At 46.3% G+C, this 115,343-nt stretch carries 111 protein-coding genes, 8 tRNA genes, 7 rRNA genes and 1 riboswitch (2 of these 127 running past the window's edge); of the genes, 43 read left to right on the plus strand and 83 right to left on the minus strand.

Annotation, left to right across the window (positions count from 1 at the left end; genetic code table 11):
• The 4 genes from CCZ37_RS10905 to CCZ37_RS10920 all read right to left on the minus strand — a co-directional run.
• Positions 1–1,044, minus strand: partial view of an AMP-dependent synthetase/ligase gene (locus CCZ37_RS10905; RefSeq protein WP_094500521.1) — the 5' portion only. 765 nt of this gene lie to the left of the window's left edge; 1,044 of the gene's 1,809 nt are visible here — the first part of the coding sequence; its start codon is at positions 1,042–1,044; its stop codon lies beyond the left edge, outside the window.
• Positions 1,045–1,273: 229 nt separating this feature from the next.
• Positions 1,274–2,233 (minus strand): transcriptional regulator LeuO, encoded by a 960-nt coding sequence (leuO, locus tag CCZ37_RS10910; protein ID WP_094500522.1) that lies wholly within the window; start codon positions 2,231–2,233, stop codon positions 1,274–1,276.
• A gap of 342 nt (positions 2,234–2,575) precedes the next feature.
• Positions 2,576–3,622: an MJ1255/VC2487 family glycosyltransferase gene (locus CCZ37_RS10915; protein WP_208613915.1), complete on the minus strand. Its 1,047-nt coding sequence runs from the start codon at positions 3,620–3,622 to the stop codon at positions 2,576–2,578.
• Entirely contained in the window at positions 3,619–4,152 is a 534-nt protein-coding gene (locus CCZ37_RS10920) for a phosphatase PAP2 family protein (protein WP_094500524.1), read from the minus strand. The genes CCZ37_RS10915 and CCZ37_RS10920 overlap by 4 nt, the downstream gene beginning before the upstream one ends.
• Positions 4,153–4,611: 459 nt before the next feature.
• Between CCZ37_RS10920 and leuA the strand changes: the two genes are divergently transcribed.
• The 5 genes from leuA (at position 4,612) to CCZ37_RS10945 (ending at position 10,321) form a co-directional block, all read left to right on the plus strand.
• Positions 4,612–6,159 carry a 2-isopropylmalate synthase gene (leuA, locus tag CCZ37_RS10925; protein ID WP_094500525.1) on the plus strand — a complete coding sequence of 516 codons (1,548 nt, stop codon included), beginning with the start codon at positions 4,612–4,614 and terminating at the stop codon, positions 6,157–6,159.
• 73 nt (positions 6,160–6,232) lie between these two features.
• A complete protein-coding gene (leuB, locus tag CCZ37_RS10930) occupies positions 6,233–7,324 on the plus strand; it encodes a 3-isopropylmalate dehydrogenase (RefSeq protein WP_094500526.1) in 1,092 nt (363 codons plus the stop codon).
• 60 nt (positions 7,325–7,384) lie between these two features.
• Entirely contained in the window at positions 7,385–8,806 is a 1,422-nt protein-coding gene (gene leuC, locus CCZ37_RS10935) for a 3-isopropylmalate dehydratase large subunit (RefSeq protein ID WP_017042705.1), read from the plus strand.
• Positions 8,807–8,820: 14 nt separating this feature from the next.
• Positions 8,821–9,423, plus strand: a complete 603-nt coding sequence (leuD, locus tag CCZ37_RS10940; protein WP_094500527.1) for a 3-isopropylmalate dehydratase small subunit — start codon at positions 8,821–8,823, stop codon at positions 9,421–9,423.
• A gap of 112 nt (positions 9,424–9,535) precedes the next feature.
• Positions 9,536–10,321, plus strand: coding sequence for a DUF547 domain-containing protein (locus CCZ37_RS10945; protein ID WP_094500528.1), 786 nt, complete (start codon positions 9,536–9,538; stop codon positions 10,319–10,321).
• A gap of 40 nt (positions 10,322–10,361) precedes the next feature.
• Here CCZ37_RS10945 and rrf (CCZ37_RS10950) read toward each other — a convergent pair.
• From rrf (CCZ37_RS10950) to CCZ37_RS11030, 15 genes are all read right to left on the minus strand, one after another.
• Positions 10,362–10,477: ribosomal RNA gene (gene rrf / locus CCZ37_RS10950) — 5S ribosomal RNA — on the minus strand.
• Between the two features lie 31 nt (positions 10,478–10,508).
• Positions 10,509–10,584 (minus strand) — tRNA-Thr (locus CCZ37_RS10955).
• A 67-nt stretch (positions 10,585–10,651) separates the two neighbouring features.
• Positions 10,652–10,767 (minus strand): 5S ribosomal RNA (gene rrf / locus CCZ37_RS10960).
• Between the two features lie 87 nt (positions 10,768–10,854).
• Positions 10,855–13,746: ribosomal RNA gene (locus CCZ37_RS10965) — 23S ribosomal RNA — on the minus strand.
• Between the two features lie 358 nt (positions 13,747–14,104).
• Positions 14,105–14,180: transfer RNA gene (locus CCZ37_RS10970), tRNA-Val, on the minus strand.
• A gap of 31 nt (positions 14,181–14,211) precedes the next feature.
• Positions 14,212–14,287, minus strand: a tRNA-Ala gene (locus CCZ37_RS10975).
• 30 nt (positions 14,288–14,317) lie between these two features.
• Positions 14,318–14,393, minus strand: a tRNA-Lys gene (locus tag CCZ37_RS10980).
• Positions 14,394–14,412: 19 nt separating this feature from the next.
• Positions 14,413–14,488, minus strand: a tRNA-Glu gene (locus CCZ37_RS10985).
• Positions 14,489–14,576: 88 nt separating this feature from the next.
• Positions 14,577–16,135 (minus strand): 16S ribosomal RNA (locus CCZ37_RS10990).
• Positions 16,136–16,541: 406 nt separating this feature from the next.
• Positions 16,542–16,657, minus strand: a 5S ribosomal RNA gene (gene rrf, locus CCZ37_RS11000).
• An 87-nt stretch (positions 16,658–16,744) separates the two neighbouring features.
• A 23S ribosomal RNA gene (locus CCZ37_RS11005) occupies positions 16,745–19,636 on the minus strand.
• A gap of 298 nt (positions 19,637–19,934) precedes the next feature.
• Positions 19,935–20,010, minus strand: a tRNA-Ala gene (locus tag CCZ37_RS11010).
• Between the two features lie 44 nt (positions 20,011–20,054).
• Positions 20,055–20,131, minus strand: a tRNA-Ile gene (locus CCZ37_RS11015).
• Positions 20,132–20,196: 65 nt separating this feature from the next.
• Positions 20,197–21,755, minus strand: a 16S ribosomal RNA gene (locus CCZ37_RS11020).
• The 16S, 23S and 5S rRNA genes sit together here with 7 tRNA genes alongside, the layout of an rRNA operon.
• 898 nt (positions 21,756–22,653) lie before the next feature.
• A tRNA-Leu gene (locus CCZ37_RS11030) sits at positions 22,654–22,738 on the minus strand.
• 153 nt (positions 22,739–22,891) lie between these two features.
• Between CCZ37_RS11030 and CCZ37_RS11035 the strand changes: the two genes are divergently transcribed.
• Positions 22,892–23,413: an RDD family protein gene (locus CCZ37_RS11035; RefSeq protein ID WP_094500529.1), complete on the plus strand. Its 522-nt coding sequence runs from the start codon at positions 22,892–22,894 to the stop codon at positions 23,411–23,413.
• Positions 23,414–23,475: 62 nt separating this feature from the next.
• Here CCZ37_RS11035 and lptG read toward each other — a convergent pair whose 3' ends face one another.
• Both lptG and lptF read right to left on the minus strand, forming a co-directional pair.
• On the minus strand, positions 23,476–24,546 hold the full coding sequence (gene lptG, locus CCZ37_RS11040) for an LPS export ABC transporter permease LptG (protein WP_010318844.1): 1,071 nt from the start codon (positions 24,544–24,546) through the stop codon (positions 23,476–23,478).
• 3 nt (positions 24,547–24,549) lie between these two features.
• Entirely contained in the window at positions 24,550–25,650 is a 1,101-nt protein-coding gene (gene lptF, locus CCZ37_RS11045) for an LPS export ABC transporter permease LptF (RefSeq protein WP_094500530.1), read from the minus strand.
• Positions 25,651–25,839: 189 nt separating this feature from the next.
• Here lptF and pepA point away from each other — a divergent pair, with 189 nt between their 5' ends.
• From pepA to CCZ37_RS11060, 3 genes are all read left to right on the plus strand, one after another.
• Positions 25,840–27,348, plus strand: a complete 1,509-nt coding sequence (gene pepA / locus CCZ37_RS11050) for a leucyl aminopeptidase (RefSeq protein ID WP_094500531.1) — start codon at positions 25,840–25,842, stop codon at positions 27,346–27,348.
• A 67-nt stretch (positions 27,349–27,415) separates the two neighbouring features.
• Positions 27,416–27,865 (plus strand): DNA polymerase III subunit chi, encoded by a 450-nt coding sequence (locus CCZ37_RS11055; protein WP_017043380.1) that lies wholly within the window; start codon positions 27,416–27,418, stop codon positions 27,863–27,865.
• A gap of 94 nt (positions 27,866–27,959) precedes the next feature.
• Positions 27,960–30,821, plus strand: a complete 2,862-nt coding sequence (locus CCZ37_RS11060; protein WP_094500532.1) for a valine--tRNA ligase — start codon at positions 27,960–27,962, stop codon at positions 30,819–30,821.
• A 101-nt stretch (positions 30,822–30,922) separates the two neighbouring features.
• On the opposite strand, the gene CCZ37_RS11065 is transcribed toward CCZ37_RS11060, so the two are convergent.
• Positions 30,923–31,660, minus strand: coding sequence for an RluA family pseudouridine synthase (locus CCZ37_RS11065; protein ID WP_010318839.1), 738 nt, complete (start codon positions 31,658–31,660; stop codon positions 30,923–30,925).
• 248 nt (positions 31,661–31,908) lie between these two features.
• Between CCZ37_RS11065 and CCZ37_RS11070 the strand changes: the two genes are divergently transcribed.
• Positions 31,909–33,180, plus strand: coding sequence for an NRAMP family divalent metal transporter (locus CCZ37_RS11070; RefSeq protein WP_094146855.1), 1,272 nt, complete (start codon positions 31,909–31,911; stop codon positions 33,178–33,180).
• Positions 33,181–33,257: 77 nt separating this feature from the next.
• On the opposite strand, the gene rapA is transcribed toward CCZ37_RS11070, so the two are convergent.
• Positions 33,258–36,167: an RNA polymerase-associated protein RapA gene (gene rapA, locus CCZ37_RS11075; RefSeq protein WP_013855992.1), complete on the minus strand. Its 2,910-nt coding sequence runs from the start codon at positions 36,165–36,167 to the stop codon at positions 33,258–33,260.
• Positions 36,168–36,602: 435 nt separating this feature from the next.
• Between rapA and CCZ37_RS11085 the strand changes: the two genes are divergently transcribed.
• The 5 genes from CCZ37_RS11085 (at position 36,603) to CCZ37_RS11105 (ending at position 41,483) form a co-directional block, all read left to right on the plus strand.
• Positions 36,603–37,979, plus strand: coding sequence for a PhoH family protein (locus CCZ37_RS11085; protein WP_010318836.1), 1,377 nt, complete (start codon positions 36,603–36,605; stop codon positions 37,977–37,979).
• 116 nt (positions 37,980–38,095) lie between these two features.
• Positions 38,096–39,100, plus strand: coding sequence for an ornithine carbamoyltransferase (argF, locus tag CCZ37_RS11090; protein WP_094500533.1), 1,005 nt, complete (start codon positions 38,096–38,098; stop codon positions 39,098–39,100).
• 459 nt (positions 39,101–39,559) lie between these two features.
• Positions 39,560–40,489 carry an aspartate carbamoyltransferase gene (gene pyrB / locus CCZ37_RS11095; RefSeq protein ID WP_094500534.1) on the plus strand — a complete coding sequence of 310 codons (930 nt, stop codon included), beginning with the start codon at positions 39,560–39,562 and terminating at the stop codon, positions 40,487–40,489.
• Between the two features lie 16 nt (positions 40,490–40,505).
• A complete protein-coding gene (gene pyrI / locus CCZ37_RS11100) occupies positions 40,506–40,973 on the plus strand; it encodes an aspartate carbamoyltransferase regulatory subunit (RefSeq protein WP_094500535.1) in 468 nt (155 codons plus the stop codon).
• A 120-nt stretch (positions 40,974–41,093) separates the two neighbouring features.
• Positions 41,094–41,483 (plus strand): RidA family protein, encoded by a 390-nt coding sequence (locus CCZ37_RS11105; RefSeq protein ID WP_013855986.1) that lies wholly within the window; start codon positions 41,094–41,096, stop codon positions 41,481–41,483.
• A 138-nt stretch (positions 41,484–41,621) separates the two neighbouring features.
• On the opposite strand, the gene CCZ37_RS11110 is transcribed toward CCZ37_RS11105, so the two are convergent.
• From CCZ37_RS11110 to mlaF, 8 genes are all read right to left on the minus strand, one after another.
• On the minus strand, positions 41,622–42,368 hold the full coding sequence (locus CCZ37_RS11110) for a 1-acylglycerol-3-phosphate O-acyltransferase (protein WP_094500536.1): 747 nt from the start codon (positions 42,366–42,368) through the stop codon (positions 41,622–41,624).
• A gap of 89 nt (positions 42,369–42,457) precedes the next feature.
• Positions 42,458–43,723, minus strand: a complete 1,266-nt coding sequence (gene murA / locus CCZ37_RS11115; RefSeq protein ID WP_026029130.1) for a UDP-N-acetylglucosamine 1-carboxyvinyltransferase — start codon at positions 43,721–43,723, stop codon at positions 42,458–42,460.
• Between the two features lie 9 nt (positions 43,724–43,732).
• Entirely contained in the window at positions 43,733–43,987 is a 255-nt protein-coding gene (gene ibaG / locus CCZ37_RS11120; protein WP_013855981.1) for a BolA family iron metabolism protein IbaG, read from the minus strand.
• Positions 43,988–44,000: 13 nt separating this feature from the next.
• Positions 44,001–44,309, minus strand: coding sequence for an STAS domain-containing protein (locus CCZ37_RS11125; RefSeq protein ID WP_010318828.1), 309 nt, complete (start codon positions 44,307–44,309; stop codon positions 44,001–44,003).
• A complete protein-coding gene (gene mlaC / locus CCZ37_RS11130) occupies positions 44,306–44,944 on the minus strand; it encodes a phospholipid-binding protein MlaC (protein ID WP_094500840.1) in 639 nt (212 codons plus the stop codon). The genes CCZ37_RS11125 and mlaC overlap by 4 nt, the downstream gene beginning before the upstream one ends.
• A gap of 65 nt (positions 44,945–45,009) precedes the next feature.
• Complete coding sequence (mlaD, locus tag CCZ37_RS11135; RefSeq protein ID WP_010318826.1) at positions 45,010–45,501, minus strand: outer membrane lipid asymmetry maintenance protein MlaD; 492 nt, start codon at positions 45,499–45,501, stop codon at positions 45,010–45,012.
• Between the two features lie 2 nt (positions 45,502–45,503).
• A complete protein-coding gene (gene mlaE, locus CCZ37_RS11140; protein ID WP_010318825.1) occupies positions 45,504–46,295 on the minus strand; it encodes a lipid asymmetry maintenance ABC transporter permease subunit MlaE in 792 nt (263 codons plus the stop codon).
• Positions 46,292–47,089, minus strand: a complete 798-nt coding sequence (gene mlaF / locus CCZ37_RS11145; RefSeq protein ID WP_094500842.1) for a phospholipid ABC transporter ATP-binding protein MlaF — start codon at positions 47,087–47,089, stop codon at positions 46,292–46,294. The genes mlaE and mlaF overlap by 4 nt, the downstream gene beginning before the upstream one ends.
• Before the next feature lie 271 nt (positions 47,090–47,360).
• Between mlaF and CCZ37_RS11150 the strand changes: the two genes are divergently transcribed.
• From CCZ37_RS11150 to mgtE, 12 genes are all read left to right on the plus strand, one after another.
• On the plus strand, positions 47,361–48,326 hold the full coding sequence (locus tag CCZ37_RS11150) for a calcium/sodium antiporter (RefSeq protein ID WP_010318823.1): 966 nt from the start codon (positions 47,361–47,363) through the stop codon (positions 48,324–48,326).
• Between the two features lie 19 nt (positions 48,327–48,345).
• Positions 48,346–49,320, plus strand: coding sequence for an arabinose-5-phosphate isomerase KdsD (gene kdsD, locus CCZ37_RS11155; protein ID WP_094500537.1), 975 nt, complete (start codon positions 48,346–48,348; stop codon positions 49,318–49,320).
• Positions 49,320–49,874, plus strand: a complete 555-nt coding sequence (gene kdsC, locus CCZ37_RS11160; RefSeq protein WP_010318821.1) for a 3-deoxy-manno-octulosonate-8-phosphatase KdsC — start codon at positions 49,320–49,322, stop codon at positions 49,872–49,874. The genes kdsD and kdsC overlap by 1 nt, the downstream gene beginning before the upstream one ends.
• Positions 49,871–50,434 carry an LPS export ABC transporter periplasmic protein LptC gene (gene lptC, locus CCZ37_RS11165; RefSeq protein WP_010318820.1) on the plus strand — a complete coding sequence of 188 codons (564 nt, stop codon included), beginning with the start codon at positions 49,871–49,873 and terminating at the stop codon, positions 50,432–50,434. The genes kdsC and lptC overlap by 4 nt, the downstream gene beginning before the upstream one ends.
• Entirely contained in the window at positions 50,415–50,915 is a 501-nt protein-coding gene (gene lptA, locus CCZ37_RS11170; protein WP_010318819.1) for a lipopolysaccharide transport periplasmic protein LptA, read from the plus strand. The genes lptC and lptA overlap by 20 nt, the downstream gene beginning before the upstream one ends.
• Before the next feature lie 2 nt (positions 50,916–50,917).
• Positions 50,918–51,643, plus strand: a complete 726-nt coding sequence (gene lptB / locus CCZ37_RS11175) for an LPS export ABC transporter ATP-binding protein (RefSeq protein WP_010318818.1) — start codon at positions 50,918–50,920, stop codon at positions 51,641–51,643.
• Positions 51,644–51,709: 66 nt separating this feature from the next.
• Entirely contained in the window at positions 51,710–53,170 is a 1,461-nt protein-coding gene (locus tag CCZ37_RS11180; RefSeq protein WP_010318817.1) for an RNA polymerase factor sigma-54, read from the plus strand.
• A 25-nt stretch (positions 53,171–53,195) separates the two neighbouring features.
• Entirely contained in the window at positions 53,196–53,483 is a 288-nt protein-coding gene (gene hpf, locus CCZ37_RS11185) for a ribosome hibernation promoting factor (RefSeq protein WP_010318816.1), read from the plus strand.
• Between the two features lie 2 nt (positions 53,484–53,485).
• Positions 53,486–53,932, plus strand: a complete 447-nt coding sequence (ptsN, locus tag CCZ37_RS11190; protein ID WP_010318815.1) for a PTS IIA-like nitrogen regulatory protein PtsN — start codon at positions 53,486–53,488, stop codon at positions 53,930–53,932.
• 16 nt (positions 53,933–53,948) lie between these two features.
• The gene (gene rapZ / locus CCZ37_RS11195) at positions 53,949–54,806 is read left to right on the plus strand and encodes an RNase adapter RapZ (RefSeq protein WP_010318814.1); all 858 of its coding nucleotides are present in this window, start codon (positions 53,949–53,951) and stop codon (positions 54,804–54,806) included.
• Positions 54,807–54,816: 10 nt separating this feature from the next.
• Positions 54,817–55,095 (plus strand): HPr family phosphocarrier protein, encoded by a 279-nt coding sequence (locus CCZ37_RS11200; protein ID WP_010318813.1) that lies wholly within the window; start codon positions 54,817–54,819, stop codon positions 55,093–55,095.
• 151 nt (positions 55,096–55,246) lie between these two features.
• Complete coding sequence (gene mgtE / locus CCZ37_RS11205; protein WP_010318812.1) at positions 55,247–56,602, plus strand: magnesium transporter; 1,356 nt, start codon at positions 55,247–55,249, stop codon at positions 56,600–56,602.
• Between the two features lie 97 nt (positions 56,603–56,699).
• Here mgtE and pmbA read toward each other — a convergent pair whose 3' ends face one another.
• Complete coding sequence (pmbA, locus tag CCZ37_RS11210; RefSeq protein ID WP_010318811.1) at positions 56,700–58,043, minus strand: metalloprotease PmbA; 1,344 nt, start codon at positions 58,041–58,043, stop codon at positions 56,700–56,702.
• 108 nt (positions 58,044–58,151) lie between these two features.
• Between pmbA and yjgA the strand changes: the two genes are divergently transcribed.
• Positions 58,152–58,679 (plus strand): ribosome biogenesis factor YjgA, encoded by a 528-nt coding sequence (yjgA, locus tag CCZ37_RS11215; RefSeq protein WP_010318810.1) that lies wholly within the window; start codon positions 58,152–58,154, stop codon positions 58,677–58,679.
• Between the two features lie 54 nt (positions 58,680–58,733).
• Here yjgA and thiQ read toward each other — a convergent pair whose 3' ends face one another.
• From thiQ to mpl, 5 genes are all read right to left on the minus strand, one after another.
• On the minus strand, positions 58,734–59,438 hold the full coding sequence (gene thiQ / locus CCZ37_RS11220; RefSeq protein ID WP_010318809.1) for a thiamine ABC transporter ATP-binding protein: 705 nt from the start codon (positions 59,436–59,438) through the stop codon (positions 58,734–58,736).
• Positions 59,432–61,027 carry a thiamine/thiamine pyrophosphate ABC transporter permease ThiP gene (gene thiP / locus CCZ37_RS11225; protein WP_094500538.1) on the minus strand — a complete coding sequence of 532 codons (1,596 nt, stop codon included), beginning with the start codon at positions 61,025–61,027 and terminating at the stop codon, positions 59,432–59,434. Before thiP ends, thiQ begins: the two co-directional genes overlap by 7 nt.
• 13 nt (positions 61,028–61,040) lie before the next feature.
• Positions 61,041–62,033: a thiamine ABC transporter substrate binding subunit gene (gene thiB, locus CCZ37_RS11230; RefSeq protein ID WP_094500539.1), complete on the minus strand. Its 993-nt coding sequence runs from the start codon at positions 62,031–62,033 to the stop codon at positions 61,041–61,043.
• A gap of 66 nt (positions 62,034–62,099) precedes the next feature.
• Positions 62,100–62,219, minus strand: a riboswitch (TPP riboswitch).
• A 29-nt stretch (positions 62,220–62,248) separates the two neighbouring features.
• Positions 62,249–62,878 (minus strand): flavin prenyltransferase UbiX, encoded by a 630-nt coding sequence (locus CCZ37_RS11235; RefSeq protein WP_094500540.1) that lies wholly within the window; start codon positions 62,876–62,878, stop codon positions 62,249–62,251.
• Positions 62,879–62,907: 29 nt separating this feature from the next.
• Entirely contained in the window at positions 62,908–64,266 is a 1,359-nt protein-coding gene (mpl, locus tag CCZ37_RS11240) for a UDP-N-acetylmuramate:L-alanyl-gamma-D-glutamyl-meso-diaminopimelate ligase (RefSeq protein ID WP_010318805.1), read from the minus strand.
• A gap of 274 nt (positions 64,267–64,540) precedes the next feature.
• On the opposite strand from mpl, the gene fbp reads away from it, so the two are divergent.
• Together fbp and ppa are read left to right on the plus strand one after the other, a co-directional pair.
• Positions 64,541–65,551 carry a class 1 fructose-bisphosphatase gene (fbp, locus tag CCZ37_RS11245; RefSeq protein ID WP_094500541.1) on the plus strand — a complete coding sequence of 337 codons (1,011 nt, stop codon included), beginning with the start codon at positions 64,541–64,543 and terminating at the stop codon, positions 65,549–65,551.
• A gap of 177 nt (positions 65,552–65,728) precedes the next feature.
• Positions 65,729–66,256, plus strand: a complete 528-nt coding sequence (gene ppa, locus CCZ37_RS11250; RefSeq protein WP_010318803.1) for an inorganic diphosphatase — start codon at positions 65,729–65,731, stop codon at positions 66,254–66,256.
• A gap of 230 nt (positions 66,257–66,486) precedes the next feature.
• Here ppa and CCZ37_RS11255 read toward each other — a convergent pair whose 3' ends face one another.
• From CCZ37_RS11255 to tamA, 3 genes are read right to left on the minus strand one after another with little or no spacing between them, the layout of a single operon-like run.
• Positions 66,487–66,834: a gamma-glutamylcyclotransferase family protein gene (locus CCZ37_RS11255; RefSeq protein WP_167372407.1), complete on the minus strand. Its 348-nt coding sequence runs from the start codon at positions 66,832–66,834 to the stop codon at positions 66,487–66,489.
• Positions 66,835–66,844: 10 nt separating this feature from the next.
• On the minus strand, positions 66,845–70,642 hold the full coding sequence (gene tamB, locus CCZ37_RS11260) for an autotransporter assembly complex protein TamB (protein WP_094500543.1): 3,798 nt from the start codon (positions 70,640–70,642) through the stop codon (positions 66,845–66,847).
• Positions 70,639–72,351: an autotransporter assembly complex protein TamA gene (tamA, locus tag CCZ37_RS11265; RefSeq protein WP_094500544.1), complete on the minus strand. Its 1,713-nt coding sequence runs from the start codon at positions 72,349–72,351 to the stop codon at positions 70,639–70,641. The genes tamB and tamA overlap by 4 nt, the downstream gene beginning before the upstream one ends.
• 167 nt (positions 72,352–72,518) lie before the next feature.
• On the opposite strand from tamA, the gene msrA reads away from it, so the two are divergent.
• The 8 genes from msrA (at position 72,519) to CCZ37_RS11305 (ending at position 78,744) form a co-directional block, all read left to right on the plus strand.
• The gene (msrA, locus tag CCZ37_RS11270; RefSeq protein WP_094500545.1) at positions 72,519–73,157 is read left to right on the plus strand and encodes a peptide-methionine (S)-S-oxide reductase MsrA; all 639 of its coding nucleotides are present in this window, start codon (positions 72,519–72,521) and stop codon (positions 73,155–73,157) included.
• 113 nt (positions 73,158–73,270) lie between these two features.
• On the plus strand, positions 73,271–73,822 hold the full coding sequence (locus CCZ37_RS11275; RefSeq protein ID WP_010318798.1) for a YtfJ family protein: 552 nt from the start codon (positions 73,271–73,273) through the stop codon (positions 73,820–73,822).
• A gap of 140 nt (positions 73,823–73,962) precedes the next feature.
• Positions 73,963–74,256 carry a DUF2607 family protein gene (locus CCZ37_RS11280; protein WP_094500546.1) on the plus strand — a complete coding sequence of 98 codons (294 nt, stop codon included), beginning with the start codon at positions 73,963–73,965 and terminating at the stop codon, positions 74,254–74,256.
• Positions 74,257–74,337: 81 nt separating this feature from the next.
• Complete coding sequence (gene zrgA / locus CCZ37_RS11285) at positions 74,338–74,997, plus strand: zinc uptake protein ZrgA (RefSeq protein WP_208613916.1); 660 nt, start codon at positions 74,338–74,340, stop codon at positions 74,995–74,997.
• A gap of 69 nt (positions 74,998–75,066) precedes the next feature.
• On the plus strand, positions 75,067–75,783 hold the full coding sequence (locus tag CCZ37_RS11290; RefSeq protein ID WP_094500548.1) for an ABC transporter ATP-binding protein: 717 nt from the start codon (positions 75,067–75,069) through the stop codon (positions 75,781–75,783).
• Positions 75,780–77,039, plus strand: coding sequence for an ABC transporter permease (locus tag CCZ37_RS11295; protein ID WP_094500549.1), 1,260 nt, complete (start codon positions 75,780–75,782; stop codon positions 77,037–77,039). Before CCZ37_RS11290 ends, CCZ37_RS11295 begins: the two co-directional genes overlap by 4 nt.
• Before the next feature lie 9 nt (positions 77,040–77,048).
• Entirely contained in the window at positions 77,049–77,549 is a 501-nt protein-coding gene (locus CCZ37_RS11300; RefSeq protein WP_047690499.1) for a DUF3299 domain-containing protein, read from the plus strand.
• Between the two features lie 295 nt (positions 77,550–77,844).
• Positions 77,845–78,744, plus strand: coding sequence for a TIGR03899 family protein (locus CCZ37_RS11305; protein ID WP_010318793.1), 900 nt, complete (start codon positions 77,845–77,847; stop codon positions 78,742–78,744).
• A gap of 42 nt (positions 78,745–78,786) precedes the next feature.
• Here CCZ37_RS11305 and cysC read toward each other — a convergent pair whose 3' ends face one another.
• From cysC to cobA, 4 genes are all read right to left on the minus strand, one after another.
• Positions 78,787–79,404, minus strand: a complete 618-nt coding sequence (cysC, locus tag CCZ37_RS11310; protein ID WP_094500550.1) for an adenylyl-sulfate kinase — start codon at positions 79,402–79,404, stop codon at positions 78,787–78,789.
• Positions 79,405–79,482: 78 nt separating this feature from the next.
• A complete protein-coding gene (gene cysN / locus CCZ37_RS11315; protein ID WP_094500551.1) occupies positions 79,483–80,913 on the minus strand; it encodes a sulfate adenylyltransferase subunit CysN in 1,431 nt (476 codons plus the stop codon).
• Between the two features lie 17 nt (positions 80,914–80,930).
• Entirely contained in the window at positions 80,931–81,839 is a 909-nt protein-coding gene (gene cysD / locus CCZ37_RS11320) for a sulfate adenylyltransferase subunit CysD (protein WP_244187267.1), read from the minus strand.
• Positions 81,840–81,930: 91 nt separating this feature from the next.
• A complete protein-coding gene (gene cobA / locus CCZ37_RS11325; protein WP_094500553.1) occupies positions 81,931–82,809 on the minus strand; it encodes a uroporphyrinogen-III C-methyltransferase in 879 nt (292 codons plus the stop codon).
• A gap of 289 nt (positions 82,810–83,098) precedes the next feature.
• Here cobA and cpdB point away from each other — a divergent pair, with 289 nt between their 5' ends.
• Positions 83,099–85,060, plus strand: a complete 1,962-nt coding sequence (gene cpdB, locus CCZ37_RS11330; protein ID WP_094500554.1) for a 2',3'-cyclic-nucleotide 2'-phosphodiesterase — start codon at positions 83,099–83,101, stop codon at positions 85,058–85,060.
• A 108-nt stretch (positions 85,061–85,168) separates the two neighbouring features.
• A complete protein-coding gene (locus CCZ37_RS11335; protein ID WP_010318787.1) occupies positions 85,169–85,744 on the plus strand; it encodes a Crp/Fnr family transcriptional regulator in 576 nt (191 codons plus the stop codon).
• 33 nt (positions 85,745–85,777) lie between these two features.
• On the opposite strand, the gene dbpA is transcribed toward CCZ37_RS11335, so the two are convergent.
• On the minus strand, positions 85,778–87,163 hold the full coding sequence (gene dbpA, locus CCZ37_RS11340; RefSeq protein ID WP_010318786.1) for an ATP-dependent RNA helicase DbpA: 1,386 nt from the start codon (positions 87,161–87,163) through the stop codon (positions 85,778–85,780).
• A gap of 177 nt (positions 87,164–87,340) precedes the next feature.
• Here dbpA and CCZ37_RS11345 point away from each other — a divergent pair, with 177 nt between their 5' ends.
• On the plus strand, positions 87,341–87,793 hold the full coding sequence (locus CCZ37_RS11345) for a GNAT family N-acetyltransferase (RefSeq protein ID WP_010318785.1): 453 nt from the start codon (positions 87,341–87,343) through the stop codon (positions 87,791–87,793).
• A 22-nt stretch (positions 87,794–87,815) separates the two neighbouring features.
• Here the strand turns inward: CCZ37_RS11345 and CCZ37_RS11350 are convergent, their stop codons facing one another.
• Positions 87,816–88,379 (minus strand): LysM-like peptidoglycan-binding domain-containing protein, encoded by a 564-nt coding sequence (locus tag CCZ37_RS11350; RefSeq protein ID WP_010318784.1) that lies wholly within the window; start codon positions 88,377–88,379, stop codon positions 87,816–87,818.
• 235 nt (positions 88,380–88,614) lie between these two features.
• Between CCZ37_RS11350 and bamJ the strand changes: the two genes are divergently transcribed.
• Complete coding sequence (bamJ, locus tag CCZ37_RS11355) at positions 88,615–89,235, plus strand: BamJ family beta-barrel-assembly machinery protein (protein WP_010318783.1); 621 nt, start codon at positions 88,615–88,617, stop codon at positions 89,233–89,235.
• A gap of 152 nt (positions 89,236–89,387) precedes the next feature.
• Here the strand turns inward: bamJ and rplQ are convergent, their stop codons facing one another.
• The 37 genes from rplQ to kefG form a co-directional block, all read right to left on the minus strand.
• Complete coding sequence (gene rplQ / locus CCZ37_RS11360) at positions 89,388–89,774, minus strand: 50S ribosomal protein L17 (protein WP_010318782.1); 387 nt, start codon at positions 89,772–89,774, stop codon at positions 89,388–89,390.
• Between the two features lie 26 nt (positions 89,775–89,800).
• Positions 89,801–90,793: a DNA-directed RNA polymerase subunit alpha gene (locus CCZ37_RS11365; protein ID WP_010318781.1), complete on the minus strand. Its 993-nt coding sequence runs from the start codon at positions 90,791–90,793 to the stop codon at positions 89,801–89,803.
• A 23-nt stretch (positions 90,794–90,816) separates the two neighbouring features.
• Positions 90,817–91,437: a 30S ribosomal protein S4 gene (gene rpsD / locus CCZ37_RS11370; protein WP_010318780.1), complete on the minus strand. Its 621-nt coding sequence runs from the start codon at positions 91,435–91,437 to the stop codon at positions 90,817–90,819.
• Positions 91,438–91,464: 27 nt separating this feature from the next.
• Positions 91,465–91,854: a 30S ribosomal protein S11 gene (gene rpsK / locus CCZ37_RS11375; RefSeq protein ID WP_001118870.1), complete on the minus strand. Its 390-nt coding sequence runs from the start codon at positions 91,852–91,854 to the stop codon at positions 91,465–91,467.
• A gap of 20 nt (positions 91,855–91,874) precedes the next feature.
• Entirely contained in the window at positions 91,875–92,231 is a 357-nt protein-coding gene (rpsM, locus tag CCZ37_RS11380; RefSeq protein ID WP_010318779.1) for a 30S ribosomal protein S13, read from the minus strand.
• Between the two features lie 147 nt (positions 92,232–92,378).
• Positions 92,379–92,492, minus strand: coding sequence for a 50S ribosomal protein L36 (gene rpmJ, locus CCZ37_RS11385; protein WP_000868186.1), 114 nt, complete (start codon positions 92,490–92,492; stop codon positions 92,379–92,381).
• 27 nt (positions 92,493–92,519) lie between these two features.
• The gene (gene secY / locus CCZ37_RS11390; RefSeq protein ID WP_017042854.1) at positions 92,520–93,854 is read right to left on the minus strand and encodes a preprotein translocase subunit SecY; all 1,335 of its coding nucleotides are present in this window, start codon (positions 93,852–93,854) and stop codon (positions 92,520–92,522) included.
• A gap of 20 nt (positions 93,855–93,874) precedes the next feature.
• Entirely contained in the window at positions 93,875–94,309 is a 435-nt protein-coding gene (gene rplO / locus CCZ37_RS11395; RefSeq protein ID WP_010318777.1) for a 50S ribosomal protein L15, read from the minus strand.
• A 5-nt stretch (positions 94,310–94,314) separates the two neighbouring features.
• Entirely contained in the window at positions 94,315–94,491 is a 177-nt protein-coding gene (gene rpmD / locus CCZ37_RS11400) for a 50S ribosomal protein L30 (RefSeq protein WP_010318776.1), read from the minus strand.
• Between the two features lie 5 nt (positions 94,492–94,496).
• Entirely contained in the window at positions 94,497–94,997 is a 501-nt protein-coding gene (gene rpsE / locus CCZ37_RS11405) for a 30S ribosomal protein S5 (RefSeq protein ID WP_010318775.1), read from the minus strand.
• A 14-nt stretch (positions 94,998–95,011) separates the two neighbouring features.
• Positions 95,012–95,365, minus strand: a complete 354-nt coding sequence (gene rplR, locus CCZ37_RS11410) for a 50S ribosomal protein L18 (protein WP_010318774.1) — start codon at positions 95,363–95,365, stop codon at positions 95,012–95,014.
• A gap of 9 nt (positions 95,366–95,374) precedes the next feature.
• Positions 95,375–95,908: a 50S ribosomal protein L6 gene (gene rplF / locus CCZ37_RS11415; protein WP_010318773.1), complete on the minus strand. Its 534-nt coding sequence runs from the start codon at positions 95,906–95,908 to the stop codon at positions 95,375–95,377.
• Positions 95,909–95,918: 10 nt separating this feature from the next.
• Positions 95,919–96,311 (minus strand): 30S ribosomal protein S8, encoded by a 393-nt coding sequence (gene rpsH / locus CCZ37_RS11420; protein WP_010318772.1) that lies wholly within the window; start codon positions 96,309–96,311, stop codon positions 95,919–95,921.
• A 29-nt stretch (positions 96,312–96,340) separates the two neighbouring features.
• The gene (rpsN, locus tag CCZ37_RS11425; RefSeq protein WP_010318771.1) at positions 96,341–96,646 is read right to left on the minus strand and encodes a 30S ribosomal protein S14; all 306 of its coding nucleotides are present in this window, start codon (positions 96,644–96,646) and stop codon (positions 96,341–96,343) included.
• Positions 96,647–96,663: 17 nt separating this feature from the next.
• Positions 96,664–97,203, minus strand: coding sequence for a 50S ribosomal protein L5 (gene rplE / locus CCZ37_RS11430; protein ID WP_010318770.1), 540 nt, complete (start codon positions 97,201–97,203; stop codon positions 96,664–96,666).
• 24 nt (positions 97,204–97,227) lie between these two features.
• Positions 97,228–97,545: a 50S ribosomal protein L24 gene (gene rplX, locus CCZ37_RS11435; RefSeq protein WP_010318769.1), complete on the minus strand. Its 318-nt coding sequence runs from the start codon at positions 97,543–97,545 to the stop codon at positions 97,228–97,230.
• Between the two features lie 12 nt (positions 97,546–97,557).
• Positions 97,558–97,929: a 50S ribosomal protein L14 gene (gene rplN, locus CCZ37_RS11440; RefSeq protein WP_010318768.1), complete on the minus strand. Its 372-nt coding sequence runs from the start codon at positions 97,927–97,929 to the stop codon at positions 97,558–97,560.
• 160 nt (positions 97,930–98,089) lie between these two features.
• A complete protein-coding gene (rpsQ, locus tag CCZ37_RS11445) occupies positions 98,090–98,344 on the minus strand; it encodes a 30S ribosomal protein S17 (protein ID WP_017042852.1) in 255 nt (84 codons plus the stop codon).
• Positions 98,344–98,535, minus strand: a complete 192-nt coding sequence (rpmC, locus tag CCZ37_RS11450) for a 50S ribosomal protein L29 (protein WP_010318766.1) — start codon at positions 98,533–98,535, stop codon at positions 98,344–98,346. The genes rpsQ and rpmC overlap by 1 nt, the downstream gene beginning before the upstream one ends.
• Positions 98,535–98,945: a 50S ribosomal protein L16 gene (rplP, locus tag CCZ37_RS11455; protein ID WP_010318765.1), complete on the minus strand. Its 411-nt coding sequence runs from the start codon at positions 98,943–98,945 to the stop codon at positions 98,535–98,537. The genes rpmC and rplP overlap by 1 nt, the downstream gene beginning before the upstream one ends.
• An 11-nt stretch (positions 98,946–98,956) precedes the next feature.
• Complete coding sequence (rpsC, locus tag CCZ37_RS11460) at positions 98,957–99,655, minus strand: 30S ribosomal protein S3 (protein ID WP_010318764.1); 699 nt, start codon at positions 99,653–99,655, stop codon at positions 98,957–98,959.
• 19 nt (positions 99,656–99,674) lie between these two features.
• Positions 99,675–100,007, minus strand: coding sequence for a 50S ribosomal protein L22 (gene rplV, locus CCZ37_RS11465; RefSeq protein WP_026027327.1), 333 nt, complete (start codon positions 100,005–100,007; stop codon positions 99,675–99,677).
• A 10-nt stretch (positions 100,008–100,017) separates the two neighbouring features.
• Positions 100,018–100,296 carry a 30S ribosomal protein S19 gene (rpsS, locus tag CCZ37_RS11470; RefSeq protein ID WP_010318762.1) on the minus strand — a complete coding sequence of 93 codons (279 nt, stop codon included), beginning with the start codon at positions 100,294–100,296 and terminating at the stop codon, positions 100,018–100,020.
• A 20-nt stretch (positions 100,297–100,316) separates the two neighbouring features.
• On the minus strand, positions 100,317–101,141 hold the full coding sequence (gene rplB / locus CCZ37_RS11475; protein ID WP_010318761.1) for a 50S ribosomal protein L2: 825 nt from the start codon (positions 101,139–101,141) through the stop codon (positions 100,317–100,319).
• Between the two features lie 16 nt (positions 101,142–101,157).
• Complete coding sequence (gene rplW, locus CCZ37_RS11480; RefSeq protein ID WP_010318760.1) at positions 101,158–101,460, minus strand: 50S ribosomal protein L23; 303 nt, start codon at positions 101,458–101,460, stop codon at positions 101,158–101,160.
• The gene (rplD, locus tag CCZ37_RS11485; RefSeq protein ID WP_010318759.1) at positions 101,457–102,059 is read right to left on the minus strand and encodes a 50S ribosomal protein L4; all 603 of its coding nucleotides are present in this window, start codon (positions 102,057–102,059) and stop codon (positions 101,457–101,459) included. Before rplD ends, rplW begins: the two co-directional genes overlap by 4 nt.
• A gap of 16 nt (positions 102,060–102,075) precedes the next feature.
• Positions 102,076–102,705: a 50S ribosomal protein L3 gene (gene rplC, locus CCZ37_RS11490; protein WP_013855921.1), complete on the minus strand. Its 630-nt coding sequence runs from the start codon at positions 102,703–102,705 to the stop codon at positions 102,076–102,078.
• Positions 102,706–102,719: 14 nt separating this feature from the next.
• The gene (rpsJ, locus tag CCZ37_RS11495) at positions 102,720–103,031 is read right to left on the minus strand and encodes a 30S ribosomal protein S10 (RefSeq protein ID WP_001181007.1); all 312 of its coding nucleotides are present in this window, start codon (positions 103,029–103,031) and stop codon (positions 102,720–102,722) included.
• A 420-nt stretch (positions 103,032–103,451) separates the two neighbouring features.
• Positions 103,452–104,192 carry a 23S rRNA (guanosine(2251)-2'-O)-methyltransferase RlmB gene (rlmB, locus tag CCZ37_RS11500; protein WP_010318756.1) on the minus strand — a complete coding sequence of 247 codons (741 nt, stop codon included), beginning with the start codon at positions 104,190–104,192 and terminating at the stop codon, positions 103,452–103,454.
• 17 nt (positions 104,193–104,209) lie between these two features.
• Positions 104,210–106,657, minus strand: a complete 2,448-nt coding sequence (gene rnr / locus CCZ37_RS11505) for a ribonuclease R (protein WP_094500555.1) — start codon at positions 106,655–106,657, stop codon at positions 104,210–104,212.
• 161 nt (positions 106,658–106,818) lie between these two features.
• Positions 106,819–107,454 carry a flagellar protein MotX gene (motX, locus tag CCZ37_RS11510; RefSeq protein ID WP_013855917.1) on the minus strand — a complete coding sequence of 212 codons (636 nt, stop codon included), beginning with the start codon at positions 107,452–107,454 and terminating at the stop codon, positions 106,819–106,821.
• A 218-nt stretch (positions 107,455–107,672) separates the two neighbouring features.
• Complete coding sequence (locus tag CCZ37_RS11520) at positions 107,673–108,971, minus strand: adenylosuccinate synthase (protein WP_013855915.1); 1,299 nt, start codon at positions 108,969–108,971, stop codon at positions 107,673–107,675.
• Between the two features lie 129 nt (positions 108,972–109,100).
• Positions 109,101–110,042: an isoaspartyl peptidase/L-asparaginase family protein gene (locus CCZ37_RS11525; RefSeq protein WP_094500556.1), complete on the minus strand. Its 942-nt coding sequence runs from the start codon at positions 110,040–110,042 to the stop codon at positions 109,101–109,103.
• 215 nt (positions 110,043–110,257) lie between these two features.
• The gene (gene slyD, locus CCZ37_RS11530; protein ID WP_094500557.1) at positions 110,258–110,854 is read right to left on the minus strand and encodes a peptidylprolyl isomerase; all 597 of its coding nucleotides are present in this window, start codon (positions 110,852–110,854) and stop codon (positions 110,258–110,260) included.
• A gap of 97 nt (positions 110,855–110,951) precedes the next feature.
• Positions 110,952–111,152, minus strand: coding sequence for a YheV family putative zinc ribbon protein (locus tag CCZ37_RS11535; protein ID WP_010318749.1), 201 nt, complete (start codon positions 111,150–111,152; stop codon positions 110,952–110,954).
• Positions 111,153–111,183: 31 nt separating this feature from the next.
• Complete coding sequence (gene kefB / locus CCZ37_RS11540) at positions 111,184–112,992, minus strand: glutathione-regulated potassium-efflux system protein KefB (RefSeq protein WP_094500558.1); 1,809 nt, start codon at positions 112,990–112,992, stop codon at positions 111,184–111,186.
• Positions 112,976–113,563, minus strand: a complete 588-nt coding sequence (gene kefG / locus CCZ37_RS11545; protein ID WP_208613917.1) for a glutathione-regulated potassium-efflux system ancillary protein KefG — start codon at positions 113,561–113,563, stop codon at positions 112,976–112,978. The genes kefB and kefG overlap by 17 nt, the downstream gene beginning before the upstream one ends.
• Positions 113,564–113,695: 132 nt before the next feature.
• On the opposite strand from kefG, the gene CCZ37_RS11550 reads away from it, so the two are divergent.
• Positions 113,696–115,343 carry the 5' portion of an ABC transporter ATP-binding protein gene (locus CCZ37_RS11550; protein WP_094500559.1) on the plus strand. The gene runs 272 nt beyond the window's last position, so only the first 1,648 of its 1,920 coding nucleotides appear in the window; its start codon is at positions 113,696–113,698; the stop codon falls past the right edge of the window.

Consider the following 115,343-nt stretch of genomic DNA (forward strand, 5'->3'; position numbering starts at 1 on the left):
AGGCATGAAATTAATCCGCCCACCAAGCAATGCTCGCAATTTAGACAACACGATTTTGTCGGCTAACGCGTAGCTCTTTTTCAACATGAAGGATGGTTGGCGTGTTTCTTGGTGGCAAAGAGCCATCTTAGCTCCCATATTAACAGCCCAAGTAAACAGCACTTTACGGTACAGCGGCGCTTTCGAGACTTTTTCATGGATAGCAGAAAATATTTTCTCGTAGAAACGAGGAACGGCGCACATTACCGTTGGTTTTAGATCACTCAATGCATCACGTACTTGCATCGTATCCTGCAAATAACAGTTAGTTGCACCGCAGTAAAGAATATAAAAGGTCCACGCTCGCTCAAACACGTGCGAAAGCGGTAAAAAACAGAGTGACACATCATCGCTGGTGATATTTAAGCGCTCGTCGTGGCCTTCAAGCTGAGCACCAATATTGCGGTAATCGAGCATTACACCTTTAGGCTGGCCTGTGGTGCCAGAAGTATAGATAAGCGTCAGCAGATCATCGATATTCGCCTGTTCAAGGCGAGACTCTAATTCCGCTTGCTGGCCATCTGTATTTTGTTCAATAAAAGTATGCCAATGGATGCCATGTTGAAAACTTTTTAGATCAATGCCATCACTCATGGCGACAATTAATTTAAGCTGTTCGCACTCATCAAAAAAATCCAGTGCCGCATCGTATTGTGCCTGTTCACCAACCAAGAGCACTTTGACATCAGCATCTTGAATAATATAACTAGCCTGCGCTGGCGTATTGGTTGGATAAATAGGAACTGTCACCGCTCTTACCTGTAAAACGGCTAAGTCAGCTATCGTCCAATGCGGCATGTTATTAGAAAAAATCCCGACTTTATCTTGGATTTTTATACCTTGTGCTAAAAGTGCAAGTGACATCGCATCGATCCGTTGACCAAATTGCTTCCAGCTGATCCCATGCCACTCTTTCTCTATTTTGTGTTTTAGAGCAATGCACTCGCCGCCTTTCACTATTTGTTCACGAATTCTGGTTACGATATGAAAATTTAAATTGGACATCTTTTTTACCTATCGCTTACACATGTAAGCTTTTTGAGCGCACAAGTGTACATTTAGAAGCAAAAAAGGCAACTGACTGATATCAAAGTTATCGATTAAACATGCATATAAACATCCATAGAAAAAATAAACATCCATAGAAAAAAGCCCTGAATGGGTATAACCGATTCAAGGCTAAAAGAGGCGTATCAATAAGTTTAGATCACAGTACGAATTAACAAGTAAACGTTTAGTTCAATGCAACAACTTCGCCGCAAATAATCATTAACTGATCACGCAACCAAATATGGCCTTTGTCTTTTTCGCTAGACTCATGCCAACTGAGATAGCCACTGATTTGACCATTTGCAAATGGGAAATCGAGGATTTGTAACTGATCTCGGTTAGCCGCATTCTCAACCATCCAACGAGGCGCAATTGTCACCAATTCTGACTGGCCAACCACATAAAGCACGTTACTTAAACTGGTACCTTCATAAGAAGGCACACAGTCTAATTCGCGATATGCTTGCTCAGGAAAACTGCGTTGACCGTGCACTCGAGACAACTTTGCATGCTTTTCGACCATTAAACTATCAGCGCTAACGGCTCCCTGAATTCGAGAGTGAAACTTGGATGCCACCACCACTAATTCATCTTGGAAAATTTCCGTACTGGAGAAACCTTGCTCATCAAAACGTGCATAATCAATCACAAAATCGATCTCTTGATAACGCATACGCTCGGCTAACAAGCGGTTAAATTCCGCATCAAGATGAAGTTGGACCAAAGGTGCTTGCTCATGAACTGATGACATAATTTTCGCCGCGAAACGTATATCACAAGGGCTACAAATCGCTAATTTAAACAAGCGTGTTGATGTCTCAGGAGAAAACACAGAACTTGGCAATTCATTACGGATTAATTGCAGAGCTTGGCGCATCGGGCCAAACAACTGACGCGCGCGTTGGGTCGGTTGAATCCCGCGACCTTGACGCATAAACAGTTCATCATTAAACATCACTTTTAAACGTGCCACCGCATTGCTCACTGCAGGTTGAGACATACCTAAATTATGGGCGGCGCGAGTAATGTTTTGTTCTTGCATTACTGCATCAAAAACAGTCAACAGGTTTAAATCCACACCACGTAATGTGCTTTCCATGCGGTAACTAGCAATAGCGCTCATTGCATCTTTTTTATCTAACATTTTTGGGACGCCTCTTGTTGTTATCGTCAATACTGTAAAAGTAAATTTTTAGAATAGATAACCTGTCATTATTATATTTACCCAGACACGACTGGGTGGAGGCTACTATCTGCTAAGCATTTATCGATTAGCAACAAGATTGATAAAATATCAGTTTTTTTTATCCGAACAAAAAGATTGTTCTTATTTATCAGTATGATGTGTTTTTATAAAAAACCATAAAACAGAAAAATTTATGCATTTTATTTAAAACATTGAACTGAGTTATAAATAACAGACCTTCACTTCAATGCATTCACCAAATAAATTAATTACGTCAAAATTTAAAGCGTTTCGTCAATATTAGCTAAGTGACACATAGCTGGGAAAATCAACCTGCCGCCATAAAGATTGGCTAAGATCGCTATGGTTATCCCATTGACCATTTTGTATCCATTCAACCAAGGCTTTAGCCACATTGGGATAAACCACTCGTTCGGCCTGGTTTTCATCTAACCAACGGCGCAACGCTGACGGATCCAAAAATTCCATAGATGCAGCAAGCCCAAGATTCTCAAGAGTAGCAACGTTACTTTGCTGCTCAAACTGGCCCAGCAATGGCTTAAGCAGCAACTTTTTACCCAATGAGAGCGCTTCTGATGGTAATTCAAAGCCCCCATTAGCAATCACGCCATCACAGCGATGCAAGTCATATTGAAAACGAGTGTGGCACAAAGGGTGCAAATTCACATTTTCAATACATTGGATTTCCATAACAGAAGGGTGATAGCAAGTAAATATTTGATTTGAAAAACGAAAAAGTAGGTCAAGAATGTTATCGATATGTTCAAATGGAAGATAAACCAAAATGAAATGCTCACTAGACGTATGCTGATCCGAACAGTAGATAATCGGAGGAAGGATCGGTTGATCAAAATGATACCAATGTAACCCCACGTGGTAATTAGCGGGCGCAAACTGTTGAATGATCACCTTATCTAGCCAACTTGCTCCTTTCAACGGCACATTATGGCGAAAGGCATTTTGATGGCTAATTCCAATACATGGAATACCTTGCTGCTTAGCCGCCCATGCGGAAATGGGTTCAAAATCATTGATCACTAAGTCATACGCTGATAAATCGAGCGTTTTTATCTCTCTGACAAAAGTCAGCAAGTTATTATTCGATGCTGTTTTAACGTAATTTACGTGCCCTTGCTCAGTGAAGAAGGTAAAGCCGCGCCGAGTTTGATATTCACCAAAGCTTTCCATTGAGAAGTATTTCTCTTTTTCGCGCCCTGAAAATAAAAATTGCACATCAACATTAGCGTCTTTTAATGCTTCACTCATCACCCGTGAACGAGCAATGTGGCCATTTCCGGTACCTTGGACACCATATAGAATTTTCAAAGGCTTCTCTCCATCAACCACAAAGCAAATTGCGCACTACTCACCCCCAGCAAAGCACCAATCACAATATCGGTCAGAAAATGAACCCCGAGCAAGATGCGAGATAAACCAATTAAGCTGGCCCAAATTAAAACAAAGCCTTCACTGTGAGGATAAAAATGACCAATTAATGTGGCCATGACAAAGCCAGCCGCAGTATGGCCAGAGGGCAAACTGTAACGATCTGATGGGGTAATAAATGCGGTTAAAGAAGGCGAAAACTCTTCAGGGCGACGCCGCTGAAAGCTATTTTTTACCGCCCAATAAACAGGAAGTTCAACCGCAAAAGCCGTCAGTCCGACGATCAATAACAAATAGCCGTGATGTGGGTCTAAATACCAAGCTAAAGCACCAATCAGTGCATATAAGTGCCCATCCCCAGTATGAGAAATGGCTTTGCTGATCTGCGCGACAGGCTGATTAAAACGATGCTGTAAACAAAATAGCGAAAACGCTACGTCAAACTTAATAATTTGTTCTACACCACGCATGAGCAACTCCTATCATTCGATAAATCTCTTACGCTCTAAACGTAGAAGTTTAAAATGACAAATACGTGACTGTTTGTTTGAGAATGAGTGAATTTAACGAATAACAAATATTTTTGTGTGAAAATATTCAGCGCAACAAAGAGTTATCCTCATGATCAATTTTGCTCATTTTTACCGCTTTTGACTAAAACTGATCCGATACGAATAAAAAAGCAACTTAATGGTTGACGAGTTAAGTTGAGTACGGTACTAATTTGTTAACTTAATCTTGTGGAATGTCACCAATGACTATCCGTTTTTCTATCCTGCTGGGCCTGCTCCTTATCGTGAACCATTCGCGCGGGTAGGTTGTGGAAGAAAAACACCACACAAGATGACAAGAGCCCGCACTGAGATGCGGGTTTTTTTATAACTATATTTAGGAAGTTAACGATTAACCATCGGTGCAAGGGAGCAAACATGAATAATCAAGTCATTATATTCGACACCACATTACGTGATGGTGAACAAGCATTGTCAGCGAGCCTAACTGTAAAAGAGAAACTGCAAATTGCTTTCGCACTCGAACGCTTAGGTGTTGATGTAATTGAGGCGGGCTTTCCAGTTTCCTCTCCTGGTGATTTTGAATCAGTGCAAACCATTGCGAAACACATTAAAAATAGCCGTATCTGCGCGCTTTCTCGCGCGGTAGCAAAAGATATTGATGCAGCGGCTGAAGCACTGAAAATCGCAGATGCCTTTCGTATCCATACGTTTATTTCAACCTCGACCATTCACGTACAAGATAAGCTACGCCGCAGCTATGATGATGTGGTCGAAATGGCTGTCAGTGCAGTAAAACACGCCCGCAACTACACCGATGATGTCGAGTTTTCTTGTGAAGATGCAGGTCGCACACCCATTGATAACTTATGTCGAATGGTTGAAGCCGCAATAAATGCAGGTGCTAAGACCATCAATATTCCAGATACAGTTGGTTATACTATTCCTAGCGAATTTGGTGGCATTATTCAGATGCTGTTTGAGCGAGTCCCTAACATCGATAAAGCCATCATTTCGGTACATTGTCATGACGATTTAGGCATGTCAGTTGCAAACTCCATCGCCGCAGTACAAGCCGGCGCACGCCAAATCGAAGGTACCATTAATGGTATCGGCGAACGCGCAGGTAACTGTTCATTAGAAGAAATCGCGATGATCATCAAAACTCGTCAAGAATTCCTCGGCGTACATACTGGCTTAAAGCATGACGAGATCCACCGCACCAGCAAGTTGGTTAGCCAGCTATGCAATATGCCGATTCAAAGTAACAAAGCGATTGTCGGTGCCAACGCATTTAGCCACTCATCGGGTATTCACCAAGATGGTATGCTAAAAAATAAAAATACTTATGAAATCATGACACCCGAATCCATCGGTCTGAAAAATCAGGCACTAAACCTAACCAGCCGCAGCGGCCGAGCCGCAGTTAAGAGCCATATGGACAGCATGGGTTACAACGAGAACGAATACAATTTGAACGCATTGTATGAAGATTTCTTGAAGTTAGCCGACCGAAAAGGACAGGTATTTGACTACGATTTAGAAGCGTTGATGCACTTCTCTAATCTGCGTGATGAAGATGATTTCTATAAGTTAAATTATTTGAGTGTCCAATCTGGTAGTGTCATGGCAACCACCAGTATTAAATTGCTTTGTGGTGATGAAGAAAAATGTGAAGCTGCCGTTGGTAATGGCCCTGTCGATGCGCTTTACCAATGTATTTACCGTCTAACTGGCTATGAGATCGTATTGGATAAATTTGACCTTACCGCCAAGGGCGAAGGTGAAGATGGACTCGGGCAAGCCGATATTATTGCCAACTACAAAGGGCGAAAATATCACGGTACAGGCGTCTCTACGGATATTGTCGAAGCATCAGGACAAGCCTTGTTGCACGTGATCAATAGCATTCATCGTGCCGATCAAATTGCAGAAATTAAACAAAAGAAAGTGGCAACCGTTTAACGTACCTAGATTAGAGCTTTCAATCTTTAGAGCTCACTGGGGCAAGCAAATATAAAAATAGTAAAGGACTAACATGACAGACAAAACATACAAAATTGCCGTTCTTGCAGGTGATGGTATCGGCCCAGAAGTAATGCAACAAGCACACAAGGTATTGGATGCGATTGAAAAAAAACATGCTATCCGGTTTGCCAGAGAAGAATATGATGTCGGCGGGATTGCGATTGATAACCACGGTTGCCCGCTACCTGAAAGCACCATTAAAGGATGTGAAGAAGCAGACGCCGTATTGTTTGGTTCCGTCGGTGGCCCTAAATGGGAGCATTTACCACCCAATGACCAACCTGAACGTGGCGCCCTTCTTCCTCTGCGTAAACATTTCCAGCTATTTTGTAACTTACGTCCAGCACAAATTCATTCTGGTTTAGAAGGCTTCTCACCACTACGAGCTGATATCTCAGCTCGTGGATTTGATATTGTCGTCGTCCGAGAACTCACCGGTGGGATCTATTTCGGTCAACCTAAAGGTCGTGAAGGTGAAGGAGCAAATGAAAAAGCATTTGATACTGAAGTGTACCATCGCTACGAAATCGAACGTATCGCCAAAATTGCTTTTGAATCAGCACGCCTACGTCGCAAAAAAGTATGTTCAGTAGATAAAGCGAACGTACTACAAAGCTCTATTTTATGGCGTGAAGTCGTTGAAGGCATTGCTAAAGATTATCCAGACGTCGAGCTTTCACACATTTATATCGATAATGCCACCATGCAGCTCATTAAAGATCCCTCTCAATTTGATGTCATGCTGTGTTCTAATATTTTTGGTGACATCATTTCCGATGAATGCGCCATGATCACTGGCTCAATGGGCATGCTGCCGTCCGCTAGCCTTAATGAAAGCAATTTTGGCCTCTACGAACCTGCGGGTGGTTCTGCGCCTGATATTGCTGGAAAGAACATTGCTAACCCAGTGGCACAAATTCTTTCCTCCGCTTTGATGCTACGTTATAGCTTAGGTAAAGAAACCGCCGCTCAAGATATCGAAAATGCCGTATCAAAAGCACTTACCGCAGGTGAGCTGACCGCAGATCTCGCCAGTGGTAAAGCGGCACTTTCAACCTCTGAAATGGGCGATAGAATTGCCAGCTATATTTTAAACTCATAATTAGTAGGACTAGCCCAAGCCTAGTCCTTTATAAAGCTCAAAGAGCTCAAGGAAGAAGCAATGTCGCAAGCAAAAACCTTATACGAAAAAATTTATGATGCCCACATTGCGGTGTCAGCTGAAGGGGAAACCCCCATCCTTTATATCGATCGCCATCTCGTTCATGAAGTGACATCACCGCAAGCATTTGATGGCCTACGCGAGAAGGGACGTAAAGTGCGTCAGACGAGTAAAACATTCGCTACCATGGACCATAACGTTTCAACCACCACAAAAGACATTAATGCCTCGGGTGAGATGGCTCGAATCCAAATGGAAACACTGTCAAAGAACTGTGCTGAGTTTGGCGTAACACTCTACGACTTAAATCATAAATACCAAGGCATCGTTCATGTCATGGGGCCAGAATTAGGTATTACTCTTCCCGGCATGACCATTGTCTGCGGTGACTCACACACAGCAACACATGGCGCATTTGGCTCGTTAGCGTTTGGCATCGGTACGTCAGAAGTCGAGCACGTACTTGCAACCCAAACATTGAAACAAGCTCGCGCTAAAACGATGAAAATCGAGGTGATAGGTAAAGTCGCTCTAGGCATCACTGCTAAAGATATCGTGCTAGCCATTATAGGTAAAACAACGGCGGCCGGTGGTACAGGCTATGTCGTTGAATTTTGTGGTGAAGCAATTACCGATCTTTCAATGGAAGGTCGTATGACGGTGTGCAATATGGCGATTGAGCTTGGGGCAAAAGCGGGGCTTATCGCTCCCGATCAAACCACCTTCGACTACATTAAAGGTCGCAAGTTTTCTCCTCAAGGAAACGATTTAGAAGCCGCCATTGAGTACTGGGCAACGCTAAAAACCGATGATAATGCCAAATTCGATGCAGTCGTTACCCTAAATGCCGCGGACATCAAACCACAAGTAACGTGGGGTACAAACCCAGGCCAAGTGATTGCTGTCGACGAAACCATTCCATCTCCCGATAGCTTTAGTGATCCTGTCGAAAAAGCATCAGCAGAAAAAGCACTGGCGTATATGGGGCTGGAAGCGGGTAAATCCTTATCAGACTACAAAGTGGATAAAGTTTTTGTCGGTTCTTGCACAAACTCACGCATTGAAGATATGCGAGCAGCAGCTCAAGTCGCGAAAGGTAAAAAAGTCGCACCACACGTTCAAGCATTGATTGTTCCAGGTTCAGAGCAAGTTAAAGCGCAAGCGGAAGCGGAAGGCTTGGATAAAATATTTATTGAAGCGGGTTTTGAATGGCGCTTGCCGGGCTGTTCAATGTGCTTGGCTATGAACAATGACAGGCTCGGTGCAGGTGAGCGTTGTGCATCAACATCCAACCGCAATTTTGAAGGCCGCCAAGGTCGAGATGGCCGCACACATTTAGTCAGTCCTGCAATGGCCGCCGCCGCCGCCATCGCTGGACACTTTGTCGATATCCGTAATATTCATTCTTCAACACTCAACTAAACAGGGGATCACCAATGTCAGGTTTTAAACAGCACACAGGTTTGGTCGTTCCTCTTGATGCAGCGAACGTCGATACAGATGCCATCATCCCTAAGCAATTTTTACAGAAAGTAAATCGCACTGGTTTTGGCAAACACCTTTTTCATGATTGGCGTTTTCTAGATGATGCAGGTCAGCAACCGAATCCAAATTTTGTCATGAATAAACCTCGCTATGAAGGAGCGAGCATTCTACTTGCTCGTGAAAACTTTGGCTGTGGTTCTTCACGAGAACATGCCCCTTGGGCTTTAGCGGATTACGGCATCAAAGCCATGGTTGCACCCAGTTTTGCGGATATTTTTTATGGTAACTCAATCAATAACCAAATGGTTCCAGTCCGTCTTACAGAGCAAGAAGTTGATGAAATATTCCAATTTGTTGAAGGAAATGAAGGTGCTCAACTAACTGTAGATCTTGAACGAATGGAAGTTAAAGCCAATGGAAAAACATACTCATTTGAAATTGATGAATTTCGTCGCCATTGTTTACTTAATGGATTAGACAATATCGGTTTGACGCTACAGCACGAAGATAAAATCGCTGATTATGAAGCAAAAATTCCTAGCTTTTTGAAATAGCGAGTGTCGATTTAATTTCTAGAGGTTGGTGTAGATGCATCAACCTTTTCTTTTATCTGAAATTTATCAATCCCTATCTAGGTCATATTGGCTATGAGATGAGAGGTAAACGATGAAATATCTATTAACGCTATGTTTGACACTCGGGTCAACGAATGTATTTTCGGCTCCTAAATCACAGCTATGGGATTATTGGAACTCTAGTAATGAAGAAAATACACAAGCCATTTCACATCAAATTTGGCAGACAACACTTGATACTTATCTAATCCAAGAAAATCACAACAGCCTCTTCGATTATCAAAGGGTCAACTCAAAAGATAAGGAGCAGTTAGAGCTCTATATTTCACAATTATCAGCCCTTGATCCAAGAGAGTATGCAAAGCTGGAACAATATGCTTACTGGGTCAACTTATATAATGCCTTAACAGTTAACTTAATCGTCGGTCATTACCCAATATCATCCATCACCAAACTAGGAGGATTCTTTTCATTTGGCCCTTGGGAACAAAAGATCATTGCCATCAATCAAAAAGAGCTGACTCTCAATGATATTGAACATCGAATTTTAAGACCTATTTGGAAAGATCCTCGAACCCATTATGCGGTCAACTGCGCAAGCCTAGGTTGCCCAAACTTACAAAAGCAGGCTTTCACAGCAGAAAATACAGAATTATTACTGGAAAAATCAGCCACAGAGTTTATCAATAGTGAAAAAGGAGTAAAGGTTACCAATGATAAATGGATTTTGTCTTCTATTTACGACTGGTTTGCTGAAGATTTTGGGACGAAACAGCAATTATTTGAGCACTTAGCGCAGTACAACAAGGCACTAAAAAGCGAGAAAAAGAGTATCAGCTATCACTATGATTGGACATTGAATGATACGAATAGATAGAAAAAAACCTCAGCATTTCTGCTGAGGTTTCGTAATTCAAGCCTGGCGATGTCCTACTCTCACATGGGGAGACCCCACACTACCATCGGCGCTGTTGTGTTTCACTTCTGAGTTCGGCATGGGTTCAGGTGGGTCCACAACGCTATGGTCGCCAAGCAAATTCTTTTAGCTTACAGAGCTATAAAACTGGTGCTGATACCCAGAATCGAACTGGGGACCTCATCCTTACCAAGGATGCGCTCTACCGACTGAGCCATATCAGCACACTGTATCTTGTGTCACAAGTGACTAAAAAGCCCGCTCTTACAAACGGGCTCTTATAAATTAAAAGCCTGGCGATGTCCTACTCTCACATGGGGAGACCCCACACTACCATCGGCGCTGTTGTGTTTCACTTCTGAGTTCGGCATGGAGTCAGGTGGGTCCACAACGCTATGGTCGCCAAGCAAATTTCTTAATTCGGAAAGCTGCTTCATTCTCATTCACACATTCAATGTTCTTTCATTGAGTCCACAAAACCCCTTCGGTGTTGTATGGTTAAGCCTCACGGGCAATTAGTATTGGTTAGCTCAACGCCTCGCAGCGCTTACACACCCAACCTATCAACGTTCTAGTCTCGAACAACCCTTTAGGACACTTAAAGTGCCAGGGAAGACTCATCTCAGGGCTCGCTTCGCGCTTAGATGCTTTCAGCGCTTATCAATTCCGAACTTAGCTACCGGGCAATGCCATTGGCATGACAACCCGAACACCAGCGGTTCGTCCACTCCGGTCCTCTCGTACTAGGAGCAGCCCCCTTCAATCTTCCAACGCCCACGGCAGATAGGGACCGAACTGTCTCACGACGTTCTAAACCCAGCTCGCGTACCACTTTAAATGGCGAACAGCCATACCCTTGGGACCGACTTCAGCCCCAGGATGTGATGAGCCGACATCGAGGTGCCAAACACCGCCGTCGATATGAACTCTTGGGCGGTATCAGCCTGTTATCCCCGGAGTACCTTTTATCCGTTGAGCGATGGCCCTTCCATTCAGAACCACCGGATCACTATGACCTACTTTCGTACCTGCTCGAACCGTCATTCTCGCAGTTAAGCGGGCTTATGCCATTGCACTAACCTCACGATGTCCAACCGTGATTAGCCCACCTTCGTGCTCCTCCGTTACTCTTTGGGAGGAGACCGCCCCAGTCAAACTACCCACCAGGCACTGTCCGCAACCCCGATGAGGGGCCTACGTTAGAACATCAAAACGACAAGGGTGGTATTTCAAGGTCGACTCCACGCAATCTAGCGACTGCGCTTCTAAGTCTCCCACCTATCCTACACATGTAGGTTCAATGTTCAGTGCCAAGCTGTAGTAAAGGTTCACGGGGTCTTTCCGTCTAGCCGCGGGTACACTGCATCTTCACAGCGATTTCAATTTCACTGAGTCTCGGGTGGAGACAGCGTGGCCATCATTACGCCATTCGTGCAGGTCGGAACTTACCCGACAAGGAATTTCGCTACCTTAGGACCGTTATAGTTACGGCCGCCGTTTACCGGGGCTTCGATCAAGAGCTTCGACCTAAGTCTAACCCCATCAATTAACCTTCCGGCACCGGGCAGGCGTCACACCGTATACGTCATCTTGCGATTTTGCACAGTGCTGTGTTTTTAATAAACAGTTGCAGCCACCTGGTATCTGCGACTCTCGTCAGCTCCATCCGCAAGGGACTTCACCAATAAGAGCGTACCTTCTCCCGAAGTTACGGTACCATTTTGCCTAGTTCCTTCACCCGAGTTCTCTCAAGCGCCTTGGTATTCTCTACCCGACCACCTGTGTCGGTTTGGGGTACGATTGCTTATAATCTGAAGCTTAGAGGCTTTTCCTGGAAGCAGGGCATCAATGACTTCACTGCCGTAGCAGCTCGACGTCGTGTCTCAGCCTAACAAGAAACCGGATTTACCTAGTCTCTTAGCCTACGCACTTGAACCAGGACAACCGTCGCCTGGCCCACCTAGCCTTCTCCGTCCCCCCATCGCAATTATAAGCAGTACGGGAATATTAACCCGTTTCCCATCGACTACGCTTTTCAGCCTCGCCTTAGGGGTCGACTTACCCTGCCCCGATTAACGTTGGACAGGAACCCTTGGTCTTCCGGCGGGGAGGTTTTTCACCCCCCTTATCGTTACTCATGTCAGCATTCGCACTTCTGATACCTCCAGCATGCTTTACAACACACCTTCAACGGCTTACAGAACGCTCCCCTACCCAATACAGTAAACTGTATTGCCGCAGCTTCGGTTTACTACTTAGCCCCGTTACATCTTCCGCGCAGGCCGACTCGACCAGTGAGCTATTACGCTTTCTTTAAATGATGGCTGCTTCTAAGCCAACATCCTGGCTGTCTGAGCCTTCCCACATCGTTTCCCACTTAGTAGTAATTTGGGACCTTAGCTGGCGGTCTGGGTTGTTTCCCTCTCCACGACGGACGTTAGCACCCGCCGTGTGTCTCCCGGATAGTACTTACTGGTATTCGGAGTTTGCAAAGGGTTGGTAAGTCGGGATGACCCCCTAGCCTTAACAGTGCTCTACCCCCAGTAGTATTCGTCCGAGGCGCTACCTAAATAGCTTTCGGGGAGAACCAGCTATCTCCGAGTTTGATTGGCCTTTCACCCCTAGCCACAAGTCATCCGCTAATTTTTCAACATTAGTCGGTTCGGTCCTCCAGTTGATGTTACTCAACCTTCAACCTGCCCATGGCTAGATCACCCGGTTTCGGGTCTATATCCAGAGACTAAAGCGCCCAGTTAAGACTCGGTTTCCCTACGGCTCCCCTATTCGGTTAACCTTGCCACTGAATATAAGTCGCTGACCCATTATACAAAAGGTACGCAGTCACAGGACAATGCCTGCTCCTACTGCTTGTACGTACACGGTTTCAGGTTCTATTTCACTCCCCTCACAGGGGTTCTTTTCGCCTTTCCCTCACGGTACTGGTTCACTATCGGTCAGTCAGTAGTATTTAGCCTTGGAGGATGGTCCCCCCATGTTCAGACAGGATAACACGTGTCCCGCCTTACTCGATTTCACTTATAATGATGGAACAGTTACGGGGCTATCACCCTTTATTGCGCCACTTTCCAGAGGCTTCACCTGCATCATTAAAAGCTTAAGGGCTAGTCCAATTTCGCTCGCCGCTACTTTCGGAATCTCTGTTGATTTCTTCTCCTCGGGGTACTTAGATGTTTCAGTTCCCCCGGTTTGCCTCCTTACCCTATGTATTCAGGTAAGGATACGTGCTTATGCACGTGGGTTTCCCCATTCGGAAATCGTAGACTCAAGTGGCTGTTACTGCCTAATCTACGCTTATCGCAAGTTACTACGTCCTTCATCGCCTCTGACTGCCAAGGCATCCACCGTGTACGCTTAGTCACTTAACCATACAACCCGAAGAAGTTTCGTGTTGCAGACAAGTCACCAAGGTTGTCTCTCATTATTTGAATGAGCGAGAGACGTTTGATTTTGCCGGACTCAATTTTGAAAACTTACCGAAGTAAGCTTTCCCAAGAACACTTGAATGTGTTTGGTATCAATACGTTAAACGCATTGATGTTGAGAACTTTTATTTGATAACAACAAACACGTTCGTTGTTATCAGTCAGCTTTCCAAATTGTTAAAGAGCGAGTGGTATTCCTAACGGAACAAATCACTTTCTAATGACTTTCAGAGTCAAACAGACCGACCAGTTCAATTACTTAATCTGGTTTGGCAATGTGCATCCAAAAATTCTTAGAGAGTGGTGGGCGATACCGGGTTCGAACCAGTGACCCCCTGCTTGTAAGGCAGGTGCTCTCCCAACTGAGCTAATCGCCCACATGTTTTTTGACATTTCTTGTGGAAGAAATGGTGGAGCTAAGCAGGATCGAACTGCTGACCTCCTGCGTGCAAGGCAGGCGCTCTCCCAGCTGAGCTATAGCCCCACATATTTTTTACATTTCTTGTGGAAGAAATGGTGGGTCGTGCAGGATTCGAACCTGCGACCAATTGATTAAAAGTCAACTGCTCTACCAACTGAGCTAACGACCCCTTTACTTCACAACGGAAGTGGTATCCCGTAGGGGAGTCGAACCCCTGTTACCGCCGTGAAAGGGCGGTGTCCTAGGCCTCTAGACGAACGGGACACTAAGTAAGAATGCTTGGCAACATCCTCGTCTCTTAAACTGTATAAACCATCAATCTGTGTGGACACTCATCAGTGTAATCATCGTATAAGGAGGTGATCCAGCGCCAGGTTCCCCTAGCGCTACCTTGTTACGACTTCACCCCAGTCATGAACCACACCGTGGTGATCGTCCTCCACTCTCTCCGAAGAAAGTGCGGTTAAACTAACCACTTCTGGTGCAGCCCACTCCCATGGTGTGACGGGCGGTGTGTACAAGGCCCGGGAACGTATTCACCGTAGCATTCTGATCTACGATTACTAGCGATTCCGACTTCATGGAGTCGAGTTGCAGACTCCAATCCGGACTACGACGCACTTTTTGGGATTCGCTCACTATCGCTAGCTTGCTGCCCTCTGTATGCGCCATTGTAGCACGTGTGTAGCCCTACTCGTAAGGGCCATGATGACTTGACGTCGTCCCCACCTTCCTCCGGTTTATCACCGGCAGTCTCCCTGGAGTTCCCACCATTACGTGCTGGCAAACAAGGATAAGGGTTGCGCTCGTTGCGGGACTTAACCCAACATTTCACAACACGAGCTGACGACAGCCATGCAGCACCTGTCTCAGAGCTCCCGAAGGCACTCCAGCGTCTCCGCCAGATTCTCTGGATGTCAAGAGTAGGTAAGGTTCTTCGCGTTGCATCGAATTAAACCACATGCTCCACCGCTTGTGCGGGCCCCCGTCAATTCATTTGAGTTTTAATCTTGCGACCGTACTCCCCAGGCGGTCTACTTAACGCGTTAGCTCCGAAAGCCACGGCTCAAGGCCACAACCTCCAAGTAGACATCGTTTACGGCGTGGACTACCAGGGTATCTAATCCTGTTTGCTCCCCACGCTTTCGCATCTGAGTGTCAGTATCTGTCCAGGGGGCCGCCTTCGCCACCGGTATTCCTTCAGATCTCTACGCATTTCACCGCTACACCTGAAATTCTACCCCCCTCTACAGTACTCTAGTGAACCAGTTTCAAATGCGGTTCCGAGGTTGAGCCCCGGGCTTTCACATCTGACTTAATCCACCACCTGCATGCGCTTTACGCCCAGTAATTCCGATTAACGCTCGCACCCTCCGTATTACCGCGGCTGCTGGCACGGAGTTAGCCGGTGCTTCTTCTGTCGCTAACGTCAAATGATGCTGCTATTAACAACACCACCTTCCTCACGACTGAAAGTACTTTACAACCCGAAGGCCTTCTTCATACACGCGGCATGGCTGCATCAGGCTTGCGCCCATTGTGCAATATTCCCCACTGCTGCCTCCCGTAGGAGTCTGGACCGTGTCTCAGTTCCAGTGTGGCTGATCATCCTCTCAGACCAGCTAGGGATCGTCGCCTTGGTGAGCCATTACCTCACCAACTAGCTAATCCCACCTAGGCATATCCTGACGCGAGAGGCCCGAAGGTCCCCCTCTTTGGCCCGTAGGCATCATGCGGTATTAGCCATCGTTTCCAATGGTTATCCCCCACATCAGGGCAATTTCCTAGGCATTACTCACCCGTCCGCCGCTCGCCACCCAAGGAACAAGTTCCTCTGTGCTGCCGCTCGACTTGCATGTGTTAGGCCTGCCGCCAGCGTTCAATCTGAGCCATGATCAAACTCTTCAATTAAAGTTTTGTTGGTCCTAAGACCGGCTCAATGAATACTGACTTCAAAACTGCTCTTACTCGAAAGTAAATAAGTAATTTTAAAGCTATTGTTGTTCCAACAGAACAACAATGAATTGACTGTGCCGCTTCTTGGTCTTCACTTTTTAAGAAAAAGTGAAATCAAAAAGCATTCGAACTATTGCTAGTTCAGGTCACTCAGTTCATTGATAAATCTTTTTCGATTATCATCAACGAGTGCCCACACAGATTGATAGGTTTATATTGTTAAAGAGCTTTGCTTTCAGTGCGTTAACACTTAAGCAGGACGCGTATAATACGCTTTCCGCTTCGAAAGTCAACATAAAACTCTCACGTTTTCATGAGAATATTATGGTGACTCGTCTCATTGAGACCAGTCGGAATTTAAGCCTGGCGATGTCCTACTCTCACATGGGGAGACCCCACACTACCATCGGCGCTGTTGTGTTTCACTTCTGAGTTCGGCATGGAGTCAGGTGGGTCCACAACGCTATGGTCGCCAAGCAAATTTCTTAATTCGGAAAGCTGCTTCATTCTCATTCACACATTCAATGTTCTTTCATTGAGTCCACAAAACCCCTTCGGTGTTGTATGGTTAAGCCTCACGGGCAATTAGTATTGGTTAGCTCAACGCCTCGCAGCGCTTACACACCCAACCTATCAACGTTCTAGTCTCGAACAACCCTTTAGGACACTTAAAGTGCCAGGGAAGACTCATCTCAGGGCTCGCTTCGCGCTTAGATGCTTTCAGCGCTTATCAATTCCGAACTTAGCTACCGGGCAATGCCATTGGCATGACAACCCGAACACCAGCGGTTCGTCCACTCCGGTCCTCTCGTACTAGGAGCAGCCCCCTTCAATCTTCCAACGCCCACGGCAGATAGGGACCGAACTGTCTCACGACGTTCTAAACCCAGCTCGCGTACCACTTTAAATGGCGAACAGCCATACCCTTGGGACCGACTTCAGCCCCAGGATGTGATGAGCCGACATCGAGGTGCCAAACACCGCCGTCGATATGAACTCTTGGGCGGTATCAGCCTGTTATCCCCGGAGTACCTTTTATCCGTTGAGCGATGGCCCTTCCATTCAGAACCACCGGATCACTATGACCTACTTTCGTACCTGCTCGAACCGTCATTCTCGCAGTTAAGCGGGCTTATGCCATTGCACTAACCTCACGATGTCCAACCGTGATTAGCCCACCTTCGTGCTCCTCCGTTACTCTTTGGGAGGAGACCGCCCCAGTCAAACTACCCACCAGGCACTGTCCGCAACCCCGATGAGGGGCCTACGTTAGAACATCAAAACGACAAGGGTGGTATTTCAAGGTCGACTCCACGCAATCTAGCGACTGCGCTTCTAAGTCTCCCACCTATCCTACACATGTAGGTTCAATGTTCAGTGCCAAGCTGTAGTAAAGGTTCACGGGGTCTTTCCGTCTAGCCGCGGGTACACTGCATCTTCACAGCGATTTCAATTTCACTGAGTCTCGGGTGGAGACAGCGTGGCCATCATTACGCCATTCGTGCAGGTCGGAACTTACCCGACAAGGAATTTCGCTACCTTAGGACCGTTATAGTTACGGCCGCCGTTTACCGGGGCTTCGATCAAGAGCTTCGACCTAAGTCTAACCCCATCAATTAACCTTCCGGCACCGGGCAGGCGTCACACCGTATACGTCATCTTGCGATTTTGCACAGTGCTGTGTTTTTAATAAACAGTTGCAGCCACCTGGTATCTGCGACTCTCGTCAGCTCCATCCGCAAGGGACTTCACCAATAAGAGCGTACCTTCTCCCGAAGTTACGGTACCATTTTGCCTAGTTCCTTCACCCGAGTTCTCTCAAGCGCCTTGGTATTCTCTACCCGACCACCTGTGTCGGTTTGGGGTACGATTGCTTATAATCTGAAGCTTAGAGGCTTTTCCTGGAAGCAGGGCATCAATGACTTCACTGCCGTAGCAGCTCGACGTCGTGTCTCAGCCTAACAAGAAACCGGATTTACCTAGTCTCTTAGCCTACGCACTTGAACCAGGACAACCGTCGCCTGGCCCACCTAGCCTTCTCCGTCCCCCCATCGCAATTATAAGCAGTACGGGAATATTAACCCGTTTCCCATCGACTACGCTTTTCAGCCTCGCCTTAGGGGTCGACTTACCCTGCCCCGATTAACGTTGGACAGGAACCCTTGGTCTTCCGGCGGGGAGGTTTTTCACCCCCCTTATCGTTACTCATGTCAGCATTCGCACTTCTGATACCTCCAGCATGCTTTACAACACACCTTCAACGGCTTACAGAACGCTCCCCTACCCAATACAGTAAACTGTATTGCCGCAGCTTCGGTTTACTACTTAGCCCCGTTACATCTTCCGCGCAGGCCGACTCGACCAGTGAGCTATTACGCTTTCTTTAAATGATGGCTGCTTCTAAGCCAACATCCTGGCTGTCTGAGCCTTCCCACATCGTTTCCCACTTAGTAGTAATTTGGGACCTTAGCTGGCGGTCTGGGTTGTTTCCCTCTCCACGACGGACGTTAGCACCCGCCGTGTGTCTCCCGGATAGTACTTACTGGTATTCGGAGTTTGCAAAGGGTTGGTAAGTCGGGATGACCCCCTAGCCTTAACAGTGCTCTACCCCCAGTAGTATTCGTCCGAGGCGCTACCTAAATAGCTTTCGGGGAGAACCAGCTATCTCCGAGTTTGATTGGCCTTTCACCCCTAGCCACAAGTCATCCGCTAATTTTTCAACATTAGTCGGTTCGGTCCTCCAGTTGATGTTACTCAACCTTCAACCTGCCCATGGCTAGATCACCCGGTTTCGGGTCTATATCCAGAGACTGAAGCGCCCAGTTAAGACTCGGTTTCCCTACGGCTCCCCTATTCGGTTAACCTTGCCACTGAATATAAGTCGCTGACCCATTATACAAAAGGTACGCAGTCACAGGACAATGCCTGCTCCTACTGCTTGTACGTACACGGTTTCAGGTTCTATTTCACTCCCCTCACAGGGGTTCTTTTCGCCTTTCCCTCACGGTACTGGTTCACTATCGGTCAGTCAGTAGTATTTAGCCTTGGAGGATGGTCCCCCCATGTTCAGACAGGATAACACGTGTCCCGCCTTACTCGATTTCACTTATAATGATGGAACAGTTACGGGGCTATCACCCTTTATTGCGCCACTTTCCAGAGGCTTCACCTGCATCATTAAAAGCTTAAGGGCTAGTCCAATTTCGCTCGCCGCTACTTTCGGAATCTCTGTTGATTTCTTCTCCTCGGGGTACTTAGATGTTTCAGTTCCCCCGGTTTGCCTCCTTACCCTATGTATTCAGGTAAGGATACGTGCTTATGCACGTGGGTTTCCCCATTCGGAAATCGTAGACTCAAGTGGCTGTTACTGCCTAATCTACGCTTATCGCAAGTTACTACGTCCTTCATCGCCTCTGACTGCCAAGGCATCCACCGTGTACGCTTAGTCACTTAACCATACAACCCGAAGAAGTTTCGTGTTGCAGACAAGTCACCAAGGTTGTCTCTCATTATTTGAATGAGCGAGAGACGTTTGATTTTGCCGGACTCAATTTTGAAAACTTACCGAAGTAAGCTTTCGCAAGAACACTTGAATGTGTTTGGTATCAATACGTTAAACGCATTGATGTTGAGAACTTTTATTTGATAACAACAAACACGTTCGTTGTTATCAGTCAGCTTTCCAAATTGTTAAAGAGCACGATTTTCTAATGAAAACCATTTTTAAAAACACTATTGCTAGTGCGCTTAAAGATGGTGGAGCTATGCGGGATCGAACCGCAGACCTCCTGCGTGCAAGGCAGGCGCTCTCCCAGCTGAGCTATAACCCCATCAGGTGCGTGATACTGTGTGCCAATCTTCTGGGAGGAAGAATTGGTGGGTCTGAGTGGACTTGAACCACCGACCTCTCGCTTATCAGGCGAACGCTCTAACCACCTGAGCTACAGACCCAGCATCGTCTCTTAAACTGTATAAACCATCAATCTGTGTGGACACTCATCAGTGTAATCTTCGTATAAGGAGGTGATCCAGCGCCAGGTTCCCCTAGCGCTACCTTGTTACGACTTCACCCCAGTCATGAACCACACCGTGGTGATCGTCCTCCACTCTCTCCGAAGAAAGTGCGGTTAAACTAACCACTTCTGGTGCAGCCCACTCCCATGGTGTGACGGGCGGTGTGTACAAGGCCCGGGAACGTATTCACCGTAGCATTCTGATCTACGATTACTAGCGATTCCGACTTCATGGAGTCGAGTTGCAGACTCCAATCCGGACTACGACGCACTTTTTGGGATTCGCTCACTATCGCTAGCTTGCTGCCCTCTGTATGCGCCATTGTAGCACGTGTGTAGCCCTACTCGTAAGGGCCATGATGACTTGACGTCGTCCCCACCTTCCTCCGGTTTATCACCGGCAGTCTCCCTGGAGTTCCCACCATTACGTGCTGGCAAACAAGGATAAGGGTTGCGCTCGTTGCGGGACTTAACCCAACATTTCACAACACGAGCTGACGACAGCCATGCAGCACCTGTCTTACAGTTCCCGAAGGCACTCCCGCGTCTCCGCAGGATTCTGTAGATGTCAAGAGTAGGTAAGGTTCTTCGCGTTGCATCGAATTAAACCACATGCTCCACCGCTTGTGCGGGCCCCCGTCAATTCATTTGAGTTTTAATCTTGCGACCGTACTCCCCAGGCGGTCTACTTAACGCGTTAGCTCCGAAAGCCACGGCTCAAGGCCACAACCTCCAAGTAGACATCGTTTACGGCGTGGACTACCAGGGTATCTAATCCTGTTTGCTCCCCACGCTTTCGCATCTGAGTGTCAGTATCTGTCCAGGGGGCCGCCTTCGCCACCGGTATTCCTTCAGATCTCTACGCATTTCACCGCTACACCTGAAATTCTACCCCCCTCTACAGTACTCTAGTGAACCAGTTTCAAATGCGGTTCCGAGGTTGAGCCCCGGGCTTTCACATCTGACTTAATCCACCACCTGCATGCGCTTTACGCCCAGTAATTCCGATTAACGCTCGCACCCTCCGTATTACCGCGGCTGCTGGCACGGAGTTAGCCGGTGCTTCTTCTGTCGCTAACGTCAAATGATGCTGCTATTAACAACACCACCTTCCTCACGACTGAAAGTACTTTACAACCCGAAGGCCTTCTTCATACACGCGGCATGGCTGCATCAGGCTTGCGCCCATTGTGCAATATTCCCCACTGCTGCCTCCCGTAGGAGTCTGGACCGTGTCTCAGTTCCAGTGTGGCTGATCATCCTCTCAGACCAGCTAGGGATCGTCGCCTTGGTGAGCCATTACCTCACCAACTAGCTAATCCCACCTAGGCATATCCTGACGCGAGAGGCCCGAAGGTCCCCCTCTTTGGCCCGTAGGCATCATGCGGTATTAGCCATCGTTTCCAATGGTTATCCCCCACATCAGGGCAATTTCCTAGGCATTACTCACCCGTCCGCCGCTCGCCACCCAAGGAACAAGTTCCTCTGTGCTGCCGCTCGACTTGCATGTGTTAGGCCTGCCGCCAGCGTTCAATCTGAGCCATGATCAAACTCTTCAATTAAAGTTTTGTTGGTCCTAAGACCGGCTCAATGAATACTGACTTCAAAACTGCTCTTACTCGAAAGTAAAAAAGTAATTTTAAAGCTATTGTTGTTCCAACAGAACAACAATGAATTGACTGTGCCGCTTCTTGGTCTTCACTTTTTAAGAAAAAGTGAAATCAAAAAGCATTCGAACTATTGCTAGTTCAGGTCACTCAGTTCATTGATAAATCTTTTTCGATTATCATCAACGAGTGCCCACACAGATTGATAGGTTTATATTGTTAAAGAGCGTTCTTCGTTGGGTTGCCGAGGCTTCCTTTGAAGAGGCGGCCATTCTAGCGAGATAATTGTGAGTGTCAAACACTTTTTTATATTATTTCGTCTTACTGATTTGACCTACTGATTGGCTGGCTAGTTGGGTTTGAACCCTTACTGGCTGTGCCGTGTCAGTGAGGCGGCATTATAGGGAGAACGGAGATGAGTGCAAGCGGTTTTTCGAAAAAAGCACCTCCCAATAGCTCAAGCGAACAAAAAGACATCAAAATGTTAAATGTCGATTAATTAACAGTCGATCCCCCTCTTTAAATCTCCTTATTATCACCATAACATTGAGGTTACACTCCTCACTATCGAAGAAATAAGAGCTCCTAGAACGTTGATTAAGATAGTCTCGTATTTTATCTGGAAGTTTATGCGGAAGATGAGTTTAAAAGAAGTCACTCAAAAGTTCATCAACTACATATTAGTCGTGTTGATATAAATGTGTATGGCTAGAAGCGAGAAATGTGCGCTGTTCAGTATAGAAGTATGTGAAGGCTATCAAAAGAGTCCCAATTATCTAATATAGTGGGCTATTATTTCGAGGACAAAAACAGCAAAGCCCCGACTTTCGTCGAGGCTTTGCTGTTTAAATTATGGTACCGGTGGGCGGACTTGAACCGCCACTCCCGAAGGAAACGGATTTTGAATCCGTCGTGTCTACCAATTTCACCACACCGGCATCTTGGGCATTGCCCTTTGATGGTTGGCATTATACGTAAGAAAGTTATTGGCGCAATAACAAAATATTGAAATACAAATCGTTTGCCGATATTTTCGCCACAAACCTTCAAGCTGTGCGTCTCTTCTCTTTTCAGATCCTCTTCGAGGCTATATGCTGCTGCAATTTCGCGAATACAAAAGATGTTTAGATATGATGAGTAACTCTATTTCTCTACCGCCTGCCGGATTATTACGCCGATTTGGTGCGCTCATTTACGATGCATTAATCATCATTGCTCTGGAGATGATGGCTGCTGGTGTTGTCGTTGCTATATTAGAAGCTCTCGTTGCGTTGAATGTGATGAGCTATGGCTCGTATGCAGATATCAGCGACCTTCTCACTCGTCATCCCATTTGGAGCTATGTTTACACATTTTACCTTGCCGCTGTCTGGGTCTACTTCTTCGTCTTTTTCTGGACAAGAGCAGGCCAGACATTAGGGATGCGTGCTTGGCGACTTTTGATAATTAACGAACAAGATGGAAATTCAATCAGCGCCACGCAAGCTTTAATACGTTTGTTCACCTCAGGCTTTGGCTTGGCAAACCTCACCGTACCCTTTGATCAGCAAAAAAGAGGGTTCCAAGATATTTGGGCCAAAACTAAAGTAGTGGTACTTCCTAAAGTTAATTGAGCCGGAATAACAAAAAGGAAGGTTTGCCCTTCCTTTTTGTTGATAGTTCTTACCTGTCATTTTTAGAGTTTTCGTCTTAACAACATTACAGCAACGCTGAGAAACACCAAACTAGGTGCGACGGCACCAAACACTGGTGGGATACCATAAACAAGACTCAGTGGGCCGAAAAACTCACTGGAAATATAAAATGTAAAGCCTGCAATCACGCCTGACAAAATCCTTGCGCCCATAGTAACGCTACGCAATGGCCCAAAAATAAACGACAATGCCATCAACATCATCACAGCAATAGAAAAAGGTTGAGTAATTTTACGCCACAACGCCAGATCGTAGCGTGAAGCATCTTGCTCCGACGTTTTTAAATAGCTGACATAATCGTACAAGCCACTCAGTGACAACTCTTCAGGTTTGACCGTAACTACCGCCAGTTTGTCTGGAGCTAATGAGGTCGTCCAACGATATTCAGGTAATGTTTGCTTTGTTATCAATACATCATCGCGCATGTCGGTGATTTGAACATTTTTCATTACCCATTGATTGTCTTTATCGTAATCCACCTCTTCGGCAAAAAGGATGTTTTGCAAACTCTTATTGTTATCAAAGCGCCACATATTTAAGCCATAGAGTTTGTTGTCATCAATTTTACCAATAAAGATAAAATCATTCACATCGCGCGCCCACACACCGCTGCGCACTGAAACAATACTACCGCCAGAGAGAGAAAAAGCTCGCAGATCTCGCGCCATCTTCTGCGCTTGGGGTGCTCCCCATTGGCCAAGCAAGGTGACAATGATCATTAATGGCACTGCGGTTTTTAATACCGACATACCGATATTAAGCTTAGAAAACCCCGCAGCTTGCATGACAACGAGCTCAGAACTTGATGCCAACATACCTAACCCAATCAACGCACCGAGTAAGGCGGCCATAGGAAAAAACATCTCGATATCACGAGGAATACTCAACACCACAAACAATAAAGCTTGCAGTAAATCGTAGCTTCCTTCCCCGACTTTTCTCAATTGCTCAACATATTTGATAATGCCGGACAAACCAACAAAGGTCACCAGCACTAGCGAGGTTGTCGCAACAATAGTACGGCCGACGTATAAATCTAAAATCTTAAACACGCGTTATGCTGCCTTCTTTTGTCTTAGTTTATCTTTGAAGCGCCGCACTGGCACACTGTCCATGATATTCACTGAAATCGCCGCCAAAAGTAACGCAGCATTGATTGGCCACATACCGATCACCGTAGCAAGTGAGCCATCTTCAATGGCGGACTTGGTTGCGCTGATGGCCATAAAATAGGCCAAATAAATTAAGATTGCTGGTCCCATTTTCGCAAAGCGTCCTTGTCGAGGGTTAACCGCCGACAAAGGGACCACCAGCATGGTGAGTAACGGAATACAAATCACCAGAGAAATTCGCCATTGCAACTCAGCTTTCGCTCTTCGATCCGGGTTGGAAAGCAGATTTGATGTCGGTAACGCCTCCCAATCACGTCCTTTGGGTTTAACTTCACGCTGGCCAATTAAACCTTCGTATTCGTCAAATTTTGTGATCATATAATCAACGCGTATTGGCACGCCTTCATAGCGAATCCCGTCATACATGGTGATCATCTGACGGCCATCACTGAGCTCTTTAACATCGCCAGAATTAGAGAACATCACACTCGGGAGTATCGAATCCTTTGGCGCAAGCTGTGCAACAAACACATTATGCAGTTTTTTGTTTTCAATATTTTCGATGAAAACTACCGAGGAACCATCCGGTGTGCGTTGAAATTGTCCTTTCTGTAGCAAATCAACACTATTTTCTGCTGCGAGCTGCTCCATTAATTGTGCTTCTTTGTCTTGGCTCCAAGGCGCCAACCAGAATGCGTTAAATGCTGCAGCACCTGAAGTGATCAAAGCCAAATAGAGTGCAGCACGGATCAAAAATTTATTGCCGATACCAGTGGCATTCATCACCGTAATTTCGCTTTCTGCGTACAAACGCCCAAAAGTCAGTAAGATGCCGATATACAAACTCAAAGGCAGCATTAATAACCCCATTGCGGGCATATTTAAACTCACAATAGATAAGATCATTCGTGCCGGAATGTCACCATCGGAAGCTTCAGCCAAAACGCGAATAAATCGTTGGCTAAGAAACACGAGAAACAGTACGAAAAAGATCGCAAATTGGCTCTTGAGTGTCTCGCGGATCAAATATCTAACAATAATCACGCTGAAATTACCTATACAAAACTTGTTTTTTTGATTGAATCACTATAATTTCCCGTTGAACCTTTTATTTTTAAAATTTTCACTAACTGTTAGGCGTTCAATTAAAAGTAGATCCAAACTCGGATTCAACCACTAAGAGCGCATTATCTAACATTTAGTTCTATTTGTCTTCAGGATGTAGGAGTACGCATGGAGTTCAGTGTAAAAAGTGGCAGTCCAGAGAAACAACGTAGCGCATGTATCGTTGTTGGAGTGTTCGAACCACGCCGCCTTTCTCCAGTAGCAGAGCAGCTTGATAAAATCAGCGACGGCTATATTAGTTCACTACTTCGCCGTGGTGATCTCGAGGGTAAACCCGGCCAGATGCTACTGCTGCATCAAGTCCCTGGTGTTCTGTCTGAACGCGTTTTACTGGTAGGTTGTGGTAAAGAGCGCGAATTAGGCGAACGTCAGTACAAAGAAATCATTCAAAAAACCATCAGCACACTGAACGAAACGGGTTCAATGGAAGCCGTATGTTTTCTGACTGAACTACACGTTAAAGGCCGCGATACTTATTGGAAAGTACGCCAAGCGGTTGAAGCAACGAAAGATGGCTTGTACACCTTTGATCAATTCAAGAGCGTTAAACCAGAGACTCGCCGCCCACTGCGCAAACTTGTCTTTAACGTACCGACTCGCCGCGAGCTTAACTTAGGTGAGCGCGCGATTACACACGGCCTTGCGATTGCATCCGGTGTGAAAGCGTCGAAAGATCTCGGCAATATGCCACCCAACATTGCCAACCCAGCTTATCTTGCATCTCAAGCGCGCCGCTTAGCGGACGACTATGAGAGCGTCACCACCAAAATCATTGGTGAAGAAGAGATGGAAAAGTTGGGCATGACCTCTTACCTCGCTGTCGGTCGTGGCTCAAAAAATGAGTCGATGATGTCGGTCATTGAGTACAAAGGCAACCCAGTTCCAGATGCAAAACCCATTGTGTTGGTGGGTAAAGGCCTAACGTTTGATTCCGGCGGTATTTCATTAAAACCAGGCGAAGGCATGGATGAAATGAAGTATGACATGTGCGGTGCGGCGTCAGTCTTTGGCGCAATGAAAGCATTGGCTAAATTGAAATTGCCATTAAATGTCGTGGGTATCTTAGCCGGCTGTGAAAACATGCCAGGCAGCAATGCCTATCGCCCTGGTGACATTCTCACGACTATGTCTGGCCAAACGGTTGAAGTACTCAATACCGATGCCGAAGGTCGCTTAGTGCTATGTGATGCACTCACTTACGTTGAGCGTTTTGAACCCGATTGCGTGGTAGATGTGGCGACACTAACTGGCGCTTGTGTGATTGCATTAGGTCACCACATCAGTGGCGTGATTTCAAACCACAACCCATTGGCGCATGAATTGGTTAATGCTTCCGAACAAGCAAGCGATCGCGCATGGCGTCTACCAATGGCCGACGAGTACCATGAGCAGCTAAAGAGCCCATTTGCTGATATGGCAAATATCGGTGGTCGCCCTGGTGGTACGATTACCGCTGGCTGCTTCTTATCTAAATTTGCTAAGAAATATAACTGGGCGCATTTGGATATTGCAGGCACGGCATGGAAGTCAGGTGCAGCAAAAGGATCAACAGGTCGTCCCGTCTCATTGCTCGTCCAGTTCTTATTGAACCGCAGCGGCCAAGAGTCTGAGGAATAACCTCAAAATGTGAAAAGGGCCGCAAGGCCCTTTTTTGTTGATGAGCGATTAGATAGTAGGTGACAACATGCAGCGAGCCACCTTTTACATTGTGAACGAAGAAAGCCCTCAAGCAACGCTGGCAGGCTTTGAGCAATATGTCCTATTTCTGGCTCATCACTTCGCCAAACAAGGGGCAAAAATTTATCTGCATTGTGATGATAAAACTCACGCTGAACAGTTTGCCGAACATTTATGGCAAGTGCCTGCAGAACAGTTTGTCGCGCACAATCTGGTGGGTGAAGGCCCGAAATACTCTACTCATATCGAGATTGGCTACCCCAACGTCAAACCCAATTGGAATCGTCAACTGGTAATAAATGTGGCGGATAATCATACAACCTTTGCGAACGCCTTTGCTGAGGTGGTAGACTTCGTCCCCTGCGAAGAAAAAGCAAAGCAACGAGCACGCGAAAGGTATAAAATCTACCGTCAAGCTGGCTACCAATTGCAAACAATCGAGATCCAACATCCATAGGTCAAACCTTATAGTTAAGGCGATCTTTAACAAGATCCTTCACTTATGAAGTTTGACTAAGATTAACCATTCACAGTATCCATTTAAGAGCACTATGGAAAAGACATATAACCCAACAGCAATCGAACAAGCTCTGTATCAGACTTGGGAAGAGAACGGCTACTTTAAGCCTCACGGTGATACATCAAAAGAAGCGTACAGCATCATGATCCCACCGCCGAACGTCACTGGTAGCCTTCATATGGGTCACGCATTCCAAGACACCATTATGGATACTTTGATCCGCTGCGAACGCATGAAAGGCAAAAATACCTTATGGCAAGTGGGTACAGACCACGCAGGTATTGCTACCCAAATGGTGGTTGAACGTAAAATTGCCGCAGAAGAAGGCAAAACCAAACACGATTACGGTCGTGATGCCTTCATCGACAAAATTTGGGGATGGAAAGGCGAATCAGGTGGCACCATCACTAAACAGCTTCGCCGCCTTGGCGCATCGGTAGACTGGGATCGTGAACGCTTCACTATGGATGCAGGCCTATCCAATGCCGTTCAAGAAGTGTTTGTTCGCCTTTACCAAGAAGATTTACTCTACCGTGGTAAACGTCTTGTGAACTGGGATCCAAAACTGCACACTGCAATTTCTGATCTAGAAGTAGAAAACAAAGACGTCAAAGGTCACATATGGCACTTCCGTTATCCACTGGCTGACGGCGTAAAAACAGCAGATGGTAAAGACTACATCGTTGTCGCCACGACTCGTCCTGAAACCATGCTGGGTGACACTGGTGTAGCGGTTAACCCTGAAGATCCACGCTACCAAGCTCTGATCGGTAAAGAGATCATGCTGCCAATCGTCAATCGTCGCATTTCTATCGTGGGCGATGAGCACGCAGACATGGAAAAAGGCACAGGTTGTGTGAAGATAACCCCTGCTCACGACTTCAATGACTATGAAGTCGGTAAGCGCCACCAACTGCCGATGATCAACATTTTCACCTTTGATGCCAATATTCGTGACGCCGCCGAAGTGTTCAACACCAATGGTGAACCAAGTGACGCTTACAGCAGCGATCTACCTGCTAAGTACCAAGGCATGGAGCGCTTTGCGGCACGTAAAGCCATCGTAGCTGAATTTGAAGCTCTCGGCCTGCTTGAAGAAATCAAAGATCACGACCTCACCATTCCTTACGGTGACCGTGGTGGTGTGGTTATCGAACCGATGCTGACCGACCAATGGTATGTACGCACAGCGCCACTAGCGGAAGTCGCAACCAAAGCCGTTGAAGATGGCGAGATTCAATTTGTGCCTAAGCAGTACGAAAACATGTACTTCTCATGGATGCGTGACGTGCAAGATTGGTGTATCTCACGCCAACTTTGGTGGGGTCATCGTATTCCTGCTTGGTATGACAACGACGGCAACGTTTATGTCGGCCGTAGCGAAGAAGAAGTGCGCGAACAAAACAACCTAGCCCCAGTGGTGGTACTGCGCCAAGATGATGATGTATTGGACACTTGGTTCTCCTCTGCTCTTTGGACTTTTGGTACACAAGGCTGGCCAGAAAATACTGAGGCACTAAAAACATTCCACCCGTCTGACGTTCTTGTTACTGGTTTTGACATCATCTTCTTCTGGGTTGCACGCATGATCATGATGACCATGCACTTCTGTAAAGATGAGAATGGCAAACCACAAGTGCCATTTAAAACTGTTTATGTCACAGGCCTTATCCGTGATGAAAACGGCGACAAAATGTCAAAATCTAAAGGCAACGTGCTTGATCCTATCGACATGATCGATGGTATTGATCTTGAATCTCTGGTTGAAAAGCGTTGTGGCAACATGATGCAGCCACAGCTTGCAGCCAAGATCGAGAAAAATACACGTAAAACCTTTGAAAATGGTATCGAACCTTATGGAACCGACGCACTGCGTTTCACGCTAGCAGCGATGGCTTCAACCGGTCGTGATATCAACTGGGACATGAAACGCCTAGAAGGTTACCGCAACTTCTGTAACAAACTCTGGAACGCGAGCCGTTACGTGTTGATGAATACCGAAGATCTCGATTGTGGCTTCAACGCAGGTAGCGAGCTTGAGTATTCGTTAGCCGATAAATGGATCGAATCTCAATTTGAATTGACGGCTAAAGAGTTCAACAACCATATCAACAACTTCCGTTTAGATATGGCGGCAAATACCCTTTACGAATTCATCTGGAACCAATTCTGCGACTGGTACTTAGAGCTGACTAAACCCGTATTATGGAAAGGCAGTGAAGCGCAGCAACGTGCAACACGCCGTACATTAATTACGGTATTAGAGAAAACATTACGCCTCGCGCACCCAGTGATCCCGTATATCACTGAAACTATTTGGCAAAGCATTAAGCCATTAGTGGACGGCGTTGAAGGGGATACCATCATGCTGCAAGCGCTGCCTCAGTACGATGAAGCGAACTTCAACCAAGCGGCGCTGGATGATATCGAATGGGTGAAAGCCTTTATTACTAGCATTCGCAACCTACGTGCCGAGTACGATATCAACCCAGGTAAACCTCTTAACGTGATGCTAAAAGCCGCCAACAAGCAAGAAGTGGCACGTTTAGAAGCGAACAAAGCGGTACTGTTGTCACTGGCTAAACTGGAGGCTCTACGCGTTCTTGAAGAGGGTGAAGAGACTCCCGCTTGTGCAACGGCGCTGGTTGGTCAATCTGAACTGATGATCCCAATGGCTGGTTTGATTGATAAAGATGCAGAGCTAGAGCGCTTAGCAAAAGAGATTGCTAAAACTCAAGGTGAAATCAAACGCATTGAAGGCAAACTCAATAACCAAGGGTTCGTCGCTAAAGCACCCGAAGCCGTTGTCGCTATCGAGCGTCAAAAGCTGAATGGCTATCAAGATACCTTGGTTAAACTGGAAGAACAGAAAGCGACCATAGTCGCGCTATAATCGCGATTGCGTTACCATTAAAAAGGTCGGTGTGAAAATACCGACCTTTTTTATTTATTCACGCCATCAGCAGATGTGAATTTTGTACCCTTTACATCACACTAAGGTCGGGGCAACGTTTTGTAATCTGGTAATTTTCGCTCAGGATCAAAGTGTTGCAAAATTTGCTCTTGTGCTTCGGGATAAAAATCACAGCCGACAAAAATATTGCGCAGCCAATGACTCTTTGGGTGATAAAAACTGAGCTCTGCGGCATGCAATGCTAAACGATCGGAAAAATCTTGCGCTTCTTGCGGGGCATAAAACTCATCACCCACAATCGGATACCCCAAAGCTTGCATGTGCACACGTAATTGATGCGAACGGCCAGTCACAGGAAAAAGACGTACAATTGTCGTTTTTTCTTCTCTTTTCGCTACTTGATATAAAGTTTTTGATGGTTTCCCATCTTCAAAGCAGACTTTCTGTTTAGGCCGATTTGGCCAATCGCAAATCAGGGGTAATTCAACCGCCCCCTCGTCAAGTTCCATTACGCCCCACACGCGAGCGTAATAAATTTTATGCGTTAAACGGTATTGAAACTGCTTTTTCAATGCCCCTTCCGCGTATTTATTTTTTGCCAGCACCATCAAGCCAGAAGTCGACATATCCAAACGATGCACAACTTGGATCTCTGGATATTGCTCAGCCAAACGACTCCACATACTGTCGTGATGCTCAGGCAAGCGTCCTGGAACCGACAGCAGACCTGAAGGTTTATTCACCGCGAGAATCTGATCATCTTCATAGACAATATCAATCCAAGGATCTGTGGGCGGCGTGTATTCAAGCATAGCCATCGAAAGTTTCTCCTAAAAAAATCGGCGCATTATAACAACCTCTCCGCCAAGCCAATAGAGAAGAGTCATCTTAGTTTCGTTAAATCACGAAATCGTCAGTAGGTCAGCCTTGCTTAGAAACATCACTTAAAATGTCACTTAAAATTGACAGATTAACTGGGTGTGATATTGATTGATGAGCTTGACATTAAAGTCAGCTTCAAAAGCAAAAATTATAAATAACACAACATCAAGTCTAAGGAACAAGAATGGAACACAGCGTCCCTTATCAATCGGCCAAACGTTTAACCCTGCCACAACTGCTTCGTTCACTCGGGCCGGGCATTATGATGGCCGCCGCCGCCGTCGGCGGCTCTCATCTCGTCGCATCAACTCAAGCAGGTGCAATTTATGGCTGGCAACTCGCAGGCCTCATTTTGCTGGTCAACTTATTAAAATACCCCTTTTTTAAGGCTGGCATTCAATACACCATGGGGACAGGCAAAAGTTTAGTACAAGGCTATGCTCATCTCGGGCGTGCTTACTTATGGGTTTTTGCCCTCTTAAGCGTGGTATCGGCCATTATAAACACCGCCGCGTTACTGCTGTTTAGCGCCAGCTTACTGGCCTATTTTGTCCCTTTTGAGCTAGGCAATATTGTTCTTTCCGTGATTGTGCTGACCACTTGTTTGCTGATCCTTTTTGCAGGCCACTTTCGCGCGCTCGACTCACTTTCTAAAATGATTATGGCAGTACTGACAATCGCCACCTTACTCGCCGTGGTGATTGCCGTCGCAACCCCAGCACAGATAGTGGTAGAAACCATTTCGCCTTCACCTTGGACACTCGCCGCGATTGGTTTTTTGGTAGTAACTATGGGCTGGATGCCCGCACCCATTGAGATTTCGAGCATCACTTCGGTGTGGCTAAAACGTCAATGCCAAGAGCAGCAAGTGACGCCGCAATCCGCGCTATTTGATTTCAATGTGGGCTATATCGGTACTGCAATCTTGGCGATTGTATTTTTGGCGCTTGGTGCCTTAGTACTACACGGGACAGGCGTTGAGCTCTCGAAATCTGGCGTCGGCTTTTCGCATCAATTGGTCGGATTGTACGCTTCAACCATAGGTGAGTGGTCACGTTATTTAATTGCAGTGATCGCCTTTTTCTGTATTTTTGGTAGCACCATCACCGTTATTGATGGCTATTCACGAGTGATTGCAGAATCACAACGTCTTTTGCAAAACAAAGAGAGCCAAAGCCCACGTTGCTACCAAGCTTGGGTAATCGTGGTATCGGCTTTAGCGCTGGCCATCATTGCCTTTTGGGCTTCAGCACTGATGCCAATGCTGAATTTTGCGATGATCATGGCATTTATGACCACGCCAATTTTTGCGCTGCTCAACTATATTCTAGTGACTAAGACGCCTCTGCCTGCCGAATTAGCGGTAGGGAAAAAACTCAAAGCGCTGTCTATCGTAGGGCTTGTTTATCTGTTTGGCTTTTTGGCGCTGTTTATTTGGTGGAAGTGGCTTATGTAACAGCAGACAAAACAAAGGCCTTATCGAAAAAGGCCTTTGTTATTTTTAATGTACGCCACAAGGGCCAATTAAAGGGATCAGTTATGCGTCACAACGATTAAACGCAACGAATCCAGTTGGAATTGCGCTTTACCGATGTAACCACTTAACTCGTTAATCTGCTCTTCAATCGCGCTGATCTCTTCATCACGAATGTTCGGGTTGACTGCTTTAAGCGCCAATAAGCGCTCCAGTTCACCGTTTAAGCTCGACTGCATCTCTTTCTGCGCTTGTTCACGAATCGCTTCAACACGGCTCACAACTTGGCTTTCACTGGCAGCAATTAAGCTATGCACATCATTTTGTACCGACGTAACGAGCTTGCTGGCCAAATGACGATTCACTGGGCTTAATTGGCGGTTGAAGCTTTCAAACTCAACTTGAGCAGAGAGATCATTACCACGCGCATCCATCATCAAACGGATTGGTGTTTGAGGTAGGAAGCGGCTGATACCACTGCGTTTTGGCGCTTGTGCATCCACCACATAGATCAACTCAAGCAGCAAAGTCCCAACAGGCAGAGCTTTATTTTTCAGCAGAGAAACCGCCGATGTTCCCACGCCTTCGCTCATCAGTAGGTCGATCCCGCCTTGAATCATCGGGTGTTCCCAACTGATGAAATTCATATCTTCACGCGATAATGCCGTATCACGATCAAAAGTGATGGTCGCTCCTTCATACGGCAAACCGGGGTAGCTTGGCACCATCATGTGCTCTGATGGTGTGACCACCAGCGCGTTTTCACCCCGATCATCTTGGTTTAAACCGATCGCATCAAATAAGCTCAAAGCGAAAGTAACCAAGTTAGTATCGCCATCCGTTGATGCTATACTTTCGACGATTTTCAATGCTTTTTCGCCACCGTTTGAATGCATTTCAAGCAGTCGGTCACGCCCTTGTTCAAGCTGAGCCTTCAACGTTTTGTTGAGCGTTGCTGACTGTTCAATGATCTCATCCAACGTATCGATATTTCCCGAAGCCAGCATGTCAATCAGATCATCGGCATATTTATCATACACAGCGCGGCCTGTTGGGCAGGTTTCAGCAAATGCATTCAAGCCTTCATCAAACCAACGCGCCAAAATCGCTTGCGATGTGCCTTTAAGGTACGGCACATGGATATCGATATCACGGTGTTGACCAATACGATCCAAACGGCCAATGCGTTGCTCTAAAAGATCTGGGTTAAACGGCAGATCAAACATCACCAACTGGTTAGCAAATTGGAAGTTACGCCCTTCAGAGCCGATTTCACTACAGATCAATACTTGCGCGCCACCCTCTTCTTGTGCGAAATAAGCGGCGGCTTTATCACGTTCTAAAATCGACATACCTTCATGAAAAACGGTGGCGCGAATGCCTTCACGCTCACGCAGTGCTTGCTCCAGTTGTAACGCGGTGCTAGCGCGAGAAGCGATCACTAAAATCTTTTCGCTGCGTTTCTCTTTCACTTTTTCAAGCAGCCAGTTAACGCGAGAATCAAACTGCCACCAGCTTGCATCATCGCCTTCAAACTCTTGGAAAATCTCTTCGGGGTAGAGCATTTTCATCGCGCGAGCCTGAGCACTGAGCTTACCGCCGATCATGCCAGCCACTCGCATCGAGGTCGTGTATTGCGCGGGGATTTCCATCGGCATCAAGTGCACATTACGCACAGGGAATCCTTTAATCGCAGCGCGGGTGTTTCTAAACAGCACGCGGCCTGTGCCATGGCGATCCATCAGATTATCAATCAGCTCTTGGCGAGCAGAGGCTTTGCTCTCTTCATCGGCATCGCTTTCAATAATGCGAAACAGCGGCTCAACATCTTGCTCTGAAAGTAGCTCAGTGATTTGGTTTTTGGCTTCGTTTTGCAACTTCTCACCCGAAAACAGGGCACTGACTGAATCGGCTACGGGCGCATATTGCTCTTCTTCTTCAACGAACGCCTCGTAATCGTAAAAACGATCGGGATCGAGCAAACGCAAACGCGCAAAGTGGCTTTCACGGCCCAATTGCTCCGGCGTTGCCGTTAGCAGCAATACCGCTGGGGTATTTTGCGCTAGCCCTTCGACCACTTGGTATTCGCGGCTTGGTTTATCTTGGCTCCATTCTAGATGGTGCGCTTCATCCACCACCAATAGATCCCACTCCGCCTCAAGTGCTTGTTCAAAACGTTGACGACTTTTACGCAGAAAATCGAGCGAACAAAGCACATATTGCTGAGTATCAAAAGGGTTGTGTGCTTCAGCGAACGCTTCAACACAGCGCTCCTCATCAAAAATGGAGAAATGAAGATTAAAGCGACGCATCATCTCCACCAACCATTGGTGCTGCAAGGTTTCCGGCACCACAATTAAAATACGTTCCGCGCGGCCAGAAAGCACTTGTTGATGAATGATCATCCCCGCTTCAATGGTTTTACCTAACCCCACTTCATCGGCTAATAACACGCGGGGCGCATGGCGACGGCCAACCTCATGTGCGATATAAAGCTGATGAGGAATCAGGCCCGCGCGCATGCCACATAAACCACGCATTGGGCTTTTGTGTTGTTGATATTGGTTAGTGAGGGCGCGATAACGCAACACAAAATTATCCATGCGATCAATTTGACCTGCGAACAATTTATCTTGCGGTTTGTTGAAACGGATTTGGTGACTTAAGAAAATTTCACGTAGCGCCACGCCGCTTTCATCGTTGTCTTCGCGCGTACCGAGATAAGTGAGTAGTCCTTGTTCTTCAACAACTTGCTCAACGCGTAGCGACCAGCCTTCTTGGCTTTCAACCACATCGCCGCTATTGAACGTCACTCGTGTTACCGGGGCGTCACTGCGTGCATAAACGCGGTTTTCTTCTGATGCAGCAAACATCAAGGTCACAGTACGCGCATCAAGCGCTACCACAGTACCTAAACCAAGATCACTTTCTGTATCGCTTATCCAGCGTTGCCCCAAAGCAAAACTCATGAATCGACTACCTTATTTATTTGGAATGGATTGTATCGATCTGCTACCACGTGAAGGCAACCCCTAATTATGATTGTTGTTGGAGTGTGGTGCAGAAAAAGGTCGCTAATCTTACTTGATGGCGTGATACAGGTCACGTGTAAAGCGAAGGATAACCAAGATTTTTTTCTTCAACTTTTGGTTGACATCAAACTGTAAGAAATCGGTGGCATTTGTAGTAAACAAGGTTGCTATACTTGTTGTAACGATGCTTGCTTTACCAGTCAACAGGATGATTCTGGCACGAAGCATGCAGAACCAAACAGACAATGAGTATCAACACAGGCTTGCAGTAAGTCATCGAGCGATCGAGTCACTACCGGCATCCATTGATCGATAACCTCTACTTGCTGGCATCTTTTGTTAAGCACGCTGCGTAGCAGCAAGGAGACGCTTATGGGCGATACCGATCGGAAACTGTTTGTACTTGATACCAACATCCTGCTTCATGAACCTTTAGCCATTTACTCCTTCCAAGAGCATGACGTGGTCATTCCGATGACCGTTCTTGAAGAACTTGACCGGATCAAAGACAGCAAACGCGATGTTGCACGAGATGCGCGGGTCGCAATTCGTGCTTTAGAGCACTTATTTCACGATGCCACCCCAGACGAAATTACCGAAGGTATTCCATTCTCTAAAGAGGCCAGCAAGACGGGAACTATCTCGATTCTCGCCGACTTTGAGTTGCAAGAAACCGTCAAAGCTTTTGCTGACAAAGCCGGCGATAACCGTATCCTCAATGCTGTTCTTTACCTGCAAGCGAAACGAGCGCCACGCGCTGTGGTTCTCATCACCAAAGACATCAACATGCGATTGCGCGCTAAAGGTGCAGGCGTGCGCTATGTTGAGGATTACCGCACAGACCAATTGATTGATGATGTTCAGTACCTGACCAAAGGCTTCCAAGTTCGTGAAGGCAACTTTTGGAGCAACGTCGATGAAGTTGAGAGCAGAACCGTCGGCGGAAAAGCCTTTCATACGCTAGATAAGGCGCCATTTGATCCGACCTTTATTAATCAATATGTCATTGATGAAGAAAGCGATTTTTCGGCGCGCGTGCATGAAATCAACACAGACAAAATCACGCTGCTTGATATTGGCCGCGAGAGAATGATGCACCGCAAAGCGTGGGACATCACCCCGAAAAATATCTACCAAGCGATGGCACTTGATGCTTTGCTTGATCCAAGCATTGATTTGGTGATTTTAACTGGAGCCGCTGGTAGCGGGAAAACGCTGCTCGCGATGGCCGCCGCTCTTGAACAAACCATTGAGAAGAAGATGTTCGATAAGATCATCGTCACCCGTAACACGCCAGATATCGGAGAGTCGATCGGCTTCTTACCCGGAACAGAGGAAGAGAAAATGATGCCGTGGCTGGCCGCGGTAACGGATACACTGGAAGCCTTGCACAAAAACGATCACTGCACCGAAGGTTCACTCAAATACATCTGCGATAAAGCCAATATCCAGTTTAAATCGATCAACTTTATGCGTGGGCGCTCAATCCAAAATGCCTTTGTGTTACTCGATGAGTGTCAAAATTTAACCGCTTCTCAAATCAAAACCATCATCACGCGCTGTGGTGAGGGCACTAAAATTGTCTGCTCTGGTAACTTAGCGCAGATTGACTCCCACTACTTAACCCCGGTGACCTCAGGTTTGACCTACATGGTTGAGCGCTTTAAAAACTTTGAAGGCAGCGCCAACATTCACTTAAATGGCGTCGTGCGCAGCCGCTTGGCCGAATTCGCTGAAGAGAATTTATAATCACATTAGGCGAGATATTATTAATATCTCGCCTTTATTTTAAAATAATTATTCACAAATTTAGCATTTATATGTTTTACTAAGGCCATTCATCATTCACCGTTTAGGACTGGGATATGGCTTTCAATTTACGCAACCGCAACTTTCTAAAACTGCTCGATTTCACGCCGAAAGAGATCCAATTTCTGCTCAATCTCTCTGCTGATCTCAAAAAAGCGAAATACGCCGGATCAGAACAGAAAAGATTAGCGGGTAAAAATATTGCGCTGATTTTTGAGAAAGCCTCAACACGAACACGATGTGCATTTGAAGTGGCCGCGTTTGATCAAGGCGCTCAAGTCTCTTACATCGGGCCATCAGGGTCGCAAATTGGTCATAAAGAGTCGATGAAAGACACCGCTCGCGTACTCGGAAGAATGTACGATGGCATCCAATATCGCGGTTTTGGACAAGAAATTGTCGAAGAGCTTGGCGCACATGCTGGCGTTCCGGTATGGAACGGGCTCACCAACGAGTTCCACCCAACACAGATTTTAGCTGACTTTTTAACCATGATTGAGCATGGCCGTGGTAAGCAGTTGCACCAAGTGTCACTGGCTTATCTAGGCGATGCGCGCAATAACATGGGCAATTCCCTGATGGTGGGCGCAGCAAAAATGGGCATGGATATTCGCCTTGTGGCACCCAAACAGTTTTGGCCAGAAGCATCACTCGTCACCACTTGCCAAGAAATTGCCAAGCAGACGGGAGCCAAAATCACGCTCACTGAAAATGTACCAGAAGGCGTGCAAGGATGCGATTTTCTCTATACCGACGTTTGGGTTTCCATGGGCGAATCGGCCGATGCATGGGATGAACGCGTGGCCTTAATGACGCCTTACCAAATCAATATGAATGTGATTAAGCAAACTGGTAATCCACAGGTAAAATTTATGCACTGCTTGCCTGCGTTTCATAACGACGAAACCACTGTAGGTAAAGAGGTGGCGGAAAAATATGGCATGAAAGGGCTGGAAGTCACCGAAGAGGTATTTGAGTCTGAGTATTCGATTGTGTTTGATGAAGCTGAAAACCGCATGCACACCATCAAAGCTGTGATGGTCGCGACTCTCGGCGCTTAAAAAAACAAGGCAACCATAGATCGAAGCCCGATGAGCTTACATGAGTAAGTGATTCGGGTGAGTGAAAGCAGCTAACGCAGCGACAGTGCCAAAGCGACTTTTAATCCTCAAAATCATTGGTGCTGTCGCAAGGCAGCAAGAGAACGAAGCCCGATGAGCTTACATGAGTAAGTGATTTGGGTGAGTGAAAACAGCTAACGCCGCGACAGTGCCAATGATGAAGAGGATTGTGAGGTAATCGCTTGCGCTCACACAACGAAAGCGTATAATTCCCAGCAATTTGTCTGAGGGGTAGCCATGAAAATGGACGTTGTTATTCACATCTACAACCCAATTCGATTCAATGTAGGTCAGCGTGCTGACTTACTGGGCGCGTTATTTTTCCCCTCTCTTGATTTCTAAAGCCTCCCTATTGGGGGGCTTTTTTATGGCTATTAGAAAATTATAGGGAAGACGACCATGGTGAATTCGCTTTATCAAAAGCACATTATCTCAATTCCGGAGCTCTCTCGTGATGAGCTGGAATTGATTGTGAAAACCGCAGGCCAACTCAAAGCGGAACCAAAGCCAGAGCTGATTAAGCACAAAGTGGTGGCAAGCTGCTTTTTTGAGCCATCGACTCGTACTCGTTTGTCTTTTGAAACCGCTATTCAACGCATCGGCGGCAGCGTGATTGGCTTTGATAATGGTGGCAATACATCACTGGCGAAAAAAGGCGAAACACTGGCCGATTCAGTAAAAGTGATCTCCTCTTATGTGGATGCGTTTGTGATGCGCCACCCCCAAGAAGGCGCAGCACGTTTAGCCTCTGAATTTTCAAACGGCGTTCCTGTGATTAACGCTGGCGACGGCGCTAACCAGCATCCAACCCAAACACTGCTTGATTTGTTCACCATTGCCGAAACACAAGGCCGCTTAGATAGCATTAATATCGCCTTTGTTGGCGACTTGAAATATGGCCGTACCGTCCATTCTTTAACCCAAGCTTTGGCTAAATTTAACCACATTCGCTTTTTCTTTGTTGCGCCGGATGCGCTAGCAATGCCTGACTATATTTGCGAAGAGTTAGATGATGCAGGCATTGAATACAGCCTGCACACCGATATGGAAAGCGTTATTCCACAGTTAGATATTCTGTATATGACGCGCGTCCAAAAAGAGCGCTTTGATGAATCAGAGTACGCGCACATTAAATCGGCGTATATTTTAACAGCCGCCATGCTTGAAGGTGCGCGCGATAACTTAAAAGTGCTACATCCGCTTCCGCGCGTGGATGAAATCACCGTTGATGTGGACAAAACGAAGCACGCTTACTTCTTCCAACAAGCAGAAAACGGGGTCTACGCCCGTGAAGCTTTGCTGGCGCTTGTGTTAAACGAAACCCTGTAATAAAGGAGCCCCAACCATGACTAAAGAGACTCAATTGCAGGTTGAAGCCATTAAAAACGGCACGGTTATCGACCACATTCCTGCACAAATCGGTATTAAAGTATTAAAGTTATTCGATATGCACAATTCTCATCAACGTGTCACGATTGGCTTAAATTTACCCTCTTCGGCGCTGGGCGCAAAAGATCTGCTGAAGATTGAAAATGTGTTCATTAATGAAGCCCAAGCCAATAAATTAGCACTTTATGCACCGCATGCGACTGTCAACCAAATCGAAAACTACCAAGTGGTGAAAAAGCTAGCGTTGACACTGCCTGAGCAGATCAATGATGTTTTTGCCTGCCCAAACAGCAACTGTATTTCCCACAATGAACCGGTCGAGAGCAGCTTTAAGGTTTTCGAAAAGAAAAATGATATTCGTTTGAAATGTAAGTATTGTGAGAAGGTTTACTCACGTGAGATTGTGACCGAACGCGGGTCATAATATAACCTCATTTAAGTCTACCGATGCCTCACTTTAGTGGGGCATTTTGCACTTTACCTGCCCTTTCTTTAAAGGCAAACTGACGCCTACTCTTCCCATAAAAATAGATGGAACACAATCATGACTAAAGTACTTCATACAGAATCGGCTCCTGCCGCAATTGGCCCTTATGTACAAGGTGTCGATCTTGGCAATATGGTGCTGACTTCAGGGCAAATTCCAGTCAACCCAGTCACTGGTGAAGTGTCAGCAGATATCGCAGTGCAAGCTCGTCAATCTCTCGACAACGTAAAAGCGGTGGTGGAATCGTCTGGCTTAACGGTTTCTGACATCGTAAAAATGACTGTGTTTGTTAAAGATCTGAATGATTTTGGCACGGTGAATGAAGTCTACGGTAAGTTTTTTGATGAACATAACGTGGCAAACTACCCGGCGCGTTCATGCGTAGAAGTTGCTCGCTTACCCAAAGATGTGGGTATTGAAATTGAAGCAATTGCGGTACGTAAGTAAGCGTTATCCGCTATAAACGTATTGGAATCAGCCTAACTTGATGTTGAACACTTTGCCAAAGCCTCGACACCGTTCGAGGCTTTCTCTATTTGCTAGCTTGTAGAACAAGCTTCTAGGAGACTACCCAAGATTAACCTGTTACTGGCTGCGAGACCTGACTTGCTTACCATCAAGCATCGCGACCTCTTCATCCAGTTGCGCTAATTTGGCCACCATCTGCTCACGGCATAATGTCGCTAATTCCCGTAAGTTTTCTTTCCCATATCCTTCAATACTGATCGGTGGCAGCATCTCAACAATCACATGACCATTGTCCCAACGGTTAAGCTTAATATCATTAGTTGAGCTGCAAACGATAGGGATAATCGGCACACCGGCGCCAATTGCCGCATGAAACGCCCCCATTTTAAAGGGCAGCATGCCACGGCCACGCGAGCGAGTACCTTCTGGAAACATCCACACAGACACATCACTGGTTTTGATGCTATCGACAACTTGATCAATGGTGCCTTTGGCTTTGTTGCGATTGGATCTATCAATTAAAATATTCCCTGTTAACCAATACAACTGACCAAACACAGGTGTCCAAACTAAACTTTTTTTTCCTACTGTCACGACTTTCGGCGTTACAGCCGCAGCAACAGTACACAGATCCCAGTTATTTTGATGATTCGCAATGTAGATGTGCTGGCCGCGTTGATAAGCATCTTCTGGGATACGCAGTTCTAATTTAATGCCCATCAATTTTGACATACGGGCAAATAAACGCCCAAACGTAAATACATGTTTGGGATTGCGTGGGCTAAGTAAGCAGTAACCACATCCAAAAACAAACATCACAATGGCAAACAGTGCGACGGCCAATAGACGCAAAAGAGCAATCATTTCAGTTCTCCATGGAACAAAGATAAAAAATGAGCAAAGATAAAAAAGCCGAAACCCAGAGATTTCGGCTCCATTGCATGAGCGAGAGTTTAACTGCTGACTTGAATGCGCTCAATATTAGCGCCAAGAGCCGACAGTTTATCTTCAATTCTTTCGTAACCGCGATCGATATGGTAGATGCGATCGACGATGGTTTCACCTTTTGCGATACAACCGGCAATCACTAGGCTGGCTGAGGCACGTAGATCGGTCGCCATCACCTGCGCGCCACTCAACGATTCCACATCACCACAAATCACTGTATTCCCTTCAATCTCCGCTTTTGCTCCCATACGCATCAGTTCAGGAACGTGCATAAAACGGTTTTCAAAGATGGTTTCAGTGATCTTGCCACCACCTTTTGCCATCATATTGAGTAGGGTAAATTGTGCTTGCATATCGGTTGGAAAGCCAGGATGAGGCGCAGTGCGAATCGAAACCGCTTTAAGCTCTTTTCCGGTCATATCAAGGCTTATCCAGCCCTCGCCCGTTTCAATCTCAGCGCCCGCTTCTTCCAGTTTTGCTAGCACGGCCTCTAACAAATGCGAGTGAGTGTTGTGGCAAACAATTTTACCGCGAGAAACAGCCGCCGCGACTAAAAACGTGCCCGTTTCAATGCGATCAGCCACAACAGCGTGTTTACCACCACCCAAACGTTCAACACCTTCAATGGTAATGGTATCGGTGCCTGCACCGGACACTTTTGCACCCAGCTTATTCAAAAACAGTGCGGTATCGACAATTTCAGGCTCACGCGCAGCGTTGTCTAGCACGGTTGTGCCTTCGGCAAGGGTTGCGGCGCACATAATGGTAATGGTGGCCCCCACGCTCACTTTATCCATGACGATGTGTGCACCTTGTAGACGACCTTCGACACTGGCTTTCACGTAGCCATCTTCTAAGGTGATGGTGGCACCAAGCTGCTCTAAACCGTGAATATGCAGATCGACAGGACGGGCGCCAATGGCACAGCCTCCAGGCAATGAGACTTGTCCATAACCAAAACGAGCCACTAATGGACCGAGAGCCCAAATAGAAGCACGCATGGTTTTGACTAAATCATACGGCGCGCAATATTCATCAATTTGACTAGGATCGACATGAACTGAGCCATTACGTTCGACTTTAGCGCCTAAACGTTTGAGCAGTTCCATTGTGGTATCAATGTCACGAAGGTGTGGCACATTGGCCACTTCTACTGGCTCAGAGGCCAAAATAGACGCAAATAAAATAGGCAGTGCAGCGTTTTTGGCACCGGAAATGGTCACTTCACCTTGAAGAGGTTGTGTTGACCCAATAACTCGAAACTTTTCCATCAATAAACCTTACAGCGACATCAACTTTTTATCACGAGCCCACTCTGTTGGTGTGAACGCTTTAATAGAAAGAGCATGAATGTCGTTTCTTTGAATGTACTCCATCAGTGGAGCATAAATAAGTTGTTGTTTTTTAACGCGACTCATCCCTGCAAAACAAGCATCAACAGCGATAACTTCATAGTGGCTACCTTCACCTTTGACGTGGATCTCTTCAAGGTTTAGTGCTTGTTCTAATAACTGTTGTACTTTTGCGCTATCCACAATGTTCCCCTGCTTAATTCTTTATATGTTGAGCCATTAAACGATCAATGTTGCTCAATTGGAATAGTGTGCGCAGTTGCTCTGGCACGAAACTGAGCATTATATGACAGTTTCGTTTTTTTGCATGCTCTATTAGGTGGATTAACATCACCATTCCGGCAGAGTCTATGCGTTCAACGTTTTTCAGTTCAATCTCAAACTGTGTACTCACCGGGTTCCATTTTTGGATAAACGCCCATAAATCAGGCACATGCTCTCTGTCCAATGCGCCCGACAAAGCCGCAATCGGCATATCAGTTTGATGCCACTGCGGATGAATCATTGCGCTTTACCTTCAAAACGGATCGGCTGATCCGCCAATTGTTGCAGTTCATTGGCAACCGCTAAGATGCCATCTTGGCGAATTTTACCGCTCCATTCAGATTGCTTACTGGAGAGCAAACTCACTCCTTCTGCAATCATATCAAAGACTTGCCATTCGCCATTCTTCTCTTTGCGCAATTTAAACTCAAGTTTGATGTTCGGTCGTGGCGTATCAATAATATCCACCTTCACGCTGGTAATGCGTTTATCATCGGATACCGCCTGTTCAGGCTCGAACTCAATAATTTGGTTACTGTACTGAGTCAATACTTGCGCATATGCACTGACAAGATAGGCACGAAATGCGGTGATGAAAGTGGCGACATCTTCACGCTTGGCCCCTTTTAAGTTTGGGCCCAATAACTTCAGTGCCGCATACTGCTCATTGACGTAAGGCATCAGCTCCTGTTCCACGATTTCTTTCAAATATTCAGGATGGTGGTGAATCGCTTCTTGTTCGGCTTTCAAACGAGTAAATGCCGTTTCAGACACCTGCTTCATCATGCTATAGGGCTGGGTTTTATCCACATTGGCCGCTTGCACAAACATGGCGGCAACGAGGGTAAATACAAAAATCAACGTCCGTTTAAACACTTTTTTTATAAACTCTGTTTTTATAAACTCTGTTGTTATAAACACTGTCGTTATAAACACTGTTGTTACTCCTTACCTTTTTCTTGTGAGCCACCACCGACGCTATACAGCACTTGGCCAATCAAATCTTCTAATACGAGGGCGGATTTTGTGTCTTCAATTAAATCGCCCTCTTTTAACATTTGTTCATCTTCAAAGACAAAACCAGGCACAAGCCCAATGTACTGCTCGCCAATCAATCCAGAAGTTAGAATTTGCACACTCGACGTTTCTGGAAATTGATCATATTGACTGTTAATAGCCATAGTAACCACAGGCAGCAAACTCTCTCTATCGAGTTTAATCTCGGCCACTCGCCCAACGACTACACCACCCACTTTGACTGGCGAGCGCACTTTTAAACTACCGATATTGTCAAATTCAGCTTTCAGTTGGTAAGTATGGTTGGAACCCAACCCTTTTACGTCAGCGACCTGAAAAATCATCACCAGAATTGCGCAAATTCCAGCAAGGACAAAGCTACCGACCCAAAGTTCTATTTTTCGTGTTTGCTGCATGATTAATTCCCAAACATCAATGCGGTGAGTACAAAGTCTAGCCCTAATACAGCTAAAGACGAATGCACTACGGTTCTTGTGGTGGCACGGCTAATACCTTCCGAGGTTGGAATAGCATCGTAACCGTTAAACAGTGCAATCCAAGTCACTGTGATGGCAAACATCACGCACTTGATCATACTGTTGCCAATATCTTGCCCTAGCTCTACCGATGACTGCATCGCAGACCAAAAACTGCCGTGATCAATCCCTTTCCAGTCCACGCCAACAAGCTGGCCTCCCCAAATGCCGACCGCCATAAAAATCATCGCTAGCAACGGCATTGATATTAGCCCAGCCCAAAAGCGAGGAGCGATAATACGTTTGAGCGGATCAACCGCCATCATCTCTAAACTGGAAAGCTGCTCGGTGGCTTTCATCAGGCCAATCTCGGCGGTAAGTGCAGAACCAGCACGCCCAGCAAACAGCAGCGCAGTCACCACGGGGCCAAGTTCACGCAATAAAGAGAGCGCGACCATCTGCCCAAGGCTACCTTCCGCGCCGTAATCGACCAAAATCACATAGCCTTGCAGGCTCAACACCATGCCAATGAACAAGCCAGAAACGACAATAATCGCCAGCGACTGAACACCAACGCTGTAGAGCTGCTTCACTAATAATGGAAAATTCTGAATAGGCCGTGGGCGGCTCACTAATGCACCAAACAGCATCAAGCTCGCTTTGCCAAAGGCTTGGCAAAATTCGAGCGTACGGCGACCGAGCCCTTCAATCCAGTCAGTCAATCTAGACATCATGAGAATAAATCCTTTTCTAGGCTTTGCGCTGGAAAGCGAAATGGTACTGGGCCATCAGCCTCGCCTTGTAAAAATTGTTGTACGCGAGGATCGCTATTTTGATAAAGATCGTTTGGCGTTCCTTTGGCAATCACTTTGCCGTCAGCCAGCAAATAAACCCAATCGGCAATGCTCATCACTTCAGGAACATCATGAGAGACCACTATCGAGGTCACCCCTAAAGCTTGATTCAAATTGCGGATCAATTCTACCAGCACGCCCATGGTGATCGGGTCTTGCCCCACAAACGGCTCATCATACATGATCAGTTCCGGATCCAGCGCAATCGCGCGCGCTAATGCAGCCCTTCTTGCCATACCACCGGATAATTCGCTCGGCATGAGCAAGGCGGCACCGCGCAGACCAACCGCTTCTAATTTTAATAAAACTAATGTCTTAATCAGCGATTCATCTAATTGAGTGTGTTCACGTAAAGGGAAAGCCACATTATCGAACACATTTAAATCGGTGAATAACGCGCCCGACTGAAATAACATGCTCATTTTTTTACGAGCTTGATACAGCTTTTTGCGACTGAGCATCGGGATGTTTTGTTTATCGAACCAAATCTCACCTTGTTCAGGGAACAATTGTCCGCCGATAAGACGTAGCAAAGTGGTTTTACCAATACCCGACGGCCCCATAATGGCGGTAATTTTTCCTTGTGGAACGCTGAGGCTCACGTCGTTGAATATCTTACGTCCTGAACGGGAGAAGGTTAAATTCTTGATTGTGACAAGATCGTTGATTGGCATCATGAGTGTTTCACTATTATTATCCGCCCCAAAATGATGGGCAATCATAAGCATAACGTTCTAAAATTAAAAGCACTGTTCAATTACATCCTAAAGTAAAGCTCCATCTTTCGCCAAAACAATCTTCCGGACATTTATTGATGGATAGCTGACTAAACCATGAATTGAACGTAATTAATTGGATCTTCAGCTTCCCTTTTCGCAACCAACACGTCAAAATTAGCGGTTAATTGCATCATTTTTTCACTCATTTCATTAATTAGGTATCATCATGATCGAAGCGGTAGCGTTTCTCATTGTAGGTTTGGTGTTTTTAGTCTGGAGCGCTGACAAGTTAGTCTTTGGTTCTGCCGCGCTTGCTCGCAACTTCGGCATCTCGCCATTAGTGATCGGCATGACTATTTTAGCAATGGGATCATCAGCACCAGAGATGATGGTATCGGCAACGGCCGCTTTGGATGGAAAAACCGATACTGCCGTCGGTAACGTACTCGGTTCTAACATCGCTAATATTGCTTTGATCTTGGGTATTACGGCTCTGATCAAACCGCTGTCAGTTAGTTCTGCGGTGCTCCGCCGTGAACTGCCGCTGATGATTGCGGTCACATTACTTGCGGGTGCGTTATTGTGGGATAACCACTTAGGATTCTATGAAGGTGTGTTGCTGTTTGCACTTTTCGCCGTGTTTATCATCGCGATGCTACGCATTAGCCGTAACGAACAAAAAAATGGTGACGCGCTACTTGCCGAGCAGGAATCTGAAATACCGCAAGGCGTGAGCAATGCAAAAGCGGCTATTTGGGTAGTGATTGGGCTTATTATCCTGCCGATTGCTGCCAGCGTGTTAGTCGATAACGCTGTCGTCATTGCCAAGTTTTTTGGTATGAGTGATTTGGTGATTGGTCTGACGATCATCGCTGTTGGGACCAGCTTGCCAGAATTGGCCGCCTCACTCACAAGCGTGTTGAAAGGTGAAGATGATATGGCAGTGGGCAATATTATTGGATCGAACGTATTCAATATTCTTGCCGTGATGGGCTTACCCGGCATTCTTAATCCATCGATACTCAGTGAGCATGCGATGGGACGCGATTTTTGGGTGATGCTTGGCGTATCTCTGCTACTGGTTGCCATGGCTTTAGGCAAATCGCGTAGTATTAACCGCATTGAGGGAGGCGTGCTCTTCCTCGCTTTTATCGGATACCAAGCTTATCTACTTATGAATATGACCGCTTAACCCAAACTCGGAGTATCGAATGTCGAATCAGTTTGATTATCGCAGCGTTGCACAGCAAGTTCTTGCCACCGAAATGGCGGCTTTACAACAGCTAGAGCAATACTTTGACGACTCATTTTGCCAAACGTGTGAAATGATCATTGCCAATGAACACGGCAAAGTTGTGGTGATGGGTATGGGTAAATCAGGCCATATCGGTAAGAAAATTGCCGCGACCTTAGCCAGTACTGGCACTTCGGCATTTTTCGTACACCCGGGAGAAGCGGCGCACGGTGACCTTGGTATGATCGAGCGTGGCGACATCGTAATTGCTATTTCAAACTCTGGCGAATCCTCGGAAATTTTGTCGCTGTTTACTGTGCTAAAACGGCTCAATATTCGCATCATCAGCATGACAGGCAACCCGTCATCGAATATGGCAAAGTTGGCCGATCTTCATTTGCAAATCACCGTCCCACAAGAGGCATGCCCGCTTGGCCTTGCGCCAACCTCCAGCACTACAGCAACACTTGTAATGGGCGATGCGTTAGCCGTCGCACTCTTGCAAGCACGCGGCTTTACCGCTGAAGATTTTGCGCTGTCTCATCCCGGTGGGGCTTTAGGTCGAAAATTGTTGCTCAAGCTCTCTGATATCATGCACATTGGCGATGCACTACCAACAGTGCAACCAAATGCATTGATCCGCGATGCCTTACTTGAGATCAGTCAAAAAGGCTTGGGGATGACAGCGGTAGTTGACAGCAACATGCAGCTTATTGGTATCTTTACTGATGGCGATTTACGCCGCATCTTAGACAAACGAATCGATATTCACAGCGCGGCAATCAGCGAGGTGATGACGCAAAACCCAACGGTAGCAAACCCTAACATGCTCGCGGTCGAAGGGTTAAACCTAATGCAAGATAAACGAATCAATGGCTTGATGCTGTGCGAAAATGGCACATTGGTCGGTGCATTAAACATGCACGATTTGCTCAAAGCGGGAGTGATGTAATGGCCATGATTGATACACTCTACGGCCCGGTCCGAGCGACTATTCTCGACATAGCCAAGCAGATCAAATTGCTGATCTGCGATGTGGATGGCGTCTTCTCTGATGGCTTAGTTTATATGGGTAACCAAGGCGAAGAGCTAAAAACCTTCCACACTCGAGATGGCTACGGCATAAAATCATTGATGAATGCTGGCATTGAAGTGGCGATCATTACAGGTAGACAGTCAAAAATTGTCGAAAATCGCATGAATGCATTAGGCATTGCATTGATTTACCAAGGGCAGGATGACAAGGTCAAGGCCTATCAAGATATTTGTCGCCAGCTCAATATTGCGCCAGAACACACAGGGTATATTGGGGATGACTTAATTGATTGGCCGGTAATGGAAAAAGTCGCGCTGAAAGTCTGTGTCGCGGATGGCCACCCGCTATTAGTTAAACGCGCAAACTACGTGACCCACATAAAAGGTGGACATGGCGCGGTGCGCGAAGTGTGTGATTTAATTTTGCAAGCTCGCGGTGAGTTAGATGCACACAAAGGTTTAAGCATATGAGTGTGTCTCGTGTCCTCTATGTGATACTGATTTTTATCGCATCGTGGTCAGCCTATTACTTGTTCGATAAAGAACAAAATACCGAGATACAAGTTGCTCCGAACTTGGAGTTACCGTCATTTAGTGGAAAAAATCTCGACAATACCACCTATAACGAGCAAGGTATCCGCAGCTACATCATTCAATCGACGCATCTGGATCATTACGCAAAAAGTGGCGACACCATTTTCGAGTACCCGATACTCAAAGTCTTCCGTGATGGTATTGTGCAAGAGTGGGAGATTACCGCCAAACGCGGCGTGCTCGATGAAGAGCAAGTTCTGACACTGTATGACGACGTACTGGCAAAAAACCTATTAGCGGATTCTGGTTTTGATACGCTTTCAACCATTAAGATGAGCATTCAACTCAATAATCGCGATTTTTGGGCCGATAATCAGGTCGATTTGGTTGGGCCACAATTTGAAACACAAGGACAAGCGATGAAAGGCAACTTTGCCGACAATACCGCTATTCTTTATAACCATGTACAAGGTAGATATGAAACTCTCACACCTTAGTCTTATTGCTTGTTTAGCGATTTCTGGTCACGCATTGGCATTGTCTACCGACAATGCTCAACCGATTTATATCGATTCTGACAGCCAACAGCTCGACATGAAAAGCAACAAAGTGACTTTCCTTGGTGATGTAAAACTCAAACAAGGTAGTATCAATATCAACGCCGACAAAGTGATTGTGACTCGTGATGCGAAAGATGGCTCCATTCAAGAGATTGAAGGGTATGGCAATCTTGCTACGTTTTCACAATTAACCGACGATGGAAAAACCTTATACGGTGAGGCAAAAGAGCTCTATTACATCATGGCTGATGATCAGTTGACCATGATAGATCAAGCCATGCTATCACAAGACGACAGCATCATCCGCGGTACAAAAATTCGCTACAAAATCTCATCACAAAAATTACTCGCAGATGGTAATTCAAATGAACGAGTATCGACCGTGCTTCAACCTCAAGCCACTACAACACAAGAATAATTATGGCCATACTCAAAGCAGAACATTTAGCGAAAAGCTATAAAAAACGCAAAGTCGTCTCTGACGTCAGCTTGCAAGTAGAATCGGGGCAAATTGTTGGCCTACTCGGTCCTAACGGCGCAGGGAAAACCACATCGTTTTACATGATCGTCGGTCTTGTGGCTCGTGATGAAGGTAAAATCAGTATTGATGATCACGACATCAGTATTCTACCGATGCACAGCCGCTCACGCTTAGGGATTGGCTATCTACCTCAAGAAGCCTCTATCTTCCGAAAATTATCGGTCGAAGAAAACATCATGGCGGTGCTTGAAACCCGTGAAACTATGACTCGCGAAGAGCGCCAAGACAAACTCGAAGATCTACTAGAAGAGTTCCACATTCAGCATATTCGGCATAGTGCTGGAATGGCGCTATCGGGGGGTGAACGTCGCCGAGTTGAAATTGCCCGCGCGCTTGCCGCGAATCCACAATTTATCTTGCTTGATGAACCCTTCGCTGGGGTTGACCCCATTTCGGTTATCGACATCAAAAAGATCATTCAACACCTGCGAGATCGTGGCTTAGGCGTTTTGATCACTGACCACAACGTTCGAGAAACATTGGACGTCTGTGAAAAAGCCTATATTGTAAGCCAAGGTCGTTTGATCGCAGAAGGAACGCCACATGACGTGCTCAATAACGAAGAGGTAAAACAAGTTTATCTCGGCGAACAATTCCGTCTATGATAATTCCGTCTATGATTAAGTAGAGAGTGACATCAATTCTAAAAATAATAAGGTAACTAGTACTGAATGAAACCCTCATTACAACTGAAGCTTGGCCAGCAATTAGCGATGACACCGCAGTTACAACAAGCTATTCGTTTGTTGCAACTCTCCACATTGGAACTCCAACAAGAGATCCAAGAGGCTCTAGAGTCCAATCCATTATTGGATGTTGAAGAGGGCTATGAAGAGAATGCTACCGCTGATGTTCATAGCATCAATGAGGATAAAGAAACCAGTGCTGAAGTGTTAGATATTGAACCCCAAGACAGCTCTGAGTTAATCGAGAAATCCGAAATCAGCAGCGAGCTTGAGATCGATACTACGTGGGATGATGTCTACAGCGCTAACACAGGCAGCACAGGGATCGCCCTTGATGATGACATGCCCGTGTATCAAGGTGAAACCACGCAAACCCTGCAAGATTATCTACTGTGGCAATTAGATCTCACACCGTTTAGCGACACCGACCGCAGCATTGCTCTTGCCTTGATTGACGCCATCGATGACTACGGTTATCTCACCGTTTCTTTAGATGATATTTTAGAAAGCTTTGCCGATGAAGAGATCGAACTTGATGAAATTGAAGCGGTCCGTAAACGAATTCAACAGTTTGACCCACTCGGTGTGGCTTCAATCAACCTCCAAGATTGCCTGCTTTTACAATTAGCGACCTACCCTGCCAATACCTCTTGGTTAGAAGAAGCTAAACAGCTGCTGATCCAACACATTGATCTGCTCGGCAACCGTGACTACAAGTTGATCATCAAAGAAACCAAGTTAAAAGAAGAAGATCTGCGAGAGGTATTGCAGCTCATTCAACAACTGGATCCAAGACCGGGAAATAATATTTCAACCGAGCACGCCGAATACGTTGTGCCTGACGTGTCTGTTTACAAAGATCATGGCAAATGGGTGGTCACAATAAACCCAGACAGCGTACCAAAACTTAAAATAAATCAACAATATGCAGCATTAGGCAAGGGTAACAGTGCCGATAGCAACTACATTCGTAGCAATTTGCAAGAAGCAAAATGGCTTATTAAGAGTTTAGAAAGTAGAAACGAGACACTGCTCAAAGTTGCCAAGTGTATTGTTGAACATCAACGTGATTTCTTTGAGTATGGTGAAGAAGCAATGAAGCCAATGGTACTCAATGACGTTGCTTTAGCGGTAGAGATGCATGAATCCACCATATCAAGGGTGACAACGCAGAAGTACATGCATACTCCGCGTGGTATTTTCGAATTGAAATACTTCTTCTCCAGCCATGTCAATACCGACAGCGGAGGAGAGTGTTCATCGACTGCAATACGAGCACTGATTAAAAAACTGGTGGCCGCTGAAAATACAGCCAAACCATTAAGTGACAGTAAAATTGCAGATCTACTGGCTGACCAAGGGATTCAGGTAGCTAGAAGGACGATAGCTAAATACCGTGAATCATTGGGCATCGCTCCATCGAGTCAGCGCAAACGCCTACTGTAAGGCACAAAACAGAGAAGGAAAGTCTATGCAAATCAACATTAATGCCCATCACATTGATCTGACCGATTCAATGCAAGACTATGTAAACTCGAAGTTTCAAAAACTTGAGCGATTTTTTGACCATATCAATAACGTACAGGTTGTTTTACGTGTTGAAAAAGTACAACAGATCGCTGAAGCTACGCTTCACATAAACCAAGGTGATATCCACGCAATGGCCGACAATGAAAATATGTATGCTGCCATCGATAGTTTAGTGGATAAACTCGTAAGACAACTCAACAAGCATAAAGAAAAGCTAAGTAGTCATTAATCATGCAATTAAGCGAAGTACTCTCATTGGACTGCACCAAAAGTGCCGTCCAATGCACCAGTAAAAAAAGAGCCCTAGAAATCATTAGCGAAATCGCTGCTGAGCATTCAGGTCAAAATTCAACCGAGCTGTTTGAATGCATGCTCAGCCGAGAAAAAATGGGCAGTACTGGTATTGGTAATGGCATCGCCATTCCTCATGCAAGAATGACCAACAGCGATCGCGCCATTGCCGTTTTGCTGCAGTGTGAAGAACCGATTGAGTTTGATGCCATTGATAACCGCCCTGTCGATCTGCTGTTTGCTTTGCTCGTTCCTGAAGATCAGTGCAAAGAGCATTTAAAAACGCTCGCTTGTATGGCCGAGCGCCTCAATGACAAACAAGTTTTAAAACAGCTTCGAAGTGCACAAAGCGATCAAGAGCTGTACGACATCATGACTAATCAATAACCACCGAGCCAAAACTATGCGTTTAATCGTTGTGAGTGGTCAATCAGGCGCAGGGAAAAGCGTTGCTTTACGAGTACTGGAAGATCTCGGCTACTATTGTGTCGATAACCTTCCCGTCAACTTGTTGGATGCGTTTATTCAATCAGTCCAAGGCAGCAAACAAAATGTCGCGGTGAGTATTGATATCCGTAATCTCCCCCAAGAGCCTAGCTTGGTTGCGGATGTTTTAGAGCAGCTAAAACAGAATAACGATGTCAGCGTACTGTTTCTCGACGCCAGCAAAGAGACACTACTCAAGCGCTACAGCGAAACGCGTCGTATCCATCCTCTCTCATTGAACGCCGATAAACCTTCACTGGCGCAAGCGATTGAATTGGAAAAGTCGCTGCTTGCACCGCTCAAAGAGCAAGCCGATTTAGTGCTCGATAGCAGTAATCAATCGTTGCATGAGTTGAGCGAAACCGTACGCATGCGAATTGAAGGACGTGAGCGCAAAGATCTGGTGATGGTGTTTCAGTCTTTTGGCTTCAAATATGGGCTACCCAGTGATGCAGACTACGTGTTTGATGTGCGTTTTTTACCCAACCCACACTGGGAACCCGATCTTCGCCCATTAACTGGCCTAGATGCGCCAATTAAGTCTTTTCTTGAACGCCATAGCGAAGTAATTGAACTGAAACAACAAATTCAAAAGTTTGTTGAATACTGGCTGCCGATGCTCGAAAAAAACAACCGCAGTTATCTCACGATTGCAATTGGCTGCACCGGTGGTAAGCACCGCTCCGTTTACCTGACTCAACAGCTTGGCGAGTACTTTGCTCAATTGGGGCACCAAGTACAGATACGCCATACATCATTAGAAAAACAGCAATAGGAGCGATGGTATGCCACTATTAAGTAAAACGGTTTTAATCCAAAATCGCTTGGGCCTTCATGCTCGTGCAGCCGTTAAGCTGGTTGAACTGTCGCAATCTTTTGATGCGCTGGTCACCATTCAAAGTGAAGAAGGAAAAGAAGCCACTGCAGACAGTGTGATGGGTTTATTGATGCTCGAATCCGCACAAGGTCAATACATCACCATCAATGCTGAAGGCTCACAAGCAGAGCCTGCTTTGCAAGCGGTTAGTTCGCTGATTGAACATAAATTCGATGAAGACGAGTAAGCACAAGGCTTACACTCCACTCTCCCACAGACAGCGCATGCGCGCCCCTGATAGCCAAAATAAATTCAGCGCTTAATAAGAACTTATTAAATAAGGCCTAGAATTAAGTTATTATTCAACACATTGTAAGAATCCTAAGTAGGGGGAAACCATGGCCGAGCAAATTGAATTTGATCAAGCTCACCTAACCCTCCAAGAAGTCAGCGAAGCTTTAGAAAATGGTCGTTTTGTCCATGTCCGTCGCCAATTGCAGGACATGGAGCCAGAAGATATTGCTCACCTCTTAGAAGCCTCTCCACGTAAAAGCCGGGAGGTGTTATGGCAACTCACCGATCCAGAAGACTACGGTGAAATCCTTGATGAGCTCAACGAAGACGTCAAAGATGCCCTCGTTTCCAAAATGGCACCCGAGAAACTGGCAGAAGCGACCGAAGGTATGGACACCGATGACGTGGCCTATGTACTGCGTAGCTTGCCAGATGACGTGTCACGCGAAGTGCTTTCGCAAATGGACAGCGCTGATCGCCAGCGCGTTGAAACCGCACTCTCCTATTCAGAGGAAACAGCCGGCGGGATCATGAATACCGACGTGATCACCATCCGTGCTGACGTTGATATTGACGTGGTTTTACGCTATTTACGCATGCGCGGCGATCTGCCCGAAGCAACCGATGCACTTTACGTGATTGACGATGAAAGTAAGCTGATTGGGCATCTCTCACTCACCACCTTACTGACCACGCAACCGGATATTCCAGTAAGTGAAGTCATGGATGATGCCGATGAAGCGATTTTGGTCACCACCAGCGACTCAGATGTTGCCAGCCTGTTTGAACGTCGCAACTGGGTGTCCGCGCCTGTGGTGGATGAAAACCAGCACTTGGTCGGTCGGATCACCATTGATGACGTTGTTGACATCATTCGTGAAGATGCCGAACACTCAATGATGAGTATGGCTGGTATGAACGATGACGAAGATACCTTTGCTCCGGTAGTGAAATCCGCTCGTAAACGGACCATCTGGCTTGGAGCAAATGTTTTGGCCGCCCTCGCCGCCGCGTCAGTTTCCAACATGTTTGAAGCGACACTGGATCAAATGGCCGCCATTGCGGTACTAATGACCATAGTACCCTCTATGGGGGGTGTCGCAGGTAACCAAACCGTGGCCTTGGTCATTCGTGGTCTAGCATTAGGTCATATCGGTGACAGTAACCAACGTGAATTGCTGTTCAAAGAAGCGGCGATCGGTTTCTTAAATGGCATCATGTGGGCCACCATCATTGGCGGCATTGTGGTGGTATGGAAAGGAAATTGGATGCTTGGCGGCATCATTTCCGCCGCGATGATGACCAACCTACTCATTGCCGGGATCGCCGGTGTCACCATCCCAATTTTACTGAAAAAAATGAAAATCGACCCGGCTCTTGCTGGTGGAATGGCGTTAACAACCGTCACCGATGTGGTTGGGCTTTCGGTCTTTCTCGGCTTGGCGACCATTTTGATGTAGCCCTATTTTAATGTAACCCGATAGTGATACATAACCAAACCACCCACAAAAAAAGCTTGGTTGTTATACCAAGCTTTTTCATATTCAGCTTAAGCGATTATTCGCCCGCAATTTTCATCGATTCAAGTAAAATAGACCCGGTTTGGATTTGCGAGCGTGTTTCGACATCACTCCCTACCGCCACCATTTGCTGGAACATATCTTTCAAATTACCCGCGATAGTAATCTCAGATACAGGGTATTGAATCACACCGTTTTCAACCCAGAAACCAGCGGCGCCACGCGAATAATCACCTGTCACTGCATTAACACCTTGGCCCATCACTTCAGTGACTAACAAGCCTGTGCCTAACGCTTTAAGCATCTGCTCAAAATTTTGTCCTGTGGATTGAACATACCAGTTATGGATGCCACCCGCATGACCAGTTGGAGTCATCTTCATTTTACGAGCGGCGTAGCTGCTCAGAAGATAAGTCGAGAGCACACCATCGGTAATGATTTGGCGGTCTTGCGTAAACACCCCTTCACTATCAAATGGGCTTGATGCTAACGCACGTAATACATGGGGTTTTTCGGCAATATTGAACCAATCGGGTAAAATTTTCTCGCCTAACTTATCAAGTAAAAAGGAAGATTTACGATACAAGCTACCACCACTGATCGCCATCACCAAATGGCCAATCAAACCTGTCGCTACATCTGCGGCAAACATCACCGGAACTTTGCCCGTCTTCAGTTTTTTTGCATCTAAACGGCTGATGGTTTTTTCTGCAGCTTGTTGCCCGACCAGCTCTGGTGACCATAAATCGTCGCGGTGACGTGCAACGGTATAGCTATAATCACGCTCCATCTCACCATTTTTACCCTCACCAATCACGCAGCAGCTAATGCTATGACGGCTAGAGGCATAACTCGCGAGCAAACCATGGCTATTACCGTACACTTTGACACCGTAATGGCTGTCATAACTTGCGCCATCACTTTGTTTGATCTTGTTGCTGTAAGCTAACGCTTTCTCTTCTGCAGCAATGGCAATTTTAGCGGCCATGTCCGGGTTAGGTTCATCGGGATGGAAGAGATCTAAATCAGGAATATTTCGCACCATTAACTCTTTAGGTGCAGGGCCTGCATAAGGATCTTCAGAAGTGTACAGCGCAATATCAAGCGCTGCAGCGACCGTCTGCGCAATTGCTTTTTCACTGAGATCTGACGTCGACGCACTGCCTTTACGTTGCCCACGATACACAGTGATGCCTAATGCCCCATCACTGTTAAATTCTACGTTTTCAACTTCACACATTCGCGTCGAAACACTCAGGCCGGTACTTTTGGTGATCGCCACTTCGGCAGCATCAGAACTGAGCGCAGCCATCTCTAATGCCTTGGCAACCGCCGCTTCAAGTTCGATGCGCTGCTGAGCAACTTGTTGTTTTACGTCCATATCTCATCAATTATTAGCAAACAATGTCATTAGGATAACAAGAATTTCGCTTTCTCCCCACGATTCTTGCTAAAATAGCTGACATACATAACTCAATAGATGAAGAAAATGGCGCGTAAGAATCAAAAAGCTCCTTGGGAAGAAGAAGAGGAGATCATTTGGGTTAGCAAAACCGAAATGAAAAACGACATGACTGAGCTACAAAAACTGGGTGAAGAGCTGGTTGCTCTGAAGCCGTCTCAGTTAGCAAAAATCCCGATGTCTGAAGATTTGATGGATGCCATCAAAGATGCTCAGCGTTTTAGCATGGAAGCCAGACGCCGCCAACTGCAATACATTGGTAAAATGATGCGTACCATCGATGCCGAACCGATTCAAGCGGCATTGGATAAACTGCGCAATAAGCATTCACAAAATACCGCCATGCTGCACAAGCTCGAACAGATGCGTGATCGTATTGTTGAGAAAGGTGACAGCGCGATTGAAGATGCGATGGCACTCTATCCAGAGATGGATCGTCAACGTCTGCGCCAATTAGCGCGTCAAGCAAATAAAGAGAAAGCCAACAGCAAACCACCAAGAGCATCACGAGAGATTTTCCAAGTGCTCAGAGAGCATAACGATAAGTCAGTTTAACCTGTCATAGTGCTGATTAGATGCCAAAACCTCACCTAAACGTGTGAGGTTTTTTTATTCCCCCGCACGCACAAAATCACTGAGCTGCGCGTCTGCGTGTTGCGCGGAAAGTGCCTCAATACGATCACTCACTAACACATGTCCTTGAGCCATAAACGCAAAATGGCTCGCAATCGCTTTGGCATCACTAATATGGTGCGTCACCATCACAACAGTGATCTCTCTTTCTGCGGCTAACTGCTTAACCAAAAGTAGCATCTCTTCTCTGAGTAGCGGATCCAAGGCGGAAAAGGGCTCATCCAGCAGCCAGATAGGATGTGGTTGTACAAAACAGCGCGCCAGAGCAACTCGTTGACGCTGCCCCCCTGAGAGCTGCTCAGGCAAGCGATCAAGTAGCGCAGCCAAACCCACTTGCTGCGCGGCGCACTCAACCAACGCCTTTTGTGAAGGGGTTAATTTCAGCCCCGGATGTAGCCCAAGGCTAATATTTTCACGCACAGTGAGATGGGCAAAAAGATTGTGCTCTTGAAACAGCATCGAAAAAGGACGCAAGTGTGGCTCTTGCCCAAGCAAGGATTGCCCTTGAACTTGAATATCACCGCTTTTCGGTGCAATAAAGCCCGCAACTAAGCTCAGTAAAGTCGACTTGCCCGCCCCGCTTGGCCCCATTAAAGAGAGAATCGCCCCTCGCGGTACAGAGAGCGAAAATTCAAACCACTCCTGTTGATACTCATAGTGCACGGCCTTGAGTTCTAACATTGCTTTACCTTTGAATGTGAGTGAAATAACCGCTCAATGAGGGCAAAACACCCCACACTGAGTAGCAACAGCGTAAGAGAAACCACCGCCGCCGCTTGCATTTGGTAACTGCCTAGCAGTTGGAACAAGTAAAGCGGTAAGGTTCTAAACTCTTGGCTACCAAATAGAGCAATCGCACTTAAATCCCCCATTGAGAGCAAAAAGCTGATCGCAAAGGCATGCGCTAAGGGTTTACGCAACGCACGCAGCTCAATCACTTGCAAACGCTGCCACCCTTTAATGCCAAGGCTGGCACATAACCATTGATATTGCTGCGCGATATGCAGCATAGGTTGCGCCAATGTTTTCAACACATATGGCAATGCCATTAATCCATTGACGAAAAAAACTACCCAATACGCTAGGCTAAATGCATCGGTCCAGATGCGCAGTAACAGAAAAAGCCCGGTGCTGATAACAAGCCCTGGCGTGACCAAAATAATCGCGCCAATCAACTCTAGTTGGTCCGCCTTACGGTTGTGCTGCTGCAGGCGCCAAGCGCGAGTCGTGATGAGTATGGCAACCCCAGCCGAAACAGCAACCACGCTTGCCAATAACGCCACTTGCAGTGAAGCCCAAAGCGCACGCCAGAATTGCTCATCGCTCAAGACGTGAAAAAGCTGCGAATTTAAACCGCTCAAGATGACCATCACCAGCGGCGGAAGTACTAACAGCAACGCAAGGAAGATCCATGCGCCGTCCCAACATTGCGCTTTTCGATTGTCTCGACTAACCACATAATCACTCGCTTGACGCCCTGTGGTGATGGCTAACGGCTTCGCTAGACGTGAAATGGATAGAGACAGCAGCCCGCATAACAGCATCTGCCACAGCGCAAGCAGCGCGCCGGCTTGTAAATCAAAATCAAATTTGATCGCCTGATAAATCGCCAGCTCAATCGTGGTGGATTTAGGCCCGCCGCCAAGTGCCATCACAGTGGCAAAACTGGTAAAACAGAGCATGAACACCAAACCACAGACATGAGGAAGCTGCTGACGCAAACGCGGCCATTCAACCCAACGAAATTTGTGCCAATGACTCATACCAAGATGCGCGCATAACTTATGCTGCTCAGCCGGGATCGACTCTAACGCTTGCAGCAATAAACGGCTGGCATACGGGAGATTAAAAAACAGATGCGCCAGTAAAATCCCGTTTAATCCGTAAATGGAAAACGGCAGTTTGCTATCAAACCACGCGAGCAGCGAGGCGAGCAGACCGCTATTACCATAAATGGCCAACAAACCAAATACGCCCACCAGCACTGGAAGCACTAAGGTCGTTGCAAACAATTTGATCAGCAGCGCACGTCCGCAAAATCGACGACGGTAAAGTGCGTGAGCAACAGGAAGCGCGAAGCCAACACTGAGCAGCATCGACAAGCTGGCTTGGTAAAAACTAAATTGAGTAACGTGGCGATAATACGGGTCTTGCCATACGTGCATCACATTTAAGCTGGGTGCTTGTAACAGCAACGCCGCCAACGCACTGATGACAAAGGTCGCGACAAGTATCGCGACCCCAATGCCTATTTTAGGAATAGCATTCAAACTTTATCGCACCTTAAAACGTTAAGGCAGTTTGCCACTCACGGATCCACGCTTTACGCATCTCAGACACCTCTTGTGCGCTAAAGGTAAGCGCCTTTGATGGCACAGCCAGCGTTTCAAAACCTTTCGGTAGCACGACAGACGTCACAGGATACATCCAGTTTCCGGTTGGCATCACCGACTGAAATTGATCACTTAAAATAAAGTGCATGAACTCATCGGCCAATTTGCCGTTATCACTGTGTTTTACTTTCGCAGCCACTTCCACTTGCATGTAGTGTCCTTCGGCAAAATCGGCAGCCGCGTACTTGGCGTCATTTTCCGCAATCAAATGATAGGCTGGAGAGGTGGTGTAAGAGAGCACCAGATCAGACTCACCTTTTAGAAACATCGCATAGGCTTCTGACCAACCTTTGGTGACTGTCACCGTCTTATTGGCGAGCTGTTGCCATGCTAAATTGGCTTTCTCACCATAGACAGATTTCATCCACAGCAGTAAGCCTTGACCGGGTGTTGAAGTGCGCGGATCTTGATAAATCACTTTAAGATCATCGCGCTTTTCTACCAACTCTTTTAAGCTTTGCGGTGGGTTTGTTAATTTTTCTTTATTGTAAACAAAGGCAAAATAGCCGTAATCATAAGGAACAAACGTTTCATCACTCCAACCACCGGGTAGCGTGACTTGGCTCGTCTCGACATTATGATTTGTCAATAAGCCAGTCTGTTTGGCCTCGGCCATTAAGTTGTTATCTAAACCGAGTACGATGTCTGCTTTACTGTTATTACCTTCAAGACGCAAACGGTTTAGGATCGATACTCCATCATCGAGTGCCACAAACTGAAGATCGCAAGCGCATTGTGCTTCGAATGCTTTTTCAATCGCTGGTCCCGGGCCCCATTCTGATGCGAACGAGTCGTAGGTATAAACGGTAAGGATATTGTCAGCGGCGTGCGCTGAAAAAGAGGTAATGATGGCAAGTGCAATGGTATTAAGAGTGGTGTTCAACTGGTCGCTCTCCTTGGTTGAGCGGCACAGGCTTGAGGAGGATGAGAATATTCCATTATTCCTATTCTGAGATCCTAACCCAATTCCTACGCCAGCATTATCTGGTTCAGGTTTACGGGTCCCAAGCTCACGCTTGATCTCAGCAGCATTCATTGAGATGAATGATTTGCTCCCCGTTGAGTGAGGTGGATTGTAATTGGAATTAACGCAATAAGCTATACCGTTGGGCGTGAGTCATATCCCCAACGCGGCACAAGCCCTTGTTCAACGCCTAAGTGGTCCAAAATACGCGCCACCATAAAATCGACCAAGTCTTCAATTGACTGCGGCTGATGATAAAAACCGGGGGCAGCGGGCATAATGGTGACGCCCATTTGCGACAACTTGAGCATGTTTTCTAAATGTAAGGTGGAAAACGGCGTTTCGCGCACCACTAACACCAGTTGGCCACGCTCTTTCATCACGACATCGGCAGCACGTTCGATCAAATTATCGGACATGCCATGGGCAATCGCCGCAACGCTGCCTGCTGAACATGGGCACACCACCATCTGTTTTGGCGCAGCAGAGCCCGAAGCCACTGGTGAGAACCACTCTTCTTTGCCGCACACGACAAGCTGTGAGGCATCACAGTGTAAATGTTCCACCAACGCCGCTTTGGCCGCCTCAGTTCCACTGGGCAACTTCAACCCCTGCTCGGTTGCAAGCACAACGCGCGCGGCCGAAGAGATCAGCAGATACACTCGGTAATCTGCAGCCAATAAACACTCCAACAGACGAAGTCCGTAAGGAGCACCTGAAGCGCCAGTAAAGGCTAAAGTGATGGCTTGCTGTTTTGTTGTCATAACTCTCTATTTCGTTTGTGTCGCTGGCATTACATGGCTTGATTTAATGCAAGTAGGAGCTTGTTATGAATACCTTCAAAGCCACCATTGCTCATCACCAAAATGTGATCGCCCGGCTGGGCTTGCTGCGCAATTTGCGCGACGAAAGCATCAATATCATCATTCACTTGCGCTGGTTGTGAGCATTGGTCAGCCACATCCTGCACCGACCAAGCAAGATTGTTCGGCTGATAGAGATAAACTGAATCGGCTTGCTGTAATGACGCCGCTAAAGTTTGCTTATGCACGCCCAACTTCATCGTAGCCGAACGAGGCTCTAAAACCGCGATAATTTTCTGATCGCCTACCTTGTTACGTAAACCACCCAAAGTAAGTTCAATGGCCGTTGGATGATGAGCAAAATCGTCATACAACGTAATACCGTTCACTTCGCCTTTAAGCTCTAAACGACGTTTGGTATTGATAAATTTGCCCAAAGCTTGACAGGCTAAATCTGGAGTGACCCCTACGTGACGCGCCGCGCCAATCGCCATTAAGGCGTTATCGACATTATGATCGCCAACCAAATCCCAAGTTACGCGCCCCACGCGTTCATTGTCAAAGAACACATCAAATTGCGAACCATCACGCGTGATTTTTTCAGCTTTCCACTGCGCTTGCTCACCGGTAAACTCAGTTTCGCTCCAGCAGCCACGTGCGAGAACATCCGCTAATGCGCGCTCTTTTTGCGGAGCAAAAATACGACCATTGCCCGGAACAGTACGCACTAGATGATGAAATTGGCGCTTAATCGCTTCAAGATCGTCAAAAATGTCTGCATGATCAAACTCTAAGTTATTCAACACTAAAGTGCGTGGGTGATAATGGACAAACTTAGAACGCTTATCGAAAAAAGCACTGTCATATTCATCGGCTTCTACCACAAAAAACATGCTTTCGCCCAAACGCGCAGAAATGCCAAAGTTGCCAAGTACGCCTCCCACCAAAAAGCCCGGTTGGTAACCGCAATCTTCTAAGATCCACGCCAACATGCTCGACGTAGTGGTTTTACCGTGTGTGCCAGCCACCGCAAGGACCCAGCGGTCATGCAACAGAAACTCTTGCAACCATTGCGGGCCAGAGGTGTAACGCAAGTTGTGGTTCAGCACATATTCAACACACGGATTGCCGCGACTCATGGCGTTGCCAATCACCACCAAATCAGGCTTGGGCTCTAATTGAGCAGGGTCAAAGCCTTCGATAATCTCGATACCTTGAGACTCCAATAACGTACTCATCGGTGGGTAAACGTTGGCGTCGCTGCCGGTAACTTTATGACCTAATTGCCGCGCTAAAACGGCAACACCGCCCATAAACGTACCGCAAATCCCAAGAATGTGAATATGCATAAATCCTAGCCTCGCACATGGCGTTGTGAGTGATTGCCTCCATTATCACCATCCATTTAAGAAAAGCGAGCATGTTTGCAACTTCTCAAAAGTCGACAAACAAATTGAGATCTCAATCTGTTACTTCATTACCATTAAAAAGATCTAAGCCCTAGAATCTCATTGTTACCCAAACGTTATCAAATGGGTGACTCGTTTCGGCCGACATCCCAGTAAGAGGATGCGTTGTGAAACAATCACTCCCTATCCTATATAGCTATGTTAAGGAAATAACATGTCTGAGATTCGCACTCTTGGCGAGTTTATTGTTGAGAAACAACATGACTTCCCCCACGCAAGCGGTGATCTTTCATCTCTGTTGTCCTCTATTCGTCTTGCGGCAAAAATTGTTAACAGAGAAATCAACAAAGCGGGCCTTGCTGATATTACTGGTGCGGTGGGCTCAGATAATATTCAAGGCGAAGAACAACAAAAACTCGATGTCTACGCCAACGAAAAATTTAAAGCGGCGCTTGAAGCGCGCGATCAAGTGTGTGGTGTCGCCAGTGAAGAAGAAGATGAAGCGGTTGCGTTCAGCAAAGAGCTCAACAAAAACGCAAAATACGTGGTGTTGATGGACCCGCTGGACGGCTCATCCAACATCGATGTCAATGTCTCTGTCGGCACGATTTTTTCTATTTATCGCCGCGTATCGCCAGTCGGCACGCCCCCAACACAAGAAGACTTCTTACAACCCGGTAATAAACAGGTTGCGGCTGGTTATGTTATTTACGGCTCTTCAACCATGTTGGTGTATACCACTGGCAACGGCGTAAATGGCTTTACTTATGATCCGTCACTCGGCACTTTCTATCTTTCACACCCCAATATGATGACCTTCGATGATGGTAAAATTTACTCCATCAATGAAGGTAACTACATCCGCTTCCCAACCGGCGTAAAAAAATACATTAAATATTGCCAAGAGAGTGTGCCTGAAGATAATCGCCCTTACACCTCACGTTACATTGGTTCATTGGTGGCGGATTTTCACCGTAATCTGCTCAAAGGTGGCATCTATCTATACCCAAGCACGCAAAGCCATCCAAACGGCAAACTGCGCCTATTGTATGAATGTAATCCAATGGCGTTTTTGATTGAACAAGCAGGTGGTATTGCTTCTGACGGTGTCAATCGCGTGTTGGATATTAAGCCGACAGAACTGCATCAACGTGTGCCATTCTTCTGCGGTTCAAAAAATATGGTCCGAAAATTGGAAGAGTTTTTAGAACTCAACCGTGACTAAACAAGCTCAGTGAGCGCCTAACTCTAGGCGCTTTTTTTATCGATAAATATGAGGCAAGGCTCTCTTTTTACGGTTTACACCGTTTCCTATTTACCGCTAAAGTTGCAACACAAGCGTTTACGTTCTGTTAATCAACCCAACACAATTTAAGTCCAGCGACGAAAAAGGAAATGCTAAATGAGCTTAAACAACGTGCCGGCAGGAAAATCACTGCCTGATGATATTTACGTGGTGATTGAAATCCCAGCCAACGCCGACCCAATCAAATACGAAGTCGACAAAGAATCTGGCGCGGTGTTTGTGGACCGTTTCATGTCTTCACCTATGTTCTACCCATGCAACTACGGTTATGTGAATCACACCTTATCGCTCGATGGCGATCCTGTCGATGTGTTGGTGCCCACCCCTTATCCGCTGATGCCAGGCTCGGTGATTCGCTGCCGCCCAGTTGGCGTATTGAAGATGACCGATGAGTCTGGTGAAGATGCCAAAGTGGTGGCGGTTCCTCACTCCAAGCTCACCAAAGAGTACGACCACATTCAAGACGTAAATGACCTGCCAGCACTACTGAAAGCGCAAATTACACAGTTCTTTGAACGCTATAAAGAGCTTGAAGCGGGCAAATGGGTCAAAGTCGATGGATGGGAAGATGCCGCTGCCGCGCGAGCTGAAATCCTGACTTCATTTGAACGCGCTCAAAAGTAGTCACCATCATTAAACAGTCACGATAGTTATATACCCAAACAACTTGGAGTTGCAGGTAGGCGGCAAGTGAGTCCCCATGCTCATAGGCAAACTATGTGATTGGGGTGAACAAACGTAGCCAACACCGCTGCAGCTTCAAGTAGGAAGGGTATAAGTGTCGTTATAAATAAAAAGCCACATCCTGCTAACGCGCGATATGGCTTTTTTATTTCCATTTTCAACGCCGTTCGTTACACCCGTTGGCACCAGTCTCCAGAATCAATCACAGCAGTAAGACGGCTGTGATCTTGATAGAGATAAATCCACGCACGGCCAAATGGGGTATCAACCGTTTCACGGCGATATTCGATAGGAATATCTTCTAAAATATCGAGTTTTGCTAGTGTTTGCTCATCCACTCGATATACCTCACCGACTATCGATTGCTGACCCTGAGTCAATCCAGGATATGGACCTAGATCGTACAGCGCGTAGTCAGGCTGTGTGCAGAATGAGCCCAACATTTCGCTTGTCTCAAGCAGGTGTGCATTACTTTCACCACGGCGTAATGTACCGTAGACAAAAATCAGATGTTGCATGTAACCGTCCCTAGTTAAATTCAAACTGATACAAAAGATCCACCGCGCTATCAAGGCCGGATACCGCTTCAATGTACAGATCTCTCATTAAGCGATAACGCACGGTAAATTCACCGACCGAACTGAAAATACCAACGCCATATTTCACTTGTAATCCCGGTAAAATATAACCACTCACTGTCACTTGTGAATCATCACCGGCACCAGCCGTATCCAACTGTAGATCTTGTACGCCAAAAGCTTGGCCAATTTCACCCACCACTTTACCGCTTTGTGCCAAGCTCAGACCAATCAGCGCAGTAGTCATCGCATTGCCACCCGCCTCACCATCAATATTCTGACCACGAAGTAGGTAAGAAAGAGCATTGGCTTGTGGCATCGCGGGTTCTGAAAAAATAGAAACCGCAGGTTCATCAGCGGGCCCCGTCACTTTCACCCCAGCAATAACACCATCTTGTGTGTTATTAGGGTTGCGCACGGCTCGAATAGAAACATAAGGTTGATCCACTGGTCCATTCATTAAAATTTTACCTTCTTGGATCAACAAATCTTGTCCAAAAGAGCGATACGAACCATTTTGAATGTTTACTTCTCCAGTAATCATTGGGCCTTTATCCTTTTGCGCCACATTGAGGCGGCCAATCAACCCGCCTTGCAAACCAAAGGCACTGAGCCTGAAATCATCACCAATCGAGATGTTTACATTAGTTTCAACGTTAAATGGCATGACGCTTTGCTCGCTCACAGGCTGCAAAGCAGAGTCCAATATCACTTGATCTTTAGAAACACTGATCGCACTTGATGGCAACTCTTCTACCACAATACGTCCCCAAGGCAGGTTAATATTTCCTGTCACAGTGGCCAGTTGAGGTTCCAGCGTAATGCTCATGTCTGGGATAACTTTAATCTTGACGATAGGCGGCAGATCCACCAATAGCTCATCGGCCAACACGCGCAGGTTGGCACGCCACTGCTCCATTTTCTGCCAGTCGGCATCCCCCTTGATACTCAACTCGCCATCCGCTGTTTGAATCGCTGCATTGAGCAAGGCTTGGTAACCATTAAAGTCGATCGCCACTCGGCCCGAGTTAATATCCAGTGGCGAAATATCGCCTTTAACGACAATGTCATCCACCACCACGCTGCCCATCACTTTTGGGTGCAACATCGGCCCACTGAAGGCAAGTTGACTGCGAACCTTCGATTTCGCTTGGCTATAATCCCCAAGCAGCGGCTGTAGAAAATCAATATTAAAAGTGGAAAGCGTTACTGCGCCATCCATCATTTTCTCTTTTGCCATTAGATCCGCAATGGTGATTTGCCCCGACAGATCGCCATTATCGGTCACATCCACTAGCCAACGAGCAAACAGCTTGTTCTGTTCAAGCGTACTGTCAATAGTGACACTATCCCAACCTAAAGTAATGGCTTGATCGATGTGCTGCGTGACTGCACCTTGGCTTAAGCTGAGTAATACTTTCGCTTGAGGCGCGGTATTGGGCGCCCATTGAGCGGTGAGACTGACATCGGCTTGGCCTTTAAGCTGAGTCTCTTGCGGTAAAAACATTGCGATTTGCTGAAAATCAAAATGGTTGAGAGAGAGCTCGGCCGCACCACTTTGCCCCACAGTCGCGTCTTTATCTAAGCAGAGCGATGCTCCCTCTTGCTGCCAACAATGCGCGGCAATCGTGGCTTGCTGCTTCTCGATATTAACCGCAACAGGTGTCGCTTGGTTTAATAGCCACGGCCCTTGTTCTGTGGACAGTTGTACTCGTTCCAGCGCACCTTGCCACTGCATCGTCGGCTTATCTTCCAAAGATCCACTGATCGCCAAGCTGGTTGAAATCAGATTTGAAATGACGTCTAAGCTCAGTTGATGCTGCGCTTGGGTACCTGAAAAATGCAAGTCAATACGATCAACTAACTGCTGTTGGTAGCTCAACAGGCTTGCCTGCAACTTCACTTCGGCTTGTGGCACAGGCAGTGGCGTCACATCACCGGTTAAGGTCACCTGCTTTAGACTCGCTTGTTGCTGCCAAGCAAGATCATTTGCACTAAGGCGCAGCTTAATTTGTGGCTGCTGTAAATCGCCACGCAGATAAATATCGCCAATCACTTTGCCGTGCAAATCAGGAACACTTTTCACCAGATCCGCAAAATCAACCGATAAGCTCATACGCCACTCTTTATCCAGCTCACCTTTGGCCGTAATCTGGTTGGGTCCATGGGCTAACGTTAAGCCGCTGGTCGACACAGTAAAAGCGCCTTTCCCTGTCATATCTGATGCGTTTAATTGACCTTCAATATTCAGTGGGTAGCCACGCAACACTCCCTCAATATCCAAAATAGGCAGCGCAACGTTCCAACTGCCCTGCGCGGTCAGCTCGCCCGTGGTTTCGAGCTTACCGCTGATCACGCCTTCGGCTTCCGGCCACTGCAATCCCGGCTGAATCTGTTCTAAATTCAGCGCCGCTTGCCAGTGAATTGGGGCTTGCCAGTTAGCCATCACTTGGCCAGCAATTTGCCCCCCTAAGGTGTCGACCAGCAAAGAATCTAAGTTGATTTGCTGTAAAGTGCCTTTACCAGCAACATCCAGCCTCACATCGGGCAGCTCTTTACCTTGCAGTTGGCCATTGAGCGCCACGCTATATCCGTCGAGTGAGCCTTGAGTTTTTAAACTCGGCACGCGAACAAAATAGTCTCCTTGCCCAATCAATGGCCACTGTGCTTGAACATCATCCAACGAAATATCAAACGGGATCTCAGGTTGCAGTAGCGCCAATTGCGCATTTAAGTTTGCTTGCGCAAGCCCGCCCAGTTTCGCGTTGAGCGTTAAATCACCCAAGCTACCCGAAGCCTCTAGTGCCAGTGTTTGCCCCTGAGCTTCGGCCATTTTGAGCGTGCTTTTTAAAGAGAGATTGAGTGGATAGTCTCCCTTCAGCTGCGCATCAGCTTTCAGATTGGCAATCAATTGTGGCAGCTCAAGCTCAAGTGATTTTAATGAAACGCTGCTCTGATAAGCATTCACAACCAAACCAATGTGGTTGACAACCAAAGGCTCAGCTTGCTCAAGGGTAAAACGATTAATATCAAAACGCGCCACTTCCAATTGCAGCGGAATGATCACCTCTGGCAAGGTAATCGGCGTTTTCACCGTAGGTGCAACAGTCGATGATACGGTTGTGGATTGAGTGGGTTTGGATTGTGCGCTTGAGGCTGAATCTACCTCGTCATTGGTCGCAAGCTTCAGTTGAATATCGCTCCAACTGGTTTTGCCAATCCGTAAGCGGTTACCTTGAAATGAGGCATGAGTAGAAAATTGCTTCCATGCCAGCGTATTGCCCAAAATATCCAGTTGAATATCATTGAGCTCAACACGGCCGACCTTAATTGGTACTGGTGTGGAGATTGACGTAATGGGATCAGAGGCAGACGAAGGCTCACCTTGCGTCGAAGGGGGAAGCTCTGGCAGCGCCAGCCTTAAGCCACTGATCGCAAGTTCATTTAAGCAAATTGAAGGCTCCAATAAGCAGCTAGCACTTATGGCTAATGTCACGCGCTGTAGATCGAGTTCGAGCTTTAATGCCTCATCGGAAAAGGTGACTTGGTTGAGCGTGAAACGTGGAAAAATGGCACCTTGAGCGCTGGCAACCTGCAGTTGTGGCAGCGCTTTTTGCGCTCCCCACAACAGGCCGTTAAGCCCTGTGTTGGTAAACAACAAGGCTGCGAGTGCAATAAATACCGCGCCCAACAAGGTGAATAAAATCGCCGATGCCCATTTGGTTATCTTCAACATCACTTTGGTCATAGTTCAGGCCCCAAGGTGAAATGCAGCTGAAATTCATCACCGGGATTGGCGTCAAGCCCCCATGCAAAATCTAAGCGGATCGGTCCAACCGGAGAAGCCCAACGAATCCCAGCTCCCACACCAGTTTTCCAATCCGGCGAATCATTAAAGGCATCGCCATAATCGACAAACAGTGCACCCCACCAATTTCCAACCAAACGATATTGATACTCCAACGAACTGGTGGCGATGTATTGGGCCCCAGTCAGTGCGCCGCTAGCATCTTTAGGTGAGATAGATTGATAACTATAACCTCGTAAATTGTTATCGCCACCTGCAAAGAAACGCAGAGAAGGCGAGAGTTTATCAAACTCTTCACTGAAGTTTGCGCCACTGTCTAAACGCAATAAACCACGATGGTTTTGCCCAGCGCTGCGTATCCAAGCCGTACCCGCCAACAAGCGCACCACGCGCGTTTCAGAAACGAAATTCGGATCGCCATACTCAAGTGTGATGCTCTGTTTATCGCCCCACATCGGCATTGAACCACCGCGAACACGTACACGAGAATAGGTCGCTCCCGGTAATACAAACTGGCCGACATCACTTTGCAAACCTTGTTCGTAGTTTTCTATCAAATAACGAACGAATAGGGTTCGATGCCAGCCACCATCACGCAGCCAGTGGCGCTCAAACGATAAGTTAGATTCCAAACTCTTCGTATCACGGTTGTCGAGATTCTTCATCCCATACTGAATTCGATAATATTCACGCCGCACATCTTCCAGTGGAATTTTATAACCAGCAGTAATAGTCTGCTCAGGGGAGGAAAGGGAGAAACTACTATCAAAGCTGTGGCCGAGGCTGTTAACCCAAGGTTTCTTCCATTTAAATGAACCGCGCACTCCCACATCCGTTGAGTAACCTAAACCAGTTTCAAGTTGGTTTCGAGCTTGCGGTGCAAGGGAAACCTTCATCGGCAGTTCGCGGCCGTTCTCCAGTTGGCTGAGATCGGGTTCGACAAAAACCGAGGAAAACCAATCAGTATTGGATAAGTTTTGGTTATATTCCCCGACCTTGGAAACCAGATAAGGATCATTGTTTTTATAAGGCTGAAGTGAGCGGACTCGCTGCTCTTCAATTTGATTGCCAGTAATAACAGAAGGACCAAAATGGTAACGGATACCACTGTTAAAATGAAGACGAACAAAAGCTTCATTCAACTCTGGCGCGACTTCCAAACGGCTTAATTCAAAATTGCCGTTAAAATAACCTTTTTGCAGCGCTAAGTTACGGATACCCGATTTCAAAGCATCGTACTGGCCATGATTAACCGCCGCGCCCACTTTAAGAGCATTGCGGCTAATAAGATTGGCAAAATCAACATCAGATTCAGCTTCCCCGCTGATCACCACATCCATCTCTTTAATAGTGGTTAACGGCCCGGGATTAATATTAACCACCAGCGCTTGCTCATCGCTCGCCACCACAAACTCAAATTGAGGATGATAGTAACCGAGCGCCGCAAGCGCTTCCGTCATACTTTTCTCTAAACGAGATTGAAAACGAGGATGCGTTGAATAGTCGCTCTCTAGAATAGACGATAAATAGGCTTCAACGTTGTTTTCTAATTCACCCTGTAAACCATTAATGGTTAACGCCACCTTGGCATACGCGGAAGTGGAAACAAGTAGCATCGTGAATAGAACTGGTAATGATTTTCGTCTCATGCTTAATTAAAGGAACAGTTGAGTAAACAGATCGTTAATGGATGGAAATCATACCGCCAATAGCAAGCTCCGTCTGTATGAAATCAGTCAATTATTCGGGCTGAATGTGAAACAGTGGCTCAACAACAATAAATAAAGCCCAAAATAGACACACGAAAGGAAAGTTCATGCTCAATAAACAAACAATGGTCAGCGCACAAACAGCACTGAAAGGACGAGAAACCCCTATGCCAGTGGAGGAAATTCATTACGTTAACCACAGCAACATCACTGAGCAGCCTAATGAGCATCAGCAACAAATAGTGATTGGTATGGGCTGTTTTTGGGGCGCTGAACGCTTATTTTGGCAACTCGATGGTGTGGTGTCGACTGCAGTAGGCTATGCAGGCGGCTTTACCCCAAACCCAACTTACGAAGAAGTATGCAGTGGTGAAACTGGCCATACTGAAGTGGTACGCGTGATTTTTAATCCACAACGCTTGCCATTAGAAAGGCTATTAAGTCATTTTTGGGAAAAACACGATCCGACCCAAGGCATGCGTCAAGGTAACGATAAAGGCACCCAGTATCGCTCCGCTATCTATACCTATTCAGCACAACAACAGCAAATAGCACAGGCCTCAAAGCAGCGGTACCAGCAGGCGTTGTCAGCCAGTCAACGAGCCTTAATTACCACCGAAATTGCACCCGCTGGTCCTTACTACTACGCCGAAAGCTATCATCAACAATACTTAGCTAAAAATCCAAATGGTTATTGTGGGTTAGGAGGAACAGGCATCTGCTTCCCACCCCAGCTCAGCGAATAAGCGTGTAGAATTGAGGCTTTGTTAGCATTTTGTTAACCGGTTAATGGCCTCTTTTCGTGGTTTTATTGATTCTGTGCTATACCTTTGTTGCTCAACTAAAGGGGACCCCTACAATGAAAAGTAAACGAGTGATCGCCATTCTAATGGCCTGCTGTCCAGCGCTTGCCATGGCACACAACATTACCCAAGGTCAGCGAGTTGCTGATGTTTCAGTGGAAAAATATGGTGAAATCATTCTACAAGATGATAAAACGGCCTTTCAAACTTGGGATACCAGCCAACTGCTAGGCAAAGTACGCGTCATTCAAGCTATTGCTGGTCGCAGCAGTGCTAAAGCGTTAAATGCACCATTGATGGGTGCCATTACGGCCGCACAATTTCCCGCAGAAAGTTATCAAACCACCTCGATCATCAACCAAGATGATGCGATTTGGGGCACAGGATCGTTTGTCAAATCTTCCGCTCAAGACAGCAAGAAAGAGTTTCCGTGGTCTTCCATGGTGCTAGATGAAGCGGGAAATATAGCCAAAGCGTGGGATTTAAAAGAGGAATCATCGGCGATCATCGTTCAAGACAAGCAAGGCAAGGTACTGTTTGTTAAGGAAGGTGCATTGAGTGATGAGGAAATTCAAACGGTTTTAGGCTTGATTAAGCAGAATTTATAATAACCTTAGGTGGCCGATAACACGGCTGCCTTTGCTAAACATATCGGGGTGAAAGGTGCTTTTATAAAAATAAGAGTACGCTTTATTCTCACAATATTGTTATATTATAACAATTATCATTTTACTACTGTATTGGTTTGATGTTTACCCGTCTACGTTGCCCCCATTACCGAGCTCAAAACATTGCATTATGTGCCATGCTGCTGATGCTATGGCTGAATGTCGCTTATGTAGATCATCACCTCGATACTAATCCTGCGCATCACGCGCAGCATCATTGCCAACTTTTTTCTGGGCTACAAAATGCATTAAGCTGCGCACTGCCTACTCTCCCTGTCGTTAGTGGCACAGAAATTCGTGCGACGGTTGAAAAAACTCAGCGTCGCCCCTCAGCTCATTACGCTTATCTTGCTCGCTCGCCTCCTCACTTTTAGACGTCTTATCTGGTTATTTATGATTTGTTACCCAAAGCCAACGCGCTAAGGGCTATTTTGATGTTTAAAAGGAATCACCCAATGCTTATCCAACGTAAACTCGCTCTCTCTATCGGCCTAATTTTAAGCACGCCAGCACTGGCAAATGAAGAGTTTCGCCAGCATGAAGCCCATGTACATGGCCACGTCGAGTTCAATATTGCTCAAGATGGGCAAGATTTACTGATTGAAATCACCGCCCCTGGCGCTGATGTAGTCGGCTTTGAACATGCACCACAAAATGATGAACAACAACAGCGCTTAAATAAAGTCCTTGAGCAGTTCAGCCACGCCGATGGCATTTTCCAGCTGCCCGCTCCAGCCAAATGTCATTTAGAAGAAAGTCGTATCGCGCATACGTTAAATGGTGAGCACCACGACCACGACCACGACCACGACCACGACCACGACCACGACCACGACAATCATGAAAAGCATGATGATAAACATCAAGATAAAGATGCTCAACACGCACACCATGACCATAAAAAAGATGTGCATGATGAAGGCGAGCACAGTGGTCACGGTGAATTCACGGTTCAGTACCAATATCACTGCGATAACATGCCGCAATTGCGGTACCTCGACACGCAATGGTTTAACTTGTTCCCAAATACCCAAACAATCTCTGCCAATGTACTGACAGACAAAGCACAATCTGCCTTAGAGTTAAAAACAAACAGCACTCGCATTACGTTTTAAGGCGTATAAGCAACAACCTAGAGTAAGCACACACTTACTCTAGGTTCATTGTCGTTAAAGGAATTTACAATGAGTGATTTGCATATTCTATCGCTGACGTCTGTCATTGAATTGAAAGAGGTCGAATTTCGTTGGCCGAACAGCTCACAACCAGCCTTATCTATCCAGGATCTTTGTGTAAAACGTGGAGAGCACCTTTTTATTAAAGGGCCAAGTGGTTGTGGCAAATCGACCTTACTGAGCTTACTGACCGGGATCAACCAAGCACAACGAGGGGAGGTCTCTATTTTAGGCACCAACCTGTCGACGCTAACTTCTCGTCAGCGGGATCGTTTTCGAGCCGATCACATTGGCTACATTTTTCAACAATTTAATTTATTGCCTTATCTCTCAGTGATTGAAAACGTTACGCTACCTTGCCACTTTTCCAGCACTCGCCAGCAGAATGTGGCAGGCGATCTGATTGAGAAAGCACAGCAGCTACTCACTCGATTACATCTTGCACCAGAACTATTGGCCAAACCGGTTATCGAACTGAGTATTGGCCAGCAGCAGCGTGTCGCGGCGGCGAGAGCACTGATTGGCGAACCCAAGCTGATCATCGCCGATGAGCCAACCTCGGCGCTGGATCACGATAATCGACTCGCGTTTATCGAACTGCTATTGGAAGAGGCGAATCGGGCAGGTTCAACACTGGTGTTTGTGAGCCACGATCCCACCTTAGAAGCTTTATTTGACCGCGCAGTTTACCTCCCTCAATTGAATAAGGCAGGAGTCGCAGCATGAATGTGATTACCAATTTGGCGTGGAAAAGCGTACTTAACCGCAAAACCACGGCACTACTCTCCATTCTGACGGTCGCCATTTCAGTCATCCTGTTAATGGGGGTTGAACGCATTCGAACTCAAGCCAAAGAGAGCTTTGCCAACACCATTTCAGGGACGGATCTAATCGTCGGTGGCCGCTCTGGACAAGTCAACTTGCTGCTCTATTCGGTATTTAGAATTGGCAATGCCACCAACAATATCGACTGGAAAAGCTACCAAGCCTTCAGTGAGCATCGCAGCGTCAAGTGGGCGATCCCCATTTCCTTGGGTGACTCACACCAAGGGTTTCGCGTCATGGGCACCAATCACCATTATTTTGAGCATTTCAAATATGGAAGTAAGCAACCACTTACCTTCTATCAAGGCACTGATTTTCATGGTTTATTTGAAACGGTATTGGGTTCTGATGTCGCCGAAACCTTAGGTTACCATATTGGCAGTGACATCATTATTGCGCATGGCATCAGCGATGTAGGTTTTAGCCGCCACGACAACCTCCCTTTCAAAGTAGTGGGCATTTTAGCGCCAACGGGAACGCCCGTAGACAAAACGGTGCATGTCTCATTAGAAGCAATTGAAGCCATTCACGTGGGTTGGGAATCGGGTGCGCATTTAGGCAATTCGCCATCCAAAGAGCAGCTTGAACAACACAACTTTCAACCCAAGCAGATCACCGCCATGTTGATCGGTTTAAAATCGAAAATTCAAACCTTTGCACTGCAACGTGAAATCAATAACTATCGCCAAGAACCCTTGAGCGCCATTATGCCCGGCGTCGCTCTGCAAGAACTGTGGGGTATGATGTCGATAGCAGAACAAGCTTTAATGGCGGTGTCGGTCTTTGTGGTAGCAGCCGGGTTACTTGGCATGCTCAGCAGCTTACTGACAAGCTTGCAGGAAAGACGCCGTGAAATGGCGATTCTGCGCGCCATGGGCGCACAACCTAAACATATTTTTGCTCTGCTTATCAGCGAAGCGACGACGCTGACCTTCATTGGCATCTGCGTTGGATTAGCGGGGTTATATTCACTGCTCGCACTGGCGCAACCTTTTATTGCGCAGCATTATGGCATTCAAATCACACTCAGCACCTTAAGCGGCTATGAGTGGCAATTATTAGCTTATGTACAGCTGGCTGGCATTATTATTGGTGTTATCCCTGCTCTACGCGCCTATAGACAATCACTTAGCGATGGAATGACCATTCGAATTTAGGACTTAACGATGAAAAAACTACTGCTTATCAGCGCGCTGCTGCTATCAGGCTTGTTACCGATATACGCACAGAGTAATGAACAAGTACTGACGCTCGATTGGATCGATCTGATCCCGGAGAACGAACGTAACCAATTCAACGCCGATGGCATGCCAGCATTGAGCCATGACGGTGACATGACGGCTGCACAATCAAAAATCGGCGGGGTTAGAAAAGAGCTCAATGGCAGCGTGGTCAAAATACCCGGCTTTGTGATCCCACTGGAAGGTGACGCCAATAACGTTACTGAGTTTCTACTGGTGCCCTACTTTGGCGCATGCATTCACGTGCCACCACCGCCACCAAACCAAATTATTTATGTGAAATATCCGCAAGGTGCTCCAATCCAGCAGCTCTGGGATGTAATTTATCTGATTGGGACACTGAAAACCGAAAGTGTTAGCCACGATCTGGCCGAAACAGGGTATGTAATCGAAGGCACTGCAATCGAAGAATACGACGACATGTAGTTAACAAAATAGCAACCTATTGATTCATCTAAACTAAACGATATATTTAGATAAATACGCTAGCAAAGCGACATATATCAACAATAGTAAAGTGATCGATAGGTGCTTTTTCCGTCTATTTTCTTTCCAACACTTCATAAGCACCCCACAAACTCTGATAACAACCTTAACAATTTATTATCATAAGGGATAGCGCAAATTTATGATCTAGAACGAATGTTTTTCCTAGATGGAAAATGCGTTACACGTTACATTTTAATCCATGAATGAAATGGGTGATTGAAGCGGACATAAAATGGCAGATACCAACAACCCTGTAGTGATTGAACATCAAGCCAACTCAGGTCAAAGCCACGAAAAAAAATCGAGCTATATCAAAGACAGTGGTAGTCGCATTTTGAATATTGCTCAATATCACGGCTTAGATGCGCTGCTACAAACGGATCCGCCAGAAAAAACCTCGCTTGATCGCGCTTTATTTAGAGAACAGCAACGTAAAGAGCAGCGACAAAAAAACCTAGAGCAGATCGTCAAACTGGCGCATGTTTCTTGTAAAAATGAGACCGCCGGAGAGCCAGATCAAGATTGGTTACACCGCTTTTTCGATATGGCGCAAGACATCCACAACTCTTCGATGCAGCGACTTTGGGCGCAAGTGCTCAAACGCGAGGTGACTAACCCCGGTTCAACCTCAATGAAAGCACTGCAAGTATTACAAGACATGACACCAAAAGAGGCGCAGATACTCCAAAAAGCCTCAGCGTTAGCCTGCTGTTTTGGCAGCGATAACAGCCGCAAGCTGTTGGTCGGCATTCGTGCTACTAACGGTATTTTTAGTTTAGGAAAACGCATCAGCACATTTGTCATCAATATGGGTAGCTTCCAACTGCCCTATTCGAGCCTATTAGTACTGATCGAGCTTGGCTTACTGCATGCCACTGAACTGGAATCTGGAGAAATTGAACTTGAACCGGCACTGCTGTTGACCTATCAAGGCAAGAATCTGTCACTGCAATCGATGAGTAAAGGGGTCAGGCTGCTCTATTACCGTTTTAGTCCCACTGGTAATGAGCTGTGTAAGCTACTGGGTAATAAACCGAATATGCAATACTACGATCAGATGTTGGCGGTGCTTAGCCAGAAATTCACTGTCCACACCGACGTTGCCAGCAGCTCTTTTCATCACGCCGTCTAGCCTCAAAAATAAAGGGCTCAAGCTGATGAGCCCTCTTCTACATTAGGCGATAATCGCTCGTACTTGCAGCGCTGTTAGGCAAATTTCCACCAGCTCATCAATGCTTTTTTCGCCAGCCGCAAGATCGATCTCAGGGTTTTGCGGCGACTCATACTCAGAGTCAATGCCCGTAAAATTACTGATTTCACCAGCGCGCGCTTTTTTATATAACCCCTTCGGATCGCGCTGCTCGCACACGTCCAACTTGGTATTGACAAACACTTCGATGAACTCACCTTGTGGCAGCATATCGCGCACTAATTGACGCTCAGCGCGATGCGGTGAAATGAATGCTGATAACACGATTAACCCAGCATCGGCCATCAACTTCGCGAGTTCACCAATACGGCGAATATTTTCTCGCCGATCTTGCTCTGAGAACCCAAGGTCGTTGCACAAGCCGTGGCGTACATTATCCCCATCGAGTAAATAGGTGTGATACCCGAGTTGAGCTAAACGCTGTTCCAACGCACCAGCAATGGTTGATTTTCCGGCCCCTGACAGCCCCGTAAACCACAATACTGCTGGCTGTTGTTGTTTTAAATTGGCGCGGAACGACTTATCCACCGTATGCTGATGCCAGACAACATTTTCATCTTTATTGGCCAAATTCGTACTCATTACTCAATCCTTTGTTGCCTCAAACTAGCCAATAGAGGGACGCGGTAAGCGGCAATCCCTCCCACCGAATCACCACAGTTAAGCCTTGAATAACTGACGAAGATCTTTGGCTTCCCAGTGTGGAAAGTGCTTGCGGATCAAGGCATTCAACTCCACTTCAAATGCAGAGTGGGCGCTTTGAGCATGAGCGATGTTTTGCAAACTATCTCGAACCAAGCCCGCTCCCACCGTCACATTCGTCAGGCGATCGATGATGATAAAACCACCAGTATTGGCACTGTCTAAGTATTTATCCAGCGCGATCGACTCTGTTAGCGACCATTCACACAAGCCAATGCCATTGAGCGGCAACTCTTCACTGTGATAAGTCGATAAATTATTAATATCGTACTGGTGACGCACCGCTTGCAACTGGCCGACGGTTTTCTTACCCGCAATTTTGATGTTGTATTCACGCCCGGCTTTGAGCGGTTGTTCTGTCATCCAAACCACATCGGCTAATAGATGGTTGGTTGATTCAACCTGTGCTCCTTGCAGCACAATAAGATCACCACGGCTGATATCAATTTCATCGCTAAGCGTTAACGTCACCGCTTGGCCTGCTTGCGCTTGCGGCAAATCTCCATCGAAAGTAACAATACGTGCCACGATGGATGTTTTTCCGGACGGAAGTGCGGTGATTGCATCTCCAACGCTGATGCTGCCCGCTGCAATCGTGCCAGCAAAACCGCGAAAATCGAGATTCGGTCGGTTCACATACTGCACTGGAAAACGAAACTCACCGGCTCCTTTTTGCTGATCAACGTCCACCGTTTCAAGCAGCTCCAACAGTGATGGGCCTTGATACCAAGGCATGTGCTGGCTTGCTTCAACCACGTTGTCCCCTTCCAGAGCAGAAAGCGGGATGATCTGAATATCAGTATCACCTTGCAGATGCTTTGAAAATTCCACGTAGTCTTGACGGATCTGCTCAAAACGATCTTGTGAGTAATCGACCAGATCCATCTTATTCACCGCCACCACAAAATGCTTCAAACCTAACAGATTGGCAATGAATGAGTGGCGACGCGTTTGATCCAAAATGCCTTTACGGGCATCGATCAAAATCACCGCGAGATCGCAAGTGGATGCGCCCGTCGCCATATTGCGCGTGTACTGCTCATGCCCCGGAGTATCGGCAATAATGAATTTGCGCTTTTGAGTAGAGAAATATCGATACGCCACGTCAATAGTGATCCCTTGCTCACGTTCCGCTTGCAGGCCATCAACTAACAGAGCTAAATCGGGGCGCTCGCCCGTCGTGCCAACACGCTGGCTATCGGAATGGACGGCGGCCAGTTGATCTTCATAAATCTGTTTTGTGTCATGAAGCAAACGACCAATCAAGGTACTTTTTCCATCATCAACCGAGCCACAAGTCAGAAATCTCAGTAACGATTTGTGCTGGTGTTGCGTGAGATAAGCTTCAATACCGATCTCAGAAAGCTGAGCCTGAACTGCACTATTCATAATCTTTCCTTAGAGGCTTAGAAATAACCTTGGCGTTTTTTCAATTCCATCGATCCTGATTGATCGTGGTCGATCGCGCGGCCTTGTCGTTCACTGGAAGTGGCCACCAGCATCTCTTCAATAATGCCCGTTAGCGTATTGGCCTCTGATTCAATTGCGCCAGTGAGTGGATAACAACCTAACGTGCGAAAACGCACACTCTTGTGCTGAACTTCTTCTCCAGGTTGCAGCTTCATCCGCTCATCATCAACCATGATCAGCATCCCATCGCGTTCGACAACTGGGCGAATGTCCGATAAATACAGCGGTACGATCTCGATATTTTCCAAATAGATGTATTGCCAAATATCCAATTCAGTCCAGTTCGACAACGGGAAAACACGAATGCTCTCACCTTTATTGATTTGGCCGTTGTAGGTTTTCCATAGCTCCGGACGCTGGTTCTTCGGATCCCACGTGTGGTTCTTGTCACGAAAAGAATAAACACGCTCTTTCGCGCGTGATTTCTCTTCATCACGACGCGCACCACCAAAAGCAGCATCAAAACCGTATTTATTCAACGCTTGCTTTAACCCTTGAGTTTTCATGATATCAGTGTGTTTTGAAGATCCATGAACAAATGGACTACAACCCATTGCCAAACCTTCTGGGTTTTTGTGCACCAGCAGTTCAAAACCATACTTTTGTGCTGCGCGATCACGAAATTCAATCATCTCGCGAAACTTCCAGTCAGTATCGACATGCAGAAAAGGAAACGGAATTTTCCCCGGATAAAAAGCCTTGCGCGCTAAATGCAGCATCACCGAAGAGTCTTTACCAATCGAATACATCATTACTGGGTTATCAAATTCAGCCGCCACTTCACGTAAAATATGAATACTTTCGGCTTCGAGCTGTTGTAAATGGGTTAAGCGTTGTTGATCCATCTTCATGCTTCCTTTTCGCTCGCATTGCGAGCCTTGTGCAATGAGAAATTGGTTTGAGTATTGAGTTGGAAATAACTGACTTGCCTTGCCATCAGGCGTAATTCACTTGGTTTTGCTGCGCGGATTGTTCACCAAACCAATGCAGTTTTTCCGACAGCGCCACCACTTCGCCCACCACAATCAAGGCCGGAGCCTGTGCCTGTGCCGCCAGTTGTGATAAGTCACAGAGCTGCCCTTTGAAGACTTTTTGCGAACGCTGAGTACCGCGCTCAATAATCGCGATTGGTGTGTTGGCTTGGCGTCCATGTTCAATCAACTGCTGCTGGATATAACTCGACTTCATCAAGCCCATGTAAATGACTAAGGTTTGATTACCACGCGCCAGTGTTGACCAATCCATGTCATCGTTTTCCGCTTTAAGGTGGCCGGTGACAAACAGAGCGGATTGCGCATAATCACGATGAGTCAGTGGAATGCCCGCATAGGCCGTTGCGCCTGCCGCCGCTGTAATACCGGGGATCACCTGGAATTTTACCCCCGCATCAAACAGCACTTCCAACTCTTCACCACCGCGGCCAAACATAAACGGATCGCCGCCTTTAATACGCACGACTTTGTAACCTTGCTGCGCAAAATCGATCAGCAATTGATTGGTTTTTTCTTGAGGAACGCTGTGATGTCCAGCACGCTTACCCACGCAGACTAAGATGGTATCGCTCGGCACCAGCGCCATAATTTCATCAGACACTAGGTAGTCGTACAACACCACGTCGGCTTGTTGTAGAAAGCTCAACGCTTTGAGCGTCAGCAGTTCTGGGTCGCCCGGCCCTGCACCAATCAAAGCCACTTCACCGCAGGTCAATTGGCTTTTGACGTACGATGGAGCGCTACTTGCCAAAGCATCATTGTTGACCGCAACTAAGCGCGGCCCTTTGATTGGCAACTGAGAAATGGTTTCCGTCGTACTCATTGTTGTTATCCATAACTTAATTCATGGATGCATTATGGCGGGCTCTTCATATTACCTGAAATTCTAAAATTTCATTTTTTATATCAAAAGCTGATAAGGGAATGGATAATTCCGAATAAGAAGTGACTATCTCTCTGATTAAAAGCCAATCAATGATGAGATCTTGTCGACAGAATGCCGGTGAGTTAACGCGTAACATCACAAATTGATATTCATTGAAATCATCGTTTCATAAGATTTTGTTACATTAGACGAGTTATTTGTTCCCTACCCCTAACTGGAGTACACAATGAAAGTGGCAGTGAAACCTCTCTCCATCGCGATTTTGAGCGGTATGTTAGCAATGGCTGGCCCAGCAATGGCGGACACCATTAAACTGCGTATCGTCGAAACGACTGATATTCACACCAATGTGATGGATTACGATTACTACAAAGACAAGCCATCGAACCAGATTGGTTTATCCCGTGCGGCGACGTTAGTGAAGCAAGCGCGCAGCGAAGTCGAAAACAGCATTTTGGTCGATAACGGTGATTTGATCCAAGGGAGCCCGATGGGCGACTATATGGCCGCCAAAGGCATCAAGGTTGGTGAGGTTCACCCAGTTTACAAAGCGATGAATCAGCTCGGCTACGATGTGGGTAACATTGGTAACCATGAATTTAACTACGGTTTGTCCTTTTTAAAGGAGAGTATTAACGACGCCGCATTCCCTTATGTCAATGCCAACGTCTATGACCAACAAACGGGCAAACACCTCTTCAATCCCTATCTCATTAAAACGCACACGTTCAAAGATACCGATGGCAAAGAGCACCAAATTAAAGTGGGTTACATTGGTTTTGTCCCGCCACAAATCATGGTGTGGGATAAGAAAAACCTGGATGGCAAAGTGTTTGCCAAAGACATCAAGCAAACAGCCGAGGAGCTGATCCCACAAATGAAAAAAGAGGGTGCCGATGTGATCGTGGCGATCCCGCACTCTGGTGTCTCATCTGACCCGTATTCCGTTGGTGCAGAAAACTCGGTTTACTACCTCACTCAAGTAGAAGGCATTGACGCGATTGCTTTTGGCCACTCTCACGCGGTATTCCCTAGCCAAGATTTTGCAAAACTGCCGGGAGCAGATGTGACTAAAGGCACCATTAATGGCGTGACCGCTGTCATGCCGGGGCGCTGGGGTAGCCATGTCGGTGTGATGGATCTGACTTTGCAAAGCAAAGATGGCCAATGGTCGGTAGTGGATGGTCAATCCCAAGCTCGCCCAATCTTCGATAAAGCCAATAAGAAATCACTGGCAGCAGCCGATACAGGCATTGTGAAAGCCTTAGAGTCGGACCACAAAGGTACGCGAGATTTTGTAAATCAACCGATTGGCCAAGCGAATGATGTGATGTACAGCTTTTTAGCCTTGGTACAAGATGACCCAACCGTGCAAATAGTTAACCTTGCACAAAAAGATTATGTGGAACGCTTTATTCAAGGCGACCCTGATCTTGATGGTTTGCCCGTGTTATCCGCCGCGGCACCTTTTAAAGTCGGTGGCCGTAAAGATGATCCTGCCGGTTTCACCGAAGTCGAAGCTGGCCAACTGACATTTCGTAACGCAGCGGATCTCTATCTTTACCCTAATACATTAGTCGCGCTGAAAATGACGGGTAAAGAAGTGAAAGAGTGGTTGGAATGCAGCGCGGGGCAGTTTAATCAGATTGACCCACACAGTACTCAGCCACAACCCTTGATCAATTGGGCTGATTTCCGCACGTATAACTTTGATGTGATGGATGGGGTGAATTACCAAATCGATGTTACTCAACCCGCCAAATACGATGGTGATTGTAAAGTAGCCAATAAAGATGCTGAGCGCATTGTAGGCTTAACTTATCAAGGTAAACCTATCGATGTAAAACAGACCTTTATTGTCGCCACCAATAACTACCGCGCTTACAGCAATAAATTTGCAGGCACAGGCGCACAATTTGTTGCCTTTGACTCACCCGACGAAAACCGCACGGCCGTTGCCAACTACATTTCGCGCGTGAGTAAAGAAAAAGGTCAAGTTACGCCAAGTGCTGATAACAACTGGTCGTTTGCTCCGATTAAAACTAATACCGCGTTAGATATTCGTTTTGAAACCTCTCCAAGCGAGAAAGCTGCCCAGTTCATCAAAGAGAAAGGTCAATACCCAATGACCTGGGTGGAAAACGATAGCATTGGTTTCGCAGTCTATACCATTGACCTGACTCAATAAGTCCAACCGTCAAATGAGCCTACTCAAGTAGGCTCATTTTTGGCCGTGGTCTTTACCATATAGCCAAGGTAAAATAGGACCAGTTTCTTTTTACTGGTCCTTTTTGATATGCATGCAGAGTTTCAACACCAGTTATCGCGAATCGGCTTTGAACAAGATGAAATCGAATATTTACTTACACGTTGTAAGCTTTTAGAGCTACCAACGCGGCATATATTAGTTCAGCAAGGTGAATGCCTACAACGGATCTATTTTGTTTTAGACGGAGTGTGCCACGCTTGCTATCTCACCGAGCAGGGGAAATCATTTAGTAAAGAATTTTATTGGGCGCAAGATTGGATTATTGGCTTTGAGAGTGTCATCAGGAATAAGCCGTCCCCATACTTGCTAGAAAGCTTAACACCGATCCGCTTGGTTGAGCTACCGATCGACATTTTACACGCGTGGCGTGAAATGCAGCATCCGCTGTATCTTAAATTAGTCGAAGCTCAGCTGATGCATAAAGAAAACAAAGAACGATTCATGCTGCTACATACGCCAGCAGAGCGGTACCAGCTTTTTACTGAACATTTTGCTCCCCTCAAAGTTCACATCACAGATAGTCAACTTGCGGCCTATCTGGGCATAACCCCCATCAGTTTGAGTAGAATTAAAGCACGCCTAAACGCCAAAACCAGCGAATAACTCACTGGTTTTGGATATCGGAACAAAAAGCATCTATTTCAAAAGACGTGCTCTAAATTGGCGTCCTTTCATCTTGCCAGTTTCCATTTTCTTCAGCGCTTTTTTCGCCACCGATTTATGGACTGCAACGTAGCTGCGCATCGGTAACATGTTAATTTTACCGACATATTGACCGTCAATACCGTCGTTACTGGTCAACGCCCCTAGAATATCTCCCGGGCGCACTTTCTGCTTTTTACCGCCATCAATCTGGATAGTGACCATATTGGCTTGATAAGGCGCGTTGTTTAGCGCACTGGCATCAGGCAATTTAGCGGGTTCGATGGGCATATCCATATATTCATCAATCATCGCCACTCGGTGCATTTCACTGTCACTGAAGAAGCTAAAAGCTAAACCTTTACTGCCCGCTCGGCCAGTACGCCCAATGCGGTGCACGTGCACTTCAGGATCACGTGATAACTCAAAGTTAAATACCGCATCTAAGTTATCCACATCAAGGCCGCGTGCCGCCACATCGGTGGCAACTAAAATGGAGATACTTTTATTAGCAAACTGCACCAAAGCTTGGTCACGGTCACGCTGCTCTAAGTCACCATGCAGTTCCACCACACTAAAGCCCTTGTGATGTAGATCTTCAGCAACACTTTGTACTTCTTTCTTTGTATTACAGAACACCACGGCAGATTCAGGCTGATGGTGTAAAAGCAGCAGTTCTAACGCGCGATCACGCGCCTCTGTACCCTCTACTTTATAAAAATATTGCTGAATGCTCGACGTATCATGGGTGGATTCAACTTTGACCATTTCAGGCTCACGCATAATCCGCTGCGCAATTTCTTTGATTTGATTGGGGAACGTCGCACTAAACAGCAATGTTTGGCGGCTGGTTGGCGTTTCATTGATGATCGCATCCAACGCTTCTTGGAAACCCATCTCGAGCATTCGGTCCGCTTCATCAAGCACTAACGTATTGAGTTCAGAAAGATCGATACGACCTTTGTCTAAATGGTCAAGAATACGCCCCGGAGTACCAACCAAAATGTGTGCGCCGTGCTCTAACGAACCAATTTGTGGCCCCATTGGCATGCCGCCACATAAGGTGAGCACTTTGATATTATGAATGGCGCGGCCGAGTGTGCGAATATCCGTTGCGACTTGATCGGCTAACTCACGGGTTGGACACAACACCAATGCTTGAACGCGAAAACGCTTAACGTTGAGGTTAGATAATACACCTAAACCAAACGCTGCCGTTTTTCCTGAGCCTGTTTTTCCTTGGCCAATCACATCCTTACCCGCCAAAATGGTTGGCAAGCTTAACGCCTGAATCGGCGTCATCTTGGTGTATCCCAAAGTATCGAGGTTAGAAAGAAGTTCGGGTTGTAGATTTACCGTTGAAAAAGAGAGATTACTCAAGAGACCGTCCTTTCGTTAGACGAAAATTAAACGCCTATTATCGTTATTTAACCTCGTGTGGCTAGTTAATCTTTATTTATCATTCATCAAGTTTACCGTTCACCCTTAACCTTTGTTAATGAATCATGCACTTAAGCTTGATAGAGTAACGACATCCATTTTTAAAGGGACACTACGATGATTACTTGGCACTGTCTTTCATTCTCACAATTAACCACTCATCAACTTTATGCGCTACTTAAACTGCGCGTCGATGTTTTTGTGGTCGAACAAACCTGTCCTTACCCTGAGTTGGATAATAAAGATATTCAGCCGGGTGTTTTCCATTTAATTGGCGAACAGGGACAGCAGATTGTTGCCTGCGCGCGCTTGCTCCCTGCTGGGATTAGCTACCCAAGTGTCAGTATTGGTCGCATTGCAACCCAAAAAGAAGCGAGAGGAAATGGCCTTGGACACCAATTAATGCAGCAAGCATTAGCCGAATGCCAGAAGCTGTGGCCCAATCAAGATATTGAGATTGGTGCACAGCACTATCTTGCTAACTTCTATCAAAATTATGGTTTTCAGCCGACATCAGAGATGTATCTTGAAGATGATATTCCTCATCTCGATATGAAACTCAGAAAGTAAATAATGCTATTTAATCAAGCGCTTATTTACTGCGACCAAAACCACCATCTGAGCGCCTGAAAAACATCACTGATTGAGTGTTTTTTTCAAGTTGCAGAATATCGAGCTGCCCATCAGCCGCGAGTTTGAAGCGAACTAATTGGCCTTGGGTAATTTGGCTGAGCGGTTTGTCATTGCCTTCAATTTTAACTAAGGCATTGAGATCAGACATAGGTAAATCATTTGCCCGAAAAACCTGCGACAGAGTATCTCCATTTTTAACCGTGTACTCTCGCCAAGCATCAGATTTAAGCTCGGTTTGCTGAAGCGTTTTTTGTTCACTCAACCCAACCGTATTAATGCTGATTTCCACACGCTCACTACTTTTCGGTACAGAGGTCTGCTCTGTTCGCTCAGGAAAAGGAATAATAATGAGCAAACACACTACTGGAACGATCGCTAATAAAGCGCGCTGGTGAAGCTTAGGCAGCGCCAGCCAAACAGTGCGAACACGCACACTAAGGTCACGCCAATCGAGTCTATCCCATTGTTGTTGAATAGATGCTAAATAATCGGTTTTCGGTTTGTTCTTGTGACGACGATTCATCTTAACCCGTCTCCTTTTCTGTCGAGCTACAGTATAAAAACTCAAGAGGGATCAGTATAGAGCCAAGGTGGCGATAACGTAAACGTTGACACAATCTTGAACATTTTTCTTTGGGATCTGCGATTTGTCACAACCTGAAGGTTCAATATTGGATATTTCCCATTAGCATTTCATCCCATGCTTGAAACTGATATCCTTTGGCCCTTGTTTATTTACATAAAAAGAGTGACTGTTTATGTCTGAAGTAAAATTTGACACTGTAGAGCAAAAAGCAAGCTACGGTATCGGTCTACAAATGGGCCAACAACTTGCGGGTAGTGGTCTAGAAGGACTTAACGTTGACGCAATCGCCGCAGGTATCGCAACCGCATTAGTAGGCGACATGCCATCAATTGAAATTGATGAAATCAATAATGCACTGCAAGAGTTGCACATGCGTGCAGAATCTCTACGCCAAGAAGCTGCCAAAGCAGCCGCAGCCGACGGTGAAGTATTCTTAACAGATAACGCACTACGCCCTGAAGTGACCGTTCTTGAATCTGGTCTACAGTACGAAATTCTTACAGAAGGTACGGGTGATATCCCGACATCTGACAAGCAAGTACGTGTTCATTACCACGGTGAATTGACTGACGGTACAGTATTTGATAGCTCTGTATCTCGCGGTCAACCGGCTGAATTCCCAGTAACAGGTGTAATCAAAGGTTGGGTAGAAGCACTACAACTGATGCCTGTGGGTTCAAAATGGAAACTCTATATTCCACAAGATCTAGCCTACGGTGAGCGTGGCGCTGGTGCTGCAATTCCTCCTTTTGCAGCTCTTGTATTTGAAGTTGAACTACTCGATATCCTATAAGATAGCCTTGTAGTGAATGACCCAAGGTTGGCAATTGCCAACCTTTTTTGTATAAAATAAAAACGATGATCTACTTTATTCCAGATACAAAAAAATTCCAGATACAAAAAAGCCGAGTATCGCTACTCGGCTTTTTTAATTATACGAACTGATTACTCAGCAGTAGCTTCTACAGCTACTTCTGGGCGATCGACAAGCTCAATGTATGCCATTGGAGCTTTATCACCAGTACGGAAACCGCACTTTAGGATACGTGTGTAGCCGCCTTGGCGAGCTGCAAAACGTGGACCTAGTTCGTTAAATAGTTTTGCCACAACTTCGTTATCACGAGTGCGAGCAAATGCTAGACGACGGTTTGCAACACTGTCAGTCTTAGCTAGTGTAATCAAAGGCTCAACGACGCGACGTAGCTCTTTTGCTTTTGGCAAAGTAGTCTTGATAACTTCATGACGTACTAGAGAGCTAGCCATGTTGCTGAACATCGCTTTGCGATGACTGCTGTTGCGGTTGAGTTGACGACCACTCTTACGATGGCGCATGACCTAATCCTTCTAACTAGTATCGATTAATCTTCAGCGATAGACGCTGGCGGCCAGTTCTCTAGGCGCATGCCCAAAGATAGACCACGTGATGCAAGCACGTCTTTAATCTCTGTAAGAGATTTCTTACCAAGGTTTGGCGTTTTAAGTAGCTCAACCTCAGTGCGCTGTACTAGATCACCGATGTAGTGAATCGCTTCTGCTTTCAGACAGTTAGCAGAGCGAACTGTTAGTTCAAGATCGTCTACAGGACGCAGTAGGATTGGATCGAATTCTGGCTTCTCTTCCTTCTCCTCAGGTACACGTACATCACGAAGATCTACGAACGCATCCAATTGCTCAGCAAGAATAGTTGCTGCACGACGGATTGCTTCCTCAGGTTCTAGAGTACCGTTCGTTTCCATATCGATAACGAGCTTGTCTAAATCAGTACGCTGTTCTACACGAGCGGCTTCCACAGAGTAGGCAATTTTGTCTACTGGGCTGTAAGTAGCATCTACAAGTAGACGACCGATTGGACGCTCATCTTCTTCAGTATGGATACGAGCTGAAGCTGGAACATAACCACGACCACGTTCTACTTTGATACGCATAGCGATCTCAGCGTTGTCATCCGTTAGATGACAAATCACGTGCTCAGGGTTAGTGATCTCTACATCACCATCATGGGTGATGTCACCTGCAACAACAGGGCCCGAGCCTGATTTGTTTAGCGTAATGAACACTTCATCTTTGCCTTCGGCAACGCGAACAGCCAAACCTTTTAGGTTCAGAAGGATCTCAAGGATATCTTCTTGAATGCCTTCTTTGGTGCTGTACTCGTGTAGTACGCCTTCAATCTCCACTTCAGTTACAGCACAACCTGGCATTGAAGATAGAAGAATACGGCGAAGTGCATTACCCAGAGTATGGCCGAAACCACGCTCTAACGGCTCAAGAGTTACTTTTGCGTGTGTCGTGCTAATCTGTTCGATATCAACAAGACGTGGCTTAAGAAATTCTGTTACAGAACCCTGCATTGTGTCCTCTCTTTAGTTTAACCTTACTTAGAGTAAAGCTCGACGATCAATTGTTCGTTGATGTCAGCTGACAGGTCAGAACGCTCAGGCATACGCTTGAATGTACCTTCCATTTGGCCGCCATCTACTTCAATCCAAGTTGGTTTTTCGCGTTGTTCAGCAACTTCTAGAGCTGCTTTAATGCGAGATTGCTTTTTAGCTTTCTCACGGATTGCAACAACGTCGTTAGCCGCAACATTGAAAGAAGGAACGTTTACAACTTTACCGTTAACTAGGATAGCTTTGTGGCTTACTAGCTGACGTGCTTCTGCGCGAGTAGCGCCAAAGCCCATGCGGTAAACTACGTTATCAAGACGACCTTCAAGAAGCTGAAGTAGGTTTTCACCCGTATTGCCTTTAAGACGCGCAGCTTCTTTGTAGTAGTTACGGAATTGTTTTTCTAGAACGCCGTAGATACGACGAACTTTTTGCTTCTCACGAAGCTGAACACCGTACTCAGATAGACGACCGCGACGAGCGCCGTGTACACCTGGTGCGTTGTCAATTTTACACTTGGTATCAATCGCACGAATGCCTGACTTAAGGAACAAGTCAGTACCTTCGCGGCGGCTAAGCTTCAGCTTAGGACCCAAATATCTTGCCATGATCTTTCTCCAATCTTCCTAGAAACGTTATACGCGGCGTTTCTTAGGTGGACGACAACCGTTATGAGGGATTGGTGTCGCATCAACAATGTTAGTGATACGGAAACCAGCAGCGTTCAGTGCGCGAACAGTTGATTCACGACCTGGACCTGGACCCTTAACCATAACCTCTAGGTTCTTAAGGCCGTATTCTTTAGCCATTTCAGCACAACGTTCAGCAGCAACCTGTGCAGCGAACGGAGTAGACTTACGAGAACCGCGGAAACCAGAACCACCAGCAGTTGCCCACGCTAGAGCATTACCTTGACGGTCTGTGATAGTTACGATTGTGTTATTGAAAGATGCATGGATGTGCGCTACGCCATCAGCAACTTGCTTGCGTACACGCTTACGTGCGCGAGTTGGTTGTTTTGCCATTGTACTCTATACCCTTCCGACTATTTCTTGATCGGTTTACGCGGACCCTTACGGGTACGAGCGTTGGTTTTAGTACGCTGTCCACGTAGTGGTAGACTGCGACGATGACGAAGACCACGGTAACAGCCAAGGTCCATAAGACGCTTGATGTTCATGGAAACTTCACGACGAAGATCACCCTCTACAGTGTATTTAGCTACACCATCACGCAGTAGATCGATCTGCTCTTCAGTTAGTTCACTGATCTTAACACTTTCAGCAATACCCAAATCAGCTAAGATAGCTTTTGAACGGGTCTTACCGATGCCATAGATTGCAGTTAATGCAATTACAGCATGCTTCTGATCAGGAATGTTAATGCCTGCTATACGGGCCACTATTCACTCCTAGTACTTATATAAGAAATTATCCGCAGCAAAGCCCGTCGAGGATACGCTGCGGCATACTACTTCTTTTGCACACAAAAGGTAGGCCGAGGAATATACTCGACCGACCTTTATATTTCAAGTAAAAATTTCTGCTAATTAGCCTTGGCGCTGCTTGTGCTTTGGCTCACTGCAAATCACGCGAACGACACCGTTACGCTTGATTACTTTACAGTTACGACAGATTTTTTTAACGGAAGCACGAACTTTCATTGCTAAACTCCGTAAGTGAAATCTGAATTAACGGCCGTAGCCCTTCAGATTTGCTTTTTTCAACACAGAATCATACTGCTGGGACATCATATGAGTCTGTACCTGTGCCATAAAGTCCATAATCACAACCACTACGATAAGTAGTGATGTACCGCCGAAGTAGAAACGTACGTTCCACGCGACCATCATGAACTCGGGAATCAGACAGATAAAGGTAATGTATAGAGCACCGGCTAAGGTTAATCTTGTCATTACTTTATCGATGTATCTCGCTGTCTGCTCACCTGGGCGGATGCCGGGTACGAACGCACCGGACTTCTTCAAGTTATCCGCTGTTTCACGAGGGTTAAAAACCAACGCTGTGTAAAAGAAACAGAAGAAAATAATCGCCGCTGCATAAAGCATAACGTACAGAGGTTGACCTGGGCTAAGAGCCAAAGACACATCAGTTAACCAACCGAATGTGCTGCTCTCACCATTTTGGCCAAACCACTGGGCTAATGTTCCTGGGAACAAAATAATGCTCGATGCAAAAATTGCAGGTATTACACCCGCCATATTAATTTTCAATGGCAAGTGAGTACTTTGCGCTGCAAATACTTTACGACCTTGTTGACGCTTTGCATAGTTAACGACAATACGACGTTGACCACGCTCCATGAAAACAACGAAATAAATCACAGCAAAAGCAAGTACCGCAATTAACAACAGAAGAAGCACATGCAATTCACCTTGACGCGCTTGCTCAATCGTTTGTCCGACTGCCGAAGGCAATCCAGCAACAATACCTGCAAAAATCAAAATGGAAATACCATTTCCTATTCCACGCTCAGTAATTTGTTCACCTAACCACATTAAGAACATGGTGCCAGTTACTAAACTCACGGTAGCAATCAGGGTAAACATGGTTTGGTCGATAACAACCAGATTGTTGACCATGTTTGGTAAGCCTGTTGCGATACCAATAGCTTGGAATATTGCAAGTACAAGCGTGCCATAACGCGTATATTGGCTAATCTTACGACGCCCTGCCTCACCCTCTTTCTTGAGTTCGGCTAACGCTGGATGAACTACAGTTAGCAATTGGACAACAATTGACGCCGAAATATACGGCATGATGCCCAATGCTAAGATAGATGCACGCGAAAGAGCACCACCGGAGAACATGTTAAACATTTCAACGATGGTACCTTTTTGCTGTTCGAACAAATCGGCAAGTACAGCTGCGTCAATACCAGGAATCGGCACAAAAGAACCGGCTCGGAATACTAAAAGTGCACCAATTACGAATAATAAGCGCGACTTTAGTTCACTTAAGCCGCTCTGAGCACTACGAAAATCTTGTCCTGGTTTCTTAGCCATCTGTACCTCGTTCCTCGAGATTATTCCTCGATTTTACCGCCTGCAGCTTCGATTGCAGCTTTAGCGCCTTTAGTCACGCGAAGACCTTTCACAGTCACTGCTTTGCTAATCTCACCAGAAAGAACAACTTTAACATTTTCGATGTTCTTAGTGATTAGGTTAGCTGCTTTCAAGCTGTTTAGATCGACCACGTCACCCGTAACTTTCGCTAGCTCAGCTAGACGAATTTCAGCAGACACTAGGCTCTTACGAGAAGTGAAACCGAATTTAGGTAGACGTTGTTTTAGAGGCATTTGACCGCCTTCAAAACCTGGACGAACTGTACCGCCAGAACGTGACTTTTGACCTTTGTGACCACGGCCACCTGTTTTACCAAGGCCAGAACCGATACCACGGCCTAGACGCTTAGGAGCGTGCTTAGAACCAGCAGCCGGTGATAGAGTATTCAAACGCATTCTGATTACTCCTCAACTTTAACCATGTAGTAAACCTTGTTGATCATACCGCGTACACACGCTGTATCTTCAAGTTCTACTGTATGGTTGATACGACGAAGGCCTAGACCACGCAAAGTAGCTTTGTGCTTTGGTAGACGACCAATTGAGCTTTTAGTTTGAGTTACTTTAATAGTTGCCATGGTGCTTACTCCGAAATCGCTTCAACAGTGAGACCACGTTTAGCTGCAACCATTTCTGGTGACTTCACATCTACTAGACCAGCAACAGTTGCGCGAACAACGTTGATTGGGTTAGTAGAACCGTACGCTTTCGCAAGTACGTTATGTACACCGGCAACTTCTAGTACAGCACGCATCGCACCACCGGCGATAACACCTGTACCTTCTGCAGCTGGCTGCATGTAAACTTTAGAGCCCGAGTGACGACCTTTCACCGCGTGGTGAAGAGTGCCTTCGTTAAGAGCGATCGTAACCATGTTACGACGCGCTTTTTCCATTGCTTTTTGAATCGCTGCAGGTACTTCACGAGCTTTGCCGTATCCGAAACCTACGCGACCATTACCGTCACCAACTACAGTTAGCGCAGTAAAGCTCATGATTCGACCACCTTTAACCGTTTTAGAAACACGGTTAACTGCGATTAACTTCTCTTGCAAATCACTAGCTTGTTGTTGTTCTTTAGCCATCTTCCAACCCTACCTTAGAATTTCAGACCAGCTTCGCGAGCAGATTCTGCTAGCGCCGCTACTCGACCGTGGTATTGGAAACCAGAACGATCAAACGCAACAGCTGATACGCCTTTTTCAAGAGCGCGTTCTGCAATAGCTTTACCTACCGCTTTAGCTGCGTCTACGTTACCGGTGTTCTTAATTAGCTCACGGATCGCTTTTTCTACAGTAGAAGCTGCTGCGATAACCTCAGAGCCGTTTGATGCGATAACCTGAGCGTACACGTGACGAGGAGTACGGTGTACTACTAGGCGAGTTGCACCCAGTTCAGCAATCTTACGACGTGCGCGTGTAGCACGACGGATGCGAGATGCTTTCTTATCCATAGTGTTACCTTACTTCTTCTTAGCTTCTTTACTACGCACATTTTCATCTGCGTAACGGACGCCTTTACCTTTATAAGGTTCTGGCTCACGGTAAGAACGGATGTCAGCCGCAACTTGACCCACTACTTGCTTATCGCAACCAGTTAGGACAATTTCAGTTTGGCTAGGACATTCAGCATTGATACCCGCTGGTAGTTCATGCTCTACAGGGTGTGAGAAGCCTAAAGTAAGACTTACTGAGTTGCCTTTAATGGCAGCACGGTAACCAACACCTTTAAGAACAAGCTTCTTAGTAAAGCCTGCAGTAACACCAACAACCATGTTGTTTACAAGTGCACGAGCAGTACCTGCTTGTGCCCAAGCGTTCGCAACACCTTCACGAGGACCGAAAGTAAGGTTGTTTTCTTCCTGTGCAATAACTACGCCTTTATTCAGGACGCGAGTCAGCTCACCTTTACCACCTTTTACAGTGATTTCTTGGCCGTTTAGTTTCACCTCTACGCCAGCTGGAATAGCAACAGGTGCTTTAGCAACACGAGACATATCCTACTCCTTACGCTACGTAGCAAATGATTTCACCGCCAAGACCTGCTTTGCGAGCAGCACGGTCAGACATCAGACCCTTGGAAGTGGACACCACAGCAACACCCATACCGCCCATCACTGTTGGTAACGCGTCTTTTTTCTTATAAACGCGTAGACCAGGACGTGAAACACGTTGGATTTGCTCGATTACTGGTTTAGCTTGGAAGTACTTAAGAGTAACTTCTAGCTCAGGTTTTACTTCGCCTTCAACAGCGAAATCTGCGATATAACCTTCAGCTTTTAGTAGTGCAGCAATTGCAACTTTAAGCTTTGAAGAAGGCATTTTTACAGCAACTTTATTTGCTGCCTGACCGTTACGAATGCGGGTCAGCATATCCGAAATCGGATCTTGCATGCTCATAAGATTTACTCCAAATGATTAAGTGGCAATTACCAGCTAGCCTTACGAAGTCCAGGAATCTCGCCTTTCATGCAAGCTTCGCGAACTTTGATGCGGCTTAGACCGAACTTACGTAGGAAACCGTGTGGACGACCAGTTTGGTTGCAACGGTTGCGCTGACGTGAAGCACTTGAATCACGTGGAAGAGCTTGCAGTTTAAGAACTGCGTTCCAACGATCTTCTTCAGATGCGTTTACATCGCTAATGGTAGCTTTTAGCATTGCACGCTTTTCTGCGAACTTAGCTACTAGCTTCGCACGTTTTACTTCACGTGCTTTCATTGATTGTTTAGCCATAACAGTAACCCTTCACCTTACTTACGGAATGGGAAGTTAAAGGCAGCCAGCAGAGCACGGCCTTCCTCATCGGTACCAGCAGAAGTCGTGATAGTGATATCAAGACCGCGTACACGATCGACTTTATCGTAGTCGATTTCTGGGAAGATGATTTGCTCGCGAACGCCCATGCTGTAGTTACCGCGTCCGTCAAAAGACTTAGCGCTAACACCACGGAAGTCACGTACACGTGGAAGTGCAATAGAGATTAAACGCTCTAAAAAATCCCACATACGTTCGCCACGCAAGGTTACTTTACAACCAATTGGGTAGCCTTCACGAATTTTGAAACCTGCAACAGATTTACGAGCTTTAGTGATCAATGGTTTTTGACCAGAGATCGTAGCCATATCAGCTGCTGCATTTTCTAATAGTTTCTTATCGTTGATAGCTTCACCAACGCCCATGTTTAGGGTGATTTTATCAATCCTAGGGACTTGCATGACGCTTGTGTAACCGAACTGTTTGGTCAGTTCAGTCACTACAGACGACTTGTAGTAATCATGCAGTTTCGCCATAGTAGAACTCCAAATTACTTCTAATTAGTTAGAAACGATTTCACCGTTAGATTTGAAGAAACGAACTTTTTTGCCGTCTTCAAAACGGAAACCGATACGGTCCGCTTTACCAGTTGCTGCGTTAAAGATTGCAACGTTAGAAGCATCAATAGCTGCTTCTTGTTCAACGATGCCACCTTGTTGACCTAGAGCCGGAACCGGCTTTTGGTGTTTCTTAACAAGGTTGATACCTTCAACGATAACTTTACCAGTTACGAGAACCTTAGTTACTTTACCTTTCTTGCCTTTATCTTTACCAGCAAGAACGATTACTTCGTCATTACGACGGATTTTAGCTGCCATGTGTGCCGCTCCTTACAGAACTTCAGGTGCTAGTGACACGATTTTCATAAATTTCGCATTGCGAAGTTCACGAGTCACTGGACCAAAGATACGTGTACCGATAGGTTGCTCTGTATTATTGTTCAACAATACGCAAGCATTACGGTCGAAGCGAATGACAGAACCGTCTGGACGACGTACGCCTTTACGGGTGCGAACTACCACCGCCTTCAGTACATCACCTTTTTTAACTTTACCGCGAGGAATTGCTTCCTTCACTGTAACTTTGATGATGTCACCGATATGTGCATAACGGCGGTGAGAGCCACCCAGAACCTTAATACACATTACCTTGCGCGCGCCTGAGTTATCAGCTGCATCAAGTGTACTTTGCATTTGGATCATTGTTAGTGCTCCGCTAAATATTAAAACTAGACCCTCTCGGGTCGGGCTGCCTCTTTAAAAGGGACGCGAATTGTACCACCCTTTCCTAGGATTGGGTAGACAAAAAATAAACGGCTCCAAAAAAACTTTGGAGCCGTTTAAAATCATAGAATAACGATGATTACATCTTCGCTTTTTCTATAACTTTAACCAATGTCCAAGACTTAGTCTTAGACAGAGGACGACACTCACGAATCTCAACGGTATCGCCTAGGCCACACTCGTTGTTTTCGTCATGTGCGTGTACTTTAGTCGTACGCTTTACGAATTTACCGTAAATTGGGTGTTTCACCATGCGCTCGATAGCAACAGTGATAGATTTATCCATCTTGTCACTAACAACACGACCTAGTTGAGTACGAATTTTGTCGCTCATTATTCGCCTGCCTTCTCAGTCAAAACAGTTTTAACGCGTGCGATATCACGGCGTACAGCTTTCAAAGTATGAGTTTGCTGCAGTTGACCAGTTGCTGCTTGCATGCGCAAGTTGAACTGTTCACGTAGCAAATTCAATAGCTCAGCGTTAAGCTCTTCAGCGCTTTTTGCGCGTAGATCTAGTGCTTTCATCACATCACCTGTTTAATTACGAATGTAGTTTTGAATGGCAGTTTACGAGCCGCTAGGCGGAACGCTTCACGTGCCAATTCTTCAGGTACACCGTCCATTTCGTACATAACCTTACCAGGTTGGATTTGGGCTACCCAGTACTCAACGTTACCTTTACCCTTACCTTGACGAACTTCTAGTGGTTTTTCAGTGATTGGCTTATCTGGGAACACACGGATCCAGATTTTACCTTGACGCTTAACGTGACGTGTCATTGCACGACGTGCCGCTTCGATCTGACGAGCAGTTAGACGACCACGTCCAACGGCTTTAAGACCAAATGTACCGAAGCTTACGTCAGTACCTTTAGCTAGACCGCGGTTGCGACCAGTATGAACCTTACGGAACTTAGTGCGTTTAGGTTGTAGCATCAGTCGACTCCTTACTTACGGCCTTTACGCTGCTTCTTAGGCTTGTCAGCCTTTGGCTCTACAGCGTTTGCAGCTGGCATACCACCAAGGATTTCGCCCTTGAAGATCCAAACTTTAACGCCGATCACACCGTATTGGGTGTGAGCCGAAGAAGTTGCGTAATCAATGTCAGCACGTAGAGTGTGTAGAGGCACACGGCCTTCACGGTACCACTCAGAACGTGCAATTTCAGCGCCGCCAAGACGACCGCTTACTTCCACTTTGATACCTTTAGCGCCTAGACGCATAGCATTTTGAACCGCACGCTTCATTGCACGACGGAACATAACACGACGCTCTAGTTGAGACGCGATGCTATCAGCCACTAATTGGCCGTCTAGCTCAGGTTTACGTACTTCAGCGATGTTAATTTGCGCTGGTACACCTGCAATTTTAGCTACAGCTGCGCGTAGCTTCTCAACGTCTTCACCTTTTTTACCGATAACAACGCCTGGGCGAGCAGTGTGGATAGTCACACGAATGCTCTTAGCAGGACGCTCGATAACGATGCGTGATAGAGACGCTTTTGAAAGTTCCTTAGTAAGGAACTGACGTACCTTGAAGTCGCCGTCTAGGTTGTCAGCGAAATCTTTGGTGTTAGCAAACCATGTAGCATTCCAAGGCTTAACGATGCCAAGACGAATACCATTAGGATGTACTTTCTGACCCATTGCTTACTCTCCTAGTCTCTTAGCGGTCTGCTACAACAACAGTGATGTGGCTTGAACGCTTCAAGATACGATCCGCACGGCCTTTTGCACGAGGCATAATACGCTTCATGACCGGGCCCTCATCTACGAAGATTTTAGCGACATTAAGATCGTCGATATCTGCACCTTCGTTGTGTTCTGCGTTAGCGATAGCTGACTCTAGAACTTTCTTAACTAATACAGCCGCTTTTTTGTTGCTGAAAGTTAGGATTTCAAGAGCCTGATCCACAGATTTACCACGGATTAGATCTGCAACTAAGCGAGCTTTCTGAGGAGAAATGCGAGCAAAGTTATGTTTAGCAATAGCTTCCATCATTTACTCCTTAGCGCTTCTTAGCTTTCTTATCCGCAGCGTGACCACGGTAAGTACGAGTTGGTGCGAATTCGCCCAGTTTGTGACCGATCATTTCATCAGTGACAAATACTGGAACGTGCTGACGACCATTATGGACAGCGATGGTCAAACCAATCATTGATGGAATGATCATTGAACGACGGGACCAAGTCTTAATAGGCTTTTTGTCTCCGCTTTCCACCGCTTTCTCTACCTTCTTCAGCAAGTGTAGGTCAATAAATGGACCTTTCTTGAGAGAACGTGGCATGGCTTATCCTCTTATATAGATTACTTATTACGACGACGTACGATGTACTTGTCGGTGCGTTTGTTGCTACGAGTCTTGAAGCCCTTAGTAGGCATACCCCAAGGAGATACTGGGTGACGACCACCAGATGTGCGGCCTTCACCACCACCGTGTGGGTGGTCAACCGGGTTCATTACTACACCACGTACAGTTGGACGTACGCCGCGCCAGCGTGAAGCACCAGCTTTACCTAGTTCACGTAGCATGTGCTCAGAGTTACCAACTTCACCGATTGTTGCACGGCCTTCAGAAAGTACTTTGCGCATTTCACCAGAACGTAGACGGATAGTTGCATAAGTAGCGTCGCGAGCGACAAGTTGAGCATATGCACCAGCCGAACGAGCTAGCTGTGCACCTTTACCAGGCTTAAGTTCAACACAGTGAATAGTAGAACCCACTGGGATGTTGCGCATTGGCAGAGTGTTACCTGCTTTAATTGGCGCATCAACACCAGACTGGATTGTATCACCAGCTTGAACACCTTTAGGTGCGATAATGTAACGACGCTCGCCGTCTGCGTACAGAACTAGAGCGATATTTGCGCTACGGTTTGGATCGTATTCTAGACGCTCAACTTTCGCTGGGATGCCATCTTTAGTACGTTTGAAGTCAACCAAACGATAGTGTTGCTTATGACCACCACCGATATGACGTACTGTGATACGACCGTTGTTGTTACGACCACCATTCTTAGAGTTTTTCTCTAGAAGAGGTGCGTATGGCTTACCCTTGTGTAGGTCAGCGTTAACAACTTTAACGACGTGACGACGACCAGGGGAAGTCGGCTTACATTTAACAATAGCCATTATTCAACTACTCCTGTTATTCCGCGCCGCCAACAAAGTCAAGATCTTGACCTTCTTTCAAAGTCACATACGCTTTTTTAACGTCGCTGCGGCGACCTTGGCGTAGACCTTGACGTTTGGTCTTACCCTTAGTGATAAGGGTATTTACAGACTTAACTTCAACTTCAAATAGCTTTTCTACAGCTGCTTTGATCTCTTTCTTAGTTGCATCTTTTGCCACTTTGAAAACGATAGTGTTCGCTTTCTCAGCAGTCATAGTTGCTTTTTCAGAGATGTGCGGTGCACGTAGAACTTTTAGTAGACGCTCTTCACTGATCATGCCAGCATCTCCTCAACTTGCTTAACTGCTTCTGCAGTCATTAGAACCTTGTCAAACGCAATTAGGCTAACTGGGTCAAGACCCGCTACGTCACGTGCGTCAACTTTGTATAGGTTGCGAGCAGCTAAGAATAGATTCTCGTCTACTTCGCCAGTAACGATGAGTACATCGTTAAGCTCAAGTTCTTTAAGCTTAGCTAATAGCTCTTTAGTTTTTGGTGCTTCTACTGAGAAGTTATCAACAACGATTAAACGCTCTTGACGAACTAGTTCAGAAAGAATGCTCTTCATAGCACCGCGGTACATTTTTTTGTTTACTTTTTGGCTGTGATCTTGTGGTTTCGCAGCAAAAGTAACACCACCTGTACGCCAGATTGGGCTACGAATTGTACCAGCACGTGCACGGCCAGTACCTTTTTGACGCCATGGCTTAGCGCCACCGCCAGAAACTTCTGAACGTGTCTTTTGAGCACGAGTACCTTGACGAGCACCTGCTGCATACGCAACAACTACTTGGTGTACAAGGGCTTCGTTGAACTCACGTCCGAAAGTAGTTTCGGAAACAGTTAGTGCGTTAGCACCTTTAACCATCAATTCCATTACTTACTCCTAGACGTTATGCTTTAATAGCTGGTTTGACGATCACGTTAGCGCCAGTTGCACCTGGTACTGCACCTTTAATAAGAAGCAGATTGCGCTCAGCGTCAACACGTACGATCTCTAGGTTTTGAGTCGTTACACGCTCAGCACCCATGTGACCTGCCATTTTTTTGCCTTTGAACACGCGACCTGGAGTTTGACATTGGCCAATTGAACCCGGTGCACGGTGAGACAAAGAGTTACCGTGAGTCATATCTTGAGTGCGGAAATTCCAGCGCTTAACAGCACCTTGGAATCCTTTACCTTTAGATGTACCAGTAACGTCTACTTTTTTAACTTCGTTGAAAAGTTCTACATTTAGCTCAGTGCCAACTTCAAACTCTTCGCCGTTTTCTAAACGGAATTCCCAAAGACCGCGACCAGCTTCTACACCTGCTTTCGCAAAGTGACCAGCTTCTGGTTTAGTTACACGGTTGGCTTTCTTAGTACCAGTAGTTACCTGGATTGCTGCATAACCGTCAGTCTCAAGAGTTTTCACTTGAGAAATACGGTTTGCTTCAACCTCAACAACAGTTACTGGGATAGAAACGCCTTCTTCAGTAAATACGCGGGTCATACCCACTTTACGTCCGACTAGACCAATCATTCTTCTAATCTCCCTTAACCTAGGCTGATTTGTACGTCAACGCCAGCAGCTAGATCTAGGCGCATCAGTGCATCAACAGTTTTATCTGTTGGCTCAACGATGTCGATTAGACGTTTGTGAGTACGAATTTCGTACTGATCACGAGCATCTTTGTTGACGTGTGGAGAGATAAGAACAGTGAAACGCTCTTTACGAGTAGGAAGTGGAATAGGACCACGAACCTGTGCGCCGGTACGCTTAGCTGTTTCAACGATTTCCGCTGTAGAAGCATCGATTAGTTTGTAATCGAACGCTTTAAGGCGGATACGGATACGTTGGTTCTGCATGAGACAGAGCTCCAATAATTAAAAATTACACAAACAATATCGCCACTCAAACTCGTTAAAACGAGAGAATGCCGATTGATTTATGTGAAACCGTAGTGCCAAAATTAGGCACATTGTCAGTTAATTTTCGATTAACTTTAATCTATTACTAAACGCAACAGAGCTAATTGTATTAACTGCGAACATAAGCTGAGTATACGTTACTAAACTAACAGCTAGGTCAGTTTACTCCTCACTGCTCATTGGTTCACAACTGGATTTAACCAGTGCGGTGCATTATACAGATCACCATTACACATGCAAGCGCTGTGTAGAAATTAAACTTATAAACTATCTATTTCTTCTACTGAAGAAGTAATAGAAGGGATAGAAAGATGAGGTGAGCACTCACTACCCTATCCTTTTATCCCTGATGCACAATTATACAGCTTGGCGCTGTCTCACTGCTTCAAACAGACAGATCCCAGCCGCTACTGATACGTTTAGGCTAGAAACGGTGCCCGCCATCGGTATTTTGATCAGATCATCGCAGGTTTCGCGCGTTAAACGGCGCATACCATCCCCTTCTGCGCCCATAACAATCGCAAGGGGCCCTGTCAGTTTGGCTTGGTAAATGTCATGCGTCGCCTCACCGGCAGTGCCAACAAACCATACGCCTTGTTCTTGAAGGGCGCGCATGGTACGTGCAAGATTCGTCACTCGTACTAAAGGCACAGTTTCAGCCGCGCCACAAGCGACTTTGCTGACCGTTGCTGTCATTGGTGCTGACTTATCTTTCGGTACGATCACAGCAGCGACCCCGGCAGCATCAGCGTTACGCAAGCATGCGCCGAGATTATGCGGGTCGGTAACACCATCCAAAACCAGTAATAGCGGTTGTTCATGCTGTGCGATGATTGCTTCTAAATCATGTTCATTAAGCTGTTTTGCTGGTTTTACACGAGCAATGATGCCCTGATGATTCGCCCCTTGAGCCTTATCATCCAATGTTTTACGTCCCATATGTTGAATAGAGACACCGCAATGTTGCAGTTCATTTAACAGTGGAAGCAGGCGATCATCTTGCCGCCCTTTCAGTACAAACGCTTCAATCAATCGCGCTGGATCTTTTTCAAGTACAGCGCTGACCGCGTGAATACCATAAATACATTCGTTACTCATGATTTACCCATTGATCGTTATTTACCAGCACGCGCTTTATTTGCTTTGGCCGCGGGTTTCTTTTTGCGTGCTTTTGTTGTTTTGCTTTTTTTTCGTTCAGGTTTTGAGCCTGCACTGCTTTTTTCATCTGGGCGTTTAGTCGCTTCAACTAAAGGAGTAGCCTTTCCTTTACTTGACGTCACCTTCTTGCCACGTGCTTTCTCTCGTGCATCCGTTGCACGTTTCTTCGCTGTCTTGCCTTCTCCGCGCAGCTTACGGCTAGTGCCCACGATTTCAAAGTCAATTTGACGATCATCCAAGTTGACGGATAACACTTTGACTTTAACGGCATCACCTAAGCGATAGATGTTGCCAAAACTTTCGCCGATCAATCGTTGCCCAACGGGATCAAATTGATAGTAGTCGTTCGCTAGCGTTGAAATATGGACCAATCCATCAATGTGCAACTCAGTTAAACGAACGAAGAAACCGAAACCTGTCACGTTGGCTATGACTCCATCAAGCTCTTCGCCTACATGATCTTGCATGTATTCACACTTGAGCCAATCGGATACTTCACGCGTCGCATCATCAGCACGGCGTTCTGTCATTGAACATTGCTGACCATAGAAGTCCATATCATCAAAAGAGTAGTGATAACCACCGGTTGTTGTCCAACGGTCGGTATGATTGCCCGATTCTTTGGCAATCAAATATTTAATTGCGCGGTGCAATAGGAGATCAGGGTAGCGACGAATAGGTGAAGTAAAGTGCGCATAGCGTTTGAGCGCTAAACCAAAGTGACCACAGTTATCCGCGTTATACACAGCCTGCTTCATGGAACGCAGTAACATGGTTTGGATCAACTCTTTGTCTTGGCGCTCACCAATCTGTTTCATTAAGTTAGCGTAATCGGTTGGCGAAGGCTCTAGCCCACCCGCTAAGTTCAAGCCAAGCTCGCCTAAGAAATCCCTAAAGCCGGTCAAACGCTCTTCTCCCGGTGATTCATGGATACGGTACAGAGCGGGCTCTTTCGCTTTTTCCACCAACGAGGCTGAAGCAATATTAGCGAGGATCATGCACTCTTCGATTATTTTGTGCGCATCATTACGAATGACAGGTTCAATGCTGTCGATCTTACGCTCAGCATTAAAGATAAACTTAGTTTCAATCGTTTCAAATTCGATACCGCCACGCTCATCACGCGCTGCTTTTAGCACCTTATACATCGAATAGAGTTCTTCAAGATGAGGAACCACGGCTTGATAACGTTCGCGTAGCTCTTCATCCCCTTCAAGAATGGCGTGTACTTTGTTGTAAGTTAAACGAGCATGGGAGTTCATCACGGCTTCGTAATGTTTGTAACCCGAAATTTTGCCCGTTGCAGAGACTGTCATCTCGCACACCATGCATAGGCGGTCGACTTGTGGATTAAGTGAACAAAGACCGTTCGACAGTACTTCCGGTAGCATAGGAACGACTTGCGATGGGAAGTAAACTGAGTTACCACGGTTGATCGCTTCTTTATCAAGAGCGGTATCGGGGCGCACATAATAACTTACGTCAGCAATCGCAACCCAGAGACGCCAGCCACCACCTTTTTTGGCTTCGCAATAAACCGCGTCATCAAAGTCACGTGCGTCTTCACCATCAATAGTCACTAAAGGTAATTGACGCAGATCCACGCGCCCTTGCTTCGCCTCTTCTGGAACTTCTTCTCTCAGGTTTTCGACTTGCTTTAATACTTCTTGCGGCCACTCATGAGGGATCTGGTGAGTGCGGATCGCTATTTGTGTCTCCATGCCGGGAGCCATATTTTCGCCAAGTACTTCTACAACCCGACCTGTCATTCCTCTAGCTCTGGCACCGCGATCGGTAATTTCAATCACCACCACGTTCCCCATGCGAGCTCCGCCTTTGTGCTCATTAGGGATCAAGATGTCTTGAGTGATGCGTGAATCATCGGGCACGACATAAGAGTAGCCATTTTCGAGGAAGAAACGCCCAACAAGTTGGGTTTTACGTTCTTCCAACACTCGAACCAAACGCCCTTCTTTACGGCCTCTTTTATCCGTGCCTGTCGGTTGTACCAGCACGTAGTCGCCATGAATAATGGTACGCATTTGGTGATGAGGTAGCAAAACATCGTTATCTTTGCCAACGCTGCCATCAGGGCGAACCCACCCATGACCATCTTTATGTCCGATTACGTGACCTTTGATCATTTCCAGTTTTTCTGGCAATGCATAGCATTGGCGACGAGTAAATACCAATTGGCCATCTCGCTCCATCGCACGCAAACGACGGCGTAGCCCTTCGTATTGCTCTTCACCAGACAAACCCAATGCCTCAAAAAGATCATTACGATTCATCGGTACATTGGCTTCGGTTAGAAATTCGAGGATGAATTCTCGGCTTGGAATTGGATTTTCGTAATTGCTAGATTCTCGATCCGCAAAAGGATCGTTATTGATAATTTCAGACATAGGCAGACCTGCTAAAGCAAGGAGAGATAGCCAGAGTATAACTGACTCACGACAGAAGCTACAGCAGCGTATTGATTATTATAGGCTAATGCGTTAGACGAAAAGCGCAGAAATGACTTCGCCCAACCGTGTGGGCGAAATAAGAAAAGCAATAATGAAGGCTACCAAAACGTGTCTCTGCGCTTGGCTCGCGCAACCACATTTTGTGGCATTCGCTGCTCTAACCCCTGCCGGAGCATAGAGATCCGAGAATGTATTCTTTGATCGATAGTCACCGAATTATAGAGCCAGCGATAAGCATCTTCATAATCAAGCGGGCTACCATAATCGCGCAGCAACAGCTCAGCTAGATGGATACGAGCATTAATATTGCCCATCGCAGCAGCTTCACGCAGATAAGGAATAGCTCGCTCTTTATCCTGCTGTACTAAAGTACCACGCGAATAATAACGCCCAAGCTGCTCTAACGCAGCGGGTAAACCTTGATGAGCTGCATTTTCCATATAGTACAAGCCAAGTTCGACATCTTGATCTACGCAGACCCCCCACGCTAGCATATCTCCATACAAAAACTCGTAGGAAGGCAGGCTGATGCGAGTAGCACGCGCAACAATATCTTCTACCAATTGGCAGTTGTCGGCTTTGACTTGCTCTAAATGTTTATTTTGCTCAATTAACTTGATTAGCTCAGCTTCAGTGTAAATAGGGACCGGCTCACCCACTTCCGCCACGTTGGCATGACTCAAGGATGAGGTCAGCGCTAAAAACAATGAAGCTGCTACCGTTCGTAGCTTCATACCTGCACTCTTTATGTCTATCGATAGCCTTAAAATTATAGCCTCAGTTTCATCTAGGGCTGGGCTTGATAATCTTATCGACCAGTGCGGCAAACTCTTTAGACAAAATTTGCCGTTATTCGGCCATTTATTGCCACACCAAGAGTAAAATGTGATCAGTACAGGTATAAAAAAACCGGCTCTGAAAGCCGGTTTTAAAAACGTTTATCAATCAACCATTAAACTGAAAATGGGTGAACCTTGATAATGGTTTCGTTACGATCTGGACCTGTAGAAACGATGTCAACAGGTACACCAGTCAACTCTTCAATACGTTTGATGTAATCAAGCGCCGCTTGTGGCAGGGCATCAATTGATTTAGCACCGAAAGTATTTTCAGACCAACCAGGCATGGTTTCGTAAATAGGTGTTACCGCTTCAAAAGCGTCAGCTGCCATTGGTGATACTTGAGCAATTGAGCCATCTGGCATTTGGTAACCCGTACAGATTTTTAGCTCTTCTAGACCATCAAGTACGTCAAGTTTAGTCAAGCAGAAGCCTGTGACTGAGTTAATTTGAATGGCGCGACGCATCGCTACCGCATCAAACCAACCACAACGACGCTTACGGCCTGTTGTCGCACCAAACTCATGGCCTTTAGTGCCTAGGTGATTACCGATTTCATCATCCAATTCGGTTGGGAATGGACCTGCACCAACGCGAGTACAGTAAGCTTTCGCGATACCTAGGATATAACCTAGATGGCGAGGGCCGAAACCAGAACCGGCTGCAACACCACCAGCAGTCGTGTTAGAAGACGTTACGTATGGGTAAGTACCGTGGTCGATGTCAAGCATAGTACCTTGCGCACCTTCAAACATGATTTTGTCGCCACGCTTACGCGCTGCATCAAGTTCATCGGTCACGTCGATCACCATCGAAGTCAGCAAATCAGCATAGCCTTGTGCTTGCTCAAGTACGGATTCGTAGCTTACTGGTTCAGCTTTGTAGAAATGCTCAAGTTGGAAGTTATGGAACTCCATCACTTCTTTTAGCTTTTCTGCAAATGAAGCCATATCGAACAAGTCACCAACGCGTAAACCACGACGAGCCACTTTGTCTTCATAAGCAGGACCGATACCACGACCTGTCGTACCAATTGCTTTTTTACCACGAGCCGTTTCACGAGCTTGGTCAAGCGCAATGTGGTAAGGAAGAATAAGTGGGCAAGCTTCAGAAATGAAAAGACGTTCGCGGACTGGAATACCACGCTCTTCTAGAGGCTTCATTTCATTGATTAGTGCGTCAGGTGAAAGCACAACACCGTTGCCGATGATGCATTTCACTTTATTGCGAAGAATGCCGGATGGAATTAAATGAAGAACGGTTTTTTCACCGTCAATGACCAAAGTGTGGCCTGCATTATGGCCGCCTTGGTAGCGAACCACGTATTTTGCATCTTCAGTTAAAAGGTCTACGATTTTACCTTTGCCTTCGTCACCCCATTGGGTGCCTAGAACGACTACGTTATTTCCCATCTTTCCAAGTCTGATTGCTAGTTAAAAAAGGATTCTAGCACCGAATCCTTTTCCTTGCAGTCCTTTTTTAAACACGAAAATGTCATAAAAATATAACTTAATAAATGATTCAGTTATTAGGCACGTAAGTTACTCATCCGAATATATTTTTACGATTAGCTCTCCTTGACGATCAACACAAGCACGGTACATACCAGAACTGTTCATTGCAAAATGAATGTCGCCTTGCGCATCAATGGCGATCAATCCACCCTCACCACCGAGCGTTTTAAGTTCACCCTGAATAATGGTTTCACATGCGGTATGAACATCTTCTTTTAAATAACGCATGCGAGCGGCAACGTCACTGGCAACCATTTTACGAATGAAATATTCTCCCATGCCCGTTGTCGATACCGCCACATTACCATTTTCAGCCACCGTTCCTGCACCTATGATGGGAGAATCGCCGACGCGACCAAATTTTTTATTCGTGATGCCACCGGTACTAGTAGCAGAGGCAAGGTTGCCTTGTTTATCCAATGCAACTGCGCCAACAGTGCCAAATTTCTTGTCATCTGGGAATTTTGATTCCGACAAAGCAAATTGATTGCGGCTTTTCATCGCTAGCAACTGTTCATAACGACGCTCAGTAAAAAAGTAATCTTGTTCTGTATATTGATGCCCTTGAGTAAAAGCAAACGCTTCTGCGCCCTCACCAATCAACAACACATGATCACTGTGCTTCATTACATCACGCGCGAGCTGCACTGGGTTTTTAATGTGCCGAACCCCAGCGACCGCGCCTGCATCCATCATTTTGCCATGCATGACAGAAGCATCCATCTCCACCATCTCTTGATGCGTTAACACCGAACCTTTTCCTGCGTTAAACAACGGAGAGTCTTCAAGTATTTTCACAGCCTCGACCACCGCATCCAGTGCATCACCATCTTGCGTCAGTACTTGATACCCCGCTCGGACAGCGCTTTCTAGTGTGTTCAAAATATCGCGCTTTAATGATTCGCTCATTTGTTGACGAATGATGGTTCCGGCGCCGCCATGAATGGCGATAGCAAAAGGTTGTGACATGAGAATTCCTTAACTTAATAAATTGAGAGGCAATACACTTCTGTTCTACACATTAACGATACCCAAATAACTTGAAGTTGCAGGTAGGCGGCAAGTGAGTACTGTAATAATTAACAAGCAACAAAAAAGCGCTAATCGCATGACGATTAACGCTTTCCATTTCATTGTATCAATCGGTTATTGCTGCCTACTTGGCACAACCAACCAAAAAATGATTAATGTGAACCGCAGCTGCCGCCACCGCAACAACCTTCTTTTTTCTCACCATGGTCATGGCCTTCACCACCACAGCAACCACCTTCATGGTCGTGGTCGTGGTCGTGGTCGTGGCCATGCCCACAGCCACCAGCTTGGTGAATGTGACCATGTTGGATCTCTTCTTCAGTTGCAGCGCGAATCGCAACGACTTCTACATCAAACGTTAATGTTTGGCCAGCCAACATGTGGTTACCATCAACTACTACTTCGTCACCATCCACTTCCGTGATTTCAACTGGAATTTGGCCTTGGTCAGTATCCGCTAGAAAACGCATACCCACTTCAATTTCATCAACGCCTTGGAAAACTTCAGCAGGTACACGTTGTACAAGCTCATCGTTGTATTCACCGTACGCATCTTCAGGAGCGATAGTTGCTGTGAACTTATCGCCCACAACTTTTCCTTCCAACTCATTTTCAAGGCCAGTGATTAGATTGTTGTGACCGTGAAGGTAATCTAGTGGTGCATCAACTGTTGATTGGTCTACGACTGCACCATCTTCCAATACTAATTGGTAGGCTAGGCTTACAACCACGTTCTTTTCAATTTTCATAACAACTCCAAGGAGGTTTGTTCCTAGGTTGTCATCTTCAAACCTAAGAAATCGATCGGTATGAGGCGTATTATGAAGATCTATTCCAGAAACTCAATTATTCTGGTTTAAAAATCCCGATCATCTCTTGCCGAGCATGTTCACTTTTTTCTACAGATTTGGGCTTTCGCTGCTCATGGTAGTCACACTCGACACACTCAACGAGCTCTATGTTGTTTTCAACCCACCAGCGCAGAGTGTCTTGTGACTGACAACTTGGGCACTTTGCACCGGCAATAAAGCGTTTTTTCTGTTTCACGTTACATCCTACAACTGAATATTGATTGGCGTTATTTTTCCCAATAATGACGAGATTGGCGATCATTATCCATTTCACGCCCAAATATTTCTTCTAGCTCTTTACGTGCCTCTTTGGCGCGCAGTGCGAGTTGTTTGTCTTGGTTATGTTGCGGTAGCAGCTCTTTGAGCATCGCATTATCGAGTTTTCTAAAATGTGCTTCGGCGCGCTTGGCTTGGTAAGGGTGCATGCCCAATTCGACCAGTACTTGTCGGCCGAGGTCCAAAGCGCCTAAGAAAGTTTCCCGCGAGTATTTATCGACCCCATGACTGAGTAACTGATACGCCTCTACCCGGCTACGAGCGCGAGCTAAGATCTTTAACTGCGGGAAATGGTGCTGACAAAGCTCGACAATTTTCATCACTTCATCGGGCGCATCGGTACAGATGACGATCGCTTCAGCTTCTTCTGCACCCGCGGCGCGCAATAGTTCAAGTTGAGTCGCATCACCATAAAAAACGTTATAACCGTACTCTCTCAATAATTTAATTTGACTGGCATCGCTTTCTAATACGGTAATTTTAATCTTATTGGCGTACATCAAACGCCCTACAATTTGCCCAAAACGGCCAAAACGGCCAAAACCCGCAATGATGATTTGCGGCTGTTTATTGACGACATCGGAATGCATCTCATCATCACTGCTGAGGTTCAATTTTCGCGCAAACCATTTGTCCTGAATCGTTAGTAATAAAGGTGTGGTGACCATCGACAGACTGACCACAACGAGCAAAAAGGCCACTTGATCCGGTAATAGCAAGCCCTGCGCGCTTGCCGCAGTGAAAATCACGAACGCGAACTCGCCGCCTTGGCTGAGGATCGCCGCCATTTTGCTGCGCGCTTTAGAACGCGTACCCGACAAACGCGCGAGGAGATAAAGGATTCCTCCTTTGAGCACCACTAGACCGAATACAGCCGCCAACACTTGCAGCGGCGCTTGCGCCAATAAGCCCAAATTAACCGCCATTCCAACGGCAATAAAAAATAGCCCGAGCAATAACCCTTTAAACGGTTCAATCGCGATTTCTAGTTCATGGCGAAATTCACTTTCAGCCAGCAGCACACCAGCCAGAAAAGTACCGAGCGCCATTGACAAGCCAAGCTGCTGCATCAGCAGTGCAATACCAATTACCAACAGTAAGGCAGCAACGGTAAAAAGCTCTCGCACGCCACTGGTCACAATATAACGAAACAGTGGGCTCAAGAGGAAATGCCCCGCCACCAGCAAAGCGGTAATACCACCCAACATCCAAATCATATCTAACCAGCTTCCACCCGCGTTGCCTGCCAGCAAAGGCAAAAAGGCCAACATTGGGATGACAGCGATATCTTGAAAAAGCAGTACCGCAAAACCAGACTGGCCAGCTTCACTGCGTGTTAGCCCTTGTTCTTCAATTACGCGTAATGCGATTGCTGTCGAAGAGAGCGCAAGGCCCATACCAATCACTAAACTACTCTGCCAGTTAACGCCTAATAGATAAGCAATACTGGCGATGACTAAGGTACTGACCACCACCTGCGCGCCACCCAAACCAAGGATCGGCCCGCGCATCTGCCACAATTTTTTGGGGTTTAATTCCAGCCCAATCAGAAACAACAGCAGCACTACGCCAAATTCAGCAAAGTGTAATATGGCTTGCACATCACTGATTAAACCGAGCCCCCAAGGGCCTATGGCTACACCCGCTAACAAATAGCCGAGCACCGAACCCAGCCCTGCACGCTGAGCAATCGGTACGGCCACCACAGCTGCGGTTAAAAACACCACGCTGCTTTGTAAAAAATCACCGCTTAACGCCATCAAGCTCTCCTTGTGTGGCCAGTGGGTGTTGCAACCAGTGCCGATAATGTTCAGCGTGTTGATAGCGCTCCATATCAGTCACATTACGTGACCAGTAGAGCACTAACGGTTCCATCCAATTCATACAACACAGAGCCGCAGTTAATTCAAATGGTTGGAGAATTTGATCCAGTGGGTATTTGTTGTAGCCCCGCTCATCAAACGCTTCTTTTTTTCCGCCCGTGGTGATGACGCTACGCCAGTATTTACCATGCAACGCCGTCTGTCCGCCGAAGGCAAACCCTTTGGCAAGCACGCGATCAAACCACTCTTTGAGTAGCGCTGGGCAGGAATACAGATAAAGAGGGTGTTGAAACACAATCACATCATGCTCAAGTAGTTTTTGCTGCTCTGCGTGCACATCGATAAAAAAATCGGGATAGGTTGCATACAAATCATGCACAGTGACGTGGGAAAGTGACGCAATATTGTGCAGCATAGTTTGATTGGCGATGGAGTTTAATGGCTCAGGATGCGCATAAATCACCAATATTTTAGGTGTAATTTGGTCAGGCATGACGGTGGTGGACATTTTTGTCTGCGCTCCCAATAGTTATCAATATGTTATTAGGCATAATAACGCAATTTGCATAATGATCGACATTTATCCTTATTGCCCCTACTATTCCACGCGATAACGTCTCGATATGAAAAATAGATTTTTATGATTACCTTCTCTGATATTCAATTACTGCGCGGCGGTAAACCGCTCCTTGAAAAGGCCTCTGCAACTATCCAGCCGGGCGATAAAGTTGGCCTAGTAGGCAAAAATGGCTGTGGCAAATCAACGCTCTTTGCCCTACTCAAAGATGAGCTATCTATTGACGCCGGCTCCTTCAGTAAACCAGCTCATTGGGAACTGGCTTGGGTTGCCCAAGAAACTCCAGCTCTTGATCGCAATGCGATTGAGTATGTCATCGATGGCGATCGTGAATATCGTGAATTAGAACGGCGCCTCAGCGTTGCTGAAGAGGCTGACCAAGGAACCTTAGTTGCAGAGCTGCATGGAAAAATTGAAACCATCGGTGGATACAGTATTCGCGCCCGGGCTTCTGAACTGCTTGATGGTTTGGGGTTTAGCCAAGAACAGATAGGATGGAGCTTAACGCAATTTTCAGGTGGTTGGCGGATGCGCTTAAACTTAGCGCAAGCGCTGTTGTGCCGCTCGGATCTACTGCTGCTTGATGAACCGACCAACCACTTGGATTTGGACGCCGTCATGTGGCTTGAACGTTGGTTACAAAACTATCCCGGCACCTTGATCTTGATTTCCCATGACCGCGATTTTCTTGATCCGATCGTCGGACGCATCATCCATATCGAAAATCAAGCCATGAACGAATACACCGGAAACTACTCATCGTTTGAAAATCAACGGGCGCAAAAACTGATCTTGCAACAAGCCATGTACCAGAAGCAGCAAAAACAGATGGTGCACATGCAAAGCTACATCGACCGTTTCCGCTACAAGGCCTCCAAAGCTCGCCAAGCACAAAGCCGTATAAAAGCGCTGGAACGAATGGAAAAAGTGCTGCCAGCTCAATTTGATAACCCATTTAATTTCGAATTTCGAGAGCCTTCGGCACTGCCTAACCCAATCATGATGATGGACGAAGTCTACGCCGGGTATGGTGAACGTTTAATTTTAGAAAAAATTCGCCTCAACCTTGTACCGGGAAGCCGTATTGGATTACTCGGGCGTAACGGTGCGGGTAAATCAACATTAATTAAATTACTCTCCGGCGAGTTAAAACCGCAAGGCGGCGATCTCACTTATTCGCAAGGTGTAAAGATTGGTTACTTTGCCCAGCATCAGTTAGAAACACTGCATCCAGAAGAGACCCCTCTGCAGCACATGATGCAAATTGCCCCGGATAAAAACGAACTTGAGCTGCGTAATTATCTGGGTAGTTTTGGTTTCCAAGGCGACAAAGCGCTAGAAAAAATCGCTCCGTTTTCCGGGGGTGAAAAGGCTCGCTTAGTGCTTGCGCTAATTGTGTGGCAAAAACCGAACTTGCTGCTGCTTGATGAACCCACCAACCACTTAGACTTGGATATGCGTCAAGCCCTAACGTTTGCCCTGCAAACCTTTGAAGGCGCGATGGTCATCGTCAGCCATGATCGTTATCTACTGCGCGCAACCACCGATGACTTGTACTTGGTGCACGATCGTCAAGTCGCGCCTTTCGATGGGGATTTAACCGACTACTACAAGTGGCTGACAGAACAACAGAAAGCGGAACGTAGAGAAGTTCAATCTCAGCAACCTGCCAAAGACAGCAGCAACAGTGCCGCTGCCAAAAAAGATCAAA

The organism is Vibrio qinghaiensis, from assembly GCF_002257545.1.
In the GTDB taxonomy this organism is placed as follows: Bacteria; Pseudomonadota; Gammaproteobacteria; order Enterobacterales; family Vibrionaceae; genus Vibrio; species Vibrio ordalii.

Bases quoted from the DNA above. Each gene is read 5' to 3' on its own strand.
- slyD (WP_094500557.1), bottom strand. From the start codon at position 110,854: ATGAAAATTGAAAAGAACGTGGTTGTAAGCCTAGCCTACCAATTAGTA.
- rplV (WP_026027327.1), bottom strand. From the start codon at position 100,007: ATGGAAGCTATTGCTAAACATAACTTTGCTCGCATTTCTCCTCAGAAA.
- kefG (WP_208613917.1), bottom strand. From the start codon at position 113,563: ATGTCCACCACCGTCATGCCTGACCAAATTACACCTAAAATATTGGTG.
- CCZ37_RS11300 (WP_047690499.1), top strand. From the start codon at position 77,049: ATGAAAAAACTACTGCTTATCAGCGCGCTGCTGCTATCAGGCTTGTTA.
- CCZ37_RS11180 (WP_010318817.1), top strand. From the start codon at position 51,710: ATGAAACCCTCATTACAACTGAAGCTTGGCCAGCAATTAGCGATGACA.
- rplF (WP_010318773.1), bottom strand. From the start codon at position 95,908: ATGTCTCGTGTTGCTAAAGCACCTGTTGCTATTCCAGCTGGCGTAGAG.
- CCZ37_RS11525 (WP_094500556.1), bottom strand. From the start codon at position 110,042: ATGTCACAACCTTTTGCTATCGCCATTCATGGCGGCGCCGGAACCATC.
- rpsS (WP_010318762.1), bottom strand. From the start codon at position 100,296: ATGCCACGTTCTCTCAAGAAAGGTCCATTTATTGACCTACACTTGCTG.
- CCZ37_RS11105 (WP_013855986.1), top strand. From the start codon at position 41,094: ATGACTAAAGTACTTCATACAGAATCGGCTCCTGCCGCAATTGGCCCT.
- rpsJ (WP_001181007.1), bottom strand. From the start codon at position 103,031: ATGCAGAACCAACGTATCCGTATCCGCCTTAAAGCGTTCGATTACAAA.
- CCZ37_RS11035 (WP_094500529.1), top strand. From the start codon at position 22,892: ATGCTGCTGCAATTTCGCGAATACAAAAGATGTTTAGATATGATGAGT.
- hpf (WP_010318816.1), top strand. From the start codon at position 53,196: ATGCAAATCAACATTAATGCCCATCACATTGATCTGACCGATTCAATG.
- CCZ37_RS11280 (WP_094500546.1), top strand. From the start codon at position 73,963: ATGTTTACCCGTCTACGTTGCCCCCATTACCGAGCTCAAAACATTGCA.
- CCZ37_RS11065 (WP_010318839.1), bottom strand. From the start codon at position 31,660: ATGGCTATGCTTGAATACACGCCGCCCACAGATCCTTGGATTGATATT.
- rplR (WP_010318774.1), bottom strand. From the start codon at position 95,365: ATGGATAAGAAAGCATCTCGCATCCGTCGTGCTACACGCGCACGTCGT.
- CCZ37_RS11060 (WP_094500532.1), top strand. From the start codon at position 27,960: ATGGAAAAGACATATAACCCAACAGCAATCGAACAAGCTCTGTATCAG.
- CCZ37_RS11345 (WP_010318785.1), top strand. From the start codon at position 87,341: ATGATTACTTGGCACTGTCTTTCATTCTCACAATTAACCACTCATCAA.
- lptA (WP_010318819.1), top strand. From the start codon at position 50,415: ATGAAACTCTCACACCTTAGTCTTATTGCTTGTTTAGCGATTTCTGGT.
- yjgA (WP_010318810.1), top strand. From the start codon at position 58,152: ATGGCGCGTAAGAATCAAAAAGCTCCTTGGGAAGAAGAAGAGGAGATC.
- mlaD (WP_010318826.1), bottom strand. From the start codon at position 45,501: ATGCAGCAAACACGAAAAATAGAACTTTGGGTCGGTAGCTTTGTCCTT.
- pepA (WP_094500531.1), top strand. From the start codon at position 25,840: ATGGAGTTCAGTGTAAAAAGTGGCAGTCCAGAGAAACAACGTAGCGCA.
- mpl (WP_010318805.1), bottom strand. From the start codon at position 64,266: ATGCATATTCACATTCTTGGGATTTGCGGTACGTTTATGGGCGGTGTT.
- pyrI (WP_094500535.1), top strand. From the start codon at position 40,506: ATGACTAAAGAGACTCAATTGCAGGTTGAAGCCATTAAAAACGGCACG.
- rpsK (WP_001118870.1), bottom strand. From the start codon at position 91,854: ATGGCAAAACAACCAACTCGCGCACGTAAGCGTGTACGCAAGCAAGTT.
- CCZ37_RS11335 (WP_010318787.1), top strand. From the start codon at position 85,169: ATGCATGCAGAGTTTCAACACCAGTTATCGCGAATCGGCTTTGAACAA.
- leuB (WP_094500526.1), top strand. From the start codon at position 6,233: ATGACAGACAAAACATACAAAATTGCCGTTCTTGCAGGTGATGGTATC.
- rpsD (WP_010318780.1), bottom strand. From the start codon at position 91,437: ATGGCAAGATATTTGGGTCCTAAGCTGAAGCTTAGCCGCCGCGAAGGT.
- CCZ37_RS11350 (WP_010318784.1), bottom strand. From the start codon at position 88,379: ATGAATCGTCGTCACAAGAACAAACCGAAAACCGATTATTTAGCATCT.
- rplX (WP_010318769.1), bottom strand. From the start codon at position 97,545: ATGGCAGCTAAAATCCGTCGTAATGACGAAGTAATCGTTCTTGCTGGT.
- cysN (WP_094500551.1), bottom strand. From the start codon at position 80,913: ATGAATAGTGCAGTTCAGGCTCAGCTTTCTGAGATCGGTATTGAAGCT.
- rpmJ (WP_000868186.1), bottom strand. From the start codon at position 92,492: ATGAAAGTTCGTGCTTCCGTTAAAAAAATCTGTCGTAACTGTAAAGTA.
- pmbA (WP_010318811.1), bottom strand. From the start codon at position 58,043: ATGGACGTAAAACAACAAGTTGCTCAGCAGCGCATCGAACTTGAAGCG.
- rpsN (WP_010318771.1), bottom strand. From the start codon at position 96,646: ATGGCTAAACAATCAATGAAAGCACGTGAAGTAAAACGTGCGAAGCTA.
- ppa (WP_010318803.1), top strand. From the start codon at position 65,729: ATGAGCTTAAACAACGTGCCGGCAGGAAAATCACTGCCTGATGATATT.
- CCZ37_RS11085 (WP_010318836.1), top strand. From the start codon at position 36,603: ATGGGCGATACCGATCGGAAACTGTTTGTACTTGATACCAACATCCTG.
- CCZ37_RS11150 (WP_010318823.1), top strand. From the start codon at position 47,361: ATGATCGAAGCGGTAGCGTTTCTCATTGTAGGTTTGGTGTTTTTAGTC.
- msrA (WP_094500545.1), top strand. From the start codon at position 72,519: ATGCTCAATAAACAAACAATGGTCAGCGCACAAACAGCACTGAAAGGA.
- lptB (WP_010318818.1), top strand. From the start codon at position 50,918: ATGGCCATACTCAAAGCAGAACATTTAGCGAAAAGCTATAAAAAACGC.
- fbp (WP_094500541.1), top strand. From the start codon at position 64,541: ATGTCTGAGATTCGCACTCTTGGCGAGTTTATTGTTGAGAAACAACAT.
- CCZ37_RS11305 (WP_010318793.1), top strand. From the start codon at position 77,845: ATGGCAGATACCAACAACCCTGTAGTGATTGAACATCAAGCCAACTCA.
- pyrB (WP_094500534.1), top strand. From the start codon at position 39,560: ATGGTGAATTCGCTTTATCAAAAGCACATTATCTCAATTCCGGAGCTC.
- kdsC (WP_010318821.1), top strand. From the start codon at position 49,320: ATGGCCATGATTGATACACTCTACGGCCCGGTCCGAGCGACTATTCTC.
- rlmB (WP_010318756.1), bottom strand. From the start codon at position 104,192: ATGAGTAACGAATGTATTTATGGTATTCACGCGGTCAGCGCTGTACTT.
- rpsC (WP_010318764.1), bottom strand. From the start codon at position 99,655: ATGGGTCAGAAAGTACATCCTAATGGTATTCGTCTTGGCATCGTTAAG.
- CCZ37_RS11255 (WP_167372407.1), bottom strand. From the start codon at position 66,834: ATGCAACATCTGATTTTTGTCTACGGTACATTACGCCGTGGTGAAAGT.
- CCZ37_RS11235 (WP_094500540.1), bottom strand. From the start codon at position 62,878: ATGACAACAAAACAGCAAGCCATCACTTTAGCCTTTACTGGCGCTTCA.
- rpmC (WP_010318766.1), bottom strand. From the start codon at position 98,535: ATGAAAGCACTAGATCTACGCGCAAAAAGCGCTGAAGAGCTTAACGCT.
- argF (WP_094500533.1), top strand. From the start codon at position 38,096: ATGGCTTTCAATTTACGCAACCGCAACTTTCTAAAACTGCTCGATTTC.
- cpdB (WP_094500554.1), top strand. From the start codon at position 83,099: ATGAAAGTGGCAGTGAAACCTCTCTCCATCGCGATTTTGAGCGGTATG.
- CCZ37_RS11290 (WP_094500548.1), top strand. From the start codon at position 75,067: ATGAGTGATTTGCATATTCTATCGCTGACGTCTGTCATTGAATTGAAA.
- rpsQ (WP_017042852.1), bottom strand. From the start codon at position 98,344: ATGAGCGACAAAATTCGTACTCAACTAGGTCGTGTTGTTAGTGACAAG.
- CCZ37_RS11110 (WP_094500536.1), bottom strand. From the start codon at position 42,368: ATGATTGCTCTTTTGCGTCTATTGGCCGTCGCACTGTTTGCCATTGTG.
- ptsN (WP_010318815.1), top strand. From the start codon at position 53,486: ATGCAATTAAGCGAAGTACTCTCATTGGACTGCACCAAAAGTGCCGTC.
- CCZ37_RS10945 (WP_094500528.1), top strand. From the start codon at position 9,536: ATGAAATATCTATTAACGCTATGTTTGACACTCGGGTCAACGAATGTA.
- murA (WP_026029130.1), bottom strand. From the start codon at position 43,723: ATGGAAAAGTTTCGAGTTATTGGGTCAACACAACCTCTTCAAGGTGAA.
- rnr (WP_094500555.1), bottom strand. From the start codon at position 106,657: ATGTCTGAAATTATCAATAACGATCCTTTTGCGGATCGAGAATCTAGC.
- rpsE (WP_010318775.1), bottom strand. From the start codon at position 94,997: ATGGCTAAAGAACAACAACAAGCTAGTGATTTGCAAGAGAAGTTAATC.
- bamJ (WP_010318783.1), top strand. From the start codon at position 88,615: ATGTCTGAAGTAAAATTTGACACTGTAGAGCAAAAAGCAAGCTACGGT.
- rplQ (WP_010318782.1), bottom strand. From the start codon at position 89,774: ATGCGCCATCGTAAGAGTGGTCGTCAACTCAACCGCAACAGCAGTCAT.
- mgtE (WP_010318812.1), top strand. From the start codon at position 55,247: ATGGCCGAGCAAATTGAATTTGATCAAGCTCACCTAACCCTCCAAGAA.
- rpmD (WP_010318776.1), bottom strand. From the start codon at position 94,491: ATGGCAACTATTAAAGTAACTCAAACTAAAAGCTCAATTGGTCGTCTA.
- rplN (WP_010318768.1), bottom strand. From the start codon at position 97,929: ATGATCCAAATGCAAAGTACACTTGATGCAGCTGATAACTCAGGCGCG.
- CCZ37_RS11125 (WP_010318828.1), bottom strand. From the start codon at position 44,309: ATGATTCATCCGCAGTGGCATCAAACTGATATGCCGATTGCGGCTTTG.
- secY (WP_017042854.1), bottom strand. From the start codon at position 93,854: ATGGCTAAGAAACCAGGACAAGATTTTCGTAGTGCTCAGAGCGGCTTA.
- rplB (WP_010318761.1), bottom strand. From the start codon at position 101,141: ATGGCTATTGTTAAATGTAAGCCGACTTCCCCTGGTCGTCGTCACGTC.
- rplW (WP_010318760.1), bottom strand. From the start codon at position 101,460: ATGATCAGTGAAGAGCGTCTACTAAAAGTTCTACGTGCACCGCACATC.
- mlaE (WP_010318825.1), bottom strand. From the start codon at position 46,295: ATGATGTCTAGATTGACTGACTGGATTGAAGGGCTCGGTCGCCGTACG.
- rplP (WP_010318765.1), bottom strand. From the start codon at position 98,945: ATGCTACAACCTAAACGCACTAAGTTCCGTAAGGTTCATACTGGTCGC.
- cysC (WP_094500550.1), bottom strand. From the start codon at position 79,404: ATGAGTACGAATTTGGCCAATAAAGATGAAAATGTTGTCTGGCATCAG.
- tamB (WP_094500543.1), bottom strand. From the start codon at position 70,642: ATGACCAAAGTGATGTTGAAGATAACCAAATGGGCATCGGCGATTTTA.
- rplD (WP_010318759.1), bottom strand. From the start codon at position 102,059: ATGGAATTGATGGTTAAAGGTGCTAACGCACTAACTGTTTCCGAAACT.
- CCZ37_RS11275 (WP_010318798.1), top strand. From the start codon at position 73,271: ATGAAAAGTAAACGAGTGATCGCCATTCTAATGGCCTGCTGTCCAGCG.
- mlaF (WP_094500842.1), bottom strand. From the start codon at position 47,089: ATGCCAATCAACGATCTTGTCACAATCAAGAATTTAACCTTCTCCCGT.
- leuA (WP_094500525.1), top strand. From the start codon at position 4,612: ATGAATAATCAAGTCATTATATTCGACACCACATTACGTGATGGTGAA.
- CCZ37_RS11295 (WP_094500549.1), top strand. From the start codon at position 75,780: ATGAATGTGATTACCAATTTGGCGTGGAAAAGCGTACTTAACCGCAAA.
- kdsD (WP_094500537.1), top strand. From the start codon at position 48,346: ATGTCGAATCAGTTTGATTATCGCAGCGTTGCACAGCAAGTTCTTGCC.
- thiQ (WP_010318809.1), bottom strand. From the start codon at position 59,438: ATGTTAGAACTCAAGGCCGTGCACTATGAGTATCAACAGGAGTGGTTT.
- CCZ37_RS11365 (WP_010318781.1), bottom strand. From the start codon at position 90,793: ATGCAGGGTTCTGTAACAGAATTTCTTAAGCCACGTCTTGTTGATATC.
- rapZ (WP_010318814.1), top strand. From the start codon at position 53,949: ATGCGTTTAATCGTTGTGAGTGGTCAATCAGGCGCAGGGAAAAGCGTT.
- cysD (WP_244187267.1), bottom strand. From the start codon at position 81,839: ATGGATCAACAACGCTTAACCCATTTACAACAGCTCGAAGCCGAAAGT.
- rapA (WP_013855992.1), bottom strand. From the start codon at position 36,167: ATGAGTTTTGCTTTGGGGCAACGCTGGATAAGCGATACAGAAAGTGAT.
- zrgA (WP_208613916.1), top strand. From the start codon at position 74,338: ATGCTTATCCAACGTAAACTCGCTCTCTCTATCGGCCTAATTTTAAGC.
- motX (WP_013855917.1), bottom strand. From the start codon at position 107,454: ATGAAGCTACGAACGGTAGCAGCTTCATTGTTTTTAGCGCTGACCTCA.
- CCZ37_RS11200 (WP_010318813.1), top strand. From the start codon at position 54,817: ATGCCACTATTAAGTAAAACGGTTTTAATCCAAAATCGCTTGGGCCTT.
- CCZ37_RS11520 (WP_013855915.1), bottom strand. From the start codon at position 108,971: ATGGGAAATAACGTAGTCGTTCTAGGCACCCAATGGGGTGACGAAGGC.
- CCZ37_RS10920 (WP_094500524.1), bottom strand. From the start codon at position 4,152: ATGCGTGGTGTAGAACAAATTATTAAGTTTGACGTAGCGTTTTCGCTA.
- tamA (WP_094500544.1), bottom strand. From the start codon at position 72,351: ATGAGACGAAAATCATTACCAGTTCTATTCACGATGCTACTTGTTTCC.
- CCZ37_RS11055 (WP_017043380.1), top strand. From the start codon at position 27,416: ATGCAGCGAGCCACCTTTTACATTGTGAACGAAGAAAGCCCTCAAGCA.
- leuC (WP_017042705.1), top strand. From the start codon at position 7,385: ATGTCGCAAGCAAAAACCTTATACGAAAAAATTTATGATGCCCACATT.
- rplO (WP_010318777.1), bottom strand. From the start codon at position 94,309: ATGCGTTTGAATACTCTATCACCGGCTGCTGGTTCTAAGCACGCTCCT.
- kefB (WP_094500558.1), bottom strand. From the start codon at position 112,992: ATGGCGTTAAGCGGTGATTTTTTACAAAGCAGCGTGGTGTTTTTAACC.
- cobA (WP_094500553.1), bottom strand. From the start codon at position 82,809: ATGAGTACGACGGAAACCATTTCTCAGTTGCCAATCAAAGGGCCGCGC.
- leuO (WP_094500522.1), bottom strand. From the start codon at position 2,233: ATGTTAGATAAAAAAGATGCAATGAGCGCTATTGCTAGTTACCGCATG.
- lptC (WP_010318820.1), top strand. From the start codon at position 49,871: ATGAGTGTGTCTCGTGTCCTCTATGTGATACTGATTTTTATCGCATCG.
- CCZ37_RS11070 (WP_094146855.1), top strand. From the start codon at position 31,909: ATGGAACACAGCGTCCCTTATCAATCGGCCAAACGTTTAACCCTGCCA.
- leuD (WP_094500527.1), top strand. From the start codon at position 8,821: ATGTCAGGTTTTAAACAGCACACAGGTTTGGTCGTTCCTCTTGATGCA.
- rpsH (WP_010318772.1), bottom strand. From the start codon at position 96,311: ATGAGCATGCAAGATCCGATTTCGGATATGCTGACCCGCATTCGTAAC.
- rplC (WP_013855921.1), bottom strand. From the start codon at position 102,705: ATGATTGGTCTAGTCGGACGTAAAGTGGGTATGACCCGCGTATTTACT.
- rplE (WP_010318770.1), bottom strand. From the start codon at position 97,203: ATGGCGAAACTGCATGATTACTACAAGTCGTCTGTAGTGACTGAACTG.